The organism is Solibacillus sp. FSL W7-1324 (assembly GCF_038008025.1).
Lineage (GTDB): Bacteria > Bacillota > Bacilli > Bacillales_A > Planococcaceae > Solibacillus.
The window spans coordinates 220,001-335,343 of sequence record NZ_JBBOYH010000001.1 but is presented as its reverse complement, the minus strand read 5'-3'; the positions used below and the strand labels follow the sequence as shown (position 1 = coordinate 335,343).

The window sequence follows — 115,343 nt, the reverse complement described above, 5'->3', positions numbered from 1 at the left end:
TTGGCCAAATATTCACGCCTTCTGTCAGCCAGCCAAACCCGTCTTTCGCTGCGAGCGGCAACAAAAGCAATGCGCAAATGGTAAAAGTCATTGCAACAGCAGGCAATGTTTCTTCCTGTTTCATCAATTGCTTGCTCACATTCGTATATAGCGCAAACATGGAACCTGCAGCCAACGCGAGCCCAATGCCCAGCGGATTGATCGCCGTCTCCCCCTGATTCATAAACAATAGTAGGCAGCCGACAATGGCGAGCACTGTTGCGATTGCCCACACGAGAGTTGGACGCACTTTCCAAAATACCCACTCGATGAAACCTGCAAATACCGGGGCACTTCCGATTGTCACAACCGTCCCTACTGCAACTCCTGTAAAACGGACGGAAGTGAAAAACAGGCTTTGGAATAAAGCGATCGCAATCGCCGCTAAAATCGTCCATTTCCAAGACCAGTTACGAAATGAAATTTTCCGCATTAAAAGTACTGCCAGCAGCAAGACCCCGCCGCCAATACCCGACCTAACACATGCTACTGCAAACGAAGAAACCCCTTCCGTTAAAAAGGTTTGCGTTGTCCCGACTGTCCCCCAAAGCATGGCGGCCAGCAGTACAAACAAATACGGTAAAATATTCACATCCCACACCTCATTTAATTATATTAATTATGCTATCATACGTTGTGAGTCTATTCGAGATGAAGTTTTTCTAAAATCGATTTATAATAAGATTAACTAAAACTAAAAAGGAGGCATCATGATGTATAAAACGGTTGAACAAACTGCAGCAGATATAGGCATGCCAGAACATCAGGTTTTACAGTACATTTATGCTGGTCGCATTAAAGCAGTGCATGATGGTGAACACTTTTTAATTAATAGTGCGCAATTTGATACGTACCATCAGCAGCTTGAGCGAATTAAAGAAGAGATCGAAATCTGGAGGAATACACCGATTCCCGAAGATGTCGATATAAAAGATGAAGACTAAGAATAAAATTGTTAAAGCACCCGACGCAAAGTAAACAGAAAAGAAGCGAATTCGTTCATCGAGTTCGCTTCTTTTTTAATCTCTTCTTATTATATAGTTACTGTAAACCCCGCGCGTTTACCGATAATTTCAGCGTAATCCTCTACCATTACACTTGCAGTCGGATACATTCCCGCTCCCGGGCCAATTACAGATAATGTTCCGATGTAGTTTGTCTCCATCGTTACAGCATTGAACACATCGTCCACAGGATAAAGCGGATGTTCATTGTTCACCAATAGTGGTGCCACTTTTGCCTGAATCGTACCATCTTCGAGTTTTTCCACTTCCGCCACATGACGATAACGCAAACCTTGTGCTGTTGCTTCCGCTACTTGCTCCGGTGAGATTGTATCAATGCCGATCACTTCAACATCTGCCCAATTTGGCTGTTCTCCAAATGCAAGACTCGATAAGATCATCAGCTTTTTGAATGCGTCCTGCCCCGATACATCGTTAAATGGATCTGCTTCTGCATAGCCTAATTGCTGCGCTTCTTTTAATGCCTGTTCAAAGCTCCAGCCTTCCGCACGCATTTTTGTTAAAATATAGTTCGTTGTTCCATTTAAAATTCCTTGAACACAGCTTACTTCATTGACTAAAAGAATATTTTTCATTGTTTTGATAATCGGCACACCGCCTGCTACTGTTGCCTCGTAGCCTACGAACACACCATTTACTTTCGCCAATGCTTCGAGCTCCTCGCCCCGTTTTGCAAGCATTACTTTATTTGCTGTAATGACATGGCATTTCGCCTCAACAGCGCGCTTTAAATAAGTAAATGCAGGTTCTTCATTTACAATCGCTTCAAAAACAACTTGCAGATTATTTTCTGCCAGTACGTCATCCATTGATTCCGTCATTAAATGCTTTGTCCCCGGTACACGCTCACGGCTTGCATCGGTAACTAAAATCTTCGCGACCTCCAGTTCAACACCTAGCTTTTCGCGAAGCTCCTGCCTCTTCTCATTTAAAATATGGTAAATCCCCTGACCTACTGTGCCAAATCCTAAGATCGCTGCCTTGATTGTTGCCATTGCCTTTCTCCTCCAAATTCTTAACACACATATATTAACGAATAATTCAAAAAATTTATCTTAAAGCAAATTCTATCTTATATAATACATGAAAACAAGGGGAATCTCGCCTAGAAGGACATTTGTTTACTGTAAACGGTCAATATTCATCCAAATTTTATTTTTTAAGAGCTATTTTAGGGTGGAAGGCGCAAATATTTCCAGTCACTTCTTATAGTTGAGGCTATGTAGTAAGGGCGTTTTGTTATTTTCTAATATATTCGGAAATCATCTAATATATTTTAAAATGTTCTAATAAAATTGCGATCTTCTAATATATCCTGTCAATGTTCTAATATGGATACGAAACATGCTAATATCCGAGCTCAATGTGCTAATATCACTCACACTTCTTCTAATATCCCACTCCATTGTTCTAATAAAACCGGCATACCAGTTTTTGCATTCATTTTTCGGCTAAAAAAGCACGTACACAAACCATGATTCCCCTCAAATTCTAATAACATCGCCATTTCTTCTAATATTCCCAAAACTTCTTCTAATAACTCTCTTCATTCTTCTAATAAAACGTCATACATCAACACCACAAAAAATAAAAAACACTAGCAAGGGGGCTCGCTAGTGTTCCGGAATTATTTTATACTGCCACGTTTATATCATTAAATGCCCGTAAACGATAGGCAGTTAAAATCTTGGTCATGACGATTTCCTCTTTTGCCGAGTAGTTAGGAACCGCATATGGGCGCTCCACTAACTGAAATTCCCCGTACTTTAAAAACCATTCTCTTGCTGGCGATAAAATATGGGCTGTACCATGAATTTTATATGCTTCGGCTACTTCTCTTACAACATAACCTTCTGTGGAAAGATCGTGAGCTTGTTCTGAGAAAGCATTGTGTCCGAAAACATGCTGCCACATCGTATTCACATCCGCCAAAATTTGCTGGATAGCGCAAGCGTTCACAAATTCCTTTACGTCATTAAGTTCATAAATAATATAGGCTGCAATGTTTTGTGCACTGTATACTTTCCCCATGTTGAACAACTCCTTTTCTTCCAATGATGCTGCAACATCATTTTAAATTTTTCTGGTTGGTATTTTATTATCCCCATTGTATTACTAGGTTTTATATTTGTCAATAAAACTTATAAAAATAGTAGGGATTAATTTTCTAAAAATTGCTTAACTTCTCGAATGGGAGAAGCTAAGCCTTTCATCACATTTTATGCGTTTGTTTCTACGCCTACTTCAGCCGCAACTTTTGCTAATGCCTGTTCTAAATCAGCGATAATATCTTCTGCTGCTTCTAACCCGATCGATAAGCGAATGAGCTCTTCCGATACGCCGGCAGTTTTTAATTCTTCAGCAGATAACTGTTGGTGTGTTGTGCTCGCAGGGTGGATGATCAATGAACGGGCATCCCCAACGTTCGCTACATGAGAGAACAGTTCTACGTTATCGATTACTTGGCGGCCTGCTTCACGCCCACCTTTAATACCGAATGTAATGATCGATCCGAAGCCATTTTTCAAATACTTCTTCGCTAGATCATGTGTCGCAAAATCTTCAAAGCCGTTGTAATTTACGTACTCCACAAATGGGTGGTTTCTTAAATACTCGGCTACCTTTTGTGTATTTTCATTGTGACGGACAATACGCAAATGAAGCGTTTCAAGTCCTTGCAGGAAGTTAAATGCCGCGTCAGCAGATAATGTTGGACCAAAATCACGCAATAGTTGAACACGAAGCTTTGTCGCAAATGCAGCGCCTGCTGTGTCAATTCCGTAGCGTAGACCATGGTATGAAGTATCCGGTTCTGTAAATCCTGGATGTCTTCCTTGCGTCCAATCAAACTTACCTGCATCAACAACAATCCCGCCGATTGTCGTTCCATGACCGCCAATCCACTTTGTTGCAGAATGAATGACAACATCCGCGCCGAATTCAATCGGATTACTTCCGTATGGGGAAGCAAATGTGCTGTCGATTAATAAAGGAAGACCATTGTCATGAGCGATGTTTGCTACCGCTTCAATATCCAGTACTTTTAAGCTTGGATTTCCGATAATTTCAGCGAAGATTGCCTTCGTTTTATCCGTGATTGCCGCCTGGAAGTTTGCAGGATCTGATTCATCCACAAATTTCACTGTAATGCCGTAACGAGGCAATGTAGTTGCGAATAAATTGTAAGTCCCACCGTAAAGTGAGCCTGCCGCAACAATTTCATCCCCTGCACCGGCTACGTTTAAAATAGAAAATGCTACTGCTGCTGCGCCAGATGAAAGCCCTACTGCAGCTGTACCCCCTTCTAATAAAGCAACCCGTTCTTCAAATGCCCCGACTGTCGGGTTCATAATACGAGAATAAATATTGCCTGTCTCCTGTAATGCAAATAGACGTTGCGCATGAGCAGTGTCGTTAAATGCATAAGCCGTTGTACGGTATACCGGAACAGCGATCGCTCCTGTTTCAGGATCTGGTTTTTGACCCCCGTGTAATAATAATGTTTCTGGTCTTAAATTTGTCATTTTATTACCCCCAAAAATTTAATCGATGGTGAAATCGGTGTTTTTGAGGAGGATTTTTTAAATGAAAAAAACCCTCTTCAGTTAAGAAGAGGGTTGCGCATGAGCAAGTTTGCCTCCTCTTATCTTTCAAAATGATTGTCCATTTTGTAGGATTTAGCACCTTAGTCAGTTCATCACTTACTGGTTGCCGGGCATCTCAGGGCCTATTCCCTCCGCCGCTCTTGATAAGAGTTATGTGATTTGTGTTCCATCGTTGTGTCTCAGTATAAAACATACTAATCCGATATGTCAACACAAAAAATTTAAAATTTTCTGATTTAATTCAGATTGCTCTTATCTGTATTTAACGATATGCATAAATTTCATCTCTATGAATTGAACAGACGCTAATAATCGACTTCAAGTAAAATATTGACTAAAATAAGCATGAAGGATACACCATTAAGTTTTATTACATAAAAGGGAGATGTTCACGTGAATACAAAAGAATTATTACGCAGTCATACATCTGTTCGTAAATATACAGGTGAGGAAATTTCAAAAGAAACGGTCATCGATTTAATCGAAACGGCACAAATGGCAGCAAGTTCGCATTTTGTCCAGGCATACAGTGTCATTTGGGTAACGGATGAAGAAAAGAAAAAGAAGCTTGGGGAACTGTCTAAAAACGAATTCCAGTTCAAAACAGCAGGTGCCTCTTTCTTGTTTTGTGTAGATTTCAAACGTTTGCAAGTAGCGGGTCAAAAGCATGGGGTTGATATTTCTGCTGACTCTGCTGAAAATGTTCTTGTAGGGGTAGCAGATGTTGCGTTATTTGCCCAAAACTTCGTTATTGCAGCTGAATCAATGGGTTATGGCATTTGCTATATCGGTGGTGCCCGTACTAATCCTAAAGAAATCAGCGAGCTTTTCAATTTACCGGAATACGTTTTCCCGTTGTTTGCGATGACAATCGGTACACCGACAAAACGCAACGAAACAAAGCCGCGTTTACCGGTAGCTGCGGTGTTGCATGAAAACGGTTATGACGTTGATAAGTATGAAACACTTCTGGATGAGTACGATGGAATTATGGAAGACTATTATAGCAGCCGTTCTTCAAATCAGAAGACTGCGACATGGACGAAACAAATGGCTGATTACTTAGTTCAGCAAAACCGTCCGCATATGAAAGACTTCCTTGCTTCACGAGGCTTTACTTGGAAGTAATCCAATTAAAAAGGAGTATGCCTCAAAATGGCATACTCCTTTTGTTTATTTCAACCCTTCAATCTGCAATGTTTTTACAGGTTGGAAGTCTTCTCCTGTTTTTGCATACGTAATCGTCGCCTGGTCACCTTCTTGCAAATAGATTGCAAACGGTGCAACTTCTGTAGATACGATGAAGTTTTCGCCTGTGTTCGCCAGGAATGATACGATCGTGAAATCACCTACACGCTCTTTATAAACACGCACGACTTTTACTGTCGCCTTAGCTTCTTCAGCATTCGAAGTACCATCTACCGTACTTCCGCCACGGCTTAGTGCTGTTTTATAAAGTCTTAATGCTTCATTTGGCGTTGTACCAAATGCCGAAATTTCAGGATTTGCTGCAGAGACGATGAAGTAATTTTGCAGGAATCCGTTCGCATCCAGTACAGCTGACAGCCAGCTCGCTTCACCATAGAAGTTGTAAAGGATCGGCATTTCGCCTTCCCATTCTTTTTCGATGAACTTTTTCTCGATAATTTCAAGAGCCCCTTGGGAATCCATATAAGACTCTTCCAGATTTCCGGTATAGTACGTTGCTTCACCCGTACGTGCATGTGTTAATGCATAACCAAGCATCGAATCAACGCCCTCTTTAGGACTTGTAAAATCAGTGAAGTAATACATTTCCCCGTCTTCCATAAAAATCGGGCTTACATTTGCTTCCGTACCTTCATCACTCGGCAACTTAACATCCTTTTTGCCGACTAGACTATTCCAGAAGCCGTGTACATAGTTACCGTAATAACTGTTCTGCAAACTTACCGCTTCCGGTGATACAGCACCATCAATAAATTCCGGTACATTCGCAATCGCAATTTTTTCTGTAGCACCCGTCTCCGCATCAACAAGTACAATCCCTTTTACATCAAAGCCGTTACGCGCCGAAATAAATTCGCCGTAAGAACGGATGTAATACGGTTTTCCCTCTTCATCAATTTCCAGCTGCGGATCTCCATAGAAAATTAATGAAGGATTTTGGAGACGAATATGACGCTCCAGATTTTTATTTAAATAAGCTGATGGAACATAGCTCATTTCAGCCTTCACAAACTTCGGATTATCGCTTGAGTCTGTTGCACTCATCGTGAAATAACCAGGTGTTGTTTTTCCGTTGAACCACTTAAAGAACCCTGAAAACTCTACAGGTGCGATGTAAACATAGTTACCATTTACTTTTTGAATTTGAAGATTTCCTAATTCATAATAGCTTGTGTTTGGCACTTGTCCAAACGCTTTTTTCATTTTATTTTTAGCGAACTTTGGTGGTACACTTGCCGGTGTTTTCGTCTCATCAAACGGCGAAATTTCCGTTTTTTCCTTCATCTCTGAAGACTTGAATTTTTCATCTGCATTTAAAAATGGCGCACTTACCAAATAGCCGATCCCAATAATGCTGACAAGCACGATTGCTGATTTAACTTTTTGCTCCTTACCGACTGCAAAAATTGCTCCGATAATTGCTACAACAGGTATTACGTATAGAAAAATCGTCCAGTTAAGATCGATTTTAGAAATATATACAGTTAAAAATACTGAAATAAAACTTACTATAAATGTTGTAATAAATAAGCTCGTAAATGTTTTTGACGAAAGCTCCTTATTGCGTACCTTTTTTGATAACGGCATTAATAATAATGTGATCAAAAGTGATCCAATTGCCGTTATTAGCAATAATTGTCCCATAACAATCACCCTCTCTTACTTATTATGTACGAATAACCTTCCAAAAAGATTCATAAACAAGTAAAACTGCATAATTTCTGGCATAATAGAACATATATTGAATTTTCTTGAAATCGTAGTTTTGTTATTTAGGGGGTTAATGGATGGCACGTAAAGTTCTGATTTTACTGTTCTTTGGGCTTGGCTTGTATTATGTATTCTTATTTGAAACGATCGATAGTTCGCTAAAAATGGTCTTTAAGCTTTTGCCAATGATTTTACTTATAGCGCTTGCCTTTTTAACGAAAGTTCAAGTGAAATCTCCGTATTATTGGCTCATCTCCACCGGTTTAATTTTCTGCGCTGTTGGCGATTATACATTGCAGTGGTTCATCGTGGGACTTAGCTTTTTCCTGATCGGTCATATTTTCTATATTTTTGCTTTCCGTTCAACAAACCACCAGAACACACCACTGTATGTAAAAGTTATTTTAGCTTTATTCGGTGTAGTTATGATGTTCTGGATTGCGGGAAGTCTGCTGCAAAAAGGAGACACGGTACTTGCCATTGCAGTGACTGCCTATATTTTCGTTATTTTAACGATGGGGTGGACATCATTCCGAACAGGCAGTAAGTTTGCTGTCATCGGTGCTATCCTCTTTATCATGTCGGACTCGGTATTGGCGATCAACCGCTTCATGTTTGATGTTCCCGCTTCCCATATTCTGATCATGTTCACGTATTACGGCGCACAGTTTTTCCTCATGCTCAGCATAATGGATTATGACAAAATTAGTTCAAAAACCGAAATAAAAAGTGTAGAATAAAAGCAATAAGTATTAGGAGGTCTTTTTCGGATGAAAGAGAAAGTAATTGAACGTTTAGTACGCTACGCAAAAATTGATACACAATCAGATTTCAACTCTGATACAACCCCTTCAACAATGAAGCAATTCGATTTATTACATGTATTAAAAGATGAATTGGCAGCAATCGGTTTAACAGATATTACACTTGACGAAAACGGCTACCTTTTTGCAACACTTGAATCAAATACAGATAAAGACGTACCGACACTTGGCTTTTTGGCGCATGTTGATACGACATCGGATTACACAGGAACAAATGTACAGCCTCAGCGCATCGACAACTATGACGGTGAAGCGATTACATTAAAAAATGGTTTAGTCATGGCACCGGACTACTTCCCGAACTTGAAAAACTATGTTGGCCAAACATTAATTACAACAGACGGCAATACATTGCTTGGTGCGGACGATAAAGCCGGCATCGCTGAAATTATGACGGCGATGGAATACTTAGTGAACAATCCGGAAATCAGGCACGGGAAAATTCGTGTAGCCTTTACACCGGACGAAGAAATCGGGCGCGGTCCGCATAAGTTTGATGTCGAGAAATTCGGTGCGGATTATGCGTACACAATGGATGGCGGTCCCCTTGGTGAATTACAATTCGAAAGCTTTAATGCAGCTGGCGTAAAGGTAACGACACGCGGCACGAACATCCACCCGGGTTCTGCTAAAGATAAAATGGTGAACTCGATTACAATGGCGATTGAATTCCAAAATGAAATGCCTAAAGATGCAGTTCCTGAAAAAACGGACGGCTATGAAGGCTTTATCCACTTAATGCATTTCAACGGCGGAATTGAAGAAACAACAATGTCATACATTATCCGTGACCATGACCGCGCGAAATTCGAAGAGAAAAAAGAGTATATGGCAAAGGTCGGCAAAGCGTTACAGGCAAAATACGGTGATGAGGCCATTACTGTAGCAATCGATGATCAATATTACAATATGGGCGAAAAAATCGAGCCTGTTATGGAAATCGTCGATATCGTAAAAGAAGCGTTTGCCAAGTTCAACATTACACCGATTGTCGAGCCAATCCGCGGCGGTACTGACGGTTCCCAGCTTTCATATATGGGCTTGCCGACACCGAATATTTTTGCGGGCGGCGAAAATATGCACGGCAAATATGAATTTGTATCAGCTGAAACAATGGAAAAAGCGACGGAAGTCATTATTGAAATCGTTCAGTTATTTGAAAAACGTTAATACAAAATGGAAAATTTTGAATGGGGCGATTACTTTCGCTCCATTTTTTTGTATAATTAATAGACAGAAAATTCAATACAATCAAGTGAGGTGTGTGATGAAGGAAATACTGATTGGCATTTTAGCGGCCTTATTTTTTGCGGTTACATTTGTATTGAACCATTCAATGGAATTGGAAGGCGGCAGCTGGCTATGGAGTTCTTCACTCCGCTACTTCTTCATGCTGCCCTTCCTCATTGCCATTGTCGCCATACGGGGAAAAGGCGGTTTTCGTTTATTATCAAATGAAATGAAAGAACATCCGGGTGCATGGCTCGTTTGGAGCTTTGTCGGGTTCGTATTATTTTATGCACCACTTACATTTGCCGCGGCATTCGGTCCAGGCTGGCTCGTATCGGGTACATGGCAGTTTACGATTGTAGCAGGTGTTTTGCTGGCCCCCTTGTTTATTACAACTATCGCCGGAAAAGATGTCAGGGCAAAAATTCCGCTTATTTCACTAGGCATCTCGGGCATTATTTTAATCGGGATTTTACTAATCCAAATTCCGCAGGCACAGTCAGTTTCTATGAAAACTCTGCTTCTCGGTATACTGCCTGTAATCATCGCAGCTTTTGCCTACCCGCTAGGTAACCGGAAAATGATGGAGCTATGCAAAGGAAAAGTCGATCCGTTTCAACGGGTTCTAGGCATGACGATTGCTTCTCTGCCCGCATGGATTTTGCTTGCCGTCTATGCATTACTTACGGTCGGCATGCCCTCTGCGAGCCAAGTGTACCAATCCCTGCTTGTTGCGGTTTCTTCCGGTGTCATTGCGACAACCCTTTTCTTTATCGCAACAGACCGGGTGAGCCACGATCAAGGAAAGCTGGCGGCCGTTGAAGCGACACAATCGACAGAAGTTATTTTTGCGATGGTCGGTGAAATGATTTTACTAAGTGTTCCGCTCCCGCAGCCGATTGCTCTAATCGGACTGACGGTAATCATTATCGGCATGCTGCTACATAGCTATCACACAGTACTTATGAATAAAAAATTGCAAGCAGCACATGAAAAGAACTGGGACATAAGTAGAATAACCGATAAATAACAGGAATCCTTTATTAAGAAACGGATATTTTGCAAAATTGATTGGAATGCAGGGCGACTCCTGCGGGAATAGCGTGACGCCTGAGACTACAGGCTCAGGCCACGCCCGCGGAAAGCGTCCCGGAATGGAAATCAATTTTAATGCTCAGCAAAAAAATGATATTTTTCTCTCAGAGAAAAATATCATTTTTGGGTTATGTCCCGGCCTCTTTTGCTACATTCCCCACTGCCAAATGCCAGTCGGATTTTTATACATTTTAAATACATATTCTCCTACTGCTTCACGGTCATACTGGTAGCGTATTTCCACTTCTGTATCGGATAAATACGTAACATTTCGGTAGGACGCTTCCAAAAACAGCTCGCCTAAACGGTTCGAATGTGTAAATGGAAGATCGCTTGCCGATAATCTTTCACTAATTGACCCATCTCCAAAAATCTGATCGTACAAATAAAGATCAAAATATTGTTCGGGTGTATAGTCATTTTCCAACTCCAAATAAATTGATGTTGTTGTACTTTCCTCTGCCAGAGCTACGACTTCCCCGTAAATTTTATGCACAGCGGTAATTGTACCTGCCTGCATTGTATTTTTTGCCGGGAAATGATTTACCAAAAAGTATTCACGCGCATTTAATAACTGATCGTAGCCTCCTGCAATCGTATTGCCGTTTTCCTCATACATTTCCTTTAATTCCGATTTAACAGGCTTCCCATTTACAGTTAACTTGCCGTTCTGCAAAACGACACGGTCTCCTGGTACAGCGACTACTTCATAATAGGCGTTTTCGTAAATTGGTAAATGACTGCTCGTATTCGTCATTGTTCGTACAATATCGCCTGCTTCATACACGGCTTCATCAAATAGATTTTCCTGACGTTCTATCACTGTATGGTAAAGTCCCGTTTTCCCTGCAAGTGTAAAGGTTTCTTTATCTACATATTGTAAATCCGATAATTGTTCCAGCACTGGTAGCTGTGCAAAAGAATCATAATCGATTGTTGATAATTGCTTCTTTTTTTGAAGAGTAGCAATTTCCGCTAAATCATCAAGCGGATCATAAGGGGCACCCCGCCCTTCGTTTCCCGAATTTTGCGTAAAAGGTACGGCCGTCATAAATAGGAATACCGCAACTGCTGCAACAGCTGCCGTTACTAATTGAACATGCCACGAACGTTTCTGTTTTCGGGGGGTCGGAGTCAATTCGGATTTCACGCGCTGCTTAATACGACTTTCCTGCAAGCGTGTATCACCCATCATTTCATCCAGTTGTTTTTTAAATGGATCCATGCATCATTCCTCCAATCCCTCTTCGCTAAAAAACTCTTTCAATTGTTGCTTTGCTCGGCGCAAACGTGTTTTGACCGTATTTTCATTCAGTTGTAAATACAGGGCAATATCGGCAATGGACTGTTCGTCATAATAAAATAAAATGAGCGGCTCACGGTATTTCAGTGGTAGCTGGAATAACTTCTGTTCAAGTGATGCAAGATGCTCTTTTTGTATAACTTCCTCGTCCGTACCTTTTGTTTGAGCAAAGATCGTTTCAAAAACAACATCCTTTTTATGCTTCCATGAGCGTAAATAATCTTTTGCGCGATTGGCTGTCATTTTTGTTAAATACGTTTTCAATGACGACTCATTGCGAAACTGGTCGCTCTTTTGAAAGTATGTTACAAACACTTCCTGTACGATGTCCTCGGCGGTAGCCCAATTTTTAACGTACAAATAAGCGATGCGTACTAAATAACGCGTGTGCTCATCAACAATTGCATCAAATTCTCTCATGTAACGATTTACACCTTCTTATATCCTTAAGACCAGCCCACCCCCTTTACAAAGGATGTGAACTGTTCAAATGTATTATTTTCCGTTATACCGAAACGATTGACCTCATAATTTGATTGATGCATATTCGCATAGCCTTCATTTGTCGTAAAACCGATTAACAGTCCGACTTCCTTCATCGCTGCGATCATATCTTCATCGTAATGACCGAATGGATACGCTAAAGAAGTCGCATTCGTCAGCATATTAACATTTTGCTGCAAATCCTTCGCAATGTCATCAGCTGAAAGTTCTAATGCGATCCCTGCCCCATTGCTGAACTGATGCAAATTATGTGTATGCGCTTCGTACTGAAACACATCCGTCATTTGCTGCATCTCTTCGGCTGTGAAAAATTGAAGCGGTCCTTTCGCATCAAAAACTTGTTCACCTTCAAAACGTTCTGTACGAGAAGATATAATATGCTGTACGGCAGAAAATCCATGTTCCTTTAAAATTGGGTATGCATAGACTTTTGTCGATAGTAAACCATCATCAAATGTAATGAGTATTGAATTAACCGGTAAAATTTGGCGACCTTCCAAATAATCATAAAGCTGTGTTGTCGAAATTGTTGTAAATTGCTCTTCAGCTAAAAAGGCCATTTGCTGTTCAAATGATTGTACAGAAACCGTACTTGCATTTGTCACCATTTCTTCTTTCGGCAAAATATGATGATACACTAAAACTGGAATTCCTTCATCTATTTCAACTGATGTTTTATGTATATAACCGGCACGTTCTCCTACTTTCATGACAAACCACTCATCAATCTCCCCCACTACCGGGTAGCGGAACCCCTGTGAAAGCTGCATCAGTGCACTGCTCTTAAGGCTTTTTTCTTCATATACAATTGTTTGTTCTGTCGTTTTAATTGAATTTGTTATTTCTGTATTTACCAATGTCTCAAGCGGACGTTTTTCTACAGCAGCACTTCCCTTTTTAATAAAGGCCGAAATTTTCCCGAATCGCAGTTCATAATAAAGTTCATCTTCCCCAACAATCGCAAATGAAGTATTCGCATGAACAACTCCAATTTCAGTGAGCGCATTTCCTTTTATATAAATTGGCTGCTCCTCATTCAGGACAATAACTTTTTCAAATAGATGTGTAGCTTGTTCGATTGGGTTTCCATTTTCCAGACCCGCCAAATCCTTTTCATTTGCAACGGCCCGTTCAATCTTTTCACTTGAACCTCTATATTCAATTGTCAGGAATAATACGCAAACAGCGATAAACCCTACAGCAATTAACTTTTTCATCATTTCCTCCGCCTATCTTTTTTGCTTAAGCAACGTACAGACGGAGAAATTCAAAATAAGTTTCAAAAAAAGTTTAAGAAATTTTTTGCACACAAAAATACCCGTATCTGTAAGCGACACGGGCAATGGGTCTCCCAATTAAGGAAGAAAAACTAGAAGAAAAATATAAAGGGTGAAAAACTAAGTGTCTGACACACTGTCAAACTTACATTCTAAATGAGGGGGTTTAGAACGCTATGGCTGAGCTAACAAACTCCTGGAGAAAAGTTGTTAGCCCAGACTTATTTGTACTGTATTACAAATAAGCTCTTGCTACAGTTATAATGATAATGATTATCAATATCATTGTCAACCCATTTCCAATATTCTTCTTAAGAATTTTTTACTGTTCGACGATATTGGTATTGTTTGAATTGAAATAACATAAAGCATCCAATGCAAAAACCTAAAATTGCGACAAAGGATGCAACAGCCACCATAATCGTAAAGCTGTATGCAACGACCGGCCAATTAAAAGCAAACCCTACTATTCCGCCCGCCAGACAAATGCTCGCAATCGCTGAATTGAACTTTTGCTGTCCGATATCTTCAGGAATATAAGATTTGATGTCTTTTGTTAAAAATATTTTCGCAAAGCGCATTATCGGATTAAACCCGGTGAAAATCCCAAGTAAATTTGCAATTAACGGAATCGCCAAAATCCAGTACTGTCCTGTCACCCATGTGATAACGACTGATAAAAATATAACCCACTGATTTACACGCACTAATGGTCTTGGTACAGAAATAGGTTTCGCCATAAATACCAACCTTTCTTATATGTTTAATTCATTATAGCGTTTTTCACCTCGTTTAGGAAGAGAAATGGTATAGTAAATATAAAGTGAAACTTCAATCAGCGGGATTTGTTTCTCCCTACGATTGTTAGTTGAACCAATCGGGCATTAACAGGTCGTCCTACTACCGGTTAATGCGGGATAAATATTTTTTGGAAAAGGTGATACGTATGCCTGCACTTTCTTATGATCAAGTACGACAATTAAATTCCTATAGTATTTTTACCGAAGAACCGGACCGTCCATTATTTACATTGGCGAATCTACATAAAGACTTTTATTTGACGGATTTCCGCAATTTGATGATGGGTATTACAAATGCTGCTACGGAAGCTGCGGCCATCTCCCACTTCGGGCGTCGTTACGGCATGTTTGTTGCGATGCAGTTTTATATGCTGACGACGTATGATGAAGTTTGGGACGGCAAGCCGGAAGATCTGCGTTTTGCTATTGTTCAGGAATTCGGTATTCATACACTCGGGATGTATATAAACCCGAATGATTTCCGCTATGTGGAGGATGATGAACGCGAACGGGTGATGACGGATATTTTATACAAGACATCCGTTGTTATTGGCCAGTTACGGAAAACAACATCCATTTCACCGCTGACTTTGTGGGAAAATATTTTCGGATACATGCTTTGGCACTTCCATACTTTACTTGAAAATCCGGCATTGGCTGACCGCGCTTTCGAGGATCTGGACATGCTCGAAGATAAAAATGTTTGGCGTTACTTCTCGGATAAATCGCTGTTTTTCAAATACACTGGTGGAAAAAGTCCTTCCGCTCTGATCAATCAGCCCGTTCGGAAAAGCTGCTGTTTTTCAAAGGACATCCCCGGCTTAATGGCTTGCGGATTTTGCCCGATGAAGTAGGGTTTTGATTTATAAGTGCCGCTGAATAATAGCGGCACTTTTTTGTATGGCTGAGGTTGGTTGTCCGGGGGGAGATTTTCTAATATATAGCCCACTTGTTCTAATAAAGCTTGAAAAGTTCTAATAAATTCCGGATCTTCTAATAAAGTAGGCCGATGTGCTAATAAAAGTCATAGAAGTTCAAATAAAGGTATCCGATCTTCTAATAAGTAACCCGGTTTTTCTAATATCGCTGAAAAAGTTCTAATAAACCGGTGACCTGCCAGTAAAAGTCTGTTGCACAGTCACAGCTCTTTTAGGCCAGGGGGAGATCTTCTAATATATAGCCAGCTTGTTCTAATAAACCTTGAAAAGTTCCAATAAGTCTCCCCGGTTTTCTAATATCCGGTTCAACTTTTCTAATATCGGAGCACCCCTACAACTCAAACCACAAAAAAACGATGCTACCAACTACATAGCATCGCCCACCCATCTTATTTCATTGCACTGTTTTTCAGTGTTGTTGCCATTACTTTGGCGCCATCGATTAATGCCTTTGCATCAAAAGTCATTTTCGGGTGATGAAGTCCCGGACCAAGATTTGCACCAACGCCGATCATTGTCGCTTTCAACTCTGTATTTTTAATCGTATAGAAGTGGAAATCATCGCTGCCCGGTGTAATTACTGCCGGTGCCAGACTTTTCTCTCCAAGTGCTTCCACAATCGAGCGTTCTGCAATAGCAGCCGCTTCAGATGATACTTCCGCACCTGGAGTAACATCCATCCAGTCCCATTCAACTCCGATATCGAACATTGCAGCAATTTGTTTCAAACTTTTATCAACATCGCGTTGTACTTGTGCCAATACTTCATTTTTCTGTGCACGTACATCAATCGAGAAAGTTGCATTGCCCGGAATAATATTGACGCTTCCGCCATCCGCTACAATCTTCGTTAACTTCGCTGAGTACACTTCAAACGGATCGACATGGATGTTTTTCAGCATTTGCTGAATCGCTACTACAACATCGATTGCATTTTTCCCTTGATGCGGACGAGCGCCATGTGCATCAATGCCAGTAATTGTCCCAGTTAAGAATGCTGCTGCACCATGGTAGATTGCAGGTGACACTTTCCCTAATGGCAGCTCTTCCATCGGACGTAGATGAACACCGAATAAATGGGTAACATCTTCCATTACACCGCGGTCAATCATTGCCAATGCCCCGCCGCCTGTTTCCTCAGCAGGTTGGAAAATAAAACGGATTTTCTTATTTAAAGATTCATTTTTTAATGCATAAAGCGCACCTAATACTATTGATATGTTTGCATCATGTCCACAAGAGTGGTTTGCCTGCATAACGCCATCCACTTCCTGCCATAGTGCATCTATATCAGCGCGAACCGCTATGATCTCTTCGCCTTTTCCGATTTCCGCGACAAGGCCCGTCACATCATCAAATTTTTTATAGCTGACGCCCATATCATCTAAGATTTCTGCTAATTTTGCTGTTGTTTTTAATTCTTTCCAGCTTACTTCAGGGTTTGCATGGAAATATTGAAACCAATCAAAAATCATTTGTTCTGTAGAGTTAACCGCTAACATGAAACGCACCTCAAATATTATTTAGTACTTCTATTATACAGTACAATTTTTGCATACTACATTATTAGTGCCTAAAAAAACGACATCTATCCAATCAGTTTTGTTGGATAGACGCCGTAATAATTTTATATTCATTTTAAAGACTCCTTTACAGGCTTGAGAAAAAACCTTGCGGATATTGCGTGCGTTCTTCGCTTTCCGTTACCTCTTGCTGCTCGGCTAACTCAAACTCCACCTCTTCATCAAATAAGTATGTTTCAAACGTCGACTTTAAAAGTGTTGACATATCATTTCTCCCCTTTTAATTATTTGAATTTTTAGTCAATTTAAATAATATAATGGTTTTTCAAGAAAATCAACAAATAAATATACTTAATGCATAAAAAGTGTTAAATCTATCTATTTTCGAGATCAATAGAAAAAAGCACCTGAAATAAATTTCAGGCGCCTACAATTTATGAAATAGCCGCTTTTGAGCCATTTCCTTTATTTTTTGTCATCCATTGAATCACAAACATACCGACAAAGACAATAAGTCCAATTGTATCCGTTAATGTTTCTGGATAAATCATCGCTATACCTGCAGCCAATAGAATAATACGTTCAATCCAGTTTACAGGGCGGTACCAGTAGCCTATTATTGCAGCTCCGATTGCAATCATACCCATAATTGCAGATAACACAACCCATACTACTTCCCAAAGGGTTACATCAATCATCAGCATTGCCGGTGAGAAGATAATCATATACGGGATAATGAATGCCGCAATAGCAAGCTTCGCGGAGTTCACACCAGTACGAATCGGGTCTCCTCCTGAAATACCGGATGCTGCAAAGGCGGCGAGCGCAACAGGCGGTGTAATATCGGCAATAATACCGAAATAGAACACGAAGAAGTGTGCTGATAAAACAATAACAAGCGGTGCTGCACTTGCCGCAACATCCGGTGCCAGTAATGCAATGATTGCCGGTGCAGCAATCGTTGATGTAATAACATAGTTGGCTGTTGTCGGTGCACCCATTCCTAAAATTAACGAAGCAATCATTACAAAGAATAATGTAAGAAGGATACTGCCACCCGCTAATTTAACAAGGCTGTTTGCAAGAGAAAGCCCTAATCCTGTCTTTACAACCACTCCGACGATAATACCCGCACAAGCAGTTGCAGCAGCTACTGCCAATGCCGAGCGTGCACCGTCAACCATACCGTCAATAATTTCTTTAAAACCGAATTTTACGTCCGGATTAATGAACCCGACGATTATACAAGAGATAATTCCGTATAATGCCGCGTGGATAACCGGTACGCCTGACATCATCAGAATGATAATCAGTACAATCGGAATAAGTAAATAAATTTTCTTGAATACTTTCGAGCGATCCGGCATTTCATCATCTTTTAAGCCGCGTAATCCTAAACGCTTCGCTTCAAAGTGTGTCATGATCCAAATACCAGTAAAGTATAAAATTGCCGGAATCGCAGCAGCTTTGGCGATATCCCAATATGTGACACCGCGACCGATAAACTCAACCATTAAGAACGCAGCAGCACCCATAATTGGCGGCATTAACTGACCACCTGTAGATGCCGATGCCTCTACAGCTCCGGCGAAGTTTTTGTTGTAGCCTAGACGTTTCATCATCGGAATCGTATAGGAACCCGAAGTTACTACGTTTGCTACAGAACTTCCTGAAATTGTTCCTTGCAGTGCAGATGAGAAGATTGCAACTTTTGCAGGACCACCAGTCAATTTTCCGGCAATCGCAATCGCTAGATCATTGAAGTATTCCCCTACCCCTGTTTTAACAAGGAACGCCCCGAATAATAGGAACGCAAAAATAAATGTTGAAGAAACTGCCAATGGTGTTCCTAAAATCCCGTCTGTCGAGAAGAACATTAAGTTCACGATACTATCCAAGCTTTGACCTCGGTGGGACATAAAGTCCGGCATATATGGACCGTAAAATGCGTAAAGTAAAAACAGCCCGGCAATAATAGTGATTGGTAAACCGACCGCTCTACGGGCACCTTCCAATACGATAATAACTGCCAGAATTCCGATATAGAAATCCATTGTTTGCAGTTGACCTAAACTTTGAACGAGTCGGTCATAATTGATTACCCAATAACTGCCTACAATAATAGCGATAACCGCTAAAATATAGTCGTAAAACGGAATTGTCCGCTTCGATAGCTTACGACTTGCAGGGAATAATAGAAACACAAATGTCAGTGCAAATCCTAAGTGAACCGTACGCTGAATTTGCGCAGGAAACTGTCCGAAAACTGCCGTATAAAGCTGGAAAACTGTAAATGCCAGTAAACCAAAATAGATAATATGCTTCATAAAATTTTGAGGGTTACGCTGATTTGATTCCAGATCATACTTTTCCAATAATTCCTGCTGCTGTTCCAAAGTAAGCGATTCGTGTAAAGCTCCTGGATCTGCAGCGACTTTTTTATCAGTCATCTAATTCGACTCCTTTCATTTTGTCATATAAAGACAATCTTTGAACTGTTACTAAATAGGACTTCCCACGTATTAAATGCTTTTTTAAAGGAATGATTTTCCCTTTATGTTGCAGATTTAATTTATAGTCGACATTCCCAATATGTAACGTAAATTTTTCTAATTTTGCATCGTTGTACTGAAGGGTATAGACCCCATCTTTATAATCAAGTGTCTGCCCTTCTTCAGCATGACCCGGCATCCCTATTGCCACATCCGTATATTTCATTGCAAGCAACTGAAATTCATTGGTAGAAAGCACTTTATAACTTTCTTCCACATCCGTTAAATGGATCGAATGAGTAAAGATCAACTGAAACTCATTATCACTTTTCAACGGCAAGAAATGCTGAACAGGCTTTTGAACTCTTGTCTCTGTAAAAACTATGCTCCGTTCAAAAGGAATAAACCAAGCGATGAGACAAAGAAAAACAAGGATAATAAAAATCCATTTTTTCATTTAAATGATCACTCGCTTAAATAGAAAAATACAACAAAAGCCTCTGAAGCTTATTCGCAACAGAGGCCCTTAGTTTTCCCTAATTACTTTACTTCATCAAAGTATCTTTGTGCACCTGGGTGTACGTCAATACCGATTCCGTCTAAGCCTGTTTCAGCTTTAATAAATTCGCCTTTAGCATGACCAATTTTATCTGTATTATCATAGATTGCTTTTGTCATTGCATATACTAAATCTTCTGGCAGGTCTTTGTTTACTGCTAACATTGCACCTACAGAAACTGCAGGAACTTCTGCTTCTAAACCGTATGTGCCTGCAGGAATATTATCCACTGCATAGTATGGGTATTTCTCGATCAATTCAGCTGCTTTGTCTGCTTCAACTGGAACGATGTGTACACCATTTGTAGCATTTAAAGCTTCTACAGCACCAGTTGGGTAACCAGCTGTAATGAACGCTGCATCAATTTGACCTGATTGAATACCATCAGTAGATTCACCGAAGTCTAAGTTTTGTGCTTGGATATCATCTTTAATCGATAATCCGTGGATTTCCAATAATTGCTCAGCGTTTGCATAAGTACCAGAACCTGGTGCACCTACAGAAACTTTTTTACCTTTTAAATCTGCAAATGTTTTAATGCCTGAATCAGCTAATGTTACTAACTGAATTGTTTCCGGATATAACGCACCTAATGCTACTACAGAGTCAATTTTTTGACCTTCGAACATTAAAGTTCCTTGCGTTGCATAGTAAGCGATATCTGTTTGTACGAATGCAACTTCACCGTCACCAGCAGCTAAAGCTGTCATGTTGGCAGCAGATGCTTGTGATACCTCAGCAGTTGTTTTTACCCCTGTTTCCGTTGTGATTAAATCTGCAAATGTTCCCCCTAATGGGTAGTAAGTACCTTGAGTTCCACCTGTCAAAATACTTAAGAACTTAACATCACCGAAATCCGCCTTTTCAGAACCAGAATCTGTTGTGTCTGTACCAGTAGATGTTTCGGCTTCGTCGTCTCCGCCACATGCAGCCAAGACTAAAATGAAAGCACTAAGTACTAGTAAAAAAAGCATATTTTTAGTTTTGAACATAAATTTTTCCCCCTTTTTACCTCATTATAAATTTCATTTTACATACACGAATATTCAAAAGTCAATTAATATCTTACAAATCTAATTATTAAGCTAACTATAATATTCTATAAAAATCATAAAAGTGCTATAAAATGATGTTTTTCACTAAGGGCCTTCGATTGCAAAATCCTTCTTGCCCTTTAAAGGCTGTAGCAAAATGCATAAAAAATGAATAAAATTATTTTTCTAATATATATAATATTTTTGAATAATCTGTAAATTAATAACTCAAAAATATTATTCAAAAAAAGAAAAAACACCCTTCCCCACTATGAGAAAAAGGTGTTTTTCATATTTTCCGTTTCTTGCTTTTGCGCTATTACTCGACTACCCCACACACAATTCGCGCACCTGAATTTCCTGATGGATCTGTTTTATAGTCATCGGCTTTTTCATGAATAACAATTGACGTGCCATCTGCATCAAACAGTGAATTTTCTTTTCCTTTTTCCAGTGTAAAATCGGCTGTCACAAAATTTAATTCCACTTCACCTGATTCATCCGCAGTAATATTCGGTAAATCACCTAAATGTGGTCCTTCTGGATTCTTCACACCATGCTGCTTTTTCGTAGGATTGAAATGACCACCTGCCGATTCAAAGCTAGGGGGTTCACATTTCCCTACTTCATGAAGATGGATTCCATGATCTCCCGGCGGTAAACTATTTAATACAGCAGTCAGTTCGACTCCTTTAGAGGATTCTTTAAATAAAATCTCACCAACTAGATTGTTTTCTGTATCATACATCTGCGCCTTCGCAGATAGTGTTTCCGGTGCACTTACCGGGACGGTTTCCTTTTGAAATAAACTGCATCCGCTTAACAATAGTACACATAAAAATAAACTCAATACTCGCACACTATCCCCTCCTTACAGCTAGTATTTCAATAAAGAAGGCTGAATATACAAAAAGCCACCCAAAATTGAGTGGCTTCTTTTCGTATTAGTCTAGAATTTTTACTTGCACTGTACGACGGCCCCATTCATAGGCATTACCTAGGTCTGGAATAAATACATCAATTTTATTGCCTTTAATTGCCCCGCCTGTGTCAGCTGCAACTGCTTCTCCATATCCTTCAACCCAAACTTTTGTCCCTAATGGAATGACACGCGGGTCTACCGCAATTACTTTTAAATTTGGATTGGCGCGTAAATTCGTACCGTTTGCTGTTGTTCCTGAACACCCTTCACAATAGGCTGTATACGCTGTTGCTTCAACAGTCAGTGTTCTTCCTGAATCAGGAGCTGAACTTGTTGAAGTTTTTGCCTGTGTGCTACCTGAAGCGCTTTTCACTTCACTCTTAGAATATTCCTGATGTGGACCGGATACAGTAATCGAATCACCCGGGAAAATTAAGTCCGAGTTGATATTGTTCCATTTTTGCAGCTGGTCTACAGTGGCATCATGAGCCAATGCAATATGGAATAATGTATCGCCTGGTGCAATCGTATATACTTTCTCATCATGACCGCCAACTTTTAATGTATCTCCAACATAAATTGTATTACTCGTTAAATTATTTAATTCCTTTATCTCTTCCACTGATGTTTGGAATTGTTTACTTATTTTATAAAGTGTATCTTCAGGTTGGATCGTATAAGTATCTGCAGAAGCTTGAGATGCAAATAGCCCCCCTGTAGCGAATACTCCTGCTAATAGAACTGCCATTAATTTTTTCTTTGTCAAATTTCTGTCCCTCCATAATCCCAAATAAATTTAGGTTTTTTAGACTCTGCCTATAACCTTACAGCAAATACATTGCAACACGATGACGCGGATATGAACCCTCCATTACAAGCACATTGCAGAGCTTTTGGATAATTATTACTAAATTTGAAGCGATTTATACATAGATTTACCATTTTTTTGCGGAGAGACAGGAAAGGAGCAAAAAATAATTGGAAATCCGTTGTCAGACTTATTACAAATCCCCTTATTCCTTTAATAATTCTTTCTATTTTGACGATATAAAGTGCAACTTTAAACAGTGGTATTCTTCCAAATCCACCTTTTGAAGGAATACAAGTTAAATCGTCATATCTGTATCTGTTAACGCGGGATACATGAAAAGGAGGAATTACTATGGAATTAAACGCCATTATGTCAGCTCAGTTGGCATCGTTGCAGCAAACTGTGCAGATGAGTATTTTAGACAAGGCAATGAATACCGGTGTGGCAACTGCTGTTCAAATGATTGAAGAGATGCCTCAGCCACAAGCAACTCCAGCACCCCATCCTTATAAAGGACAAACGATTGATATCCAGGTTTAGAATCTAAAAACGAAAGGACGCTCACAATTTCACGTGAGCGTCCTTTCTGTTTTTAAATATAAGTATTTCGACTGGGCGTCTGTTATTGGCAATTTGAATTACATATGAACAATCGGAGGAGACATTTTAAAAATTTTACATACTATATTAGATGAACGAATTTATATGAGAAAATTGAACGTAATTTTTGGCATTCTCCCTTATGTAAACGATGTGTTAAATTTCAGTTAAACACTTTTAAAGAAACATTTTTCGGGTATAACTAATAGTATACTGATGATAAAAATGTAAAGGAGTGATTATTATAGGTATTCATACATTTTTTACAAGTTTAAATGATTTAGAGCGCATCATCCGCTGTCCCGGTCGCTTTAAATTTGAAGAGCATAATGTGGCAGCACACTCATGGAAAGTTTCTCAGTACGCGATGTTCTTTGCAACATTGGAAGAACGTGCAGGCAGTAAAATCGACTGGAAATCGTTATACGAAAAAACGATTAATCATGATTTTGCCGAAGTATTTATCGGAGATATTAAAACACCTGTCAAACATGCAAGTGTCGAACTAAAGCAGATGCTTTCACATGTCGAAGAAAAAATGATGGAGAAATTCATCCGAGAAGAAATTCCACTTGATTTACAAGACGTATTTTTTGACCGCATGAAAGAAGGCAAAGATGAAACAATTGAAGGAAGGCTGCTTGAGTTTGCCGACAAGCTGGATCAGTTTTACGAGTCATTCTCAGAGCTGAAGCGCGGAAATACAGACAAAGAGTTTGTTCATATGTATGAAACAGCACTCAGCAAGTTACTTTTAATCGATCTCCCCGTATCTGTTGACTATTTCCGTAACGAAATTTTATCTGATGTTGTAGCGGAAAAGACGGTCATCGATATAGCAATTCTAACGGAAAACATTTTACAACAGCATACAGAATAATAACAGAAGGCTTCCGACTTATAAGGAAGGCTTTTTTATTTTGGAAATAAAACCATCATTTTATTCCGCAAAATCTTCAATAATCCCATTCAAATCATTTGACTTTTTTTTAAAAACATACTTTATTGCAATCCGATTTAACTTACTATAAGATAACAATAAGGCTACGTTGTACGTACGAATATTAAGTTTTAACCTTTATACTTATACAGGGAGTTTTACATCGATGTTGGAATGGCGTGCCTGGACTCTTTTGACTTCAGGATAGACAGGATAGCATTTGCGAACACCCACTTTGAGGAGTGGTGGTTTAAAACTTTCTATAATAACTACGGCAATGTGGCTGCTTACATAACAGCCTTTAACAGTAATACTTACAAACACTTTCACTGAAATGGTGAAAGTGTTTTTTTGTGGGTATAAAAATTCCCCATTGAATAACAAATTGTTATTCAACGGAGAATTATACTACCCTTTATAAATTAATGATTCTTTTTCAAGCAGAATCGGGCCCGTACCCGTTCTTACGATAAATGAAGAGTGTTCTAAATAATCGGCTAAAACAACCGCTCCAACGCCTAAAATCTCCACTTGGACATCTACACGGTGCTCACTCTTTTGCAGCTGTGAAAGAATAGGCTTCAACTGATCCAGCTTCTGGAGCTTTTCACTGTACAAAATAATGTCAATATCACTGTTTTCATGGCACACATTGATTCCCGTTGCCATGGAAAAGCCAACACTTCCTCCAATGCCCCATTTAAAACCATCCAGTACCTTTTCAATGTAAGCAAGTGATTGAAAATGTGTCTCGGGATATGAATTTCCCAAAACATCAAACGGCCGAATTACACGTTTAATATTCGAGATTGTTGTAACCGCTGCAAACCGTTTCGAGCGATTATTCCCCCGGAAGCCTATCGCCACTTTCCCATCCTCTACTTTCATACGTCTTACAACAGCAATGCCTTGAGCCATTTCATCCTCACTCAACCAATCCGGATATTCACCGAAATACTCGATTTGATCCATGGCCTTCAAATAAACTAAATCATGTACAGTTAGTTCCATTGCTGTGTGATCTTTTCACGTACAGCAATCGATGCTTTACGGCCGTTTTCAACCGCTACTTTTGATTGAATTCGATTTGCTAACGTTCTGTCTCCAGATTGAATAATATCTTCTTTTGCCATTACAATTGTATGAAGAACTTTTCGAACTTGTTCTTTAGATGGTTTGTCTGCGTTAATACCGTCGATCAACTCATGTAATGCGCCAAGCGTTTGGAATGAATGGACATCATACGCCATCGATGGAACAGATTTTGCAAATTCGTCCAGCTCTTCAACAGTACGCATTGTAACAAGCGCTGCTGATTTTTTTGACATTACATGTACTTGCACTTCTGAATCATCAAGCGAAATAATACGGTTACCTTGCATACCGTGTGCTAAAAATGCTCCTGAAATCGCTTTACCTACAACACATGTAACGATTGGATGTCCGCTTTGTCGCGCAACTGCATACGCTTCAACACTTGCTGCACAAGCTAAGTAAATACCGAATAATTCTTCGTGATAGCCGAATGCCTGACCTGGAACATCGACAATAGGAACGATTAATCTTTTAACCGCTGAATTTTTATCTTCTTCAATTGCCTGACGAATATATTTCGCAACAGTCCATGCCTCCTGCAGACCAAACTCCCCATTGCGGGCACGGTAAAATTTACTTTCACTGTTTGGCACGACAGCGATAAAACGCGCTTTTTCTCCATTTAATTCAGCATCAGCCACTAAGACTGATGGTGTCTCTGAGATCGATGGTGCATTATTTGTAAATGCATTAAACCATGTACGGCCTCTGCTTGGATTTTCCCCATCCGCCACCGTTGCTTCAGCATTTGCCAATTCAGCTCGGTTGCTCAAAATTTCCTGTGCTTCTTCCGTACTGATTTTTTCTTCAAACTGTAAGTGCTTCAGCATATTTAAAAATGTATCGTACTCTGTTGTTCTTTGTTTGAAGCTGTTTTTTGCCCATAAGTCTTCCAGCGTATCTAAGTAATTTACGACATCATCTTCAACAACCGCATCCACTAAGTTTGAATTATGGCGCATTGACCCGCCAATCATTTTCCAGATAAACGGCTTTTGTTTTGCATTCAGCTCTTGGATACCCGCTTCCTGCTGAACTACTTCAGGACCGTTCATACCAAGACGCCCTTCTCGTGTCATAATTAAAGCGGAACAAAGACCTGCTGTTAATGACATCCCTCCGAAAGAACCGACTTTCCCAGGAATAATGCCGATTACCGGTACATATTTTTTCAATGCAACAATCGCCGAACTAATTTCAGCAATCGAAAGAAGTCCGTAGTTCGCTTCTTGCAGACGAACGCCACCTGTATCGTAAATGATGACCGGATAAATTAGTTCCCCTGCTTCACATGAAGCAAATGCACGCTCTAAAGCACCTGCAAATTTTGCGCCGGAAACTTCACCGATTCCCCCGCCTTGGAAACTTCCTTCTATTGAAATAACTAATGAACGACGACCACGGATTGTCCCTTGCATGATAATCATTCCATCATCGCTTTGAGGCACGATGTTTTGCGCTTCTAAATGAGGTGATTCAAAAAAGTCGAATGGGCCTAATATTTCATGTGCTGTTCCTTCATCTAATAGTAAAAGTGCACGTTCTCTAGCCTTACTTTCTACTATACTTACAGGTAATGTAATAGAATTATTCACCGAAAACCACCTCCGCTGCCTGTGCAAGTCGTATCGATACGACACCTGGTGTTGCACCGAAATCATTAATCTTAATCGAAGCCAATATATCCTGCTGAGAAACAAAGCGCTCCACTACTTTTTGCCAAGTTTCAGCATAACCTGTAATTCCTGTACGAACTTCTACTTTTGTTTCCGAGCCTTCGATTGGCTGGATCAGTATTTCTAAATCCCCCGACCCTACAACCCCGATATGCGCCTGCTTAGTAACCGGACGATTTGCCTGAAACGTGTAATTCAACTTTTCCATGCTGTGCACCCCTTTTCAGTTTATCTGACATATTAATTACGAATATTGTGGCGGCCAATAAATCAGCCGATCCCCCTGGAGATAACCAGTGCTTAATATACAATTCATCTAGTTTCTTCATATTTGAAATTGAAAAGTTTGTCAGCAGTTTTTTCGCTTCCCGCTTCGCCATTTCCAATCCTTCAAGACCGCCTCGATGAAGTAAACAAGTGTCGTTTAAATTTGCGATCAGTACTAACAATGTCGTAAGCTTCGCATCTCTTAACGACATCTTCTGAGCCGCCTGTAAAAACGCTGGCAAACTATATTTTTGAATGTGAGGGAATGCCTGTTGGGCTTCTTCTCTCGCACCCGGAATTCCATAATTCTCTTTTACTTTGCTTCCGTTCGTTTTGGACTTTGGAATATATTGATCCGGAAGATTGGCCAATTCTGCAGCATCATTAAATACTAGCGGAAAAAGTACTTGGCCCTGTCTTCTTGCAATTGCAGAGCAAAGTAATCCAATCGACCAGATCGCCCCTTTGTGCGTGTTACTATTTTCAGTAACCGCAAACATTTCCTTTTCGCCATTCCGTCCTATTGCCCCAAATTGTTCCCTTATTTCTACTGTCGGCTGTCGGTTGAAACTCAGCATTGCCATTTGATAAAACGTATTGTGCAATGAATGGGCTGAATTTTGCATTTTTGTTAAAGATAAATCATGATGTGCACCATTATTGTCTGTATCTACTAAACCAGGCTTTGGTGTTAATTGAACTTCTTCGATTAATGCTGCAACTGCCTCATCAGCAATCCGTTTACAAATTACATGCTGTTTCATTCCTTCAGCTCCTTACCAACTTTTGAATTTCGTTGGTGGCTCATATAATCCACCAGACCATTGAACAAGTTCATCAATATTTTTTGCCGCCAATAATGAACGGTTCGCTTCACCGCGTAAAATATTCAAGTCTTCCGGAATTGCCACTAAACCGCGCTCGCGAAGTGATTTTGTACGCTTCACATCATTTTCCATCCCTAATGGTGTTACCCCTGCAATCGAAGCGATCATTTCTCTACGTTCTGCCGGGCTATCTGTTTTATATAAGTAGGCAATCCCTTCTTCTGTCACAACATGTGTAACATCTTCCGCATAAATCATAACCGGAGCAACTGCCAGATTCGCCTGTTTCTTTACATCAATCGCATCTAAACGTTCAACAAAGACCGGTGTGTTGGCATCCTGGAATGTTTCTGCTACTTGCACAACTAGTTTTTTCCCGCGAGCCAATTCATCCTGACTTGTCATCATATTGTACCAAGCTTCCGTTGAGTGACGGCGTCCGCCTGGATCATGTCCCATATTCGGTGCACCACCATAACCTGCAACGCGCCCTTTTGTTACTGTCGAAGAATTTCCGTATGCATCCATTTGCAGTGTCGATCCGATAAATAAATCTACGGCATACTGACCTGCAAGCTGTGCCAATGTACGATTCGAACGAAGGCTGCCATCTTTCCCTGTGAAGAAAATATCGCGACGTGCCTCTACATATTTTTCCATCCCTAGCTCACCGCCAAAACAGTGAACACTTTCTACCCATCCTGTTTCAATCGCCGGGATCAGTGTCGGGTGCGGATTCAGAACCCAGTTTTTGCATATTTTCCCCTTCAAGCCTAATTGCTCACCATAAGAAGGTAACAGCAGCTCGATTGCAGCGGTATTAAAGCCAATCCCATGGTTTAAAGATTGAACGCCGTGTTTTTCATAAATACCACGAATACACATCATCGCCTGTAAAATCTGGATATCTGTAATATGGCGTGGATCACGAGTAAATAACGGCTCCAGTTCATACGGCTCATCCGCTTCAACGATGAAATCTACCCAAGAACCCGGAATATCGACACGTGGCAATTCATCCACAATTTCATTTACTTGAGCGATTACAATTCCATCACGGAAAGCCGCTGCCTCTACAATTGTCGGCGTTTCTTCCGTATTTGGTCCTGTATATAAGTTTCCGAAGCGGTCTGCTTTATCCGCCGCGACTAACGCAATATTCGGAATTAAATCGATAAACAATCTCCCATAAAGCTCAACATATGTGTGCAGATCCCCTAAAATCAATCGGCCATCTTCGATCATCTGTGCGATCCGTAAACTTTGAGGCCCTGCAAAACTTAAATCGATTTTCTTTGCGATTCCTTCTTCAAAAATATCTAAATGTTCCGGACGCGACACACTGGACATAATCATATGTAAATCATGTACACGTTCTGGATCGACCTTCACTAGCGCTTGAGATAAAAATGACGCCTGCTTTTGATTGTTTCCTTCAAGAACAACCCGATCCCCCGGTTTAATAAGCAATTCAAGTACGTCTACAATTTTTTCTGTAGGAATTGTTACACCATTCACTAGATGCTCCACTTCCGCCAATCTCTTTTTCTTTCCTTCCAATCTTGTTGACCAAGAACGCTGTTGTTGTATTAATACCATATTTACACCCCTTCATTTTTTGCTAAATATAGACAATCATTAAATCCGTTCTTTTCCACACTATAGCTATCCGCTTCCGGAAACGCATTTTTGGCAAGTTTTTTTAATACATCTCCTGGCGACATTTCAATAAATTGACGAACACCATTTTCGAATAAAATCGAAGTCGCATCATGCCACCTGACAGGTAACGCAATACTTTCAGCCAAATCCTGAATAATACGGGAAGGCTGGCGAAGTACTCGTGCATTTCGATTTGAAATCAACGGAAATTTCGGCCTTTGGAGCGTTATGCTCTCCATCTCTTTTGCCAATCGGTCCTGAACCGGTAAAAACAAAGGACAATGGGATGGTGTAGAAACATTCAGCATCTTTGCTGAACTTGCGCCCTTTCCTGCTACGTAATCCAATACATTTTGCATGGCTTCTTTATGCCCTGATAAAGTCAACTGCTGCGGTGCATTGCGGTTGGATACATAGACCGGTTTTTCATCCGTATGGAATTTCTGAGTTATTTCTATAAGAGTTGATTCAGGTAACCCTACAACAACTGCCATTCCATACGCCTCATCCTGTAAAGATTCCATCAGTTCTCCCCGAAGTGAGACTAAACCCAGGGCATCACTAAATGTTAGTACTTCGCTCGTCACTGCAGCGGCAAATGCCCCTACCGAGTGACCCGCCAAATAGTCCGGTTTTGCTCCTTCATTTAAAAAGGCTCGGGCTGTTGCAACACCGGCTGCCAGCATTGTAATCTGGACGTTTTTGGTACTCATTAGTTTTTCTGCTGTTGCGAGCAGCTTAATGTCTGTTTTTAAAACATCCGAAGCTTCATCCAAAGTTTCTTTAATAGCAGGGTGTGTAGGAAGTGACTCCAAAAAACCGCCATATTGTGAACCTTGCCCTGGAAAAAGCCATGCCTGTTTCATCGTTAACTTCCCCCTCCCTTTTTTTACAACTGCTTATTACGGACACTGAAAATTACATCCTCTGTATGCTTTCTTAAAATGGACTTCAACTGATCCAAATCATCATTCTTTAAACATTCGTAAATACTTGTATGCTCCAAAATCGACTTATCAATAATTTCGTTATTTGAAAAGTGGATTACTTGAATTCGTAGTAATGGTATAGCAATTTTACTGTACATATCATTTAGCACTAGGCTATTACTTAATTTGAATATGAGAAAGTGAAATTGATAGTTTAAGTGCGTATATTCTGTATAGCTTTTTGTTTTCGTCATCTTCGTTAGGACGGCTTTCATTTCTTTCAGAGTGCCTTTTTCTTTACTCGGATTTTCGATACGTTCTGCTGCCAGCATTTCCAAATGGTTCCGCACATCCAGTAAATCTTTCATATCATCCAATGTATAGCCTTTAATGAATGCCCCTTTTCGAGGGACACGTTCAATAATTCCTTCAGTAGCTAATAAATAAATCGCTTCTCTTACAGGAGAGCGGCTCGTTTCGTACTGTTCAGCATAAATGGATTCAACGACTTGATCTCCAGGTCTTAACTCACCATTCAATACTTGTTCGAGCAAGTTATTGGCAATTCTAATTGATAAGGCATTGTCCAATGCTCTTTCAAAATAATTCATTTAACCTTCTCCTTCTATAAGAACTTGGTCGACTGTATACAATTCATAATATATCTTTAAAACATAAATTTCAATCGTATTATCTACTTTTCTCTAAAAAAAATAATATTTTTCTTGATTATGTATTTATTATTGTTTATTCTATATTCAGAATACAGTCGACTGTTCTAAACAATCAAAGGGGTGTAATAATGGTTATATATGGTGTTGCCATTTTAGCTGGGTGTTTCTTATTTGGGATGTTCTGTGGTGAATTAATCGGAACTTTAATGGGAATTGATTCAAATGTGGGTGGCGTAGGTATAGCAATGTTGCTATTAATTGTAGTAGTTGATAAGTTGCAGAAGAGCGGGAAAATCAGTATAGCTGCCCAAAGTGGTATGGCTTTCTGGAATGCAATGTATATCCCAATCGTAATTGCGATGGCAGCCAGTCAAAATGTTTTAGGTGCATTAACAGGGGGTCCTCTTGCAATAATTGCAGGAGTTGCTACAGCTCTTATTAGTTGGTTATGTGTTCCGTTGTTAAGCGGGAAAAAGGCAAAAGAATCTGCCCTAGAGTTCAATAAAAATCACGCAACAACAGGGGAGGTAAACTAATATGTGGGATGCTCTTAAAACTGCATTAGAATCTAATGGCTTAATTACTGGTTTTGTCATTGTCGGGATTACAATGTATATCGCATATTTAATTTCGAATAAATTAACGAAAGGGCTAATTCATGGCTCAGCTATTGCAATTGTTCTCGGATTAGTATTGGCATATATCGGCGGTGTTTTCAGTGACGGCTCAAAGGGGTTAGCTGATGTTTCGTTATTTGCAGGTATCGGTCTTTTAGGCGGAAGTATGCTTCGTGACTTTGCCATTGTAGCTACATCTTTCGGTGCAAACTTTGACGAAATCAAAAAAGCAGGTATTCGTGGGATTTCCTCACTCTTTATCGGTGTTGGATTATCTTTTGTAGTTGGTATTATTTTTGCGCTAATTTTTGGTTATACAGATGCGGTAAGTCTTGCAACAATCGGTGCAGGAACAGTTACTTATATTGTTGGTCCGGTAACAGGAGCTGCCTTAGGTGCGAGCTCAGAAGTTATTGCGATCAGTATTGCAGCCGGATTAGTAAAATCGGTGGTCGTAATGGTAGGAACGCCATTTATTGCAAAACATATTGGTCTTAACAATCCATTATCAGCAATGGTATATGGCGGATTACTTGGAACTACTTCCGGTGTTACGGGAGGATTAGCTGCAACGGATGTACGATTGGTCCCGTATGGCGCCGTTACAGCTACTTTCTACACAGGTTTAGGCTGCTTACTTTGCCCTACCCTGTTATTCATCTTAACAGATATGATTTGGTAAGTTAATTATTCATTCTCGATATATAGGGTGTCATTTAAAATTTTCAAAAAGGTGTCACATTTTTCTCTATAACATTCCCCCAGAATTTTATAAGATAAATTCCACCTTCCGAAAATTGAATGGGCATTAAATGATTAATAGACAAAACGTGAGTACATCTGTAACTCACGTTTTTTGTCGTATCTTAATAAACTCCTAGGGTAAATATTTTTAATTCCAGTAATTTTATGCCAATATTTAGTGAAACACATATATTTGGAGGAGACGGCTATGAAAAAAATTCTTTGTATTGGCGAATTGCTCATCGATTTTTTTACAACTCATACGGAAGTATCCATTATAGAAGCAAAATCGTTTGAAAAACAGGCAGGCGGTGCTCCGGCAAATGTTGCGGCAACGATCGCGATGCTTGGTGGACAGGCATATTTTTGCGGAAAAGTAGGCGATGATGCATTTGGTCACTTTTTAAAACAAACGTTGGAGCAAGCTGGTGTTCATACAGATCAATTAATAATGGATCCGTCTGCACCGACTACTTTGGCCTTTGTTTCAAGACAAAAAGATGGGGAGCGGGATTTTATCTTTAATCGTGGTGCCGACGAATTGCTCACTGTTGAAGATCTGGACCTGCAACAGCTCATGACGATTGATATGATTCATTTCGGCTCTGCCACAGCCCTTTTAAGTGAACCTTTCAGTAAAACGTACGAACAGCTAATGCAAACTTTACATCTTCAAAATCATTTTATTTCATTTGATCCAAACTACCGGGCAGACTTATGGAAGGGTGATTCCGATTTGTTCATCCATAAATGTGAACCATTCCTAGAAGCAGCAAATTTCATTAAGATGAGTGATGAAGAACTGTTATTATTCGCTAGGACTGATAATTTCGAACAGGCAATCGAATGGCTGACACAGTTTAGTGATAAAACTATCGCCATTACACAAGGCGCTTCCGGTACAATGCTTATCCGTGACGGACAAATTACAAATGTTCCGGCATTTCCTGTAAAACCGATCGATACAACCGGTGCAGGTGATGCTTTTGTCGGTGCCGTTATGTATCAGTTAAGTAAATATGAAGATACAAACCTTTCGTTCAATGAATGGGTAACCGTTATCGAATTTGCCAACCAAGCTGCAGCAAAAGTATGCGAAAAAGTCGGCGCAATCGATGCCCTCTCTTCCTTAAAAGAACTTTCGTAATAAAACAGGCGCGCTAAAAGTTTCATGCCACTTTTAACGCGCCCTTCTTTTATTGGACATTTAAAACAATTGTTACTTTAGTTCCTTTTCCAAGCTCACTTTCAATAGTAAACTGTCCCCCATGCCGGTTCACGATTTCTGTTACAATCGCCAAACCTAATCCGCTGCTTTGACTCGAGCGTGAAGGGTCTACCCGGTAAAATCGTTCTTTCACCTTTTCAAGTGCTTCTTCCGCTATACCGATCCCTTTATCTTTTATCGTTACAAAAATCTGATTATCCTTTTTACTGCATGTGACAATAATTTTCCCTTTATCTTCACTGTAGCGAATAGCATTTGACAGCAAGTTGTCCCAAACTTGTTCCATTAACTGTTCATCTGCAAAAACTTCAACCGGTTCCAGTTCGTATACAAGCTCCATCTGCTTATCATCCAGTTTCCAACGCTTTGCAAATAGCCGTTCCTTCAACTGTTTATCTAACGAAAAGGTCTTTTTTTGAACCGGTAAATTCTTCTGGTCAAGCGAGCTCAGTAAAAGCAACTGCTTTGTTAATGCGGAAAGACGCTTCGTTTCCTGCTCAATAATCTCCAAATATTGCACACGTTCTTCCTCTGTATTGTCCGCGTCCTTCAATACATTTGCATAGCCTTGAATGTTGAGCAACGGTGATTGAAAATCGTGTGACACATTATTGATGAAGTCTTTTTTAATCTGATCATTTTCCGCGAGGCGATTGGCCATCTTTTGAAATTGGGTTGCAAGCTGACCGAGCTCATCATCACGATCAATCGATAACTGGATATCATAATTTTCAAGAGCGATTTGCTTTGTCGCCTGCTGCAATTGCTTCAACGGTCTGACAAGCTGACGGGCAAGTAAAATCATTGTCATTAATATAACGATAGCAGTAATAATAATAAAACTAACGATCAATAAATGCATCTCCGAAAACAGTGTCGCATTTTCCTGACGAATGAAAAATGCATAGCTTTCATCATTCAGTTGAAATGATATACCGATTGTATTTCGAATATCATTTGCGAAATGATTCATAAAGTAGGAAGAACCATTATAGTCGCGAATGCCGTGATACACATCATCGGTACCGACGATCTCTAGCATCTCAGGCGTGAGCTTTGTTTTTTTAAACTCACTTCCGTATGAAGTTAAGCTACCGTCAGGATAAATAACCCCTATTTGGTAGCCAAGCTTTGCTATTGACCGAAAGTAGGCATCCGCACTTTCTTTCGGCATTGTTTTTAAAATTTGCTGTACTTCCTGGGCTACCCCATAATTTTTGGCGTCTGTATCAGGTCGTATTTGCGATTTATAAATTTGTCCGATTAACAGCATCGACATCGTAATGCTTATGACGATGACAGCCAATGTCACGACAATATATTGCCTGTATAATGTTTTCATTTCAGTTCCTCAATTTTATAGCCGATTCCGCGTACGGTCTGAATTTTCACCTGTGCATTCACTTCTTCCAACCGGCTGCGCAGACGCTTAATATGTGTTGTCAGTGTAAAGTCATCCCCGTCATAATCATAGCCCCATACTTGTTCCATTAACTGGTCTCGCGTAAATACGACTTCCGATCTTGAACATAAAATGCCCAATAGCTCAAATTCTTTTAAAGGCAGCAGTGATACTTGCTCCCCTACTTTCACTTCATACGTTTGCCGGTCAATGAGCATATTGGCAATCTTTATTTGACTTCGTTCCACTTTTTGAAAGCGCCGTAAAATCGCCCGTACTCTAAACAGCAGTTCTTTCGGTTCAAATGGCTTCACCATATAGTCGTCCGCGCCTGCCAAAAAACCTTTTTCCTTATCATCAAGTGTTGTTTTGGCAGTCAGCATCAATACAGGTACACCGATTTCAGCGAGATTTTTCGTCAAGCTTATGCCATCCATTTTCGGCATCATTACATCGACAATCGCCAGATCGACCGGCTCCTGCTGCAATAAATTTAATGCTTCCATTCCGTCACTTGCAAACAACGCTTCGAACCCTTCTTTTTTCAAATGAATGCCAATTAATTTCCGTATAAATGCATCGTCATCTACAACTAATATCCGCATTGAAATCACCGCCTTATCTATTTTTAAGGAATTCCTATCACAAATACTGTTCCTTATTCTATCCATAAAAAGAGACATCGAATTACTCGATGTCCCTTCATCTAACCATTACTTCTTGTCTTTTTCAAATGTTAATATCAGCATCGGCAATAACATACCGCGTACTAGGAATGTATCAATCAGAATACCTACTGCAACGATAAAGCCGAATACGAACAGATCGGCAATTGGCATTGTCATTAATGCCGCGAAAGTTGCTGCAAGTATAATACCTGCTGACGAAATAACACCGCCTGTATTACGGATAGCAATTTCAAGCGCCTGTTTCACTGTTGTGTGTTTGCGCTCTTCAAGGAATCGGGACACTAGAATAATATTGTAGTCTATACCTAGCGCAACAAGGAATATGAATGCATAGACAGGTACACGAGTACTGATTGCATCATAGCCAAATAATACATCAACTAGGAATAACCCTAATCCCAATGCCGATAAATACGAAACTAAAATGGTTGCTATCATGTAAATCGGCATTTTCCAAGATCTCGTAAGGACAAATAATAATACTAAAATTAAAATTGTTTCTAAAAGGACAATTTTAATTATATCGGCATTGTTTACATTGCGCTCATCCAGCAATTTCGCTGTTGTTCCAGCAAAGTGCAGCTCACCGTCAATTCCGGCTGCCGCTAAATAATCCGCGCTGTTTTCACGCATTTCTTCAAGCTTATCGATTGCTTCCGGATCATATGGATTTAAATCAAAAGCCATTGTTAATTTCATTTTTGTTTCGTCTTCCGAAACGGCTGACGGGCGAACAGATGCAATTTCATCTTCTGCTAATAATGCTTCCGTTAAATCTTGTTTTTGCTGCTCTGTTAATGCCTGTTCACTTTCAACCAATAGTGAAGTCGGTGCAAGTTCCCCTTTATCAAAGCGTGACTCGACGATTTCATAGCCGACACGTGATGGCAATTCTTCAGGGAAAGATTTTACCATATCAAATTCATAATCTAAGTTGAACACATTTAATGAAGTAATGATCATGAAGATCAGGACTAATCCACCTGATAAATACGGTTTGTTTACAACAAACTTGGCAATTGCTCCCCAAATTCCGTGCTTTACTTCTTTTGTCTCACCAAATTTCGGTACTTTCGGCCAGAATGCTTTTCGGCCAAACAAGGCAAATAACGCAGGAACTAATGTAATTGAACCTAGCATAATAACAAATACTGCTGTACCAAAGATTGGCGCGAAATTTTGATAGTCACGGAAATCAGCCAAGAATAGTACAAGCATTGCCGCCAACACGGTTCCGCCTGCAAAGAATACTGGCTCGCCAGTTGCACGCATCGCATATTTCATTGCTTCATATTTGTTTTCGTAAAGGTTCAGTTCTTCACGGTAACGCGAGAACACGAATAATGAGTAATCGATTACTGCAGCAAACAATAGGATACTCATAATCGATGTTGTAGAGTTATTAATTTCTAAACCAGCTGCCCCCATTAAAGCAACCGACTGATTTACTACTTGATAAACAATTACCGTTGCAAGTAATGGAATAATCGCTAATAGCGGTGAACGGTAAATGATAATTAATAGAACTAAAATAATTCCGATTGTCGCAAATAATAGCTGTAAGTCTGCTTGTTCAAACAGTTTTACAGTATCGCCGGCAATCCCTGCTGGACCAGTAATGTAAAATTGTGTATCTCCTGTTTTTTCAGCTGCTTCATTTCCGATTTCAGAAGCAAAATCGTTAATTTCCGCATAAGCCGAATTTCCAAGACCTTGCTCAAGCGTCATCGGTACGATCATCGTCGATTTATCTTCCGATGTAAATCCTGCTAAAGCTTGTGGCGGCAAGTTTGAAATGTCAACAATCTGGTCAACACCTTCAATATTTTCCGCAATTACTGCATTTAAAATTTCTTTTACGCTTTCGACGTTAATTTCCCCGTTTTCATTATGGAAAACCAATATACCTGGTGTTCCTTCATCATACGGGAAGTACTCGCTTAACTTATTTTCAGCGATAATTGATTGTGCATCATCTGGCAGTGATTGGAAGTTGGTCACTTTATATTCACTTAGCATTGGACCGGCGCTTAAGCCAATCATCAACACAAGCCAGACAATAAGTGTAATCCAGGCACCGCGTTTTGTTGAGACCCAATCTGTAATTGGATTTAAAAACTTATTCATCGATATCCTCCTTTTTAACACATCTGCAGTATAAAGGAGCTATATGAACTTCATATAAACTTCTATTAAATCAAATCAATAGAAAAGACCAATATGTCGATTTTCCGACATTTTGGTCCTGTGACTAACTCATCTATAGTTTCTATTCCGTTATGAAGACACTGTTCATAAGCTGTTTTTTATCAATTTTACCGACGGCGGTTTTCGGAAGTTCCTGCAAAAAGTAGATTTGCTTCGGCACTTTGTAATTGGCGAGACATTTCTTACAGTACTTTAACAGTTCTGTTTGAAGCTGTTCGGACGGATTTTCGGAAATTACAAACGCCACAACACATTCGCCCCATTTTTCGTTCGGAACACCAAGAACGGATACTTCCTGCACCGCTTCATGGGCGATTAAACATTGTTCGACTTCCTGCGGATACACATTTTCTCCGCCTGTTATAATCATTTCCTTTTTCCGGCCGACAATATAATAATCTCCGTCTTCATCAAACTTCGCCAAGTCACCTGTTTTTAACCAGCCATCTTCAAATGTTGCCCTCGTTGCCTCTTCATTTTTCCAGTAGTGTAAAAAAACATGGCTGCCTTTTAAGCAGAGTTCGCCAACTTCCCCTTCTGCACATAGCTGACCTTCTTTATTGATGATTTTCACTTCATTGAAAAGCATACTTTTTCCGATAGCGCCCTTTTTGTTCATCGCTACTTCTGCTTCGATGAAAAAGTTATTCGGACCAGCTTCCGTTAACCCGTACCCCTCTTTAAAAAACAGTTCTCTTTTTTGAAAACATTCATAAATAGGTTTCGGACAAGGGGCCCCGCCCGACAAGAACAACTTCACAGTGGGAAAACTGGACTGTTTAAAATACTCGGTTTCAATAATCGACTGGTACATTGTCGGTACAAATAAGGAAACCGTCGTTTTATATTCATCAATGGCCCGAACCGCTCTTTCCGGGTTAAATTTCCGGCCGATTACTACCGTTCCGCCTGCCATTAAAATCGGCAATGCAAGTGCATTAATTCCGCCTGTATGGAAAAGGGGCATATAATTCAATGTACAGTCCTTATCGTTTAACCCCCAGCTAATGACCGTATTCACCGCATTCATAGTGACCGCTTCATATGACAGGACAACACCTTTTGGTTTACCGGTCGTCCCCCCGGTATAAATAATCATCCACGGAAGCTGGGGTTCATCACGCCACTTATATGTAGTAGGCTCATCTAATTCAGAGCTACCGCATGTTAAAAACTTGGCTGGCGAAAGCTGCATTGCACGTTCACAATGCGTATCATCCGTAATTAATAAAGCAGGTGTGCAATCGGATAAAACTGTCTGTAATTCGGATGTAGACAATTTTGTATTCAACGGAACATAAATCAATTCGTTTAAACGACAGGCGATTAAAATGGCAAAGCTTTCAATTGAATTGTCCATCAGCGTTACAACTCGGTCTCCCTGCTGTAACTGCTGTTTGGAAAAAGTGCTGCTCCAGCCATACGCATGCTGCATCAGCTCTTTATATGTCCACGTTTCACCTGTTTCTAACTGAATTAAGGCTGTTTTATCCGGTGTTTGGCCTGCTCGTTTCGCAATCCAAAAGTCCAGCTGTTGCATTAGCCATCCCACCTTCTACATCATAATGCCGCCATCTACTTGAAGAACATGACCTGTAATATAACTCGATTCATCCGATGCTAAAAATAAATAAGCATTTGCGATATCTTCCGGTTTCCCTAATCGTTGGAGACTTGTAATGCCCTCCATTTGCTGAAGCACTTTTTCCGGCATTTTTTCGACCATTGGTGTTGCGGTAAAACCAGGAGCAACAGCATTTACATTGATTCCTTTACGACCGAGTTCCTTTGCCCATGTTTTTGTCATTCCGATAATGGCCGCCTTTGTTGCGGCATAGTTTGTTTGACCAAAATTACCGTATACACCACTTACCGATGAAGTACTGATAATTTTTCCTGACCCCTGTGCGATCATATGAGGAGCTACCGCTTGTGTGCAGTAGTAGACACCATTTAAGTTAATTTGAATGACCTTTTCGAAGTCCTCTTCGCTCATTTTTACAAGTGTTGCATCACGGGTAATCCCTGCATTGTTTATTAAAATATCAATTTTGCCGAAACGGTCAACAACTTGTTGTACCATTTCCTTTACGTCCGCCAGTTTCGATACATCAACTGCAAAGAAGGCCACATTCTCCCCCAGCTCTGCTTCGATTTTCTCGCCTTGCTGCTTGTCATAGTCTACGATGGCTACTTTTGCGCCTTCTTCCAAAAAACGTTTTACCGCTGCAAGGCCAATACCGCCCGCACCACCTGTAATAATTGCTACTTTATTTTCTAAACGCATATAGCCCCGACTCCTTTTAAGATAAAATAAATTCCTCGATTGCCTCTTTCGTTTCATCCAGACAATCGACTAGCGGTGAGTGTCCGCAGTTTGCCAGCTTCATAATTTGGGCCCGGCCCCCAAAATCCTCGATAATTTCGGTTGCCATTGCCCCGTTCACTACAAAGTCACGGTCGCCGTATAAAACAAATACAGGAATTTGAATATCTATTACCTGATTCGTTCCTTTTGCGACTTCATTATCGACCGCACTTATATTGAATGTATTTAATGCATGGTACACATCGGCCAAATTACGCTGTGTCAGCATGTCGTCCACATATTGCTCATAGCGCGCCTCGTCCGGCTGTTTCTGCGTATAAATAGCACTGTTCCATACAAATTTCAGCCCGTCGCGATTTTTCGTATCATACATTTGCTGCATCGGAATTGTTTTGACAGGGTCCTGCTCAATTTGCTCGATTGTTGATAAGCGCTTTGAAAGATTCGGTGTACCGTCCGCATTTGAACTATAAAATGGATACCCGCGTGTTGAACCGGAAGCAAATAAGACGAGCTTTTTGCTGTAGCCCGGGTAATCTGCACAAAACTGCATCGCCACATTACCGCCTGTAGACCAGCCGACAATTGTAAAGTCCTTCAGCTCAAGCGCATCAACGAAAAGCTTAATATCATCGCTGAAATCTTTGATCAAAGTAATCCGTTTGTTGTACGTCGATTCCCCAAAGCCGCGCATATCGACCGCATAAATGGTGAATCGTTCATCCATTGATTCCATCAGCAAATCCCAATGCTTCGAACTTGTCATATTGCCATGAACTAACAGAACAAGTTCATCGCCGCCTTCTCGTTTCCGATACGATAAAGTTTCACCATTCGATAACTCTACTTTTGCTAAGACGTCCAGTTTATTCATATTAAGCCCCCCACTTTACTGTAATGGCACCCCATGCATAACCGATACCTGCACTCACTAATGAAACAATTTGCCCTTCCTGCAGCTTCCCTTCTTTACGCGCGAGGCAAAGAGATAAAATTTGGTCGATTTGCCCGATATGACCGTAACGTGATAGGTAAATCGAATTTTCTTCTGATAGGCCGAGCTCTTTTAACACATAGTCATGTGCAGACTTTTTCATATGGAGCATCGCAACATAATGTAAATTATTTTCGCTATATCCACTTTTCTGCAGTGATTGGCGAATTACCTTTAAAAAATTGCTTAATGATTTCTGCTCCAAACGAAGCTTCATACCTTCAGGATCGAGAACGTCCAATATATATCGGCCTTCCCGAATATGATCAACCGTCAGCGGTTCCTTTGTCCCCCCAACCGGAACAACGACGTCTTCCGAAAATGAACCGTCTGTAATAAGCGACGCTTCCAGTACTTCGTGTCCGCCCGCGTTCTTTTGTAAAATCATCGCACCTGCACCTGCGCCTAAATTGAACATAAAACGTGTCCGCTCATTTTCATAATCGATAAAATCATGGTTGCGGTACCCGCCAGCCAATAGCACGGTTTTGACGGAATCATCGGCAAGCATTAAGCTTTTCGCCACTTTCATCGCCATAATGGCCGTACCGCAACGAAGCTGGACATCGAACGCCCAGGCATTCACCGCCCCGATTTCTTCCTGAATTTTAATCCCAGCCGTCCATAGCGGGTACTCTTTATGCTCTTCCCCGATATAAATGACGACATCAATATCTTTTGCATCCACTTGCGCCTCGGAAATCGCTTCCTTTGCCGCTTTTACACTCATTTCAACCGGATGATCATTTGGACCGGCAACGACCTTTTCAATAATGCCCATTTTCGTTTCAACGACAGCTGCCGGGATATTTGCCTTCTCCGCAATTTGGGCACCGGTCATTCTTCCTTCAGGTAAATACATTCCTAATCCAGTTATTCCGATCATCGTTGTATCTCCTTTTCGCGAAGCTTTACAGATGCCTTTGTTTTTTGCCCCTTTTTCATCTTCCATACATGGTAGCGCATTGAGACCGTACCGACGATGCCTCGCGGGAAGAAGATAACCGCTAAAATGTACAGAATACCGAAGAAGATAATCCATCTTTCAAAGATCGGATAGTCTCTTGCAAGACCGGATAAGTAATGCTGAGCAAACTCGATGACACCTGCACCGATGATCGGCCCGATTAACGTTCCGACTCCCCCGATAATCGTCATCATCAGTGCGTCGAGTGTAATGTCCATCGTCAGAACACTCGTATTGACGAAACGCAGCGATATCGCATAAAGCGAACCTGCCAAACTTGCAACAGCACCTGCAATAACGGAAGCGATGATTTTATAGCCTAACGTTTTAAATCCAAGCGAGCGTGTACGTTGCTCGTTTTCACGAATCGCAACGAGCACTTTCCCGAATGGTGATGCCACAATTCGTTTCAGTAAAATGAAAATGACAACGAGGCAAATGAGCACTAAAAAGTAAAAATACAGTCGCTCACGAAACAGTTCCGGTGCACGGAATGTAAACCCGTCATTCCCTTTCGTTACCGTACGCCACTTTTCCGCCAGCACTAAAAACAACCCTGAAATCGCTAACGTAAACATTGCATAAAAGTGACTCTTCAAACGGAGCGTCAATGCACCGCTTATTACACTAATAATTGCGGATAGCACGATACCGACTACAATCGAAGCAGCGAATATACCGATCGATGGACCGAAATCGCTCAGCATGATCGCGGTCGTATACGCACCAATCCCGAAAAACATCGCATGACCGAATGAAATAATGCCCGTGTAACCTAGTAAAATATCGTAACTCATCGCAAGTATTGCAAAAATACAAAACTGCGTTAATAAAATTGTCATCGTTCGAGAATCGAGTACAAACGGTAATACGGCCATGATTCCTACTGCGACTGCATACACTAAATTTGATTTTGATAAAATTAATGGCTGTTTTAACATAGAATCACCCCTTCGCAACCGTGAATAAGCCTTGTGGACGGAAAATCAGAACACTTGCCATTAAAATCATATTGACCGCAACAGATAGAAACGGCACATAATACGCCATAAAACTTCCGGCAAGCCCTACTAAAATCGCTGCCATCAATGAACCTTGGAAACTTCCCATCCCACCGATGACTACAACGATAAATCCTAAAATCGCATATTCCATGCCCATTTCCGCATACACAACACCTGAATACGGAGCCATCAGCATTCCGCCTAATGCCGCCAATGCCGCACCGCACATAAAAACAAGTAAAAATACGCGCTTAATATTGATACCCAGTGCCTGTGTCATTTCCCTGTTCATAACACCAGCCCGTACAACCAATCCGATTTTCGTACGGTTTAAAATGAAGTACAGAACACCGAATAAAGCAAACCCTACAACGATAATGAAAATCCGGTATTTAATAATCGTCAAATCGCCAATTTGCCAGCTGCCCGCCAAGTAAGAAGGAACTTTAACAGGTACACCGTTTGGCCCGAATACGACCTTGATCATTTCCTGCAGCACGAGCATGAACCCGAGCGTAATCAGAATCTGCTGTACGTGATTTCCGTAAACCGGCTTAATAATAAGCTTTTCTGTAATAAATCCAAGAACAAGACCTGTAAGAATCGCAATTATAATTCCGACTATAAAACTGTTGCTCCATAAATAGGTGAACACCCCTGTATAGGCACCCCATACGAACAGTCCACCGTGCGCAAAGTTCAGTACGTCCATGAGCCCGAATATAAGCGTCAATCCGGCTGCCAGTAAGAAAATAAGCATCCCTGTCGCTAGTCCATTGATTGTTAAACTGATTATTAGTTCCATCCGCTTCCCCTCCTTATCCGATTCCTAAATATTTACGCTTAAGCTGTTCGTCTTCGATTAAACTTTGCATTTCCCCTGATTGCACAGTCCGCCCGTCATCGATCAATGTAAATGTATCGCCGATTTTACTCGCCATCATAAAGTTCTGTTCGACAAGCACGATCGATGTATGCTTTTTCATTTCCGTAATAGCTTCCATTACTTTCTCGATCACAATTGGTGCAAGACCTTTGGATGGTTCGTCGATTAGCAGCAGCTTGCTGTCGTTGACGAAAGCCCTTGCCATCGCAAGCATTTGTTTTTGACCACCAGATAAATTGCCGCCTTGCTTTTTCCAGAACTTCTTCAAATCCGGGAATAACTCTAAAATGTACGCCTGCTTTTGCATTGTCGCGTCCGTTTCTTTTCGGATCGCCACTTTCATATTTTCTTCAACTGTCAGCTGCCCAAAAATGCCCTGATCCTCAGGTACATAACCAATACCACTATTCGCAATATCGTATGGCGTCATTTTCGTAATATCTTTCCCATCTAAATGAATCGCCCCTTTTGCTGCCGGCGTTAATCCCATAATCGTGCGGAGTGTCGTCGTTTTCCCAGCACCGTTCCGTCCCAGTAAAACCGACACTTCTCCCGCCTTCGCTTCAAAGTTGATGCCCTGCAAAATGTGATATTGAGAAATAAAGGTCTCCACACGGTCCAGCGTTAAAATATTACTCATATGCAAGGCCCCCTAAATACGCTTGTTGTACTGTTTCATTGTTCATAATTTCTTCCGGCGACCCGTCAGCTAACAGCGTACCGTTGAACAGCACCATAATCGAATCGGACAGGTCGATAATCATATCCATTTTGTGCTCGATCAATAAAATCGTTTTATCGCCGCGCTCCTTAATCGAACGAATCACATCCAATATTGCAGGGACTTCTTCCAATGACATGCCGGCTGTCGGCTCATCCAATAGTAAAATTTCAGTATCAAGTGCCAGTAACATTCCGATTTCCAGTTTCCTTTTTTCACCGTGGGAAAGCTGATTCGCCACCTGATGCATTTTGTCGGTTAATAGCACTTGTTCCAAAATTTCAACCGCTTCATTTGTAATCTCTTTATATTTCAAAAAGTGATTGAGCATATGGAAGCGTACTTTTCGTTTCGATTGCACGGCAAGGCGCACATTTTCCAGCACCGTTAAATTCGGAAACACATTCGTAATCTGAAATGACCTTCCAATTCCTAATCGCGTCCGGTCTACCGATGACTTTTTTTGAAGTGATTGCCCTTTAAAGAACACATCGCCTTCTGTCGGCTCCAGCTCACCGCTAATTAAATTGAAGAAAGTCGTTTTCCCCGCACCGTTTGGCCCAATAATCGATTTAAAATGCTTTGCTGTCATTTCAAAATTAATGCCGTCCACCGCTTTATGCTCACCGAATTTAATCGATAAATTGTTCGTCTTTAAAATCGGTTCCATCCTCTCACCCTCTCGTTGTTGATTTCCTAGTGCTTCTTATAACAAAAGGCTGTCTTGAAAGTTCAACACTTTTTAGACAGCCTCACTTATTTACTAGTTTAAAATAGGAGGTTCCGTTTCTTCTGGTAGTAATTCACGTAGCAATACCGGTACCGGATAATCAAAATCCGCTACTTTTTCAAGGCGGATTGCGTACATTGTTTGTAATGCCTGGTGATCTTCTTCACGGAATGTCATCGTTCCTTTCGGTGTTTCAAATGACATACCTTCCATTAATGGAATTAACGTATTTCCATCCGCATCTCCACCTGATTTTTTCAGTGCTTCTACAATGGCAACTGCCGCTGTAAATCCGCCCGGTGTAAATAAATCAGGCACTTCACCGTTAAATCGTGCTTTATGTTCTTCTACTAACCAATCATTCACTTCATTTTTCGGTAGTGTATGGTGGTATACAGAGAACCCTTCCATTCCAACTAATGGCTCCATAAACTGAAGTGCAATAATGTCCGGTGCACCTGTTGAAATTTTAATGCCTTTTTCCTGCAGTTTTAAATCTGCAATTTGATTCCAAGGAGAGTTCGCCCCTGCCCATACTACGAATAAGAAGTCCGGTTTCGCATCAATAATTTTTTGCAAGTTTGACGTAAAGTCTGTTGCAGCCGGATCTGCATATTCTTCTAAAACAATTTCAGCACCTAATCCTTCAGCTGCTGCTTTAAATGCCGATACCCCATCCCAACCGAATGAATAATCCGGTGCGAATGTTGCAATTTTTACACCTTCTCCAGCGATTGCCGCTGCAGCTGCGTATGCATCCTGTGAAGAGTTACGCGCCGTTCTGAAAATGTAAGGGTTAAACTCTGAACCTGTAATACTGTCAGCTACTGCTGGTTCTACGATCATAATTTTCTCGTATTCTTCTGCTAGTGGAAGTACCGCCAATGTGTCACCTGAACTTGATGAACCAACTAGAAAATCAACCGCGTCATCCTCTAATAGCTTCGTTGCCTTTTGAACAGCTACTTCAGGTTTCGTTTCTGTATCTTCCCAAACGACTTCGATTTTACGACCTTCCACTTCCATCGTGCCGTCTGTCGCATATTCAAGACCTAACTCGAATCCGTTTTTCGTCTGCTTTCCATATGATTCAAGAGCTCCCGTCAACGATGCAAGTACACCGACTTTAATCGGAGTTGTTGATGCAGCTGTTTCCGTTGTTCCGCTCTTACCTTGCTCAGCTGAATTTGTAGTTGATGAATCATCGCCGTCTGTTGAATCACTATTACATGCAACCAATAAGAAAATCGATAATACCGCAAAAATTAACCATAAACGCTTTTTCATTCAATGTCCCTCCTAGCAAAATTTTCAGCATAGCTATCTGCTTAACCGTAATGTAACATCGCGAAGTTACAAATGAGTTACATTTGAGGTGTGGGGGGTGGGAAGCGCGAATCGCTGGGGTTAGTTCTATAAAAGCTTAATCGTTCTGATGGAGGTTGGTTTCTTCTAATAAAAATGAAATTGTTCTAATAAAAATTAATTTGTTCTAATATAATTGCGATCTTCTAATATATCGTGCGGTTGTTCTAATATCAGTTTGAAATGTTCAAATATCGGTGCTCAATCTTCTAATATCCGATCGCCTTGTTCTAATAAGCGGTTCAATTGTTCTAATAAAATTACGGTAAGGACTTATTCAGCCTCATTTACAGGTAATCTGGGTTTCATTTCAGCTTTATTTCAAACATCTTCTAATATGTTCTTCATTTCTTCTAATATCGACTCAACTTCTTCTAATAACGACTTCAAATGTTCTAATAAACACACACTAAAAAAAGCCATGTTGAAATGAATTTTCAACATAGCTCTCCATCTATTTATTTACATCTTCAATACAAGCTCATACAGTCGCTCGGTCGGTTCCATCGGCGTGATCTTATATTGGTCGTCCAGTACATCTACACAGCGATCATAATATTTGATCGCTTCCCGACGGTTCCCTAAATAGTAATGGCCGAGCATTAATAGCCGGTAGCCTTCTTCATGACCATCATCCAGCGCAATAATTCGGTCTGCCCAACGGATCACTTTCTCAAATTGCTGCAGACGAACGTAGTTTTGGGCGACACGCTCTAAAATGAGCAGTATTTCTTCATTATAATGCGCCTGAACAGGTTCCAGCCATTCCCGTTCCATGTCAGAACAGAACTCTCCATCCACAAGCCGCATCGCCAGCTTCAGCCATTCATTTGAAAGCTTGGCGGTCTTTTCTTCCAATCCGCGCTGCACATAATACGTAAAATGGGCTACATCACTATGAATCCAGCGACCTTCCAGTTTATATAAATGCTGATGGCGTTTAATAAAATTGCTTTCCTCACGCGCTGATCTTGTCGGCTCCAATGTTTTTAACATCGCATTAAAAACGACTTTAAAATCCCGTTGCATCGCTTCTTCGTCCTGCTGCCAGATCGCATCGCAAATTTGCTGGCGCGATACAAACTGCTCCCGGTGAATATATAAATACAAAAACAGTTCCTTCGCTTTCAACCTCTTCCACTCTTTATCCGGAATCATTTCATTTTCACGATGAACTTGAACAGGACCAAATAACGTCAACGATAGCTCCGTACTCGGCGCTGCATTTACATTTAACTGGCTAAATACGAGTGCCTCCTGCTGCAGCTGTTTTGCGAGTTGAACAAATACGATTAAATAGCGCGGTCCAAAAAGGGTTTTTTTCTCCATGAAAAACGGATAGTGACTCACACATAATTCCCAAAAGCGTCGATGATATGTTAATGCGTTTTCCTGATCATTTAATTTGGCATAACAATACGCAAGCCAAAATGAACAGATCATCTGGCCATACGTATCCTCACTGCGCTCATAATACAACAGTGCCTGTTTTGCTGTATCGATCGCTTCTTCAAATTGACTGTTTTCTGCCAGCACTTTCGTCAATGCCGTCAACAGCAACGCCGACATCCAGAAATCCTGTACTTTATTCGTTTCCCTCAGTCCGATTTGTGCATGGCGCTTCGCCTCAAATACATTATCGCGGTGATATAAAATAAGCCCCATATAACACTCGGCAGTAATGCGCTTTACATGAATGAGATTGAGGAGCTCAAGTGTTTCATCAAAACAGCCTTTCGCACGTTCAAAATCTTTCATCTCCATATTCAGCAATGCCAGCCCTTTACGCAGCTTTGTGAGCGCAAGTGTATATGGCATATCGACGAGTGCTTCTTTTCCGCCTTCAATAATTCGGCTATAGGCCTGCGTATTTTCACCCATCAATACATCGATTAAAACAAGAAGTAGATCGGTCGTGCGGTGTGCTTCTTCCCATTGGAACGGCTTGGAAACACGCATATTCAGCAACTCTTTCGCTTTATCCAGCTGACCGTGGCGCAAATAAAGACGTGCATCGATATTGTTAATGCTTAACTGCAGGTTTTGAGACTGGCTCCAGCGCAGTGCCTCCCCCGCTTTCCCTAAGTTAATCAGGTTTTCGGTGTATAAACTATTAATAAGATGCCGTTCTGTCTCACTCACATCTACTTCATTCAATAAGCTGATCGCCTGCTGTAGATGATGTTCCGCAAAAACCGGCTGAAGTGTATCCAAATAAATATTGGCCAGCCCAAACTGCGAACGCATTAAAAATAACCGGTCCTGCTGCAGCTGCGCTTTTATAAAGCATTCATTGTATGCATTTTTTGCCCGTTCATATTGTGCACGGTAACGCTGACATTCCCCTTCATAATAAAGAATCTGATAAGGTTTTTCTTCAATCACAAAATCCTTCAGCCGTTCCAGTAAAAATTCAAATTGCCCTGCTTCAATAAATTGTGGCGCAAATTGCAGCAATAGCTCAATATAGTACCGGTTGTTTTTCAGCTGGGTTGCATGAGTGACAGCTAATACACCTAAATTTTGATCGGCATAATACCGTGCCGCCTGTTCATGAAATTCCTCATGCATATCCGGATAATATTCACTCAGCCGCTGCTGTAGAAACTGTTGAAACAGTGCATGGAAACGGTATTTTGTTCCCCCTGCCAATGGTGTGATAAATGCAAGCTCCTCCAACTTCGGCTTCAACTGCTGGATCCATTCCGTTCCATAAAGTTCTGTAATGACATCAAGCGAAATCACTTGATGAATGCCCAACTTAAGAAGCTGAAGCTGCAGTTGCTCATCCAGCTTATCGAATACTTCAGCTGAAAGGTACGCAAAGAAATTCCCGACCGATCCTTCCGCGATATCGATGAGCTGTTCCTGACTATATTTCGCTTTATAGCCAAGCAGCATGATCGCCATCGCCCAGCCTTCAGTCATTTGCATAATGAATTCGCTTTGTTCATCCGTTATTTGCCGGTCAAAAAAAGCTTCAAATAAATATTGAACATCTTCTTCCGCAAAAGTAAACTCCGGCTCCAAACATTCTATCAGCTGATTATTCATACGTAGCGTCAACAAACAGCTCCACTCAGGCATTTTCCTCGTTGCGACAATGATATGGAGGTTGGCAGGTAAAAATTGAAGCAGCTGATTCATAATGTAGTTGATCGGAAAGACGTGTGACACATGGTGATAATCGTCCAGTACAATCAAAAAAGGTTCTTTTATATGATGGAGCTCATTGGCGATCTGTTTTGAAAGCTGCAGTAACTCTTCCATATTATGAAACTTTAATGTCTCATCCCAACCTTTTAACTTTTCGCCGAACGATGGGAAATGCTGCTGAATACTATAGATAAAATGACGTAAAAACGGAAATATTGAGTCATCATCCGGCGTAATCTGATACCAGGAGGAATTTGTTTTCTGGTCGTTCAAAAATTGACTAATAAGCGATGTTTTCCCGTAACCTGCGCTACTATGTAAAATGGTACACTTTGCATGCGGCCAATCCGAAAGCTTTTTCATTAACTTTGCTCGTCTTAAATAGTTGTTGACTGGTGTCGGAGGTATAAGTTTCGAGACAAAAATATGTTGCTCCATGCTTCCCACCCCATCTGTAGTTAATTACAAATATATTAACATAAAGCAGAAAATTATTCTTAAAAATACAGAATTTAGATAAAACGTGATTAATATATAGTATATTAATCTTTCGTGTTGAATATTATATCTACTTAAGAAAATAAAAAATCCTCCAGGTTATCCTAGAGAATTTTGTCCAATAATAATAGTAAAATCATTATAGTAGCAGCAATCGCCATGAAACCGAAGAAAAAATAGCCGATTATCCGAATCGGTTTGGGCATTTGCTTCATATTATAAGAAGTTGGAGAACCTACATGCTTTTGATAATGCTCATCCGCATCATTGAACGGCTTTTTCTCCATCAAAATCACTCCTTCCCCCTTTTCTTATATATACTATTTTTCCGTACAGAAAGTTTCAAAAATTTAACTGCTATATTCTTCATCATCTAGCTATTCATGTATGAAAACCTGTATGAAAATGAATTAAATATATCATTTTTATATAGAAATGAAAGCGAAACCAATGCCTATAAATATAGATTTCGCGGGATTCATCGCAATTCCGACAAGATGTTACCTTTCAAAAAACACTTTACTTAATTTTCTGAATATTTTATAATTATGAAAAGGAGTTGATACACATGCCAAACTATACTTACATTGCATCTGACGAAAATGACGTATCTTACCTATACGAAGATAACGGTGATTGCTACGATCTAGATTGCTTTGACGACAATGATATTTAAAGGAGTATTCATACGACATGGACGGAATTAAATCGATAAAGGATGTGGCGATTAACTGATTATCGCCACATCCTTTATTATTTTACATATTGTATCAGCCAGTCCGGCCCATCCGCTTTCATCGATATACCGATATAGCCTGATTTAAGAAGCTGCTGCTGCGCCTCTGTATTTTCCATCGGGACATACTGTTCTTCAGACCAATCATACCCCTTATAAGGAAGAGACTTCATAAACACATAGCGCAGTTTCCCGCCATACTTCAGCTTCAATGCTGCTATATGCATATTTTGCGAAAACTTGTCCTTTAAACTTGCGATATTGCCTGGCATGACCGTTGCACAAACGGTATTAAATTTCGATTCATCCACTTGCTGCATAATGATGTCCGCCATCGTACGCTGCAGACGATAACCGCGATAATCCGGATGTACATTGGAAATTTCCTGATACAGCACTTTTCGCAGTTCTTCCTCTGTTTTCAAGCCAATATCATAGCCTAAATGTTCTTCATCAATCATTGGTTCCAGCAGTGCCCGGAATGCAATTAGCTTTCCTTCAACGAAAACCCCGATCATCAGCCCGTTCCCGCTTAAAATAAAGCTCAGCTCTTCATGATCAAGCGGCTGCAATATTGCTTTATCCGGCAGTGCATCGACTACTTCCTGCTGCAAAGTGATCAGTTCCGGTATATGTGTTTCATCCAATAAATACACTTCGTATCGTTCATTCCCTAAAAATCCTGATGCGATCATTTACTGCACCACACTATGCTCACGTGTTAATTCCGCTAATATCGCTTCGTCCACATCGACACCTAACCCTGCACGTTCATTCAACTGAATAAATGGAACATTATATTGAAGGTTTCCGATATCTTTCGAGAATTTTAACGGTCCTGTTAATTCTACACTCGTAAATACTTTGTTCGAGAAAGCTACATGGAAACCTGCCGCAGAACCGACCGATGACTCGACCATTGAACCGATTTGGCATTCAATTCCCGCCATTTCCGCCATATGGGCAAGCTTCATCGCCGGATACATTCCTCCACATTTCATCAACTTAATATTCACTTTGTCCGCTGCACGCTTCGCAATAATTTCGCGCATTTCACGTACACCTCGTAAACCTTCGTCAATCATGACAGGAATCGATGTTTTCGATTTAATTTCAACCATACCATCAATATCATCTGCACGTACCGGCTGTTCAAGCCAGTCGATGTTCAATTTCTCCAGCTCACGAACTGCTTGCATCGTTGTTGAACTGTTTACCCAACCTTGATTAACATCAACACGAATTGCAATTTCATTTCCGACACGTTCACGTACTGCTTTTATGCGGGCAACATCACTCGCAACATCGCGTCCGACTTTCATCTTGAATGAGTTGTATCCCATTTCCACACGTTCTGCCGCTTCATTTGCCATCTTTTCAGGTGTTCCGATGCTTAACACATGTGTAATCGGAAACTTCTCATAGTAACGTCCGCCTGTTAACTGGTAGGCAGGCATTCCAAGTTTTTTCCCAGCCAGATCAAAGCAAGCGATATCGATTGCCGCTTTGGCAGCCGGAGCACTGTAGATAAGCGCGTCCATTTTGGCATGGATCTTTTCAAAATTCATCGCGTTTTCCCCAATCATTGCCGGTGCCAGCGTATGTTTTAAAACAGCATACGTGCCTTCCAATGTTTCACCTGTCACATGTTCATCCGGCACCGCTTCACCCCAGCCGACTAAACCGCATTGTGATGTCATCTTTACAATAATGGACGGCATGTTCGGATAAGTTCCGTAACTTACGATAAACGGTTCAATTAACGGTAACTCAATATTAAATAATTCAATTGATTTGATTTGCATTGTTCGTTGTTCTCCTTCATTACTCAGGGCGTTTCATTGTGAATTGCGCACCGATTTTTGCATAGTCATTTCCAGCAAGACGGCTGATCGCGCCAAGCCCTTCCGGATCTATTCGACCTTCTTCATACAGACTTTCTTCTATATGATAGTACACGACTTTTCCGATAATCAGATCACAGCCGACAGTTTCATCATCGCCGCCAAGTTCCAATGCTTTTTCAAGGACACATTCCAGTCGGACTTTCGCTTCCTTCACACCCGGGACATCGATTTTTTCGCTCTTTACTAATGTCATTCCCGCAAGTGCTACTTCACTTTCGTTTGGCGGCAAGTTCGCTGCAGTTTCATTTACTTGCTTTACATTATCAGTATCGACAATATGAACAACAAATTGCTCATTTTCACAAATATTTCTCGCTGTATCTTTTTGATCCCCTTTTTTTCGTTGGATACTTACCGAAATCATCGGCGGATTTGAAGATACAATATTGAAGAAACTAAAGGGTGCCGCGTTTACAACACCTTCTTTGGAAACGGATGTGACAAAAGCAATCGGTCTCGGAATAATGGAGCCAATCAAAAACTTATAATTTTCACGTTCGGATAATAGTTTTGGATCTATTTTTTTCATAAAAATTCGCCTCTTTTCTTATCACTAATTTGACTTTAGAGAACAGAACGTAACACGTCAATTAATTTCTTTAAGTTTAAATAGAGGCTAAGCATTTTTATACATATCCCTCCAGTTCCATTTTTTATGTGAATTTCAGCCCCTATTTACAGGCTTTTTTAAGGTAAATAAAGTAAAGAATCTCCTTCATCTCTCAAAATAATTTCTTTTTTAAACAAAATTCTTCGGCTTAACTTCAAAAATTTCATTTTATTTCAACTGTTATAAACAGTTTTGCCTAATTCTTTTAAATTAATAATAACAATAGTTTTTCGGGGCTTAGTTGTAGGCAAAACGTTGATTTACCAATGCATAAAGTATCTTTCGAGTTAATTTCACGTGTATTAGTAACTGTTATATTATGAATCCAAAAGTATTTTCAGTTCATCTCATTTAAGCATATAAGAGAAAAAATGAGCACAATTAAGTATTTTTAGTTATTTAAATACGATTTATTATAGTTTACAATATTATCCTCCCGCTCAAATATTGTTATATTAAACTAATACTAAAACCTCACAAAACCTTGATTTATCAACGTTACAACGCATTTTGACCATCAAAAAATATTTACTTTAAGCACAATTTCATTACACAAAAGAGAAATATATGTTTTTTCGAGATAATTATTTCTAGTAAATTCTACTTGCGCAAAATAATAAGTTAGTGTTAAGTTTATGTACATGGACGTTCATATTTTTGACATAACTACTTCAAGTAGAGAAATGTCGTATAACTGATATTTATTTTTGTGTGAGGGGGAATATTTTTGAAAAAGAATCGTTGGTTAATTGCTGCATCAGCAATCGCTATTCACCTTTCAATCGGTGGAGCTTATGCATACAGTGTGTATAAAAATCCAATCGCCGCAGAGCTTGGATGGGATGCATCGCAAATTACAATCGCGTTTACAATTATGATGGGGTTAGCAGGTTTTGCTGCCGCACTATTTGGTAGTACAGTAGAGAAATTAGGACCGAGAAAAGCAGCGATGGTTGCTGCAGTACTTTTTGGTTTAGGTCAAGGTGGCGCAGGGATTGCCATCGCTATGGATTCGGTTGTTTTATATTGGTTAACTTACGGGTTATTAAGCGGTCTCGGGATGGGAATCGGTTATATCGCTCCAGTATCAACACTTGTTAAATGGTTCCCTAACCGTCGTGGTTTAGCGACAGGGATGGCTGTATTAGGATTCGGTTCAGGTGCATTAATTACAGCGCCGGTTGCCGTAAGTCTAATGGATGCTGTAGGAATCTCTAACACGTACTTTATTTTAGGTATTAGCTATTTTGTATTAATGATGATTGGCGCACTTTACATCGCTCCACCTAAGCCAGGTGAAGTAGAGGAAGCTGTCGCTACAGGTAAAACAAAAACTCAGGAAATCGCTCAAATGTCAGCACGTGAAGCTGTTCGTACGAAGCAGTTCTGGATGCTTTGGGCAATGCACTTAATTAACGTTACATCTGGTTTAATGATGATTTCCGTTGCTTCGCCAATGTCTCAGGAAATTGCGGGCTTATCAGTAGCTGCGGCTGCAACAATGGTTGGTTTAATGGGATTATTCAATGGTGGCGGTCGTTTACTATGGGCGGCTGGATCTGACTATATTGGTCGTTCTAACGTCTTCGTGATCTTCTTCACGATTCAGCTGATTGCCTTTATTACATTACCATTTACGACAAATGCACTTCTTTTACAACTATTCATTTTCTTAGTAGTTAGTTGTTACGGCGGTGGCTTCTCGAACTTACCAGCATTCGCGAGTGATTTATTCGGTACGAAGCAACTTGGCGTAATTCACGGTTATTTATTAACAACTTGGTCACTTGGTGGTATTTTTGGTCCGATTATCGTATCAACAATTCACGAAGCGACAAACAGCTATATTCCAGTGTTCTATTTATTCAGCTTCTTAATCGCAATTTCTTTAGGTATTTCTTTACTATTACGTTCAGATTTAAACAAAAAGAAAAAACAGCGTGCACAAGAAGAAGCAATTGCCAACAGCAAAGGGAAACAGGGAGCACCTGCTCATTCATAAGGGGATTATATAGAGATGAACGGAAGTATTCTACTTCCGGTTCATCTCTTTTTTATTTTCTTCTCATTTCTGCAAGTATTTTCTCTATTACTCTTGAATTTAACAGTGTTACAATCAACGTAAGGGATGCTTTTCCAGGGGGGATGTTCATGAACCGTCAACATTTCAGTGTTATTTTAGGGGGAATTTTATTTTTAGCTGTTGCCATGGGGATTAGCCGTTTTGCTTTCACACCGATTTTACCGTTCATGCGTGTTGATGAAAACTTATCGTTTTCACAAGGCGGTTGGCTCGCATCAAGCAATTACATCGGATACTTCATCGGCGCTTTAGGGGCCGGCTTTGTTTCCAAATCAAAAAAGAACTTCCTATTAATAAATGTTTTTCTGAATGTATTCTCCATCATTTTAATGGGATTGGTTGAATCTTATTTAATCTGGATAGTGTTGCGTTTTATCGCCGGCTTAACGAGCGGCTTTATATTTGTTCTGACCTCTAGTATTGTAATGGATTATTTAGCGGCAAATCTTTTAACGCGCTGGAGCGGCTTTTTGTTTAGCGGGATTGGATTGGGTATCGCGTTATCGGGTCTTTTCGTACCATTTTTCGAAGCCAGCTTCAACTGGCAAGGTTCATGGCTTGGGCTTGGTGCATTATCCATCTTATTTTTAACAACGACAACTTTTTTATGGCGGCATTTAACCGTAGCAAATCATATAAAAGAACCAAAGTCTGCGGACAACAATATTTGGCGCGGCTTTATGCCATGGCTGATTATCGCATATGGCTTGGAAGGACTCGGCTATATTATTACAGGCACTTTTTTAGTCGACATTATTTATAATATCGAATCATTACGTGCCTATGCCGGCTATAGTTGGGTACTGGCCGGGCTCGCTGCTATTCCGTCTGCACCGATCTGGATGAAGTGCATGTCCCGCTTCTCTCCGGTTTCGATGATGACTACCGCCTATTCTTTGCAGATCGTCGGCATTCTGCTACCTGTTTTAACACAATCGGCATGGAGCGTACTCGTATCGGCAATGTCGTTTGGTTTTACGTTTGTCGGACTCGTAACAATGTCGACTTCCTATTCGAGACAGCTGTTTCCAAAGCAAAGCAATTACGTCGTATCTGTACTGACTACGTTCTATGCGATCGGGCAATTTATCGGACCGGTCATCGCGTCTCATCTTGAAACGCATTTCCATACGTATAAAGCACCCCTGCTGTTTGCAGGCGGCACCGTGACACTCGCGCTTGTCCTGTTACTCTTCGGCTATTTCTACAGCAGGAAAAGCCCTGTTCATTTAGCCACGGATATGAAATATTGAATATACATCACATCTCATGAGTTATCGGGATGTGATTTTTTCTCATTCTCATAATAATTTACCCCTATCCCCCATTAATGGTACGATACCGATAACATTGTACTTCGGAGGACATTCTATGGAAGAAAAACATTACTCAATCGGTGAGGTTTCCAAACTGACAAATATCAGTATTCAAACATTACGCTACTATGATCAGATCGGATTATTCAAACCTTCCTTTGTCGATCCTAAAACAAATTACCGCTACTACAAAGACTCGCAATTTTATCATTTGGACATTATTAAATCATTGAAGTATATCGGTGTGTCATTGGAAGAAATTAAAGCAGCGCAGCAGTTTACCCCTGCCGAGCTTCTCTCTTTTTTGCAGCAGCAGGAAAGCGTCATTGAACAGCAAATGACTCGCATGTACGAAATTCAGCAGTCCTTGTATAAAACGAAAAGGCAGATGGAAGAACAGCTCGCAATCGATGTGATGGATACGGTCTATTTCAAAAATGAAGAAGCGGTACGTATTTTATCGATTGAAACAAACGAACTGACACCGTACTATATTCCAAATACGTACTACAGTTCCTTAATTAAAACATTGGAAGTTGAAAACAGCTTGCTGAGCAATCGGTACGGATGTATTTTTCCTTACGAGCAATACGACAGCCTGGATGATTTGCATTACAGTCATGTTTTCACGCCTCTCATTACAGACCGGTATATTACCCATTTAACATCTGATATGGACGTGAAAACGATACCTGCCGGACGCTACGTATGCATTGCATTCATTTTTGAACGGGATACTTATTTAACACAATATCAAAAGCTTTATCACTATATAGAAGAGCATCAGTTACAGGTTGTTCCGGTTGTCTATGAAATCTTCATGCCCCTTAACTATTCTCCAAACGAAGAAGACCAGTTTATTGTGGAATTAAAAATTAAGCTACTTTAACTAATTTTACTTCTACTTAAATCTGTTCTATTGACTCTATAGCTACTGTAGGGTTTATGTTAGGAAGTGCGGATTAACGATTTTTCACAACTTAATAAGGAGCAATAACAATGAAAGACTATAAAATAACATTAGGGTTACTATTATTAAACCTGTTCATCGCTTTTCTTGGCATTGGTTTAGTAATCCCGGTACTCCCTACTTTGATGAATGAACTGCAATTAAGCGGCCAGGTTATCGGCTATTTAACAGCAGCATTCGCAATTGCACAACTAATTGTTTCACCGCTCGCTGGTAAAGCGGTTGATAAATACGGACGTAAAATTATGATTGTCCTCGGATTATTTATTTTCGGTATTTCCGAATTTCTATTCGGTTTAGGGGAGACGATAGAAGTTCTTTTCATTTCCCGTGTATTAGGCGGGATCAGTGCAGCATTTATTATGCCTGCTGTTACAGCATTTATTGCAGACATCACAACAATGGAAACACGTCCAAAAGCACTTGGCTATATGAGTGCGGCTATTAGTACCGGTTTTATTATCGGGCCTGGCATCGGCGGATTTTTAGCTGATTTCGGTACACGCGTGCCCTTCTACTTTGCAGGTGCACTCGGTACAACAGCAGCAATTTTATCGATCATTTTACTACGCGAACCGGAACGTAATGCGGAAAACGCGGAAAATGCACCTGTACAAACATCCGGATTCAAACGGATTTTAGAGCCGATGTACTTGATCGCGTTTATTCTGATTTTTGTTGCGTCATTTGGACTCGCGGCATTCGAATCGTTCTTCAGTCTGTTTGTCGACCATAAATTCGGATTTACGCCTATGGATATCGCAATCATTATTACAGGTGGTGCAATTTTCGGGGCAGTTGCGCAAGTATTACTGTTTGACCGGCTTGCACAAAAATGGGGAGAAATTAAACTCATTCGCTACAGTCTGATTGTATCGGGGATTCTCGTATTTTTAATGACCGTTGTCAGTTCATATTTTGCTATTTTACTTGTTACATGTATCGTCTTTATCGGCTTCGACCTATTCCGTCCTGCCGTTACGAGCTATTTATCAAAAATAGCCGGCAATGAGCAAGGTTTCGTCGGCGGAATGAACTCGATGTTCACAAGCTTGGCCAATATTTTCGGCCCGATTATAGGCGGGATGCTATTCGATATTGATATTAACTACCCATATTACTTTGCAACGGTTGTCATCTTCTTCGGTATTCTGTTAACATTAATTTGGAAGAAACCTGCATCGTATATGTAATTTTTTCTGTCTTTTGCAATAGATTTATCTGTTTTACAAGTAAATTTGCTTAAGGAGGATTTCATCATGACAACAAAATCAAAATCAGAACAACTTATTTCAACTACGGAAAAATTCGGGGCGCACAATTATCACCCACTTCCGATCGTAATCGAAAAAGCAGAAGGTTCTTGGGTAACAGATCCTGAAGGCAACCGTTATTTAGATATGCTTTCGGCGTATTCTGCCTTAAACCAAGGTCATCGCCACCCAAAAATTATTCAGGCGTTAAAAGATCAGGCCGACGCGGTGACACTTACGTCACGCGCATTCCATAGTGCAACATTAGGCGTTTGGTATGAAAAGGTCAGTAAGCTAACAGGGAAAAATATGGTACTGCCGATGAATACAGGCGCTGAAGCTGTCGAGACGGCCATTAAAACAGCCCGTCGCTGGGGATATGAAGTAAAAGGCATCGAAGCAAACAAAGCACAAATTATCGGCTGTAACGGCAATTTCCACGGCCGTACAATGGGTGCTGTGTCACTATCTTCGGAAGCGGAGTATAAGCGCGGATTTGGTCCGATGCTGGAAGGCTTCACATTAGTTCCTTACGGTGATATTGATGCATTGAAGGAAGCCATTACACCGAACACAGCGGCGTTTATCGTTGAGCCGATTCAAGGAGAAGCAGGTATCATCATCCCGACTGAAGGCTTCTTAAAAGCAGCGTATAACTTATGTAAAGAAAATAATGTTCTATTTATTGCAGATGAAATCCAAACAGGTTTATCACGAACAGGAAAACTGTTTGCCTGTGAATGGGAAGATGTTACACCGGATGTTTACATTTTAGGGAAAGCGCTTGGCGGCGGAGTTTATCCGATTTCAGCAGTTGTTGCAAACGACGATATCCTTGGTGTGTTCAATCCAGGTTCACACGGCTCGACTTTCGGCGGTAACCCGCTGGCATGTGCTGTATCGATTGCAGCGATCGATGTATTGCTGGATGAAAAGCTGACAGAGCGCTCATTGGAGCTTGGCGACTACTTTAAAGCACAACTTCAGACAATTGAGAACCCGGTGATTAAAGAAGTGCGCGGACGCGGTCTTTTCATAGGTGTTGAGCTTCACGAATCAGCTCGCCCTTACTGCGAAAAACTGTCAGAACGCAAACTGCTTTGCAAAGAAACACACGACACAGTAATCCGCTTCGCCCCACCGCTAGTCATTTCAAAAGAAGACTTAGATTGGGCAATCGAGCAGATTAAAGCTGTTTTTAGTGAATAGATAGTATATTAAGAGGGCGCTGTGTTATGCATAGTGCCCTTATTTTATTGATGGTGAGTAAAGGAGACTTATGATGAAATCACTTTTTATTACGGGCTACCGTCCGCATGAACTCGGAATATTTAATGACAAGCACCCTGGTGTTCCGGTTATTAAAAAGGCGCTGGAAAACCAATTGCGCATCTTAATAGAAGACGGATTGGAATGGGTCGTAATCAGCGGACAGCAAGGTGTCGAATCATGGGCAGCACAAGTTGTACTGGAACTTAAAAATGATTACCCGGAACTTAAATATTCCATTATCACCCCCTTCCTGGAACAGGAGAAAAACTGGAATGAGCATAAACAAGAGACCTATAGGCATATAGTAAGTAAGGCCGATTTTGTGACAAGCGTGACGAAGCGCCCATATGAAGCTCCATGGCAGTTTATCGAAAAGGACAAGTTCATTATCGATAACACGGATGCGACATTGCTCGTCTACGATGAAGAAAATGAAGGTTCCCCAAAATATGCACTAAGCCTCATCCAAAAGTATATGGAGCAGCATGATGAATACGAGCTGTTGATTATCAATGCTTATGATTTACAGATGGTGGCTGAGGAAATGCAGCAAGGAGATGATTGGTAAACATTATGTAAATGTCTAAATTTAGTGAATTTTCTGATTACAGAGGTTAGTTTTGGGGTATAATATATTAAATAAATTATATTTTACTATTGAAGGAGGGCACACTATGAACCAATTGACGATGATCAATGAAACAACACCAATAAATATTCCGCACCACACGTATAAGCGCGAATGCCGATATACTAGAGGCATCAACATTCCCCTTGCAGATATTGAAAGAATTTTATACGGGTTGAGCGATGATGCACTTCACTATTTTGAGTTCCATAATATCGCTAAAGAAATCAAACAAGGTACATTATTAAATGGTTATGCGGGTCTTGCAAATATTATTTCAGACTATTATAAGAACGAAAAAAATATAGAAATTCCTGAGCTGACAAATGGCCGGGACTTTTATGTGAAAATAGTTTAACAAAAATAAGGGGATGACTTCCTAAGTGAATACCAAAAACAACAACGTCTAAAGTATCCTATTCGGTTCGGTGCTTTCGGCGTTGTTTTACATATTGGGAAATTCAGCAAGTTGAATTTTCTAAAAATTTGTTCAATAAAAGTATTGACTTCCTAATTGATAAAGATTATCATTATCATTGTAAGGTTAGTAAAACCTTTTCGATACTGTTCCCCCCAGTTCAGATTCGAAACTCATTAATTACTTTTCTCATATTTCGGAAAGATAAGCGGATTTATCTTTTCTCCTGCAAAAATGGCAAATCCCCACACACGATTTGCCATTTTTTCATGAAAAATTGGGTATACATATATTAAAGGAGATGATTTAGTTGGAATTCCGTATTGAAAAAGATACTTTAGGTGAAGTTCGTGTACCAGCAGATAAAATTTGGGGTGCACAAACACAGCGAAGCAAGGAAAACTTCCAAATCGGCACAGAAAAAATGCCGATTGAAATTATCCGCGCCATGACTATTTTGAAAAAAGCAGCGGCAATTGCCAATAATAAATTGGGCAAGCTGTCCGATGCGAAAAAAAATGCCATTGTCGAAGCAGCTGATGAAATTCTTGCAGGTAAATGGGATGAACACTTCCCTCTTGTCGTTTGGCAAACAGGCAGTGGTACACAGACAAACATGAATGTGAATGAAACGATTGCCCACTTAGCGAATGAAAAGCTGGCGGCAGCCGGATCGGATGAAAAGGTTCATCCAAATGATGACGTCAACAAGTCTCAAAGCTCGAATGACACATTCCCTACTGCGCTACATATTGCTGCAGTTGAAATTGTAGAGAACTATTTAATGCCGCGCTTAAAACTTTTACAGGCGACATTGAAAGAAAAAGCGATCGCATTTAACGATATTATTAAAATCGGTCGTACCCATTTACAGGACGCAACACCACTTACACTAGGTCAGGAAATTAGCGGCTGGCACCATATGCTGTTAAAATGCGAAAAAATGATTATGGTGAACACGCAGTTCATGAAGGAGCTTGCAATTGGCGGTACTGCCGTTGGTACAGGGATTAATGCCCATCCGGAATTCGGTGCACGCACAGCTGCGGAAATCAGCAAGCTGACAGGAATTGAATTTACCTCTGCGGAAAACAAATTCCATGCACTGACAAGTCATGATGAAGTCGTGACAGCACACGGTGCATTAAAGGCGTTGGCTGCAGATTTAATGAAAATCGCCAATGATGTACGCTGGCTTGCAAGTGGTCCGCGCTCAGGTATCGGTGAAATCACGATTCCCGAAAACGAGCCAGGCTCATCGATCATGCCAGGTAAAGTAAACCCAACACAAAGTGAAGCGATGACAATGGTCGTGACACAAGTTGTCGGCAATGATGCAACAATCGCCTTCGCAGCTTCACAAGGTAATTTTGAATTGAACGTATTCAAGCCGGTTATCATCTACAACTTCCTGCAATCAGCACGCTTATTGGCGGATTCAATGAAATCATTCAACGATAATTGTGCAGTTGGTATCGAACCGAATATGGATCTATTGGATGCTAATTTGAAAAATTCACTTATGCTTGTAACGGCGTTAAATCCGTATATCGGTTATGAAAATGCGGCGAAAATCGCAAAAACAGCGCATAAAGAAGGCACAACATTAAAAGAAGCGGCCATCGCATCAGGCCTTTTAACTGAAGAGGAATTTGAACGTTATGTTGATCCAAAAACGATGATTTATCCAAATGCTGAATAATTTTTAGCGTTCCTACACAACCTTCCAACAAGTTTAGTCAATTACTTTTATCCAGTAATAAACTAATGTTGAGGAGGTTGTTTTTAATGAATAAAATTCAATTTGTAAAGGATGGTTATGAAATTGTCGTAAAAATTCGCAGAAATATACAAAGTGAAAAAACTAAATATGTAGAAGCAGAAGCCTATTATAATGATTTTGACAACTACCGCATATTAGTTTTAGGCGATACTGTAGAAACAGTAGTGGAAGTTGCAACATATGAGCTTTTGACTAATCATCCATTTGAAAAAGTTATAATAGATTATTAAGGCATATTTAAAGGGCTGACCCGAAAATGAATGCAGGGCACCCCTTTTTTGTTTATAGTAGATTTAAATACATATCGATGAGCTGGTCACCGTAAAAGTAAACAATGATTGCGGCAATGGCTATTGACGGTCCGAACGGTACAGGGGTTTTGCGCCCTTTCCCACGGATTTTCAAAATGACGATTCCGACAATCATCCCGATCACCGAAGCTAAAAATAAAGTTAATAACGTATTGAATGTACCTAACACTAAACCGATCAGTAAAAACAGCTTAATGTCTCCGCCGCCCATTCCGCCTTTAGAAATTACTGCGATTAACAGTAAAATTGAAAATCCAATTGCAGCACCAACAATACTATCCCACCAAGGGTCAAACGGAGAAAGAATTCTGCCAATGATCAGCAGTGGCAGGAAAAACAGTAATATTTTATCCGGAATAAGCATGTACGCAATATCCGAAACATTAATAATAACCAATAGTGAAATAAACAATAAAGCTACCGCCAATTCCCATGTGATGCCGAGCTGCCATGTAGCAAATGCAAACAGCAGTCCTGTTACAAGCTCAGTGAAGGCGTAAATCGGTGATACTTTCACACCGCATGTCCGGCATTTCCCTCGCAAAAAGATATACGAAAAAACAGGTACGAGTTCAAAAGCACTTAAACGTCGATTGCAATGGACACAGTGAGATGGCGGTGTCACAATCGACTCTTTTTTCGGTACCCGTAATCCGACCACATTATAAAATGAACCGAAAACCAATCCGAAAATCCCCGCAAATATTGTATACATAATCTCCATTTTAGATGCTCCTTACTTGTACCTGCTATAAATCAAGTGGTTGATTTCCATTCCGGGTCGGACGCTTTCTAGTGTCAACTCAGCTCCCCATGAGAAACTTAATCCTCAGTTTTGAGCAGATTATCCTCACTTGATACAGGTTAATCCTCAATAACGGTATTTTAATCCTCAATTGCCGTCACTTAATCCTCAATCGTGAGTCTATAATCCTCAAATGCATTTTTAATCCTCACTTTCAAAGGGACACCATGCACAGCTTAGAACAAAGACAGTGACTTTTAATTTCTACACAATTATATATTCGAATAAATACCTACTCATAGTAGAAAGTTGTGACTTGAATATCTGCTGTTACAATTTCTGATGCTTCTTCTGTAAATTTATCTTCTTCACCCGGAAGCGCGAAATCTATAATATCGATTCGCATCACACGTTCTTTCTTTTCAATCTCTTCAATGAATTGCAACAAGTTTACGTCATTTGGTGCAGCGACATTGATATTAAATGTAATCAGCTTCAGTGAAGGTGGTAATGTTTCTACAGCGATTGTGGAAACCGGTAAAGCTTCCGACACTTCACTTTCTGCATTATCTGATTCATTAGTTTCTGGTTCTATTGGCTCCACTTGCTCCGATCCATCCACTGTTAGCTGTCCTTCTTCTGATTGAGGGTTTGCCGCCATTGGATCCTGTAAGCCTGAGCTTGATACAAGGGCATCATAGTTGTTAAACTCGATACCTTGTACTCGTGTACCAGTTAAATATTCTGCTTCCTCGATTGACAAAATCAATGCATCAAGTTCACGGCTTGCAGGTACTTTTTTGCGTAATGCAAACTCATTCGTGCTTGTTTGAGCCAGCTGTGTTTTGTGTGTTGCGATTGTTTCCTCCAACGCAGAAATTTCCGTTTCCAAACTGCTAATTTCCCTTTGAATCGACTGTTCTTCATCTTGCACTGGCTTGACGAGGTAGTAATAAACGGCAAATATCAGCACCATCGCAAATGCTATTACTAATAAAAGCTTTCCATTTTTACTGCTTGAGATGGAATTCACGACTCATCACCTCCAGCAGCTACTTTTAATTGATTAATTAATAACATTATATCCACACTATATCGGGGCACTTCACTAAATTGCTGATCTGCATCCAGTTCATCGTTAGAAGGATTCAAATCAAAGTTTTGAATCGCACCCACTTGAATATCATTGAAATAAGGGCTTTTTTCAAGTTCACTTACATACGAAGAAATGGCATTTAATGTTTCAAAATCAACCGTCACTTGTACACCTGTTTCGGAGAATACATAGTCACGCAAATATGTGTTTGACGGTAGTAAATTCCGTGTTTCCACAATGACCGGCGTTACGGGATATGATACACGTTCCACAAAAGCAACTGATTCTTCCAACGAGCCTTGATTCATTGTTTCAAATGAGGCAACTTCCGCACTCAATTCATCACGCGTCAGAATTAAAGAATCTCTTTCTGGTGTTGCACTCGCTATTTCACTTTTCGCACTAAAAAATGTCCACGATAAAAGGCCAAGTGTTACCAACGATAAAATCCCCACTAAATAAAATGCAAAATTTAAACTAGCCTCACCCTTTTCAATTTTGGGCATGAGGTTAATATCCGGAATCATTCATTAACCTCCTTTAAAGCAAGACCTAACAATGTCGCGTGCTTTGCTTTGCAATTCGGAAATTGCTCTTCAATCACAGCATCATTCACAATTCGAATTGGTGCCGGCAGGTTCTCACTTAATAGCGTTTCGATTGTTTGAAGCAATGGGTGATCTCCCATTACAATAATTTCATCGACAACTCTTTCTCCTTTATGTAGCGAGAATTTAAAGAAATTCATAATACGGTCGATTTCAAGCACCTGGTCCGTAGTCGCTCCTCGAAAGTCATCCAATTGATCGGTATAACGGAATTCGACTTCCCCATTTTCATGGTCTTCTTGCTCCCACTTATCTAAATCTGTATCTACTGTCTGGAAGCGCAAAAATTCGACTTCCCCATTTGAATAAATACAAATTGACAATTCATTAATAGACCAGTCAGTCACTAAATAGGTACGATTGGAATCTATGAACTGGATATGCTCCAGTAAACGTAAGTTACATAACGCTCGAATATCGGCTACTTGCGGATGCAAATGATTGTCCAATATTAATCCAATCATTTTCCCCACTTCCTCAGGTGGCGCAGCAAACAATACCGCCTTCCCGTCTCCCTCAACCGCATCGTATACATCAATTAGTGGTTCCTGAAAAGGTAAATGTATTGTGTTACCTAGTTCCATTTGTACAAACTCTTTTAACTTTCTGCCGCTAACATCAGCAGGGTGCTCGAATGATTTTAATAAAATAGATGTGTCCGGCACCAGGAATCGGACATTTTGCTTTCTGCCGCCCCAATCAGGTACCTTTGATTTTATCAATTCATACATCGCCATCTCATCCATAATTGAACCTTCCTGTACAACATTTCTCGGTAATGGCGTTTCATAGATAACGGGTTGATCGAGAGTTGGCCCCTTGGAAACAAGTGCACGGATCACGTAGTCGTTTATAAGGACGGATACATGAGATTTCTTCTTCATATTGAACATATAGGGATCCTCCCCTTTATACTTTGCATTAGTTGTAGATTAGTATGCTATCTTAATAGCGGCATCATCGCTCAATGGAACACCCAAGCGCTGTTGAGTTGGGTGTTCTTTGGGAGATGATTATTGATTAGATGCTGTTCCAATAGCATTAATAGTAGTTGCGCTACCTTTTTGTTTGTCTGCTGTAATTTGTGTTAGTGTAGCATTAGTAAATGTAACAGTTTTAGAACCCACTGCATTCTGTACTGTTGCAGTTAATTTGTATGGTTGAGACGAAGCAACAGTTGCACCTTCAGGAATTTTTCCGGCAGTTTCTAAATATTTCCCTGTAATCAATTGCCCAACTGTAATTGAAGTCGTCGTAGCTGCACCAACAGAAGAACCTTCTGCAGCTTCTCCACCCGGGTTATCTGTATAATATAACTGAGCTGCATTTAATACATTAATTGCATCTGATTTCACTGCATTATAACGTGAATTTTCAATAATATTTCCAATAGCTGGAATTGCAATTGCCGCTACAATTGCTAAGATTACGATTACTGCTAAAAGCTCGACTAAAGATAAACCTTTTTCGTTTTTAATACGTTTTTTTAATGTGTTAAACATATTAAAACCTCCTCATATTTTTATTTTATAGTTTGTTTTGTTTTTTGCACTGACGCTTTGTACTGCTTTGATGCCTCCTTGCAAAACGTCCGTTTAAATTTCATTTTCTATTACATTTGTTCGTACAGACTGAACATTGGAAGGAAAATTGCCGCAACAATAATACCTACCGCTCCTGCTAACATTACAATCATTAAGGGTTCAATCAATGACTTTAATGTGTCAACATTCCTGTCTACTTCCTCTTCATAAAAGTCTGCAATTTTCTCAAGCATATAATCAAGTGATCCTGTAGACTCCCCAATTCTTGTCATGCTTGTAACCATTGGTGGAAAAATCCAGCTTTTTTCTAATGGCTCTGTTAAAGTGCTCCCTTTTTCAAGGCTTGCTCTTGCATCTAATACGACTTTGCCGACAACCGGATTGCCAGAAACTTTCTGTGAAATGGTCAATGCATGCAAAATTGGCACTGCACTGCTAAATAAAGATGATAAATTTCGCGTCAGTCTCGCAATCGCTGTTTTTTGCAGTAATGGTCCGAATATCGGCATCTTCAGCAGCATATAATGTACTGTATAGTTAAATTGTTTATTATTCCTGTATAAATGTTGGAAAACAGTAGCACCAATAACGACCGCACCAATCGGCAACCACCAATATTTCCTTAACCAGTCTCCCAACGCCACAGTCCATACCGTTAGCGTAGGAAGCTCCGCATCCATTGATTCAAACGATTCGACGAAGGTCGGAACAATAAAGATCAGCATGAAAAATACTACTACTACAATTAAAATCAACAGCATTGCAGGATATGTTAATGTCGACTGTACCTTTTTAATTAACCGAAATGATTTTTCGTAAGAATTGGCCAATCGTTCTAATGTGTCATCGATATTACCGGTTGCTTCTCCGGAACGCATCATATTTACGAACAGCTCTGGAAATACCTTTGGATGCTTCTGGACTGCATCCGAGAAAGGAATACCTGCACGTACATCTTCCTCGACTTTCTCCAAAGCCTTTTTCAACGGCTTACTTGTCGACTGTTTTGCCAAAATATTTGTCGCTTCAACGAGCGATACACCCGCACGAATTAATGTGGCAAATTGACGGCAGTAAATAACAAAATCCTGTGTTTTGATTTTCCCGCTCCCAAGGTTGATATCCATGTGTAAAATACTTTTGGACTCTTCAATTTCTCGAGGATTAATTCCCTTTTCACGAAGCTTCGTAATGGCTGATGCTTTATTCGCCGCATCAATTGTTCCTTTTTGGGTTACCCCCATCTTTGTTCTTCCTACATATTTAAAAACGGTCAATTGTATTCACCTACATTCAAATATGGACGTACTTCCTCCAACGAAACAGTACCGGAAGATACAAGTGCCTGTATCGAGGTTTCCAAAGTGTGCATTCCCATCGCTCGGCTCGTTTGCATAACACTTGGAATTTGATGGACCTTTTCATTTCGGATTAAGTTTGTCACTGCCGGAACACTAACCAGTATTTCCGTTGCTGCGACTCGCCCTGCTTTATCTTTGCGAATGAACAGCCGCTGTGAAATGATACCTTGTAATACGTTAGCAAGTTGAATTCGTATTTGCCCTTGCTGATGTGGCGGGAATACATCAATAATTCGGTCAATTGTCGTCGGTGCACTTGAAGTATGAAGGGTACCGAATACTAAGTGACCTGTTTCCGCAGCTGTAATTGCTGTCGAAATTGTCTCTAAATCCCGCATTTCACCAACTAGAATAATATCCGGATCCTGTCGGAGAGATGCTCGTAGGCCATTAGCAAAAGAGCCTGTATCAACCCCAATCTCACGCTGATTAACAACTGATTTTTTATGTGTATGTAAATACTCAATAGGGTCTTCAAGAGTAATTATGTGTTTCGATTTCGATTCATTAATATAATCAATCATTGCTGCCAATGTTGTTGACTTCCCTGAACCAGTAGGACCTGTTACTAAAATTAGCCCCTGTGGTTTTTCCGCTAAGTCGTAAAGCACTTTCGGCATATTCAGTGATTCGATTGTAGGAATTTCACTTGAAATCAAACGAGCTGCAATCGCTCCTGCATTTCGCTGATGATACGTATTAATACGAAAACGGCACAAACCTTCCAGCGAATAATTAAAGTCGGTTTCTCCCTTCTCCTCATACTCTGCTGTTTTATAATCCGGAAGAATGTCCTGCACCATTTCATTAACCATTTCTTCCGTAACGACGACATCTCCGTACTGCTTCAATAGGCCATTTACACGGTAGACGGGAGGGATACCGATTGTTACATGCAAGTCGGACGCTTTTTCATCATATGCATATTGCAGTAAATCTTGGATTATTAATGTCATCTTACATCCTCTCCCTAGTCAATCGTTGCAACTCGCAGTACTTCTTCAGTAGTAGTCACACCTTCTAATACTTTTAGCAGACCATCTTGCAATAATGTGTAGTAGCCTGCAGTTTTCATATAATCACTTATCTCATATCCGCTTGCCTGGTTCAGAATTAGATCTTTCAGTTCCCGATCAATTGGCAGTAATTCATGGATTGCCAGCCGTCCGCGGTAGCCTGTATTTCCACAAGCTGAACAGCCTCGTCCTTTACGAACTTTTTCAACGTCAAAACCATTATTGGCGAAGATTTGTTTTTCCCGTACCGTAGGTTCTAATTCTGTACTGCAATCTCGGCAAATTTGGCGTACAAGACGCTGTGCTAAAACACCTACCAGTGAAGATGAAATTAAAAATGGTTCAATTCCCATATCCTGCAAACGAGCTATCGATTCAATCGCACTGTTGGTATGTAATGTACTTAATACAAGATGTCCTGTCAGTGAGGCACGAATCGAAATCTGTGCCGTTTCTTTGTCACGGATTTCTCCGATCATAATGATGTCCGGATCTTGTCGTAAAATCGAACGTAAACCGGCAGCAAATGTTAAGCCAACTTCCTCTTTTACTTGAATCTGATTTATCCCATCCAGCTGATATTCAACCGGATCTTCAACTGTAATAATATTAACTTCCTCATCATTTAAATTTGAAAGTGCTGCATATAAAGTTGAAGACTTACCTGAACCAGTTGGGCCTGTTATCAATACAATCCCATTTGGTTTTCCAATCATCTTTTTGAACATTTCTTCATTTTTCTCTGAAAAACCTAAGTGTGCAATATCTGTTGCCGCATTGCTTACATCCAAGATACGCATAACTATCTTTTCACCGTAAACGGTCGGCAAAGTAGAAAGACGAATATCAATACTTTTAAACTCAATATTAACTTTAATTCTTCCATCTTGCGGAATTCGATTTTCTGTAATATTTAGTCCACCTATAATTTTTACACGCGCTGTCATCATATTTTGCATATGTTTTGGCAGAGATCGTTCCGTCTTTAATACACCATCAACACGATAGCGTACTTTAAATTCAGTTTCCTGAGGATCAAAGTGAATATCGGAAGCACGCTGGGCAACCCCATTTGCAATAATCTGATTGACTAAACGGACAATCGGTGAATCTTCATCAGTAATCTCTTGCTGGACTTCCGATGTATTTGCTGCAACTTCTGATAACGCTGCATCCATGGAGGCCTGTAAATCATAATACTTTGTAATCGTTCTGTATAAATCATCTTTTGCCGCGATGCTAGTTTCAATCTGGCAACCTGTCGCCATCCGTACTTCTTCAATTGCAAAGTAATCCATTGGGTCAGACATCGCAATTAACAGTTTATTTTTATCACGACGTACTGGCATAATATTTGCTCGCTTTGCCAATTCCCTTGGGACAAGCTGTAATAGTTCAGGATCAATCGCATATTTAGTTAATGTGATATGGGGAATACCGAGCTGGAATTCCAATACTTCAATCAGCTGCTGTTCTGTTAGCACATTTTCCTTAATTAAAAAGTCTCCCAGTTTTTCATCCCGACTTTTATTTTTTAATGCATAATCCAACTGTTCATCACTAATAACCCCTGATTCTACAAGTAAATCCCCTAAACGTTTTCTTAACTTTGCTTTCATTGCGTATCCCCCCTCTTCTATGAAGTTATTAAATTCCCGCCTTTATCGTAATAACTGCCAGGTGGGAGGTTATCATCTGATTCATCTTGATTTTGTTCACCAATTGATTCATTTGCATTTGTATGTTGTAAATTACCTTTTTGATTATCACTTGACGAACTTTCTCTGCTTTCATCTATATCCGGTAAACCATCACCGTCTAAATCAATTGGATCACTTGGAGTATTACTTTCTACAACAGCTGTTTCTCTTATTTCTGGTTGCTGAGATGATTCAACAATTACACGGTTTACTGGTGGATAATAGTCTCGGCTTACAAGTTGCTGTTCGCCATAAACTGTCCGGTAGACTGTAACACGCAAACCTTCCGCGCCTTTCTGTACTTCTTCTTGTCGTCCAATTGCAAGCTCTTCAGAATAACGTTTAATAGTACGCGGCTGAATCTTTTCATCCTTTGAGACCGTAACATCTACTTCCGTTTCCTTTGCAGGTGAATATACTTCTGTTTGCAACTTCCCGTCATTAACCAATAGTTTTAATACAACTGGATTAGATGATGTATTGCTAAACTTTAAATCCTTATTTCCTAGAGCATCTACTTTCGCCTCTAACCCAGGTTTTAAATATGAAGGGATTTCATTTTGCGAATGCCTCTCTAAAATTTCTCCGTTTATATTAAGTGCTGCACTATAAATATTTGATGCTACAAAATTGATAGCCTTTTGATTTGCCAGGTTAATAGTTTCTCCTAATTTTTCAAGTAGAGAAAAAGTTGTTTCCGGATCAATAACAGTGTCGTGCAATGCAAGGACAAGTTCATTAACCCCCATTGAACCTTCAGGTATTTCTTCAACCGATAATGAAATCCGATCATTTTCTAATACCGATAAATCGTTGACAACTGCCTCGATTTCATCCGTTTTCAAGTAAGAAGCATTAAGCTGAACTTTTTCATAAGTTAAGTCCGTATCCCAAGTCGCTACATTGCTGATTTCATTTTTGACGATTTCACTTGGAAGAATATTTAATGGCAGATGGACCACTGTTTCGTCTCCCCAAAATACATACCATGGTTTCCGGTAATTTTCTTCGTAGTTGTTAACAGTGCTTTCAATATCGAACTGGTATGAGGATGAACTGACTTCAATAGAATTCCCTCCACCTTTAACAATCAAATTTTGAGAATACCAGTCATTCACAGCATTATTCAGGGTCTCTTTTAATTCCTCCCCCTTCAAATTACCTACTTCAATTCCGCCAATTGTGTCCTTTTTCGAACTCTCATCAGATGAATTATTAGGGCTAGCTATAAAATGTGGCACCCATATAGCTATTAAAATGACCATTACTGCAAAAAGTACAATTGACCTAAAGACTATTCTCATAGATTCACCCCACTAATTCCCTTAATTATAATTTAAAATTATTAAGTTACTTTCTTTAAAACTTCATACATTTACTTTTTACTGAACCTTATATACTATTTTTCTGTCTAATTTTAAGCAAATCTATTTCATTACCTTTGAAAATATTTAAATTTTACCATATCTAATCTTTATGGTATTATCTATCATAATACACAATGGATTACTTTTTGACTATATATTTTATAAAGTTACAAAAAATATTTTTACATTAATACCTAGTACCTAACAAATTTCGAACAAATAAGTTCTTTTTCGCTATTTTTCTACATTTTTCTTAGATTTTTAAATAGAATGGCTGTAAGACATATTTTCAAGGGAGGAACATTAAAGTGAAAATCTTAAAAGAAGAGAGAGGTTTTTCTTTAATAGAGGTAGTTGTTACGATAGTTATAATTGGAATTACACTTATTAGCTTTTCCCAATTATTTTTACATTCTAATAGAGTTGCAACATTTAATAATGAAAAACTAGTTGTGATTAACTTAGCCAATGCTGAATTAGAAAGGCTTAAATTAACATCTCAAGAAAATATATTTGGAACAAGTCCTTCAACGTTTAACAAACCAGGCGATACATTTACAAATTACATACCAAAAACTGTTATAAAAAAAACAAATATTAATTCAATTGAATATGATGTTAAAATTACCGCTAGCCAACAAAAAGAAGAACATTTTTCAAAGTTATTAAATATACAAGTTCAGGTTATAGGGCCAAATAATAAGTCTAAAAGCGTAGTGGAAGGATATTTAACTTATGAATAAACGAATACGTCAAGAATCCGGATTAACATTAGTAGAATTATTGGCTGTTATTGTGCTCTTAAGTTTAGTTTTTTTATTAATTACACCAATAATAATAAAAGCCATGGATAATTACGAAAGTATTAAGGCAGACACAGTTTTACGTGATGAAGCTGATTTAATTTTAGCCTCTATATATAGAACTCTATATACAACTAAAGAGACAGACATAAGAGAATTGAAATTTAAAAATAAAATAAATGATGATGTATTTTCTGATTCCTATTTGCTTTTGAAAAATGATACAAAGATTGGTTTTGTAGATGGGAAATTTCTTTTATACGATCAAGTTGTAAAAGTCTCTGATAAAAATATAAAAATAGTTACTGCTATCGATGATGAACAAGACTATTCTAAATTAGAGAAAATTGAAGAAGGTGTTTATCGAATTACTCTTGTACTAAAAAATGAAAGAAAAAATATGATCCAAATATTTGAAAATGATATCGTAACTATTAAAGATAAAAAAAATATGGAGGGAAATAAGTGAAAGGTTATTTATTGAATCAACGTGGTTCTGCATTAATATTGTCCATTGCCATTATTTTGATATTTACTATCCTTGGACTTAGTTTAATAAATTTGTCTTCATCTGGTCTTAATAAAAATGAATTGAGAGAAGATAGTATACAAGCCCAAAAGCTCTCTCAAATGGGTTTGGATTTTGTAACAAATGAGCTTTACCATACTTTACAAAATGAATTAGATGAAAAAAATGGATTACCAGTTAGAGCATATATTGCCTATTTAGAAGGCACTCTGGATAATTATTTATGTTTCAACTCTCATGTATCTGCATCCAATATTTCTTTCATATTGGAAAAAATTAAAGCTGGTAATGTATCTCCTAATTTTAATAAAGTTTCATCTACTACTGGTAAAGGTGAATATTGTATTTTAGCCTATCAAGACAGCGTTTTAGATAATGGAAAAATTAATAGTTTAAAAAAAGATGTTAATATTCTTAGTTTTGGCACAGCAGATACAAAAGATGCCTTTCTAATTTCAAAGGTTGAAATAGGTACAGATTCTGTTCCAGATCACCTAAATTATGTAGTTGGTACAAACATTACTTCTAAAAACCCTAAAGATGGAGAAGGGAATTTATTTCTACACGGTGGTGTAGAAATTAAAGGTGATATGAAAGTTGAAGGAAATTTAATCACTAGAGATTATGCGTATGGTGGAGGACAATGGGTTGATAGTGTATTGCCGCGTATGATTCCATTCGCGGAAAATACACATGCAAATTTAGTGTTATATGGAAACACCTATAAATTAAATTCAAATGTAGAATATGATAGTCACTTAACCAATACTATCTTCAATTCTCCTAGATATACTTTATTAAAGGACAAAAATGGGCAACCGGATGTAAAAGGTTTATTCCATAGTGACTATACACCTAAAATAGTTAAACGAACACCCGTAAAGACTCCTATTAATATTAAAGGTGAAAAAAATAACTATTATTACACTAAAGGCTCCGGTGGCATAAATAAGGTGGTTAATAGTACGACTCTCAGTAACCAAGAATTCACAAATCAAAAGGTGTTTTATACACACCAATACACTACCAAAGAATGCACTAGTTGGTTCTTTGGTTGCTTATCCTATAAAGAAACAATTCATACAAATGAATCTGCAGACTATACTCTTACTGGTAAGAATAAATTTAATTCTTTATCTATACCTGGAAATTTAACAATAAGCTCAAATAATTCTTCACTTACAACTAAAAAAGATGGCAATGATAAGGGTGGGACTTTATACGTCGGTAAGAATCTTGTTATTGGAAATATGAGTACTAATGACCTTAGTGATAAACCGGACATTTCAGTAAATGGGTCCATTTATGTAGATGGCGATTTAATTATTCAGGGAGCTGAGTTATTTTCCAATGCTTTAATTTATGTTGATGGTAATGTAAGTTTAAAATACTCCTCAGTAAAAGGGTTAGATTTAGGTAATAATCAAACTGGTTCTTTAGTAATTTTTGCAACTGGAAACATAGATATATCTAATAACTCTGTAGATACAGACCCTGATGATCCACACGGGCCAAGTATAATAACAGGTTTCTTTTATAGTGAAAAAAACTTTGAAATGTATGGTGTAGGTTCAAATATGATAATTAACGGAGGAATTTCAGCTAACAGAATTGTTTTAAACGGTATAAGAGGAAGATCTTCCGTTGGTAAAAAAAACAATGAGCTTAAAGCTTATTCGGGAAATTACTATTGGGAAAAAGCTGAAAATCAGAATTCAAGGAGTTCGCGTCTTAGAATCCATTACAATCCAGATATTATTACTACATTCTCTGATTTAAGACAACAAGAACAAATCATCACATATATTGATCCTAGTAGAATTATAGACCTAGAATTTAAATAGCTTTTGTGTGGAATCTATTCTAAAAACACCTAACTAATGATTAGTTGTTTCAGGAACCTAAAGATGAGAAGCATAGTCATAGAAAAAGCCTAGTTACAATAAGTTAGGCTTTTTCTGTTAAATAACTTTTTAATTCTAACGAGAATGTGGGGTACTCATTAGAACCTTATATTTAATTTGCTTCCCCAACATGCATCGGATCAACACGCTTCGACCCAACCATATTAAACAACACGTTCAAGAATATCGCCGTTACAGATCCAGCAACAATCCCATTAGAAGTTAAAATCGACATCCATGATGGAAGGTTTTCGAAAATGCCTGGTACTGTGGCAACGCCGATTCCTAGACCGACGCCTAGTGCTGCGACCATTGCGTTTTCCATTGATTTTGCGATTTCCGGTGCCAGCATTCTAACACCTTGTGTAATAACCATACCGAACATTGCCAACATCGCTGCACCAAGTACTGGTGTTGGAATGATTGTTGTTAATGCTGCTAATTTTGGCAGGAATCCAAGTGCCACCAGCATACCGCCTGTAATGAAGATGACTTTGCGGTCGCGTACGCCTGACATTTGGATCAGTCCTACATTTTGCGAGAATGTTGTGTAAGGGAAGGCGTTGAAAATACCACCTATAATCGATGCTAGTCCTTCTGCACGGTACCCTTTTGATAAATCTTTTGAAGTTAAATCTTTTTTTGTAATATCACTTAATGCATAGTACACACCTGTTGATTCAACTAGTGATACCATTGCCACCAATGTCATCGTTAAAATAGCGGAAGCACTGAATGTCGGTGTCGCCAGGTAGAATGGTTGCATAATGTGCAGCCAAGACGCTTCGGCAACCGGTGCAAAATCAACTTTGCCCATGAAAATACCGATTACTGTCCCTGATATCATACCTAGTAAAATCGCAATCGCACGAACGAAGCCAACTGTGAAGCGGTAAATTACTAAAATTATTAGTAACGTAATAAACGCTAACGCCACATTTGAACCTGATGCAAAGTCTGCTGCCCCTTGTCCGCCAGCCATATTGTTAATGGCTACTGGAATTAAGCTGATTCCGATAATCGTTACAACCGAACCTGTTACAACAGGCGGGAAGAATTTAATTAATTTCCCGAAAAGACCACCGATTAATACGATGATCAGACCCGATGCGATAATCGCGCCGTAAACATCGCCTAAGCTGCCACCAGAACCGATTGCGATAATGGGGCTTACCGCTGTAAACGTACAGCCTAGTACAACCGGTAACCCAATGCCGATTACTTTCCCCTTCCATACTTGGAATAGTGTTGCTACCCCACACATGAAAATATCGATTGCTACTAAATACGTCATTTGCGCTGAACTGAATCCTAATGCCCCACCGATAATTAACGGTACTAAAATGGCTCCTGCATACATTGCCAACAAATGCTGAATTCCAAGCATTGTTGCTTTCGTGTTATTCATAAAAAGTTTTCCTCCAATATATGTGTACTCTTGCTGAGCTAATTTACATCGTCTGAACTTATGACCTTTTAAAAATATGTGCTGCTAAACTAATCGTAAAATTCTACTTTACCGTTTGCCAATGACTTAATATTTGCCAGTGATTCAATGCGCAGTCCTTGCTCGCGTAAAATTTTGCCGCCCTCTTGGAAACCTTTTTCGATTACGATACCGGCGCCGACAATTGTTGCACCTGCCTGGTTCGCAATGTCGATTAAGCCTTTCAATGCTTCGCCATTTGCTAAAAAGTCATCAATGATCACGACATTATCATCTGCGGTAATAAACTTATTCGATACTGAAATCTCATTTGTCTCGTTTTTCGTGAATGAATGTACTTTTGATGTGTACAGGTTGTCCGTTAAAGTAAGAGATTTGCGTTTACGGGCAAAGACAACTGGTGCACCTAGTGTTAATCCTAAAAAAGTTGAAGGTGCAATACCGGATGATTCGATCGTCAATACTTTCGTAATGATTTGATCCGAGTAACGTCTCGCAAATTCGTCGCCGATTTCTTTCATTAACAACGGGTCAATCTGGTGATTTAAAAACGAATCTACTTTTAACACTGTATCTGAAAGCACTTGGCCCTCTTTTTCTATTTTTTCCTTTAAAAGCTTCATGATAAAAGCCCCTTCCCATTTGAATGTAAATAAAAAACTCGAAAGGCAAGCTCCCTACGATGAGTGGAGCAAGACTTCCGAGTAAGTTCAAAAGTAATAACAAATGTATTGTACAAATCTATAATAATTGGACAAATACATTCATTAAGCATGCTTCACTCATAGTCGGTTTATTTACGGTAAACCGGTAGAAACTTGCAAGCCTTATCCTTGCTATTATATGAGTGGCGAATATTTAATTTAACAATATGAATGTTCCAATTATAATCATGGAAATGATAGTTTGCAATAACATTTGAATAAAAAAACTATTCTTATTTTTCGGAAATTTGGTTAAAAAGTGAATTTTATTTGGGATAATGTTCGGTTTTAGACATTATTTTCTAATATTTTAGCTAAATTCTCTTTAAATTGTTCGAACTTTGAACCGTCCGCACCGAAGTAGCTCATGCTGCGGGTAACGAAAATCGACACTTTTTTGCCATCTTCATAAACCATTTCCGCAAACGGCCCTGCCTGCTCCAATAATTGTACTTTCGTCACTTCTTCATTAAAGATTGTTAACCGATCAGCGTATCGTACTTTAAATTGCTCGTATGCAGCAGTCCCTTGCAAAATTATAATTTTCGGCTGAAACTCATCCATTACTTCTTTAAAGATGACATTTCCGCGCTCAAAATTAGCTGTATCCTCTTTTTTAGCTGTTTTCGCTTCATCCGCTGATTCCAACTGATACGTATTTAACGATGTATACACGAGCGATTCCCGATGCTGCTTTTCCAGCCAGTTTTCAAACTGTAATGAGCCTTTGAACTCTCGGGGTGCTCCTTTAATTTCACTTAAATAAAGGTCATGGAAAAGCTCTCTGTTCACTAATGACTCCGCAAAAGTCTGCTCGCTTCTTTCTTCTACTTTAAACAAAGGCACCGCGTGCGAACTTACTAGAAAGATACGGGATTTATACGGGTTCCCCTTTGTAAGAAATGGTCGATACAACACATCTTTACTGTCTTCCCCTTTTAACCACGGATATACTTTTTTATAGAAACCTTTTGAAATAGGCATGTTTTCACTTCCTTATAGTTCAGTGTTACTCAATTTTTGTTTCTTCTATAATACCATTCTTGCAGCCATCTTACTTGAGGAAATTATTCCTCACTTTTAGACAAATTATCCTCAAACAGTCTAGCATAATCCTCAATCACTCTCACTTATTCCTCACTATAGGACAAATAATCCTCAAAACAAAAAAACGCAATGTCAGCCTACTAGCCACATTGCGTTTCAGAAATTATTTGTTCGATAAATCGCAGTCCTCTAAAGGAACGATTTTCGTTTTGTGTTTAAATTTATAGCCAAACCATAAAGCGGCAAACAGTGGTAAGCCGATATATGAAACGACAACACCGTACCAGTCAATCGTTCCGCCCATGAATGCCATATAGTTTTGGCCTAGCACGACAATCATACATAGGGCAAACGCAAATAGCGGACCGAATGGGAAGAATTTCGATACATATGGTAAATCGCTCAATGAATTTCCTTGTGCGACATAGGCACGACGGAATCGGTAATGACTGATTGCAATACCGAGCCAAGCGATGAAGCCGGACATACCGGAAGCATTCAATAGCCAAATGTACACTACACCGTCACCGAAAAATGATGCAAGGAATGCTAATGAACCGACTGCCAAAGTAGCAAGAAGTGCATACATTGGAATACCGCGCTTTGTAATTTTCATGAACAGTTTTGGTGCTTTGCCGTCAACCGCTAACTGATAAAGCATACGACTTGCTGCATATAATCCAGAGTTCCCTGCTGATAACATTGCCGTTAAAATAATCGCATTCATAACAGATGCCGCAAATGCCACACCTAAGTTTTCAAATACTAATGTAAACGGGCTTGTCGCAATATCTTCTGATAAAAGACGAGAATCCGTATATGGAATAAGCAATCCGATTGCACCGATTGCGAAAATGTAAAACAGTAAAATACGCCAGAATACTGAACGTACCGCTTTTGGAATGTTTTTGCCCGGGTCATCTGTTTCTCCTGCCGTTACCCCAAGCATTTCCGTACCTTGGAATGAGAATCCGGCTGCAAGGAAAATACCGAAAAGTGCAAGGAAACCGCCATTAAACGGTGCGTCGTCTTTCACGAAGTTAGTGAAGCCGACCGGATCGTTCCCGCCTAAAATCCCGAAAATCATTAAGAAGCTGACAATGATGAACACAATTACTGTCGCGACTTTAATCATCGCAAACCAGTACTCCGCTTCACCGAAAGCTTTTACTGACGCTAAGTTAAATGATAAAACAACTGCGATAAATAAAATTGTCCATAAAATTGATGAACTGTCCGGGAACCAGTATTTCATAATTAACGAAACAGCCGCAATTTCAGCTGCAATTGTAATTGCCCAGTTGTACCAATAGTTCCAGCCAAGCGCGAAGCCTAAAGCCGGGTCAACAAATTTTGTTGCATACGTACTAAACGAACCGGATGTTGGCATATAGGCAGCCATTTCCCCTAATGATGTCATTAAGAAATACACCATAACACCGATCAGTGCATATGCAAGTAATGCCCCGCCAGGACCTGCCTGTGCAATCGCACCACCTGATGCTAAAAATAAACCTGTACCGATTGTTCCGCCAAGCGAAATCATCGTTACATGGCGACTTTTCAAACTCTTTTTCAACCCGTTATTATTACCGAGCTGGTCTATCTTAATCTCACCCATGAATATAAAACTCCCTTTTTGTTTTGTTCAATGACCGTGTAAAAGAAAAACCACCACAAGTTTTTGTGATGGTTATATTTACACCTCATCAAACTTGAAAGATAGCTCAACACATGCTCACACATGTGACAGTTCTGCTCCTTATCGGAAACAGCCCCAGCATTATTTTCAAGAAGAAAAATAACACTTCGGCAACCATTCCTTTCATAAAGCTTCACCGATTCTTCTTAATCTCAGCTATACTAGTCTTAATGATTGCGACCTCTACCTCATACATCTACATGAGGTAATGTTTTATTTAATTGATTAAAAGTCTAACATAACATTTTTTTGATAGCAATGGCTTCACCATTATTCTGTTTTTTGCGAGTATTCATACTACTCGGACATATATTACTAATCAAAAGGAGAATTAAAATGGACACCGAGCAACTAAATCAAAACAGCAAAAAAATACTATCTAACCGACCGCTCATCTATTTCATGATTGCCGTCTTTTTATTTGCGACAACATTGCGTACACCGATTACATTAATCGGGCCGATTATTTCATTTATTCGGGATGGGCTCGGAATATCGAACTTTCTAGCAGGTTTTTTAACGACGATCCCTTTAATCGCCTTTGCGGTCGTTTCACCATTTGCCCCGCGTATTGCCCGTAAATTCGGTTTGGAGTGGACGTTATTTTATTCGGTCATTTTGTTATGTGCAGGAATTTTGATGCGTTCGCTCGGAGCAACGTCATTACTTGTTTTTGGAACAATATTAATCGGCATCGCCATTGCATTTGGTAATGTCCTGATACCTAGTTTTTTTAAATGGAAATTCCCGTTACATATTGGCTTATTAACAGGAATTTATTCCGTATCAATGAACACATCTTCCGGAATTGCTGCGGGCTTCAGTTACCCGATTGCCGCAAACGCAGGCTGGCAAATCGCAGCAGGTATTACGATTATTTTAGGGATTCTTACATTGCTAATCTGGCTGCCGATTTTGCGCCAGGAAAAAGTCGAATTACATATGCCCTCTTCGCAGACGAAGAGAACATATATGTGGAAGTCACCCATTGCCTGGGCAGTCGCTGGGGCAATGGGCTTTCAATCATTTATATTTTACTGCTCGTCCGCGTGGATACCGGAAATTTTCGTTAGCCAGGGACTTGATGCAACTGCTTCCGGCTGGATGGTGTCCGTTATGCAGTTTTCGCAAATTCCGATGACATTTATTATTCCGATTATCGCCGGTAAAATTGCCTCGCAACGACCGATCGTTGTTTTCTTTACGATCTGTTACTTAGTTGGATTTACTGGTGTGTTGATGGAATGGACAAGTCTCGCCATCGTCTGGATGATTTTATTGGGATTTGCAGGTGGGGCTTCATTCGGTTTAGTACTGATGCTGTTTTCTCTTCGTACAGAGACAGCCTATGATGCAGCTGAACTTTCCGGGTTTGCACAATCAATCGGTTATTTCATTGCCGCAATCGGACCGATTCTGTTCGGCTATGTCCATGATTTGACGGACAGCTGGTCAATCCCGGTTATGCTGTTTATCCTGATTTCTGTACTGTTATTTTTTGCTTCTTTTATGAGCGCAAACAATCGGACGATATAACCAAACGTATGTACCCTTTTTATGATATAATAGCTTTAGTAAATAAAAGGAGTACAGAACTATTGCGTAAAAAGAGAAGACGAAATAAAAAACGCCTGCCGGTTATCCCGCTGTTTTTCATCGCCTCGGCTGGTGCAGCTGGTTTTTATGTCACACAAACAGCTGAAGGCATCGGCTATGGAATTGTCGCTTATTTCGTACTATATATCGCGTTTAAAATTTGGCTAAAATCGCTGAAGACGAGGAAGTTACGAAAATCCGGCATTCGCGAAGTCGATAAAATGACCGGTGAGGATTTCGAGAGATTTTTAGGAGAGTTATTTAAGCGACGAGGTTTTAAAGTGAGCTATACCGCAACGAGCGGTGACTACGGTGCAGACCTTATTCTAAAGGACGGAAAAGATATTATCGCTGTCCAGGCAAAACGCTATTCCGGTACGGTCGGTGTAAAAGCCGTTCAGGAAATTATCGGAGCGGTAAAAATGTACGAAGCAACTGAAGCATGGGTTGTCACAAACAGTCATTTTACACGCCAGGCCGAAAAACTTGCCGACATCAATGACGTTTATTTAATCGATCGTGATGAATTGATCCAAATTATATTAAATAAAAGGTAAAGAAACAGGTGTGCAGAGGCTTTCTGCACACCTGTTTTAATATGGCTGCTTTTGGTAGAAGTAATTTGGTTTTTTTAGCGTGTTGGCAATTGGTTCATGATAAAGATCCGTAGTTGCAGGAGATAATGGCGGTACTAGCCAAACCCAGTTGCCGGTTACATCGCGGTTGCTTTTATTTTCCTGCATTTGAAACAGCTGAAACTGCTGGGCTGCTGTATGATGATCGACAATACTAACACCCGCCCTTTTATAGGAATGAAGAACCGCAACATTCAATTCAACAAGTGCACGGTCCTTCCAAAGCGATGTATTCATTGCAGTATCCAGTCCCATTGCTTCCGCTACTTCCGGGAGGAAATTATAACGGTACGTATCCGCCAAGTTGCGCGCACCGATTTCTGTCCCCATATACCACCCGTTAAACGGGGCTGCCGGAAAATCGGTGCCGGCAATATTAAAACGCATACTCGAGATAATCGGAACTGCATACCATTTTATATTTAATGATGAAAAATCATATTCCGGATGGGTGATCGCCACTTCCAGCACACACTCTTTCGGAAGATCAAAAAACATAGGATCCCGGTCATCAACTTGAATGACAAGTGGTAGTACATCATAGTTTGTACGTGCACCCCGCCAGCCAAGGCTTTCACATATTTTCGTAAACTCGATCGAATCGGAATCTCCGACAATCCCACTATCTGTTTCATAGCCGGCATAGCGGATGAGCTGGTGATTCCAAATTCGTACACGGTCCGGTTCAAACAGTGTAATAGCCGGTCTAATTTTCCCGTTATTGGTCGCAAAATCAATATGGTTAAGAAGTGCTTCGTAAATTTCAGCTTCATTTAATAATCGGCGCTCATCAAACACGTTTAAGCTATTCCAAAACAGACGCCCGATACATTTATTGCTGTTGCGCCATGCAACTCGCGCCCCGTATGTAAGCTCATCTGTCGATAAAATAAAGTCCGAATGCTGGGCATCTTCCAAACGCTTTTTCAGCCACTCTTCTGTCTGATTTGTTTCTTTTTTATATAAAGTAAGGAAATCTATACGTTCATGCACTATTGAAGTCGTTGTTGCCATCTATTTCATCCCCTTCTAGCCTTATTTTGGCCTCTTGGAAAAGGAAACACAATGAAACAACAACCGATTAAAACATGTATATTTCATACATGACTAAATTTGTTCATAAAGTCTTTTTAAACTATCTCCTCCATTTATCACTCGCTGATTTGCCGCTTCCTGTATCATTTAAACTTTAGCGTCGTTGATTTTGGGAAATGCTGTTCGTGCCTTGTTTTTTCAAACTAAGTACAGTAAATATAAGGATTGCTATCCCAATGTAGCTCCCAAGCAATAATAACGGGGAGCCTTCTTTAATAAATCCGAATGCCAACTCAGATTGCAACCCAACCGTATCCGGCGCAAATTGCGGTTTGTAGAAAAATGTTTGAACTAACCCTATTAACAGCTGTATTGCAAAATATAGAATATGTAAGAGCAGTGCCCCGATGATTGCGAAAAGGATTTTACGTTTCATCTTGAACCTCCTTTTGAAATAATCATTGATATTATTTACTGTTTAGGAATGTTATAAGTTTCATAAAAAAAGAATTAACGTAAATATAAGGGAAATTCGGAATATAATAATATATACCCTTGCATTTAAACCAACTATTCTTATAAACTTTATTATAAAGAGGAGGGTAAGTTTGAATATAGATCATATTGAATCATTTATATACGTTGTTGAATATAAAAGTGTACATAAAGCAGCAAATGTTTTATTTCTTTCTCAACCTACCATTTCAGCACGCATCAAATCACTTGAAGAAAGTTTAAATGTACAATTGTTCATTCGGTCTGGACGCAGTTTAAGTTTATCTAAAGAAGGACAGCACTTTTTACCGTATGCTCAGGAAATTGTTGCTCTGTATCGCAAAATTCAAATGGAAATCCGAACACTCTAAATATAAAAGTTCTTACTTCTCAACATCATTTTATTAAATGATGTTTTTTTATGCCTTCTCCCCTTTGCTGCACCATAAGTTCCACTTTCACTGATAGAATTTTTCTATCAATACCCCCCTTGTAACAATTGACAGAATAATGATACGATTCATTAACAATAAAGTTTAGTAAATCAATAGGAATTAAAGGAGATGGCATCATGGTTAAAAAACAAGTACATTTTGGTGCAATGATACATGGTGTAGGAGGTCATATTTCAAGCTGGCGACATCCCGAAGTAAACCCAAAGCAGAGTGTTGACATACAATTTTATACACAACAAGCGCAAGTTGCAGAACGAGGGAAATTTGATGTTGTTTTTATTGCAGATGGTCTATTTATAAATGAAAAGTCAATACCACATTTTTTAAATCGCTTTGAACCGGTAACCATTTTATCAGCGCTGGCTTCTGTTACAAACAATGTCGGTTTAGTTGGTACAATTTCCACTTCTTACAGCGAACCATTTAATGTTGCTCGACAGCTTGCTTCACTTGATCTGATTAGTAATGGTCGGGCTGGTTGGAATGTCGTTACAACTCCATTGGAAAGTACGGCATTAAATTTCAACAAAAAAGTTGAAGATCATCCATCACATGCCGAACGTTATGAGATTGCTAAAGAATATTTAGATGTTGTAAAAGGACTATGGGATTCATGGGAAGATGATGCCTTTATTGCAGATATAGATAAAGATTTATTTTTCGATAAAGATAAGCTTCATGTACTTGATTATAAAGGGAAATATTTCAATGTTCGTGGCCCCTTAAATATTCAACGATCGAGCCAAGGTCAGCCGGTTATTTTCCAAGCTGGTTCATCTCCTTCAGGAATTGCTCTGGCAGTTCGAGATGCAGATGCAGTATTTTCAGCACCAAAGTCACTTGAGGAAAGTCAGCTTTTCAAACAAAAACTAACAGAGGCTGCGATAAATGCAAAGCGTGATCCTGAGCAGTTAAAACTGTTCCCAGGTATTTCCCCTATTATTGGAAATACATCTGAAGAAGCAGAAAAGCGTTATTGGGAAGTTGCCGAACTAGTATCTGATGAAAAAGCACTTGCATATTTAGGCCGCTATTTCGATCATCACGATTTCAGTCAATACGATATTGATGCCCCATTCCCTGAACTTGGCGAGTTGGGACGGAACAGCTTCCAAGCGTTTACCGATCGGATTAAGCAGTATGCAAAAGAAGAAAAACTAACATTACGCGAAGTCGCCCTTCGCGAAGCAACACCGCGCTCGAATTTCATCGGTACACCTGTTCATATTGCCGATGAGATAATTCGCTGGATTGAAGCAGATGCAGCGGACGGGTTTATTATTACGACGGTTGCACCACATACTTTGGAAGATTTCGTTGAAAAAGTTGTACCGATTTTACGAGAAAAAGGTTATTACCGTGAAGACTACCCTGCTTCGACTTTACGCGAAAACTTAGGTTTACCAATTAAAGAAAACCGCTATAAGAAACAGCTTATCAAATAAGTTAAGGAGGGGCCTCCGAATGATCAAGCTTGAAAATATTCATAAAAGCTTTGGCAAAATAGAAGTTTTAAAAGGGATTGACCTTGAAGTAAATAAGGGGGATATTATTTCGATTTTGGGTCCTAGTGGCTCAGGAAAAACAACGTTACTTCGTTGCATTAACTTTTTAGAAAAAGCAAACGAAGGCACAATCACGATTGATAATTTATCACTTAATTCGAAAAATGCTTCTAAAAAGGCAATTATTGCATTGCGAAAAAAGACCGCGATGGTTTTCCAAGGCTATAACTTATTTCAACATAAAACAGTTTTGCAAAATATTACAGAAGGCTTACTTGTTGTCCAAAAAAAATCAACGAAAGAGGCAAAGGAAATTGCATTAGAGCTGTTAAAAAAAGTAGGTCTCGAGCATAAAGCGCATGTCTATCCAAGCGAATTATCAGGTGGGCAGCAGCAGCGTGTCGGTATTGCGAGGGCACTGGCACTAAATCCAGAAGTTATTTTATTTGATGAGCCAACATCTGCCCTAGACCCGGAGTTAGTCGGTGAAGTATTAGATGTTATTAGGAAAATAGCAAAATCCGGAATAACGATGATTATCGTCACACATGAAATGAATTTCGCACGAGAAGTGTCCAGCCGCATTGTTTTTATGGATGGTGGTGTAGTTTTAGAAGAAGCCGAGCCTCAAGTCATTTTTAATACACCAAAACATGACCGGACAAAACAATTTCTAAAACGTTTAACACCGGAACTTACATTTGATATATAAGGAGAATGAAAAAATGGGCTATCACTTATCTATTTTAGATCAGGCTCCTGTTATAGAAGGCGCATCTAATGCATTAACTCTTCTTAGAACAGTCGAGCTTGCCCAGCTAGCAGAAAAGCTTGGGTATAAAAGATTTTGGGTTTCTGAACATCATCATTCACATGAAGTGGCGAGTTCTTCTCCAGAAGTACTTGTCAGCTATATTCTTGCAAAAACCAATAAGATACGGGTAGGTTCCGGCGGTGTTATGCTTTCCCACTATAGTCCATATAAAGTAGCGGAGAATTTTAATGTTTTAACGAACTTAGCAGGAAACCGCGTAGACTTGGGAGTAGGAAAAGCACCCGGTGGACTCCCATTAGCTACAGCCGCTTTACAATATGGTGTATCTGAAAGTATCGATAATGATTTTAATGAACGCCTTCGCTTACTGAAGGGCTTTATTGAAAACAGCCTTCCGGAAGAGGATCGTTTCGCTAAGTTGGAAGTAACCCCAACAACCGAAATCGCCCCAGAAATCATCTTGCTAGGTGGTAGTGTTTCAAGTGCTGAGTATGCTGGTCAATTGGGCTTCACATATGTATTTGCTCAATTTATTAATAGTGATAAGCAAACCCTCATTGACGCTATTGCCGCTTATAAAAAGCATGCTCCAAAAGGGAAATTTGGTGTCGCATTTGCTGTTATAGCCGCTAAAGACGAAGCATCCGCCCACACTTACGCGGAAGGACATGAAATTTATAAAGTGCATTTAGCAAGTGGTCGTACACTAACACTTACTACAAAGGAAGCGGCTGAAGACTACGGTAAGCAATCAGGGGAGGCTTTTGAAGTAAAACGTTATGAAGCAAATATTTTGAGCGGTACACCATCAAAAATTAAAGAAACATTCGATCATTATTACGAATTAGGTGTAACGGAGTTTATTCTTCATACACCCATTAAAAACCATGAAGCACGCCGTATGTCATATGAGCTGCTTAGTCCAAAAAAACTGCTCTCGGCAGTGACTGTATAATAGGGGGAAATTAAAATGACACAAGTAATTGTTTGGTCTAAAGATGGTTGTTCTTATTGCGAAGAAGTTAAAACATATTTAAAGCAAAAGCAAATTGATTATAGAGTAGTTGATGTTACGAATAACGACACTTATCGTGATATTTTAGAAATTAAATATGGCATTCGTTATGTGCCGGTTGTTGAAATCGGACAGGAAAATTCATATGTAGGCGTGACAGAGCTAGGTATTGAGCATTTAGAAAAAGCATTGAAAGTAACTCAAGAGGTGAATGGCTAATGAACAAAAAACTACTATCATCCATTTTATTATCTGGTGCTTTACTAGCGGCATGCGGCGATGATTCAGATGTCGCTAAGACAGATGCCAATAATAATGCAGACGCAGAAAAAGTTGTTATTGGTACAGGTTCACAGTTTATCAATATTTGTTTCTATGATGAAGATGGTAATTTAACAGGTTATGATATCGAGTTATTAAAAGAAATCGATCAACGTTTACCTCAATATGAATTTGATTTTGAAGTGATGGATTTCTCCAACTTACTTCTAAGTTTAGAAACTGAAAAAATTGATTTAATTGCACACAATATGGCTAAAAACCCTGAGCGTGAAGAGAAGTTTTTATTTAATAAACAGCCATACAATGCGGTTCCTACCCATGTTGTAGTCAATGAAAAAAATACTGATATTCATTCTATTGATGATTTAAATGGAAAAACAGTTGGGCTTGCACCAACGAGTAATGCAGCTCTTTTTGTTGAAGATTATGTAGCAAAAAATAACCTGGACACAGAGTTAACATATATAACGTCAACACCTGATATGCTAAACCAATTAAAAACAGATCGAATTCAGGCAATTTTCCAATTCCCTTTTTCAGTAGAAATATTTAATCGTGAATCTGATGCACAATTGAAGCTGGTTGGCGAACCATTAATTTTCTCGGAAATCTTTTTCATGCTGAATAAGCAAGACGAAAAACTTGCTGCCGATATCGATGAAATATTAGAAGAGTTAATTGAAGATGGTACTGTTAAAGAATTAAGTGAAAAGTGGCTTGGTGCCGACTTCTCGGTTGAACTTTAAAAAAGGAGGTAATGATGAATGTCGAGCTTCTTCGATATTGGCTATGTATTTGATGCCATTCCAAAATTGCTAAACTACTTACACATTACAATCGAAATACTTCTGTTATCGATTTTCTTTGGGCTTATTCTTGGAATCATCATTGCCGTTCCACGTCTCTATAAAATCCCTGTTCTTAAAGAAATCGCTACACTTTATATTTCATTTATTCGTGGGACGCCGATTTTAATCCAATTATTCTTAGTTTTTTATGGGCTACCTCTTCTTGTAGGAATGTTTGGCATCAATATTACACGAATGGATGCTTTTATCTTTGTCATCATTACATACACACTTAGTAATGCAGCAGCTTTTGCAGAAATATTCCGTGCCGCAATTCAATCGATTGACTATGGGCAAGCTGAAGCAGCACAGTCAATTGGTATGACAGGGTGGCAAACGTTCTCGCGTATTGTTTTTCCACAAGCATTACGGATAGCCTTCCCTAATATTGCAAGCACATCAATCAGCTCATTAAAAGACACTTCGCTTGCCTTTTCTATCGGCGTTATGGATATGATGGGCCGTGGAGATACGCTTATTACTGCTACGATGAACGCACTCGAAGTATATGTAGCACTTGCCATCATATATTACGTCATCGTTTTACTGCTTGAATACGGTTATAAATTTATTGAACGCTATTTAAATCACTATCTTGTAAAAGAGGCACTTTAGGGGGAAATACGATGCAGTTGGACTTTAATTTTACTTTGTATGCGTTAAAGGAAATTAGCAAAGTTATTCCTTTTACTTTATTTTTAGCATTTACACCTATCATATTAGGGTTTGTAATTGGTCTGTTTGTTGCCTTTATCCGAATGAGTGATTTAAAAATATTAAAAGCTTGTGCAAATTTTTATGTTTCCTTTTATCGGGGGACGCCTGTAATTATGCATATTTTCATTATTTATTTCGGCTTTACTAATTTTGCGCAAGAAGTGCTCGACATTTCTCTTAATGGAATCCCGCTTTATGTTTTTGTTTTAATCGCTTTAACTTTAAATGCTGGTGCCTTTTTATCAGAAATTATACGTAGCGGGATCTTAAGCGTTTCTAAAGGTCAGATTGAAGCAGCACATTCAATAGGAATGACGGCGAGCCAAGTGTTTACACGTATCATTTTTCCTCAGGCAATAGTTGCAGCAATTCCAAATTTAACGAATATATGCACTGCCTTTTTACATGCAACATCGATTGCCTTTTTAATCTCTGTAACTGAAATTACAGGTACTGCCAATATTATAGCGGCAAGTAATCTAAAGTTTTTGGAAGCCTTTATCGCAGCGGCACTCATATATTGGGTGATTTCTATTTTAATCGAACTGATTTCTGCAAAGGTCGAGAAAAAAGTTACAAAGCATTTGCGGAGAGGCGTCGTTCAGAATGCATAATATAACGTAATTTCTATAATCCTCAAAAACAGGCTGTTTGAAAAGTGTTCAACCTTTCCAAACAGCCTGTTTTAATTTCAACTATTTTTTCGCCACATTCAATGCGATGTCTGCTTTTTCAATATCATGCTCCATCTGTTCTTGTAAATCATAGGCATGATACATTTCATTTTTGATCATATATTGTGCAATTTTGTCATGTGTATCAATCGCGTTATCCAGTTCACGGCGTAAAATTCGTTTAACAGCAGGTGTTGCCGTTTCGGTAATGGCTACCGCCAAGTTTCGAACTGCTGCTTTTGATGTGATCAGCAGGTCAGTAGCAATCGCCATATCGTCAATCATTGATACATCCAAATCCAGTTGCTGTTCAGTTGTTTCTTCTGATTTTTTCGTTGCCATTGTCTCTGCCTCCTTAGTTGCTTGCATCTTTCAGTAATTTTTTCAGATCTTTAATTGCCTTTACGGAAAGTTCCAGATCTTCATCAAGGATTTCCTTCAGTTTCTTGTCTTGAACAAGAGATGAGAACAACTTCCCTTTTGTAACGCATGTCGTTTTAAAAATTAATACTTCATGGACTTCCAATTGTTCATGTAATGCTAGTTCCTTTTTAGCAGCCATTTGACAACCTCCTGTAGTTATTAATCTCTTTCCTCCTTTACCCCCAGATTTGATTCTTAATCCGCTTTTATTCTATTTTAATTCATAAAAAAAACCGAATTTCCTTAAAAAGAAATTCGGTCATTTTAAATGTACAAATCTCGATACCATCATCGTTAAAAACGCATAAACCCCAGCCTTTACCGTCTGCAATTCACGTGTATCACGATGCGGGTCAACACAGACGAAATCCATACCTTTTACAATTTCATATTTCCCCACTTCATAAAGCAAATCAAAAAGTTCATCTGTCCGCATCCCACCTGGTGTAGACGCAGGAACTCCCGGGGCATATGCAATATCAAGTACGTCCATATCAACTGTCACATAAACAATATCTACTTTTTCAGAAAGCTCTTCCATGACATTCGCGATTACGGACTCCGCGCCACGACGACGGAAATCCTTTAACGTAATACGATTCACCCCATAATGGTCCGCAGTACGAATAAGGCTCGGGGCATTGTAAAAACCGTGCAGCCCGATGTTGTACACATCCTCACCCTTCACTATCCCTGCATCAAGCAGCTGACGGATCGGCGTACCATTTGTCGGTCCATCTGATTCCGTTGCTCGTAAATCCAGATGGGTATCGAACTGTAAAATACCGATTCGTTTGCCGGAAGAATTTGCAAAAGCCCTTACAACCGGGGCAGTAATCGAATGATCGCCGCCAATTTGTACATAGAAGCTCGCAGGACAATTATTCAATATATCCGTCATCGCCTGTTCGATATTGTCATGACACTGTAAAATATTCGTCCCGTGCATTTTCACATCGCCGACATCCGCAACCCGTAGTTCCCGAATATCTACATCCTCATCAATCGAATACGTCGTAAACAGATTCCAGCTTTTACGGAAAAAATCCGGATATTCCGAAGCTGCTGAAGCACTAATCGACGAACGGGACAGCGGGACCCCTGTTAAAACCACATCAAAGGATTCCGAAAGCTCCGCATAACTTGGTACAATCCAGTCTTTCACCTTCAAGTCTTCAGATTCTACCCGATTCCAAGAAGTTGCCGGGCTTACTAGAAAAGCGCTCACAGTAAGCTGCCACCTTTCACAACGACTTTTCCTGCTTTAATAACAGTGTCGGTATGATTCATCCCGTAAAAATATTGAAGCTGCTTATAATTTGGAACGTCCAAAATCAGTACATCTGCCTTTTTTCCTTTTTCGAGCGTACCAACTTGATCCGCGCGTTTTATCGCATGGGCGGCATTGATCGTTGTTGCACAAAGCACTTCTTCCATCGTCATACCCATGTTCATGCATGCCAAATTTTGAATGAATGGCAGGCTGATCGTTGGCGAAGAACCCGGATTAAAGTCCGTTGAAATCGCTACAGGTACGCCACTATCAACCATCAGGCGTCCTCTTGCATACGGTGCGCGTAAAAAGAAGGCAGTTCCAGGTAAGAGTACAGCAATCGTACCTGCCTTCGCCATTGCAGCAATTCCTTCATCGGAAGCAACGAGTAAATGCTCTGCGGAGATGGCTCCTACTTCTGCAGCGAGTTCCGCGCCTTCGTACGGCTCGATTTCATCTGCATGAATTTTCGGTGTCAGTCCATATTCTTTCCCCGCTTCCAGAATCAAGCGGGATTGCTCAGGTGTGAACACCCCTTTTTCGCAAAAGACATCATTGAATTCCGCAAGCCCCAATTCCGCCACTTTTGGAATCATCTGCTCGATTATAATTTTCACGAATTCATCTTCATTGCCTTTAAATTCTTTCGGAACAGCATGTGCGCCCATAAAAGTAGAGACGATATCGACAACATGCTCTTCCTGCAGTTTCTTTACAACATTAAGCTGTTTGAGTTCGTTTTCAAGATCAAGGCCATAGCCGGATTTTGCCTCAACCGTTGTAACGCCGTGACGCAAAAACTCGTTTAAGTGCTGAACGGTTTTATTGTATAACTCATCAAAACTCGCTTCACGCGTTTTTGTCGTCGTATAGTGAATCCCGCCACCTGCATTCATAATATCCATATAGGACCTTCCGGCAAGGCGCATATTCAGCTCATGTTCACGTGTCCCCCCATGCACTAAATGTGTATGGCAGTCAACAAGACCCGGCATGACAATCTTCCCGCGTGCATCAATAACCTCGGCATCGCTTACTAGATGCGGATATTCCTGTTTTATTTCATCAAGAGGCGCAATCATAGCAATGCGATCGTCTTCGATTAATACACTTACCTCTTTTTTCAGACCGAGCTCGCTCATTTGCTCACGGCGGCGTGGTAATTTCACATCACATTCCATTGTTAATACTTCATTTGCATTGTTTATTAAAATAGCCAAAGTTCATCATCCTTTTAGCATCGGCATATTGATACCTTTTTCTTTTGCTGTGCGAACTGCAATGTCATAGCCTGCATCTGCATGACGTACAACCCCCATACCCGGGTCTGAAATAAGCACGCGATTGATCTTTTCTGCAGCAAGTGTTGTTCCGTCAGCTACTAGTACTTGGCCGGCATGTTGGGAATATCCCATTCCTACACCGCCGCCATGATGGATACTCACCCAGCTTGCACCGCCTGCCGTATTGACGAGCGCATTTAATAATGGCCAATCTGATACAGCATCCGATCCATCCTGCATTCCTTCTGTCTCACGGTTTGGCGAAGCGACAGATCCAGAGTCCAAATGATCACGACCGAATACGATCGGTGCTTTCAATTCACCATTTGCAACCATTTCGTTCACTCTTAGGGCAAAGCGGTGGCGGTCGCCATATCCCAGCCAGCAAATACGGGCAGGTAAGCCTTGCCATTTCACCATTTTCTGCGCCATATCGATCCAGTTTACTAATGCTGTATCTTCAGCAAACATTTCTTTAGCCAAAGCATCTGTTTTGTAAATATCCTCCGGGTCGCCTGACAATGCTGCCCAGCGGAAAGGTCCCTTTCCTTCACAGAATAACGGGCGGATATAGGCAGGTACAAATCCAGGGAAGTCAAAAGCATTTTCCACACCCATTTCCTTTGCATACGCACGGATATTGTTTCCGTAGTCGAATGTTTCCGCACCTGCCTGCTGGAATTCAAGCATTGTCCGTACATGCTCTGCCATTGTTTCCTTTGCTCGGCGCTCATATGTTTTTACATCCGTTTTGCGCAATTGAAGTGCTTCCTCCAACGTCATCCCGTTTGGAATATAGCCGTTAATCGGGTCGTGCGCAGATGTCTGGTCTGTCACGAAATCCGGAATCATGCCGCGATTTAACAGCTCACGGTTAATGTCTGCACAGTTTCCTACTAAACCAATTGATGCAGGTTCTTTAGCAGCCGTTAACTTATTCACCAGCGCTATCGCCTCATCTACTGTTTCGACAAGGTAATCACAGTAGCCTTCATTTATTTTACGTTCGATTCGTGCACGGTCCACTTCAACAACTAAAATGACCGCTCCCGCCATTTTTCCGGCTAATGGCTGGGCACCACTCATACCACCCATACCACCAGTTAATATCCACTTACCACGAAGGTCGGCTGTTCCAAACTTCTTTTTCCCTGCTTCCACAAAGCTTAAATATGTTCCTTGCAAAATACCTTGTGCCCCGATATAAATCCATGAGCCTGCCGTCATTTGCCCGTACATCATTAAGTTGCGTTCTTCCAGTTCATAGAAGTGGTCCCAGTTTGCCCAGCCAGGCACCAAATTCGAGTTGGCAATCAGTACGCGTGGTGCATTTTCATGTGTTCTAAATACTGCAACCGGTTTTCCGGACTGAACAATCATCGTTTCGTCATTTTCCAGTTCTTTTAATGTCGCAATGAGTTTTTCATAGCTTTCCCAATCACGTGCAGCTTTCCCGATACCGCCATATACGACAAGCTCATCCGGATTTTCCGCTACTTCCGGATCTAAATTGTTCATCAGCATGCGCATTGCCGCTTCCTGTGTCCACCCTTTACATGAAAGCTCAGAACCACGTGGTGCACGGATGTTTGTTTTATATACCATAAAAAATCTCTCCTTTAATTTGAAGTTAGAATAAGATAAATGCTATTGGTGTAACGAATATGAGTGTTAAAACAACTCGCTCAAACCAGATAATGAGCATTTGGCGAATTGATAACGGGATGTCTGTCGATAAAATAACCGGAATGACAGCTGAAAAGAATAAAATAGCTGAAATCGAAACGACGGCTACGATAAACTTCGTTACAAGAACGGCCTCCGTTACAATCATTGCCGGTAAGAACATTTCCGCTATCGATAATGACAACGCTTTAGCTGTCAACATCGGATCAGGAATTTGCAGTAAATACGTAAATGGCGCGAATATATATGCCAGCCAGTCAAACAGCGGTGTATAAATTGCCAATACCATTCCTAATAGTCCAATGGATAAAATGGATGGTATGACCCCCATCGCCATAATAAAGCCGTCTTTTAAATGAATGTATAAGTTTTTAGGTAAAGACGGATTTGATTTTGTTGCTTCAACCGCTTCAGTCCAAGCAACGGTTAACCGGTCCTTTTTCACAATCTTTTCAGGCTGTGGAATGGAGCCTTCATAGTATTCATCTTTAATTTTGTTTAATGGATAAATCCGGGCTGTAATTGCAGTAACAATGAATGTCACAACTAATGTCACCCAGAAAAATAAGTTCCAGTATTCCATTAAATCCAATGTTTTTGCGACGACTACCATGAATGTAGCTGATACTGTAGAAAAGCCAGTCGCAATAATAGCAGATTCTCTTGCTGTATATTTTCCTTCTTTATAAACACGGTTCGTCAATATTAAGCCGACCGAATAGCTGCCAACAAAAGAGGCTACCGCATCGACTGCTGACCGACCCGGTGTTTTGAAAATTGGTTTCATTACCGGTTGCATGAGTACCCCTATAAATTCTAGTAAGCCATAGCAAACGAGCAGTGCTAAAAAAATCGATCCGATTGGAATAACCAGACCCACCGGCTTAATAAGTTTTTCTAATAAAAATGGACCGATATCCGGATTAAATAACCAAGCGGGACCAAATCCGAAAATAAGCATTACCCCGGCAACAAGTCCGCCCAACTTAAAAATCGATAACACCATATTTACTTTTGAGGTATTCCATTTTTTCGTGACAAATGGATAAAATGCTCCAAGTACTAAAAGAATCAACACATACCCGTTTACTAACGTTGGTGTGAATGTCGTGAATGCACTTACGATATGGTCGATTAAAATCGATGTTTTTCCATTCCATTCAAATGTGATAAAAAAACTAAAAATCCCGATTAAGCTGCAAGACACCATTTTCATGAAAATACTCACTTCAAACTGTCCAACTTTCGGCAGTTCCTGTTCCTCCTGGTACTTTGTCATTCCACCACTCCTTTGTAATTTCCATTCTAGTTTTCTTTCAATTCGGAATAAATAGAATAAAAACATCGATTATAGTAATATTTGAATAAAGTAAAATTAATTTGAATGAATTGTAGTATTTATATATGAAACAGTAATTGTTAAAGGTGGTGTTCGATTGAAAATTTTAATTGTTGAGCGGGATTTTGAAGAAATTGCAGGAATTGAGTGGTATTTAAAAAATTATTTTATGCGGGAAATTAAAGTAATTGGCGTAATAGATGGCAGTAGAATAATTGAAGCTTTTGAAGAAACTCAGCCCGAATTACTTCTCATTGAAATGGAACTTGTTTCTCCTTCTATAGAGCAGTTTTTACAAAAACAGGCGATTCCTGTTATCGGTATTACAGCGGAGCCTATTTTTCAACAAGCTATGAAAGCAATACGCTTAAAAGCAATCGATCTTTTTGTGAAGCCCATACCTTTGGAGCAATTAAAGTCTGCTTTGCTGAAAATCCCTTCTACTAAATCTGCAGCAACGTCAAGCAGTACTATTTCAGTCGAGACCCAATTATATTCGGATTTGTATTTAAATAAGCCAGGAAATTTCTCTTTAGAAGGAAAGTCCTTCTTTTTAATTGAGTGTGCAGATTACGAGCATAATTTTATGCTGTATGAGTGGCTCATTGAACTGCCTATTTTTCAAAACCTTATTGCCCTTCCGCTGCAAAACCGGGTGATTTGTATTGTTGATATCGATGATTCTACCAATCTATTCAGACAGCTTCGAATCATGAGCCAGGAATGGGAGAAATTCAGTGGGGAATCGCTGAACATTGCTGTCTATGATGGGAAGGAGACAACATTGCTGACAATGTACCAAGCATGTAAAAAAACATTGGCACAGCGCTTTTATAAAGGGTATTCCCATATTTTTAAAAGTTCGCAAACACTTCATGTGACGAGGCTTGATCCGCTTTTGACTCCTGAAGAACAGCAGCTATGGATTACGAGCCTTGAAAACGGTGATTTAAAAGCAATTAAGACGTTTTTATATACGCTGACAAAAGGTTCTACTTATTACCACCAGGATGATGTACGTATTCATTTGACGAGTATTTTGGCTCAAATCCGCCGATTTATGATGAAGTATCATCTGCAGCAGCAAGCAAAAATGGAACAGCAGTACCGCGCACTGTTCCATTTTATTTTAGAGCATCCAATTTTATATTCGATTGTACAAGAATTCATATTATTTACACAGCGGTTAATCGATGCGAGGAAAAATCTGCAGCAGCAGCAGATTGCTGACTATACGGAGCTGGCTGTTGAAATAATCGAGCTCGATTATACTAATGCTGAGCTGACATTACAGCATGCTGCAAACGAATTAAATATAAGCACCAATTATTTGAGCAATGTGTTTTCAAAAAAACGCGGCATACCATTCAAGAAGTATTTGCAGCAGTATCGCGTACAGCAAGCCGAAAAGTTATTAATAGAAACGAGTTTAGGAATCGGATCAATCGCGGAAATGGTCGGTTTCACAGACGGCAATTACTTCACTAAAGTATTTCGGGAATACTATCAGTTAACCCCTTACCGCTATAGATTGCAGGTTAGGAAAACAGCCGGTTCAGCAAAAAATTGATTTCAATTCCGGGGACGCTTTCCGCGGAATAGAACTCAACAAGTTATTGATCACAAAACCGAAATTGTTCCAATAATCACTTTAAAACGGAAACAGCAACGGTACCGCAATCATCATGACGATAAACATAATCACCTGCAACGGCACACCGACTTTCACGAAATCCATAAACTTATAGCCGCCAGCTGTTAACACAAGGGAGTTTGTCGGAGATGCAATCGGTGTCGCAAACGCCATACTCGCAGCAGTTGCTACCCCAATCATAAAGGTATACGGATTCGCATCCATAGCAAGTGCTGCAGTGATGGCAATCGGCGAAAACAGTACTGCTGTTGCCGTGTTACTAACAAATTGCCCGAATATAACAGTCAGTAAATAAATCCCCATCAACACACCATAAGGACCGAAATCACCGAGCACACTGATAATGCCTTCTGCGAGAATTGTCATTCCCCCTGTTTTCTCAAGTGCTGTCGCCATCGGAAGCATTGCTGCTACGAGCACAATGCTTTCGAAGTTCATTTTACTGTAGGCATCATCCATATTACGCAGACAGCCTGTAATAATCATAAGAACGGCCCCAATTAATACAGCAATGACGGCATCAAATACTTCAAAAACCATAAGGCCGATTATCAGCAGCATAATAATTCCGGCAATCGGTGCCTTTCCGTTTGCTGCAATTGCACCTGCCAGCTCACGCGGTTGTCCCACTACGACAACATCTTGCGTTTCGCGGGACAACAGCTCGATTTCGTCCCATGTTCCCTGTACTAAAATCGCATCACCGAACCGCAGTTTCTGATCTGCCATGTTTTTCAGTAAGTAGTCGCCTTTACGGTTGATCCCTAATATATTTAAATTGTATTTCTCACGGAACCCGATTTTACTGACCGTTTCCCTAATAAGACGTGACTGCGGTGTTAATAATACTTCGGCCACACCGATTTTTTTCGTTACGAGCTCTTTTGCATGATCTTCGAACGGCTGAACCGTTAACGCAAAATCATGAGCAAAACGCGCTACATCATCTGCCAGACCTTGAACATACAGCTCATCACCGACATGAATTACACTTGTCGGTCCTGCCAGTTCCTGATACGTCATCGGTCGTAAATTTAGCCCGTCCTGCGCGGCACCGCGTTTTATTTTCATAATATAAATATGGTAGGTTGCCGGAAGCTTCAAATCAGCAAGCTTTTGTTCTAGGATTGTCGAATGCTCGGTAACGACAACGCGGAACAGTTTATCATGCAAATCATATTCTTTGGCAATTTTCTTTGGAGAAAGCTTATACCCTGCACTTGACTGCGAACGATTTTCCTCATTCGGCAACAGTACATTACGTACTAATACTAAATAAATAATAACAGTAATCGTCGCGATAATTCCGATTGGCGTGATCGTGAAAAACCCCAGCTTTTCAAACCCATGATCAACGAGCGTTTGGGAAGCAATTAAATTTGTCGGCGATGCAATTAACGTCATCAACCCCGACATACTCGCAATATAAGAGAGCGGCATTAAAAACTTGGACGGACTTACTTTAATGCTGATTGCTATCGACACCACAATCGGCAGCATTAGCGCGACCGTACCTGTATTGCTCATAAACGCCCCGACAATTGCAACAATTACAAGAAGCAATATAAAGAGACGGAGCTCATTATCCCCTGACCATTTCAATAGAAGGTTTCCTGCCATACCAGCAAGTCCCGTTCTTAAAATACCTGCTCCAACAACAAATAGTCCCGCTATCATAATGACTACAGAATTCGAAAACCCTGCCAGCGCTTCAGCAGGTGTCAAAATATTTAATATTACAAATGATAATAATGCCATTACTGCGACAAGGTCTGCCCGCAATCTGTTCGTCGTAAATAAAATAATTGTAACTGCCAAAATGATAAAAGTTAATGTAAGTTGCATAACCATGTCCTTTCGTATGGTAGTCGCTTCTATTATATAGGAAATAATAGAAGAACTCCCCACATTTGTCGACTAATAAAGGAAACACTTTTCCAACTAAAAATGCGGAGCAATATTTACCTTTTCCTGCTAATTAAAGGTATAATTTACTAATAAACTATATTATCTGAACTATCCATTTTTAATAACTAATTCTTTAATATAAATATTACTTAAAAAGAATTATTATAATCTAGTAGAAATTATGATTTAGATTTGTTATATTATTTATGAAGGGTTTTTCAAAAAATATTAGGAGGAACTACATATGACAAACGAACGTTTAACAACGATTACTGGTGCTCCAGTAGTATCAAACGATGATTCGATGACAGCTGGTCGTCGCGGTCCACTTTTATTACAAGATGTATTTCTAATTGAGAAATTAGCAAACTTTAACCGTGAAGTAATTCCTGAGCGTCGTATGCACGCAAAAGGTTCAGGTGCATTCGGTACATTTACTGTAACGCATGACATTACAAAATATTCAAAAGCAAAAATTTTCTCTGAAGTTGGTAAGAAAACAGAAATGTTCGCACGTTTCTCAACTGTAGCAGGTGAGCGCGGTGCGGCTGATGCAGAGCGTGATATTCGCGGTTTTGCATTAAAATTCTATACTGAAGAAGGTAACTGGGATATGGTTGGTAACAACACACCTGTATTCTTCTTCCGTGATCCATTACACTTCCCGGATTTAAACCACGTTGTTAAGCGTGATCCAAAAACAAACATGCACAACGGTAACTCAAACTGGGATTTCTGGACTTCATTACCTGAAGCATTACACCAAGTAACGATCGTAATGTCTGACCGTGGTATTCCAAACGGATACCGCAAAATGCACGGATTCGGTTCTCATACTTACTCAATGATCAACGAAGCTGGCGAACGTGTATACGTGAAATTCCACTTCCGTTCTCAACAAGGCATTGAAAACTTAACAAGTGCAGAAGCGGCTGAAATTATCGGTAAAGACCGTGAATCTTCACAACGTGACCTATTCGAGTCAATCGAAAAAGGCGATTTCCCGAAATGGAAAATGTACATCCAAGTCATGACTGAAGAGCAGGCTCGCAACTCTAAGGACAACCCATTCGACTTAACAAAAGTTTGGTACAAATCTGAGTACCCGTTAATTGAAGTTGGGGAATTCGAATTAAACCGCAACCCGGAAAACTACTTCGCTGATGTTGAGCAAGCTGCATTCGCTCCATCAAACGTTGTACCTGGTATTTCTTTCTCACCAGACCGTATGTTACAAGCGCGTTTATTTGCTTACCAAGATGCAACTCGTTACCGTTTAGGCGTTAACCACCACCAAATTCCTGTAAACACACCAAAATGCCCATTCATGGTATATCACCGTGATGGTCAAGGCCGTGCTGACGGAAACCGTGGTGCAGCTATTACTTACTATCCAAATAGCTATGGCGCATTACAAGGCCAAACACAATATAAAGATCCTGCATTAGCTCTTGATGGTCCAGCTGACATCTACGATTTCCGTGAAGATGACAACAACTACTTCGAGCAACCAGGTAAATTATTCCGTCTTCAAACTCCGGAACAGCAACAACGTTTATTCGAAACAACTGCTGCTGAAATGAACGGTGTTGAAGAATTCATCAAACGCCGTCACATTTTACACTGCTACTTAGCTGATCCAGCATATGGTGAAGGTGTAGCGAAGGCAATGGGTCTTTCATTAGATGGTATGGACCTTTCAAACCCATACTCTAATCCGGTAAGTATGTACTAAGATGTACTCTATGAATTTAGCTTCTTGCTCAAATTGTTAAATTCACTAGCTTTTCGTAAGTTTACGAAAGCGTTATTGATATCCAACTATAATCGCTTACAATCGCAAGTATCTGAGGGGATACTTGCGGTTTTTTATGTGAAAAGAGCTGCAGCAAAAGTTGAATTCACCTTTACTGCAGCCCTTGTCTATGCAAATAAAATTGTTGATAAATAAATTACAACCGTTACTGTTAAACAGCTGATAATCGTTGAAAACAGTACTGTCTGAGCTGCTGTAGCTGATTCAATATCATACTCAAGCGCCAAGCTGGAACTGTTTCTGGATGTCGGGAATGCACTTGCGATAAATAGAGACTGTGCCACTACCCCATCCAGGCCAAGTGCGAAAATAATGAGAAGTGCTGTTGCCGGACCGACTATCAACCGTGTAAAGCAGCTAACAAAAATGGTTTTATTGAACATCGACCGCATTTCAATTGTAGAAAGCTGTGCCCCTAATGTAATAAGGGCAACCGCCACAAATCCGTCTGCAATATGTTCAAGTGGAATACTAAATGTTTCCGGGATCGGGACATGAAAGTAATTCAATGCCGCGCCTATAATTAGCGCATGAACGATCGGCATTTTCAGAAAGTCCCGGACAATTGCTATTCCGGATTTTGTTGATGAGATTAAATTATACAAGCCATATGTATAGGTCGTCATATTTTGAAAAATAACAAGAATGACTTGAATCGCTACTCCAATCGGCTGCGTTGCGAATATCATTTGTGCCACCGGAATTCCATAGTTGCCCGAGTTGATAAGGACAACACTGTTTTTGAAAACAGCCGATTCCTTTTTATCAAGTTTTAACATTTTTGCGAGCAGCTGACTTAACAGCATTTGCCCACCGATAAACAGAATAATAAAAATCGTAATTTGTCCGAGTACACTCATTTCAATGGAAGTTTCATAAATATTGATAAACACTGCTGCCGGCATGAAACAGTATGTAATGAGTTGGGATAAGGCTTTAAGGTTAAACTGGAACTTGCGCTGTAAAATGGCACCTATAATAAGCAAAATTAAAATCGGTGCAACAATTTTGAAGAAAATCATCGATAAATAGACCATGCGAAAACTCCTTTTGTGCATGTGTGCTGTAGTTGTTAATTATAGCGTATTTGTAAAGGAGTTGTCAGAGCATCCGACTCCTTTTTCTATCCCAACATAGCTGTTTTCCACTAAAAAACCTATGACTCCTGAGTGGGAATCATAGGTTTACGAATTTTATAAGTAGTCGATTGCTATTAATGCATTGTATATAAGCTCGGCAAACTCACCGCGCGATAATGCTTTCTCAGGATTAAATAGGCCTTCCCCATCAACAACTCCAAATAGCTCTAAAATCGCTATGCTTTGACGTGCTTCAAATGTCAGGTTTGCGATATCTGTATAGCTGAAGTTTAGTTCATTATACGCTTTCGCCAAATCCTGATTTAAGTAACGGTACATGTTGGCTATAATGATGGCTGCTTCCTGCTTTGTCACAGAGGCATTAGGTGCAAACCGGCTCGATGTAGCCCCGCTCATAATTCCCGCTTCCAATAAACCTTGAACGAGTTTCAACTGCTGTGTATTGGCTATATCCAAATATTTTGATTTAGTGTTACTCGATACATCAAGTGCAGATGCAATCATCACTGCAACATCAAGTCTGCTTACTTGTTTAGAGCTTTGCACCAGGCGGTTTTTTGTATTAAATAGTATACCGCGCTTTGTCAGCTCCCGAATCGCACGTCCTTGGTCATTATTTGGAATATCCGTATAGATGACACTGCTGTTCGCTGCTTTAAATGTACCACCCGTCGCTGTACGGATAATGAATGTTGAGCCATCCACTTTAAATGATGACGGTGACGTACCTGTTGAGGTAACACGCTGAACAACTTGCGAAGTATTCGCCTTTAATTTTGATACCGGAACATGAACTTCTACTGTACTTGCAAATGTTTTTGCACGATTTCCTTCTGTAAACTGAATGTTCAACTGGTTATTCGTCACACTTACAGACACTCCAACCGCTGCTGTAGAGCTTTGAATTTCTGATGTAGGAATAACAATTTCAATATCTCCTGCTTTTAAACGGATATTCCGGTCTGCGTTGTTTTTCACTTGAGAAGAAGTAATCTGTGTTGAATAGCGTCCATTCTGGTAAGTCATCGTCTCATATTGTGACCAGCTTGCTGTTTTTGGAATCGTTGTCGCCACAGTACTCGCCGAATCGTCCGGAATGTAAAGCGGGTCGTATGATGGCTTTTCAATGACTACTCCACCAGGCTTTATATCATGGATATAATCCGGATAGTACGTATACACAAGCTCAATATAATACGGGTCTCTCCACATTGTTTCAAGACGGACAAGCTTTTCCAACGTTGTAACATGTCTTTTTGCTTCCGCCGATAAGTTGTTGTATAGTGAACGGGCTTTTGCAATTTCCTGTGTTGTCGAACTACGGCTAACATCATTCATGTAAATATCAAATGCATTGGCATCAAGCTTTGCCTGCTTCACAACTGTATTTTGATAAATAATATAGTTCTCGCCATCAATTAAAATGTTGAGGTTTGTTACAAACGATTTCGCAAGATCACTTAATGCGTTGTACGCCATTCGAATACTCTTGATTTGAGCATCAGTGTATTTCGTTTTATCAATGCGATTTATACGATCCATCACAACTTTCGCTTCTTTTTCAGCCTGTGCAATTTGCGACTCCAATACTAATTCAAAATACTCTAGATTTTCCAATACTTTCTTAGGAACTAGCTTTTTTGCTTCTTCTGTCAAATCAGTATAAGCATCACGAGCAGCTTTAATTTCATTTGGTGTTGATTCATTATTAAGAATCTGAATTAGTTCAACTACCTTTTCAGCTGCAATTCTGTTTGAAAGTTCTATTTCCAATGCTTCTAAAGCTTCTATAAGTAAATCAAGTTTCCCATAATTCTTTATTTTCACTTGCTGTTCTTGTGTAAGCTCATTATAAGCAGCACGAACATTTTCAATATCTTCTTTTGTCGATTGACTATCTAATGCTTCAATTGCATTATTTACATCATCGATTGCTTTTTGAAAAGCTGTTGCATCCTTTGATACTTTATCCCATAACCCCAGTAATTTCTCTTTGTTTGTTACAATATTTTTTACCTCATCTGATAATGCCTGATAACTTTGATAAACGGCCTGTACTTCTGAATAAGTTGATTCCTCAGATAATAGCTCAATATTTACAATAATATTTTGTGCTTCTGCTGCAAGTAGCGCTTCTTTAATCCGTTTTTCTTGAGCGTTTAACTCTTTCAATTCCTCGATAAAGAACTTTTCAAAACGGCTATCCGTAGCAATTAAATTCGTATATCGCTGTCTTACTTCCATAATAGTTGTTGCCGAAGATTCGTCATCAAGGGCACCCATTTCAATTATTAATGGCTTTGCTGAATTAATAGCTAACTCTTTCAACTGACGGTATTCAACTAACTTTGTTCTTACATCTGTTGATAATAATGCAATCGCTTGTTCTTCTGTAATACCTAAATTGGCAGCAACTACACTTACCGTATCTGCTGATGTGACCTGGCTTACTAAATTGTCTAAAGAAGTCATTTCTGCAAAATCCAGCGCTGTAATTGCACTTATCAAAGCTTTTAATGATACATCTTCAGAAATTACATTTATGCGATCTATTAAAGCTTTTAGTTTTTCAGTATTTTCTTCTGAAATAGCATTTTTCTGTGCTAGCTTCATGTCATTATATAGTGATTGCGCCTGTTGTACTTTACTAACAAAATCATCCGTAATAGTATCGGATATTGAAAGACTGTCCATCAACTCATTGAATTTTTTTATTTGACCCTTCATCGATGTCATTAAGGCAAGCTTTTCATTAACTATATTGCCATCAGCACTTTTAATAATATGTTTTTGACTTGAGAGAAGATCATCGTACTGTTTTTCTATGACTTCCATAGTTGTTATAAAATCCAATGCCTCTTCATCTATAATCTTTACTGTATTAACAAAATCCTCTGTATCTTGACGAAGATTTACTGTACGTTCATGATAAGTTTCAATATCACCCAGTCCTGGAACGCCGTTTCGAATCGATGGTAAATAACTATCAAATTTTTTCAGGAAATCTTCAACAAATACGATGAAATCCGGGATTTGTGCAAACGGGTCTTCATTTATCACGCTCGCTACTTTTGAATCTAAGTTCTTTTTTAATTGACGTGCAGCATCAACCTTTTTCACCGCTTCTTGTAAAATAGAATAATTATAAACCGCCATTTTATTACTAAGTCCGTTATAGGCACTTAATGCATCATCGACATTTTTAACATAACTTTCATCCATTTCATCTAACTTGTTGATAATATCCACAACGGCAGATGTTTTTACATCGCTGGTCAAAGTTCCTTCGATTTCTACAAGTTTTTGATAATTAGATACTAGTAATCGCTGCCCTTCTGTCAGTGCCAAATATAATTGACGTGTGGCCATTACCGCTTCTTTAAACTTTTGTGTAGTTTGATCTTCTGTATCTACTAATTTCTGAATTTCTGAATTCACCTTATTTGCCAACTCATTATTCAAATCTTCTATCCGTGACAATGGCAAAAATCCAGATTCTCCATCAATTGTTTTATAATTTAAAATATTTGTACCTAATTCAATCGACTGCAACTGCTCTTTTAAAATCAATTCAAGTTTGCTTGAATTAAGTTCATATCGATATAAATACTTTCCTTGACTATCATTTATAAAATATAAGTACTTCCTTACAACTTCAATATTTGCTGCATCGCCAGACGTTTGCTCATAATAAACAATACGACCTGTACCTGTCGTTGCATTACTACGGTCAATTGCTAATGGAGTTGATGTAAGTGAAGTTAAATCTAACTGATATATTTCTCCTGATGTTTGTGCATTAGGATAATATATATGAGTTGTTGATTGTGCTTGATTGTCGATTGTTTTGAAATAATTGTATGTTGTATCTGTAATTTCAGCGTTTTTTTCACTTAAAATACGACGCTCATTTGGTGTGTATGTCAAGAAATGGCGATATTGAATACGCTTGTCGCTTTTTTCTGCTGAATCATCACTTGCTGCATCAAGGTGATACCACTCCGTACCGATTTTTACAATATTCCATGAACGATATTCCCCATTTACAATTCCATATACATATTGGACTTCCATTGATGGAACTTGTTTTAGTAGAGTATACATCCATAAAGCATAGGCATGGGATGATAATCCGCTTATTGAAGCTACACTATGATTGGTAGCTACATAATGCGTATTTTGAATTACATAGTCATGAATAACTTTAATTTTTGCAACTTGACCTGTTGCCTCATCTACCTTTGACTTAATATCACTATACTTAGCCTTTGCAGCTATAAAGTTAGTAGGTTGACCATTTGTGATGGTATCGTAATAGTTAAACGAGAAATCTAATTTTACCGATGTTAATACATCATCATTTTTTGTTTCAGTCGCTTTTACACGCATATTATTAAAAATCCCATAAATTTCTGTTACATCAAATGTTACAGTGTCATTAGAAGAAGTTGTTACAACTTTTGATGTGTTTAATTCAGATAATACTTCTCCCATTAATTTCTCAATTGCAATTTTATATGAAGCAATTTCTGTACCTGTATATGTAATCGTAAATCCTTTATTAAAATTCGCCAACTCAAACAAAATCTGATTTTTCAAATCTTCTTCGTTATCTATTGAAAGTGTTTTTGTGCTTGTTTGTTCTATAAATGAGGAATTACCTGTAAAGCTATTCTTAAATTCAAAAGTTTGTGAAGTAGTCATTTCCTCAGCCTGCACTACCCCTGCAACAACAACACTAGCAGGAACTGCAACTAATGCTGCTAATATCTTTTTAGATTTATTCATATAAGATTTCTCCTTAATATTTCTATTTATGTACATAACTCAATACTTTTTATATCGGTTCATATTCCATATTTTAGAACAAAAATAGGTAGTTAATTTTAAAAAAGAATGTATTTATGACTGTAGGAAAGGTAAATATTAGAATATATTTTTATACTCCAGATTATTCCGAGTGAAAATATGAACTTATAGAAAAAAGGAGGCTATTATGCCCCCGGGCAGCTGCTTCATTTATCCTCAATCAAACTTGTAACCGTAAAATACCACTCCCCGTTGCGCAGTTCACGCACAATTAAACCGCGTTGTTCTCCAAGGAGCGTTAACCCGATTATTTCAGAAATGATAAATGTAAAATATTTCGAAAAGCGCTCACCATAGATTGCTTCTCCTAATTGTTTCGCCGTATGTTGGCCTTCACTAATTTTGGATATAACCTTTTGCAGTTTGTATTCTATTTTACTTAAGCTTTTCTCCATCACTTCATTTAAATTTTCATAAATTTCTTTATGGCCGGCAAACACGGTAAGCACATTATAAGCATTCACTTTTTCAATCGAGTCTATATACTGGCTAAACGGGTTCGTTATGTTTCCCGAATGATCATGATCAATTAAAGCACTAGTCATGCCGTTAGCTAACAAAAAATCTCCCGCAAATAACCAGCCTGTCTCCTCATCAAACAAACAGATTGAATCCGGTGAGTGTCCGGGAGCAGCGATTACTTGTAATCCTCCGATTTCTTGCCCGTCTCCCAGTTTCATAATCTGCGGATAGATTATCACATGTACTTTATTGTGAAGCGTATTCTCCATTTTTAACATTCGTTCACGGGCAAATTCCGGTACGCCGTATTGCTTGTACAATTCATAGTAAAAGGTAAGCTTTTGCTGTAAGTAATCATCTTCACATTTTAGACGAGGAATGGCGATATCACTGGCATAGACAGGGATCGGATAAACATTCGTAATTTGATTTACCACCCCTATATGGTCATTATGAAAATGCGTTAAAATAATACGGGTAATTTGGTTAATTTCAATATTATAGTCTTTCAATTTCTGATAAAAAAACTGCTCAAATTCCTCATTTTTTATGCCCGCATCAATTAATGTATAATCTTCACCATTTTGATAGACATAACAGTTAATACTCCCCAATCCACTATAGTCAGAAGGGAAAATAATCGGGTAGACTGCTTTATTACCTGTTTTTATTATCGCATCCACTTTTCCACCTGCTCCCACTGTTTTATGCAGAAAGGGCTTGCTCCTATGTTCATTTCAGACAGCCCTTTCTATTGTAACTTTATAATACCTGACTATGAGTTCATCAAACAGCAGATGCTTCCGTCAAGAAATAAAGAAAACATCAAAAAAACACATTGCAAAATATGCAATGTGTTTTCATTCAAGTGTATATGACCCGTACGGGATTCGAACCCGTGTTACCGCCGTGAAAGGGCGGTGTCTTAACCACTTGACCAACGGGCCAATGGCTCCGAAGGCAGGACTCGAACCTGCGACCTGCCGGTTAACAGCCGGATGCTCTACCAACTGAGCTACTTCGGAATAATACTATGGTGGGCCTAAATGGACTCGAACCATCGACCTCACGCTTATCAGGCGTGCGCTCTAACCAGCTGAGCTATAGGCCCATAGTATGGTGGGTTTGGACGGAATCGAACCGCCGACACTTAGAGCTTCAATCTAATGCTCTACCAACTGAGCTACAAACCCATAAAAAAAATGGCGGTCCCGACCGGGATCGAACCGGCGATCTCCTGCGTGACAGGCAGGCATGTTAACCGCTACACCACGGGACCAACATTTGAAGAAAAAAATATTAAAATGGAGGAGGTAGAGGGATTCGAACCCCCGCGCGGTGTTACCCGCCTGTCGGTTTTCAAGACCGATCCCTTCAGCCAGACTTGGGTATACCTCCAAAGGGAATAAAATATAAATGGTGGAGCCTAGCGGGATCGAACCGCTGACCTCCTGCGTGCAAGGCAGGCGCTCTCCCAGCTGAGCTAAGGCCCCAAAATGATGGTCGGAATGACAGGATTCGAACCTACGACCCCTTGGTCCCAAACCAAGTGCTCTACCAAGCTGAGCTACATTCCGAATATGTCAGTAAATATATTATGGCGCGCCCGGCAGGAGTCGAACCCACAACCTTCTGATCCGTAGTCAGACGCTCTATCCAATTGAGCTACGGGCGCGCATTATTAGAAATAAGAATTATAAAATGGTGCCGAGGGCCGGAATCGAACCGGCACGGTGATCACTCACCGCAGGATTTTAAGTCCTGTGCGTCTGCCAGTTCCGCCACCCCGGCATTTTGGAGCGGAAGACGAGGTTCGAACTCGCGACCCCCACCTTGGCAAGGTGGTGTTCTACCACTGAACTACTTCCGCAAAATGCTTAAGATCATTTATATCTGACAGTATGTATAATTTTATAAAACTGGTGAGCCATGAAGGACTCGAACCTTCGACCCTCTGATTAAAAGTCAGATGCTCTACCAACTGAGCTAATGGCTCTCTAAATGGTGCCGGCGAAAGGAGTCGAACCCTCGACCTACTGATTACAAGTCAGTTGCTCTACCAACTGAGCTACACCGGCATTTTAGAAATGGTGGAGGATGACGGGCTCGAACCGCCGACCCCCTGCTTGTAAGGCAGGTGCTCTCCCAGCTGAGCTAATCCTCCAATATTCTAGCGAAGCGACGTCCTACTCTCACAGGGGGAAGCCCCCAACTACCATCGGCGCTAAAGAGCTTAACTTCCGTGTTCGGTATGGGAACGGGTGTGACCTCTTTGCCATCATCACTTCACTATTACGGCTTCCAATACACGGCGCTATCCTTCGTCAACTTCCTTCGTTCTTTCAGTCACGTACTTGAGTACGCTCCTTCAATCACTCAGTCGTTTCCTCGACTAGCTTGTGTCTTGAAACCCTTAGAAAGATCATTCTTTCAAAACTGGATAAACGTTTCATTGAGTTTGTGCAATAAAATGTGGTTAAGTCCTCGACCGATTAGTATTCGTCAGCTGCATGCGTCACCGCACTTCCACCTCGAACCTATCTACCTGATCGTCTTTCAGGGGTCTTACTTACTTGCGTAATGGGAAATCTCATCTTGAGGGGGGCTTCATGCTTAGATGCTTTCAGCACTTATCCCGTCCATACATAGCTACCCAGCGATGCCTTTGGCAAGACAACTGGTACACCAGCGGTATGTCCATCCCGGTCCTCTCGTACTAAGGACAGCTCCTCTCAAATTTCCTACGCCCACGACGGATAGGGACCGAACTGTCTCACGACGTTCTGAACCCAGCTCGCGTACCGCTTTAATGGGCGAACAGCCCAACCCTTGGGACCGACTACAGCCCCAGGATGCGATGAGCCGACATCGAGGTGCCAAACCTCCCCGTCGATGTGGACTCTTGGGGGAGATAAGCCTGTTATCCCCGGGGTAGCTTTTATCCGTTGAGCGATGGCCCTTCCATGCGGAACCACCGGATCACTAAGCCCGTCTTTCGACCCTGCTCGACTTGTAGGTCTCGCAGTCAAGCTCCCTTATGCCTTTACACTCTACGAATGATTTCCAACCATTCTGAGGGAACCTTTGGGCGCCTCCGTTACTCTTTAGGAGGCGACCGCCCCAGTCAAACTGTCCGCCTGACACTGTCTCCTACCCCGCTAAGGGGCATGGGTTAGAAGTTCAATACAACCAGGGTAGTATCCCACCGACGCCTCCTTCGAAGCTGGCGCTCCGAGATCTCTGGCTCCTACCTATCCTGTACAAGTTGTACCAAAATTCAATATCAGGCTACAGTAAAGCTCCACGGGGTCTTTCCGTCCTGTCGCGGGTAACCTGCATCTTCACAGGTACTATAATTTCACCGAGTCTCTCGTTGAGACAGTGCCCAGATCGTTACGCCTTTCGTGCGGGTCGGAACTTACCCGACAAGGAATTTCGCTACCTTAGGACCGTTATAGTTACGGCCGCCGTTTACTGGGGCTTCAATTCACAGCTTCGCTTGCGCTAACCGCTCCTCTTAACCTTCCAGCACCGGGCAGGCGTCAGCCCCTATACGTCACCTTACGGTTTTGCAGAGACCTGTGTTTTTGCTAAACAGTCGCCTGGGCCTATTCACTGCGGCTTCTCTAGGCTATGCACCCAAAGAAGCACCCCTTCTCCCGAAGTTACGGGGTCATTTTGCCGAGTTCCTTAACGAGAGTTCTCTCGCACACCTTAGGATTCTCTCCTCGACTACCTGTGTCGGTTTGCGGTACGGGCACCTCTCACCTCGATAGAGGCTTTTCTTGGCAGTGTGAAATCAGGAACTTCGCTCATACGAGCTCGTCATCACAGCTCAACGTTAAAGTATGCGGATTTGCCTACATACACGCCTTACTGCTTGAACACGCGCAACCAACGGCGTGCTTACCCTATCCTACTGCGTCCCCCCATTTCTCAAACGGTGAGGAGGTGGTACAGGAATATCAACCTGTTGTCCATCGCCTACGCCTATCGGCCTCGGCTTAGGTCCCGACTAACCCTGAGCGGACGAGCCTTCCTCAGGAAACCTTAGTCATACGGTGCATGGGATTCTCACCCATGTTTCGCTACTCATACCGGCATTCTCACTTCTAACCGCTCCACCAGTCCTTCCGGTCTGACTTCAACGCTGTTAGAACGCTCTCCTACCACGCATACTCAAAGTATGCATCCACAGCTTCGGTGAATCGTTTAGCCCCGATACATTTTCGGCGCAGCGTCACTCGACCAGTGAGCTATTACGCACTCTTTAAATGATGGCTGCTTCTAAGCCAACATCCTGGTTGTCTAAGCAACGCCACATCCTTTTCCACTTAACGATTACTTGGGGACCTTAGCTGGTGGTCTGGGCTGTTTCCCTCTTGACTACGGATCTTATCACTCGCAGTCTGACTCCCGTGTATAAATATCCGGCATTCGGAGTTTGTCTGAATTCGGTAAAGCGAGATGCCCCCCTAGTCCAAACAGTGCTCTACCTCCGGTATTCTCAATCACGAGGCTAGCCCTAAAGCTATTTCGGAGAGAACCAGCTATCTCCAGGTTCGATTGGAATTTCTCCGCTACCCACACCTCATCCCCGCACTTTTCAACGTGCGTGGGTTCGGGCCTCCAGTGAGTGTTACCTCACCTTCACCCTGGACATGGGTAGATCACCTGGTTTCGGGTCTACGACCACGTACTAATTCGCCCTATTCAGACTCGCTTTCGCTGCGGCTCCGTCTTCTCAACTTAACCTCGCACGTAATCGTAACTCGCCGGTTCATTCTACAAAAGGCACGCTATCACCCATTAACGGGCTCTAACTACTTGTAGGCACACGGTTTCAGGATCTATTTCACTCCCCTTCCGGGGTGCTTTTCACCTTTCCCTCACGGTACTGGTTCACTATCGGTCACTAGGTAGTATTTAGCCTTGGGAGATGGTCCTCCCGGATTCCGACGGAATTTCACGTGTTCCGCCGTACTCAGGATCCACTCTGGAGGGAATGAACTTTTGACTACAGGGCTTTTACCTCGTTTCGCGGACCTTTCCAAGTCGCTTCGTCTAGTTCATTCTTTTGTAACTCCGTATAGAGTGTCCTACAACCCCAAAGAGCAAGCTCTTTGGTTTGGGCTCTTCCCGTTTCGCTCGCCGCTACTCAGGGAATCGAATTTTCTTTCTGTTCCTGCAGGTACTTAGATGTTTCAGTTCTCTGCGTCTGTCTTCGACACGCTATGAATTCACGTGAAGATACTATCCGATTAAAGATAGTGGGTTCCCCCATTCGGAAATCCCCGGATCAAAGCTTACTTACAGCTCCCCGAGGCATATCGGTGTTAGTGCCGTCCTTCATCGACTCCTAGTGCCAAGGCATCCACCGTGCGCCCTTATTAACTTAACCAAAAGTTAACACTTGGAACGAGTCCAAGATTTAAGTTTACACGTCAATTGCTTGACTTGTTTAAAAATCTATAAAATAGAAATTTGATTTATTGCTTTCAATGTCGTTTTATCCAGTTTTCAAAGAACG

At 40.1% G+C, this 115,343-nt stretch carries 100 protein-coding genes, 14 tRNA genes, 2 rRNA genes, 1 other RNA gene and 3 riboswitches (1 of these 120 cut by a window edge); of the genes, 36 read left to right on the top strand and 81 right to left on the bottom strand.

All coding sequences use genetic code 11. The annotated features are described in order from the left end of the window. Positions 1-631, bottom strand: the 5' portion of a protein-coding gene (locus MKY71_RS01660) for a DMT family transporter (protein WP_340731381.1). Its footprint begins 236 nt before the window's first position; the window shows 631 of its 867 coding nt (coding positions 1-631); its start codon is at positions 629-631; the stop codon falls past the left edge of the window. Positions 632-752: 121 nt separating this feature from the next. Between MKY71_RS01660 and MKY71_RS01655 the strand changes: the two genes are divergently transcribed. After that, positions 753-983, top strand: a complete 231-nt coding sequence (locus MKY71_RS01655; protein WP_339174906.1) for a DNA-binding protein — start codon at positions 753-755, stop codon at positions 981-983. Between the two features lie 89 nt (positions 984-1,072). On the opposite strand, the gene MKY71_RS01650 is transcribed toward MKY71_RS01655, so the two are convergent. From MKY71_RS01650 to MKY71_RS01640, 3 genes are all read right to left on the bottom strand, one after another. Further along, positions 1,073-2,059 (bottom strand): homoserine dehydrogenase, encoded by a 987-nt coding sequence (locus MKY71_RS01650; protein WP_339174905.1) that lies wholly within the window; start codon positions 2,057-2,059, stop codon positions 1,073-1,075. A gap of 637 nt (positions 2,060-2,696) precedes the next feature. Further along, positions 2,697-3,095: a hypothetical protein gene (locus tag MKY71_RS01645; protein ID WP_340731380.1), complete on the bottom strand. Its 399-nt coding sequence runs from the start codon at positions 3,093-3,095 to the stop codon at positions 2,697-2,699. A gap of 188 nt (positions 3,096-3,283) precedes the next feature. Further along, on the bottom strand, positions 3,284-4,588 hold the full coding sequence (locus tag MKY71_RS01640) for an O-acetylhomoserine aminocarboxypropyltransferase/cysteine synthase family protein (RefSeq protein ID WP_339174901.1): 1,305 nt from the start codon (positions 4,586-4,588) through the stop codon (positions 3,284-3,286). 116 nt (positions 4,589-4,704) lie between these two features. Next, positions 4,705-4,819, bottom strand: a riboswitch (SAM riboswitch). A 243-nt stretch (positions 4,820-5,062) separates the two neighbouring features. Between MKY71_RS01640 and nfsA the strand changes: the two genes are divergently transcribed. Further along, positions 5,063-5,797, top strand: coding sequence for an oxygen-insensitive NADPH nitroreductase (gene nfsA, locus MKY71_RS01635; RefSeq protein ID WP_339174900.1), 735 nt, complete (start codon positions 5,063-5,065; stop codon positions 5,795-5,797). A gap of 45 nt (positions 5,798-5,842) precedes the next feature. Here the strand turns inward: nfsA and MKY71_RS01630 are convergent, their stop codons facing one another. After that, positions 5,843-7,522 (bottom strand): hypothetical protein, encoded by a 1,680-nt coding sequence (locus MKY71_RS01630; protein ID WP_339174899.1) that lies wholly within the window; start codon positions 7,520-7,522, stop codon positions 5,843-5,845. 143 nt (positions 7,523-7,665) lie between these two features. Here MKY71_RS01630 and MKY71_RS01625 point away from each other — a divergent pair, with 143 nt between their 5' ends. The 3 genes from MKY71_RS01625 to MKY71_RS01615 all read left to right on the top strand — a co-directional run bounded on the left by MKY71_RS01625 (position 7,666) and on the right by MKY71_RS01615 (position 10,672). Beyond that, positions 7,666-8,328: a lysoplasmalogenase gene (locus tag MKY71_RS01625; protein WP_340731379.1), complete on the top strand. Its 663-nt coding sequence runs from the start codon at positions 7,666-7,668 to the stop codon at positions 8,326-8,328. 30 nt (positions 8,329-8,358) lie between these two features. After that, entirely contained in the window at positions 8,359-9,582 is a 1,224-nt protein-coding gene (gene pepT, locus MKY71_RS01620) for a peptidase T (protein ID WP_340731378.1), read from the top strand. A 97-nt stretch (positions 9,583-9,679) separates the two neighbouring features. Then, positions 9,680-10,672: a DMT family transporter gene (locus MKY71_RS01615; RefSeq protein WP_340731377.1), complete on the top strand. Its 993-nt coding sequence runs from the start codon at positions 9,680-9,682 to the stop codon at positions 10,670-10,672. A gap of 213 nt (positions 10,673-10,885) precedes the next feature. On the opposite strand, the gene MKY71_RS01610 is transcribed toward MKY71_RS01615, so the two are convergent. The 4 genes from MKY71_RS01610 to MKY71_RS01595 form a co-directional block, all read right to left on the bottom strand. Beyond that, the gene (locus tag MKY71_RS01610; RefSeq protein WP_340731376.1) at positions 10,886-11,962 is read right to left on the bottom strand and encodes a S26 family signal peptidase; all 1,077 of its coding nucleotides are present in this window, start codon (positions 11,960-11,962) and stop codon (positions 10,886-10,888) included. Positions 11,963-11,965: 3 nt separating this feature from the next. Then, positions 11,966-12,460 carry a sigma-70 family RNA polymerase sigma factor gene (locus MKY71_RS01605; RefSeq protein ID WP_251690566.1) on the bottom strand — a complete coding sequence of 165 codons (495 nt, stop codon included), beginning with the start codon at positions 12,458-12,460 and terminating at the stop codon, positions 11,966-11,968. A gap of 26 nt (positions 12,461-12,486) precedes the next feature. Beyond that, a complete protein-coding gene (locus MKY71_RS01600; RefSeq protein ID WP_340731375.1) occupies positions 12,487-13,761 on the bottom strand; it encodes a polysaccharide deacetylase family protein in 1,275 nt (424 codons plus the stop codon). Positions 13,762-14,132: 371 nt separating this feature from the next. Beyond that, positions 14,133-14,561, bottom strand: a complete 429-nt coding sequence (locus MKY71_RS01595) for a DUF4395 domain-containing protein (protein WP_339197161.1) — start codon at positions 14,559-14,561, stop codon at positions 14,133-14,135. A 206-nt stretch (positions 14,562-14,767) separates the two neighbouring features. Here MKY71_RS01595 and MKY71_RS01590 point away from each other — a divergent pair, with 206 nt between their 5' ends. After that, positions 14,768-15,475 carry a Fe-S oxidoreductase gene (locus MKY71_RS01590; protein ID WP_340733595.1) on the top strand — a complete coding sequence of 236 codons (708 nt, stop codon included), beginning with the start codon at positions 14,768-14,770 and terminating at the stop codon, positions 15,473-15,475. Between the two features lie 473 nt (positions 15,476-15,948). Here MKY71_RS01590 and MKY71_RS01585 read toward each other — a convergent pair whose 3' ends face one another. From MKY71_RS01585 to MKY71_RS01555, 7 genes are all read right to left on the bottom strand, one after another. Further along, positions 15,949-17,061, bottom strand: coding sequence for an amidohydrolase (locus MKY71_RS01585; RefSeq protein WP_339174891.1), 1,113 nt, complete (start codon positions 17,059-17,061; stop codon positions 15,949-15,951). Positions 17,062-17,209: 148 nt separating this feature from the next. Then, positions 17,210-17,347: a hypothetical protein gene (locus MKY71_RS01580; RefSeq protein WP_014824892.1), complete on the bottom strand. Its 138-nt coding sequence runs from the start codon at positions 17,345-17,347 to the stop codon at positions 17,210-17,212. 169 nt (positions 17,348-17,516) lie between these two features. Beyond that, positions 17,517-19,532, bottom strand: coding sequence for a TRAP transporter permease (locus MKY71_RS01575; RefSeq protein WP_340731373.1), 2,016 nt, complete (start codon positions 19,530-19,532; stop codon positions 17,517-17,519). After that, complete coding sequence (locus MKY71_RS01570; RefSeq protein ID WP_340731372.1) at positions 19,525-20,031, bottom strand: DUF1850 domain-containing protein; 507 nt, start codon at positions 20,029-20,031, stop codon at positions 19,525-19,527. Before MKY71_RS01570 ends, MKY71_RS01575 begins: the two co-directional genes overlap by 8 nt. An 83-nt stretch (positions 20,032-20,114) precedes the next feature. Beyond that, positions 20,115-21,125, bottom strand: coding sequence for a TAXI family TRAP transporter solute-binding subunit (locus MKY71_RS01565; RefSeq protein WP_340731371.1), 1,011 nt, complete (start codon positions 21,123-21,125; stop codon positions 20,115-20,117). A gap of 361 nt (positions 21,126-21,486) precedes the next feature. Further along, positions 21,487-22,026, bottom strand: coding sequence for a superoxide dismutase family protein (locus tag MKY71_RS01560; RefSeq protein WP_340731370.1), 540 nt, complete (start codon positions 22,024-22,026; stop codon positions 21,487-21,489). An 85-nt stretch (positions 22,027-22,111) separates the two neighbouring features. Then, a complete protein-coding gene (locus MKY71_RS01555) occupies positions 22,112-22,855 on the bottom strand; it encodes a LysM peptidoglycan-binding and 3D domain-containing protein (RefSeq protein ID WP_339197150.1) in 744 nt (247 codons plus the stop codon). 396 nt (positions 22,856-23,251) lie between these two features. Here MKY71_RS01555 and MKY71_RS01550 point away from each other — a divergent pair, with 396 nt between their 5' ends. The 3 genes from MKY71_RS01550 (at position 23,252) to ssrS (ending at position 24,730) form a co-directional block, all read left to right on the top strand. Beyond that, positions 23,252-23,440, top strand: coding sequence for a YjfB family protein (locus tag MKY71_RS01550; protein ID WP_339174884.1), 189 nt, complete (start codon positions 23,252-23,254; stop codon positions 23,438-23,440). A gap of 295 nt (positions 23,441-23,735) precedes the next feature. After that, positions 23,736-24,380 carry a YfbR-like 5'-deoxynucleotidase gene (locus MKY71_RS01545; RefSeq protein ID WP_339197147.1) on the top strand — a complete coding sequence of 215 codons (645 nt, stop codon included), beginning with the start codon at positions 23,736-23,738 and terminating at the stop codon, positions 24,378-24,380. 158 nt (positions 24,381-24,538) lie between these two features. Then, positions 24,539-24,730: non-coding RNA, 6S RNA (ssrS, locus tag MKY71_RS01540), on the top strand. A 118-nt stretch (positions 24,731-24,848) separates the two neighbouring features. Here ssrS and MKY71_RS01535 read toward each other — a convergent pair. From MKY71_RS01535 to MKY71_RS01505, 7 genes are read right to left on the bottom strand one after another with little or no spacing between them, the layout of a single operon-like run. Further along, positions 24,849-25,451, bottom strand: a complete 603-nt coding sequence (locus MKY71_RS01535; protein WP_340731369.1) for a malonate decarboxylase holo-ACP synthase — start codon at positions 25,449-25,451, stop codon at positions 24,849-24,851. Then, positions 25,442-27,130, bottom strand: a complete 1,689-nt coding sequence (locus MKY71_RS01530) for a biotin-independent malonate decarboxylase subunit beta (RefSeq protein ID WP_340731368.1) — start codon at positions 27,128-27,130, stop codon at positions 25,442-25,444. Before MKY71_RS01530 ends, MKY71_RS01535 begins: the two co-directional genes overlap by 10 nt. Beyond that, on the bottom strand, positions 27,123-27,419 hold the full coding sequence (locus tag MKY71_RS01525) for a malonate decarboxylase subunit delta (RefSeq protein WP_079523867.1): 297 nt from the start codon (positions 27,417-27,419) through the stop codon (positions 27,123-27,125). The genes MKY71_RS01530 and MKY71_RS01525 overlap by 8 nt, the downstream gene beginning before the upstream one ends. Next, positions 27,373-28,242: a triphosphoribosyl-dephospho-CoA synthase gene (locus tag MKY71_RS01520; RefSeq protein WP_340731367.1), complete on the bottom strand. Its 870-nt coding sequence runs from the start codon at positions 28,240-28,242 to the stop codon at positions 27,373-27,375. Before MKY71_RS01520 ends, MKY71_RS01525 begins: the two co-directional genes overlap by 47 nt. A 12-nt stretch (positions 28,243-28,254) precedes the next feature. After that, on the bottom strand, positions 28,255-29,904 hold the full coding sequence (gene mdcA, locus MKY71_RS01515; RefSeq protein ID WP_340731365.1) for a malonate decarboxylase subunit alpha: 1,650 nt from the start codon (positions 29,902-29,904) through the stop codon (positions 28,255-28,257). Between the two features lie 2 nt (positions 29,905-29,906). Next, positions 29,907-30,833 carry an ACP S-malonyltransferase gene (locus MKY71_RS01510; RefSeq protein WP_339197140.1) on the bottom strand — a complete coding sequence of 309 codons (927 nt, stop codon included), beginning with the start codon at positions 30,831-30,833 and terminating at the stop codon, positions 29,907-29,909. A gap of 23 nt (positions 30,834-30,856) precedes the next feature. Further along, a complete protein-coding gene (locus MKY71_RS01505; RefSeq protein ID WP_339197137.1) occupies positions 30,857-31,507 on the bottom strand; it encodes a GntR family transcriptional regulator in 651 nt (216 codons plus the stop codon). Between the two features lie 191 nt (positions 31,508-31,698). Between MKY71_RS01505 and madL the strand changes: the two genes are divergently transcribed. The 3 genes from madL to MKY71_RS01490 all read left to right on the top strand — a co-directional run bounded on the left by madL (position 31,699) and on the right by MKY71_RS01490 (position 34,078). Continuing rightward, the gene (gene madL, locus MKY71_RS01500) at positions 31,699-32,106 is read left to right on the top strand and encodes a malonate transporter subunit MadL (RefSeq protein WP_340731364.1); all 408 of its coding nucleotides are present in this window, start codon (positions 31,699-31,701) and stop codon (positions 32,104-32,106) included. 1 nt (position 32,107) lies between these two features. Further along, positions 32,108-32,869: a malonate transporter subunit MadM gene (gene madM, locus MKY71_RS01495; protein WP_340731362.1), complete on the top strand. Its 762-nt coding sequence runs from the start codon at positions 32,108-32,110 to the stop codon at positions 32,867-32,869. A 270-nt stretch (positions 32,870-33,139) separates the two neighbouring features. Next, complete coding sequence (locus MKY71_RS01490; protein ID WP_340731361.1) at positions 33,140-34,078, top strand: carbohydrate kinase family protein; 939 nt, start codon at positions 33,140-33,142, stop codon at positions 34,076-34,078. Between the two features lie 49 nt (positions 34,079-34,127). On the opposite strand, the gene MKY71_RS01485 is transcribed toward MKY71_RS01490, so the two are convergent. The 17 genes from MKY71_RS01485 to MKY71_RS01405 all read right to left on the bottom strand — a co-directional run bounded on the left by MKY71_RS01485 (position 34,128) and on the right by MKY71_RS01405 (position 54,280). Next, entirely contained in the window at positions 34,128-35,501 is a 1,374-nt protein-coding gene (locus tag MKY71_RS01485; RefSeq protein ID WP_340731360.1) for a sensor histidine kinase, read from the bottom strand. Further along, entirely contained in the window at positions 35,498-36,166 is a 669-nt protein-coding gene (locus tag MKY71_RS01480) for a response regulator transcription factor (protein ID WP_340731359.1), read from the bottom strand. Before MKY71_RS01480 ends, MKY71_RS01485 begins: the two co-directional genes overlap by 4 nt. A gap of 108 nt (positions 36,167-36,274) precedes the next feature. Then, positions 36,275-38,377 (bottom strand): MMPL family transporter, encoded by a 2,103-nt coding sequence (locus MKY71_RS01475; RefSeq protein WP_340731357.1) that lies wholly within the window; start codon positions 38,375-38,377, stop codon positions 36,275-36,277. Between the two features lie 142 nt (positions 38,378-38,519). Beyond that, positions 38,520-39,998, bottom strand: coding sequence for a class I adenylate-forming enzyme family protein (locus MKY71_RS01470; RefSeq protein WP_340731355.1), 1,479 nt, complete (start codon positions 39,996-39,998; stop codon positions 38,520-38,522). A 15-nt stretch (positions 39,999-40,013) separates the two neighbouring features. Continuing rightward, positions 40,014-40,745: a 3-oxoacyl-ACP reductase FabG gene (fabG, locus tag MKY71_RS01465; RefSeq protein WP_339197120.1), complete on the bottom strand. Its 732-nt coding sequence runs from the start codon at positions 40,743-40,745 to the stop codon at positions 40,014-40,016. Between the two features lie 16 nt (positions 40,746-40,761). Beyond that, positions 40,762-41,661 carry an intracellular short-chain-length polyhydroxyalkanoate depolymerase gene (gene phaZ, locus MKY71_RS01460; protein WP_340731353.1) on the bottom strand — a complete coding sequence of 300 codons (900 nt, stop codon included), beginning with the start codon at positions 41,659-41,661 and terminating at the stop codon, positions 40,762-40,764. A 1-nt stretch (position 41,662) separates the two neighbouring features. Next, a complete protein-coding gene (locus tag MKY71_RS01455) occupies positions 41,663-42,667 on the bottom strand; it encodes a 3-oxoacyl-ACP synthase (protein ID WP_340731351.1) in 1,005 nt (334 codons plus the stop codon). Further along, entirely contained in the window at positions 42,664-43,689 is a 1,026-nt protein-coding gene (locus MKY71_RS01450; RefSeq protein ID WP_340731350.1) for a branched-chain amino acid ABC transporter permease, read from the bottom strand. Before MKY71_RS01450 ends, MKY71_RS01455 begins: the two co-directional genes overlap by 4 nt. Positions 43,690-43,693: 4 nt before the next feature. Continuing rightward, complete coding sequence (locus MKY71_RS01445; RefSeq protein ID WP_340731349.1) at positions 43,694-44,557, bottom strand: branched-chain amino acid ABC transporter permease; 864 nt, start codon at positions 44,555-44,557, stop codon at positions 43,694-43,696. Positions 44,558-44,570: 13 nt separating this feature from the next. Continuing rightward, positions 44,571-45,278, bottom strand: a complete 708-nt coding sequence (locus MKY71_RS01440; protein WP_340731347.1) for an ABC transporter ATP-binding protein — start codon at positions 45,276-45,278, stop codon at positions 44,571-44,573. Further along, the gene (locus tag MKY71_RS01435) at positions 45,271-46,029 is read right to left on the bottom strand and encodes an ABC transporter ATP-binding protein (protein ID WP_339174860.1); all 759 of its coding nucleotides are present in this window, start codon (positions 46,027-46,029) and stop codon (positions 45,271-45,273) included. The genes MKY71_RS01440 and MKY71_RS01435 overlap by 8 nt, the downstream gene beginning before the upstream one ends. 93 nt (positions 46,030-46,122) lie before the next feature. Further along, complete coding sequence (locus MKY71_RS01430; protein WP_340731346.1) at positions 46,123-47,376, bottom strand: substrate-binding domain-containing protein; 1,254 nt, start codon at positions 47,374-47,376, stop codon at positions 46,123-46,125. 540 nt (positions 47,377-47,916) lie between these two features. After that, on the bottom strand, positions 47,917-51,048 hold the full coding sequence (locus tag MKY71_RS01425; protein WP_340731345.1) for a BTAD domain-containing putative transcriptional regulator: 3,132 nt from the start codon (positions 51,046-51,048) through the stop codon (positions 47,917-47,919). Positions 51,049-51,212: 164 nt separating this feature from the next. Next, entirely contained in the window at positions 51,213-51,395 is a 183-nt protein-coding gene (locus tag MKY71_RS01420) for an amino acid transporter (RefSeq protein WP_340731344.1), read from the bottom strand. A 466-nt stretch (positions 51,396-51,861) separates the two neighbouring features. After that, positions 51,862-52,539, bottom strand: coding sequence for a GNAT family N-acetyltransferase (locus tag MKY71_RS01415; protein WP_340731343.1), 678 nt, complete (start codon positions 52,537-52,539; stop codon positions 51,862-51,864). Further along, entirely contained in the window at positions 52,540-53,649 is a 1,110-nt protein-coding gene (locus MKY71_RS01410; protein WP_340731342.1) for a mandelate racemase/muconate lactonizing enzyme family protein, read from the bottom strand. Positions 53,650-53,668: 19 nt separating this feature from the next. Then, complete coding sequence (locus tag MKY71_RS01405; protein ID WP_340731341.1) at positions 53,669-54,280, bottom strand: flavin reductase family protein; 612 nt, start codon at positions 54,278-54,280, stop codon at positions 53,669-53,671. 808 nt (positions 54,281-55,088) lie between these two features. On the opposite strand from MKY71_RS01405, the gene MKY71_RS01400 reads away from it, so the two are divergent. From MKY71_RS01400 to MKY71_RS01360, 9 genes are all read left to right on the top strand, one after another. Beyond that, on the top strand, positions 55,089-56,363 hold the full coding sequence (locus MKY71_RS01400) for an L-lactate MFS transporter (protein ID WP_339197089.1): 1,275 nt from the start codon (positions 55,089-55,091) through the stop codon (positions 56,361-56,363). 149 nt (positions 56,364-56,512) lie between these two features. Beyond that, positions 56,513-57,697 (top strand): YbfB/YjiJ family MFS transporter, encoded by a 1,185-nt coding sequence (locus MKY71_RS01395; RefSeq protein WP_340731340.1) that lies wholly within the window; start codon positions 56,513-56,515, stop codon positions 57,695-57,697. A gap of 118 nt (positions 57,698-57,815) precedes the next feature. Next, positions 57,816-58,649 carry a MerR family transcriptional regulator gene (locus tag MKY71_RS01390; RefSeq protein ID WP_340731338.1) on the top strand — a complete coding sequence of 278 codons (834 nt, stop codon included), beginning with the start codon at positions 57,816-57,818 and terminating at the stop codon, positions 58,647-58,649. A 110-nt stretch (positions 58,650-58,759) separates the two neighbouring features. After that, positions 58,760-59,923 (top strand): multidrug efflux MFS transporter NorA, encoded by a 1,164-nt coding sequence (gene norA / locus MKY71_RS01385; RefSeq protein WP_340731337.1) that lies wholly within the window; start codon positions 58,760-58,762, stop codon positions 59,921-59,923. Positions 59,924-59,989: 66 nt separating this feature from the next. After that, positions 59,990-61,192 carry an ornithine--oxo-acid transaminase gene (locus tag MKY71_RS01380; protein WP_339174846.1) on the top strand — a complete coding sequence of 401 codons (1,203 nt, stop codon included), beginning with the start codon at positions 59,990-59,992 and terminating at the stop codon, positions 61,190-61,192. Positions 61,193-61,262: 70 nt separating this feature from the next. Continuing rightward, positions 61,263-61,823, top strand: coding sequence for a DUF1273 domain-containing protein (locus MKY71_RS01375; protein ID WP_340731336.1), 561 nt, complete (start codon positions 61,263-61,265; stop codon positions 61,821-61,823). Positions 61,824-61,929: 106 nt separating this feature from the next. Beyond that, a complete protein-coding gene (locus MKY71_RS01370; RefSeq protein WP_008406178.1) occupies positions 61,930-62,241 on the top strand; it encodes a hypothetical protein in 312 nt (103 codons plus the stop codon). A 370-nt stretch (positions 62,242-62,611) separates the two neighbouring features. Continuing rightward, entirely contained in the window at positions 62,612-64,003 is a 1,392-nt protein-coding gene (gene fumC, locus MKY71_RS01365; protein ID WP_340731335.1) for a class II fumarate hydratase, read from the top strand. Between the two features lie 86 nt (positions 64,004-64,089). Further along, on the top strand, positions 64,090-64,314 hold the full coding sequence (locus MKY71_RS01360) for a hypothetical protein (protein WP_340731334.1): 225 nt from the start codon (positions 64,090-64,092) through the stop codon (positions 64,312-64,314). Between the two features lie 52 nt (positions 64,315-64,366). Here MKY71_RS01360 and MKY71_RS01355 read toward each other — a convergent pair whose 3' ends face one another. The 9 genes from MKY71_RS01355 to MKY71_RS01315 form a co-directional block, all read right to left on the bottom strand. Beyond that, a complete protein-coding gene (locus tag MKY71_RS01355; RefSeq protein WP_340731333.1) occupies positions 64,367-65,119 on the bottom strand; it encodes a prepilin peptidase in 753 nt (250 codons plus the stop codon). Between the two features lie 313 nt (positions 65,120-65,432). Further along, complete coding sequence (locus tag MKY71_RS01350; protein WP_340731332.1) at positions 65,433-66,173, bottom strand: potassium transporter; 741 nt, start codon at positions 66,171-66,173, stop codon at positions 65,433-65,435. After that, positions 66,170-66,763, bottom strand: a complete 594-nt coding sequence (locus tag MKY71_RS01345) for a PilN domain-containing protein (RefSeq protein ID WP_340731331.1) — start codon at positions 66,761-66,763, stop codon at positions 66,170-66,172. The genes MKY71_RS01350 and MKY71_RS01345 overlap by 4 nt, the downstream gene beginning before the upstream one ends. Beyond that, positions 66,760-67,737: a type IV pilus biogenesis protein PilM gene (gene pilM / locus MKY71_RS01340; RefSeq protein WP_340731330.1), complete on the bottom strand. Its 978-nt coding sequence runs from the start codon at positions 67,735-67,737 to the stop codon at positions 66,760-66,762. Before pilM ends, MKY71_RS01345 begins: the two co-directional genes overlap by 4 nt. A 120-nt stretch (positions 67,738-67,857) precedes the next feature. Further along, positions 67,858-68,346, bottom strand: a complete 489-nt coding sequence (locus MKY71_RS01335) for a prepilin-type N-terminal cleavage/methylation domain-containing protein (RefSeq protein WP_340731329.1) — start codon at positions 68,344-68,346, stop codon at positions 67,858-67,860. Between the two features lie 110 nt (positions 68,347-68,456). After that, positions 68,457-69,665, bottom strand: a complete 1,209-nt coding sequence (locus MKY71_RS01330; RefSeq protein ID WP_340731328.1) for a type II secretion system F family protein — start codon at positions 69,663-69,665, stop codon at positions 68,457-68,459. After that, positions 69,662-70,705 (bottom strand): type IV pilus twitching motility protein PilT, encoded by a 1,044-nt coding sequence (locus tag MKY71_RS01325; protein ID WP_340731327.1) that lies wholly within the window; start codon positions 70,703-70,705, stop codon positions 69,662-69,664. Before MKY71_RS01325 ends, MKY71_RS01330 begins: the two co-directional genes overlap by 4 nt. Positions 70,706-70,719: 14 nt before the next feature. Then, positions 70,720-72,384, bottom strand: a complete 1,665-nt coding sequence (locus tag MKY71_RS01320; RefSeq protein ID WP_340731326.1) for a GspE/PulE family protein — start codon at positions 72,382-72,384, stop codon at positions 70,720-70,722. A 17-nt stretch (positions 72,385-72,401) separates the two neighbouring features. After that, positions 72,402-73,769, bottom strand: a complete 1,368-nt coding sequence (locus tag MKY71_RS01315; RefSeq protein WP_340731325.1) for a VanW family protein — start codon at positions 73,767-73,769, stop codon at positions 72,402-72,404. 371 nt (positions 73,770-74,140) lie between these two features. On the opposite strand from MKY71_RS01315, the gene MKY71_RS01310 reads away from it, so the two are divergent. The 3 genes from MKY71_RS01310 to MKY71_RS01300 are packed head-to-tail and all read left to right on the top strand — an operon-like array spanning position 74,141 to position 77,008. Continuing rightward, complete coding sequence (locus MKY71_RS01310; RefSeq protein WP_340731324.1) at positions 74,141-74,575, top strand: prepilin-type N-terminal cleavage/methylation domain-containing protein; 435 nt, start codon at positions 74,141-74,143, stop codon at positions 74,573-74,575. Beyond that, positions 74,568-75,104: a pilus assembly FimT family protein gene (locus MKY71_RS01305; RefSeq protein ID WP_340731323.1), complete on the top strand. Its 537-nt coding sequence runs from the start codon at positions 74,568-74,570 to the stop codon at positions 75,102-75,104. The genes MKY71_RS01310 and MKY71_RS01305 overlap by 8 nt, the downstream gene beginning before the upstream one ends. Further along, positions 75,101-77,008 (top strand): hypothetical protein, encoded by a 1,908-nt coding sequence (locus tag MKY71_RS01300; RefSeq protein ID WP_340731322.1) that lies wholly within the window; start codon positions 75,101-75,103, stop codon positions 77,006-77,008. Before MKY71_RS01305 ends, MKY71_RS01300 begins: the two co-directional genes overlap by 4 nt. A 172-nt stretch (positions 77,009-77,180) precedes the next feature. Here the strand turns inward: MKY71_RS01300 and MKY71_RS01295 are convergent, their stop codons facing one another. The 4 genes from MKY71_RS01295 to MKY71_RS01280 form a co-directional block, all read right to left on the bottom strand. Continuing rightward, positions 77,181-78,476 (bottom strand): nucleobase:cation symporter-2 family protein, encoded by a 1,296-nt coding sequence (locus MKY71_RS01295; RefSeq protein ID WP_340731321.1) that lies wholly within the window; start codon positions 78,474-78,476, stop codon positions 77,181-77,183. Positions 78,477-78,565: 89 nt separating this feature from the next. Further along, entirely contained in the window at positions 78,566-79,138 is a 573-nt protein-coding gene (locus MKY71_RS01290; RefSeq protein WP_251690506.1) for a xanthine phosphoribosyltransferase, read from the bottom strand. Positions 79,139-79,280: 142 nt separating this feature from the next. Continuing rightward, a riboswitch (purine riboswitch) is annotated at positions 79,281-79,382 on the bottom strand. A gap of 125 nt (positions 79,383-79,507) precedes the next feature. After that, a complete protein-coding gene (locus tag MKY71_RS01285) occupies positions 79,508-80,203 on the bottom strand; it encodes an RNA 2'-phosphotransferase (RefSeq protein WP_340731319.1) in 696 nt (231 codons plus the stop codon). Positions 80,204-80,429: 226 nt separating this feature from the next. Continuing rightward, a complete protein-coding gene (locus MKY71_RS01280) occupies positions 80,430-81,887 on the bottom strand; it encodes an amino acid permease (protein WP_340731318.1) in 1,458 nt (485 codons plus the stop codon). Between the two features lie 94 nt (positions 81,888-81,981). Further along, a riboswitch (Lysine riboswitch) is annotated at positions 81,982-82,162 on the bottom strand. Between the two features lie 142 nt (positions 82,163-82,304). Between MKY71_RS01280 and MKY71_RS01275 the strand changes: the two genes are divergently transcribed. Together MKY71_RS01275 and MKY71_RS01270 are read left to right on the top strand one after the other, a co-directional pair. Next, positions 82,305-83,504 carry a CynX/NimT family MFS transporter gene (locus tag MKY71_RS01275; RefSeq protein WP_340731317.1) on the top strand — a complete coding sequence of 400 codons (1,200 nt, stop codon included), beginning with the start codon at positions 82,305-82,307 and terminating at the stop codon, positions 83,502-83,504. A gap of 62 nt (positions 83,505-83,566) precedes the next feature. Then, positions 83,567-84,121 (top strand): restriction endonuclease, encoded by a 555-nt coding sequence (locus MKY71_RS01270; RefSeq protein WP_340731316.1) that lies wholly within the window; start codon positions 83,567-83,569, stop codon positions 84,119-84,121. A 36-nt stretch (positions 84,122-84,157) separates the two neighbouring features. Here MKY71_RS01270 and MKY71_RS01265 read toward each other — a convergent pair whose 3' ends face one another. Together MKY71_RS01265 and MKY71_RS01260 are read right to left on the bottom strand one after the other, a co-directional pair. Then, on the bottom strand, positions 84,158-85,213 hold the full coding sequence (locus MKY71_RS01265) for a nitric oxide synthase oxygenase (RefSeq protein ID WP_340731314.1): 1,056 nt from the start codon (positions 85,211-85,213) through the stop codon (positions 84,158-84,160). A 175-nt stretch (positions 85,214-85,388) separates the two neighbouring features. After that, positions 85,389-85,670, bottom strand: coding sequence for a hypothetical protein (locus MKY71_RS01260; protein WP_340731313.1), 282 nt, complete (start codon positions 85,668-85,670; stop codon positions 85,389-85,391). 172 nt (positions 85,671-85,842) lie between these two features. Here MKY71_RS01260 and MKY71_RS01255 point away from each other — a divergent pair, with 172 nt between their 5' ends. The 8 genes from MKY71_RS01255 to MKY71_RS01220 all read left to right on the top strand — a co-directional run bounded on the left by MKY71_RS01255 (position 85,843) and on the right by MKY71_RS01220 (position 91,940). Then, entirely contained in the window at positions 85,843-86,100 is a 258-nt protein-coding gene (locus tag MKY71_RS01255; protein ID WP_340731312.1) for a LysR family transcriptional regulator, read from the top strand. Positions 86,101-86,300: 200 nt separating this feature from the next. Then, a complete protein-coding gene (locus MKY71_RS01250) occupies positions 86,301-87,629 on the top strand; it encodes an LLM class flavin-dependent oxidoreductase (RefSeq protein WP_340731311.1) in 1,329 nt (442 codons plus the stop codon). A gap of 19 nt (positions 87,630-87,648) precedes the next feature. Continuing rightward, positions 87,649-88,401 carry an amino acid ABC transporter ATP-binding protein gene (locus MKY71_RS01245; protein ID WP_340731310.1) on the top strand — a complete coding sequence of 251 codons (753 nt, stop codon included), beginning with the start codon at positions 87,649-87,651 and terminating at the stop codon, positions 88,399-88,401. A gap of 13 nt (positions 88,402-88,414) precedes the next feature. Further along, entirely contained in the window at positions 88,415-89,419 is a 1,005-nt protein-coding gene (locus MKY71_RS01240; protein ID WP_340731309.1) for an LLM class flavin-dependent oxidoreductase, read from the top strand. Between the two features lie 15 nt (positions 89,420-89,434). Then, positions 89,435-89,698, top strand: coding sequence for a glutaredoxin family protein (locus MKY71_RS01235; protein WP_340731308.1), 264 nt, complete (start codon positions 89,435-89,437; stop codon positions 89,696-89,698). After that, the gene (locus MKY71_RS01230) at positions 89,698-90,507 is read left to right on the top strand and encodes a transporter substrate-binding domain-containing protein (protein ID WP_340731307.1); all 810 of its coding nucleotides are present in this window, start codon (positions 89,698-89,700) and stop codon (positions 90,505-90,507) included. Before MKY71_RS01235 ends, MKY71_RS01230 begins: the two co-directional genes overlap by 1 nt. A gap of 18 nt (positions 90,508-90,525) precedes the next feature. Continuing rightward, positions 90,526-91,224: an amino acid ABC transporter permease gene (locus MKY71_RS01225; RefSeq protein ID WP_340731306.1), complete on the top strand. Its 699-nt coding sequence runs from the start codon at positions 90,526-90,528 to the stop codon at positions 91,222-91,224. Positions 91,225-91,235: 11 nt separating this feature from the next. Beyond that, positions 91,236-91,940, top strand: a complete 705-nt coding sequence (locus MKY71_RS01220; protein ID WP_340731304.1) for an amino acid ABC transporter permease — start codon at positions 91,236-91,238, stop codon at positions 91,938-91,940. A gap of 81 nt (positions 91,941-92,021) precedes the next feature. Here MKY71_RS01220 and MKY71_RS01215 read toward each other — a convergent pair whose 3' ends face one another. The 6 genes from MKY71_RS01215 to MKY71_RS01190 form a co-directional block, all read right to left on the bottom strand. Further along, the gene (locus MKY71_RS01215; RefSeq protein WP_340731302.1) at positions 92,022-92,342 is read right to left on the bottom strand and encodes a spore coat protein; all 321 of its coding nucleotides are present in this window, start codon (positions 92,340-92,342) and stop codon (positions 92,022-92,024) included. A gap of 13 nt (positions 92,343-92,355) precedes the next feature. Continuing rightward, a complete protein-coding gene (locus MKY71_RS01210; protein WP_340731301.1) occupies positions 92,356-92,562 on the bottom strand; it encodes a spore coat protein in 207 nt (68 codons plus the stop codon). A 120-nt stretch (positions 92,563-92,682) separates the two neighbouring features. After that, positions 92,683-93,651 (bottom strand): agmatinase family protein, encoded by a 969-nt coding sequence (locus tag MKY71_RS01205; RefSeq protein WP_340731300.1) that lies wholly within the window; start codon positions 93,649-93,651, stop codon positions 92,683-92,685. Next, a complete protein-coding gene (gene hutI, locus MKY71_RS01200; RefSeq protein ID WP_340733593.1) occupies positions 93,648-94,877 on the bottom strand; it encodes an imidazolonepropionase in 1,230 nt (409 codons plus the stop codon). The genes MKY71_RS01205 and hutI overlap by 4 nt, the downstream gene beginning before the upstream one ends. Positions 94,878-94,922: 45 nt before the next feature. Continuing rightward, complete coding sequence (hutU, locus tag MKY71_RS01195) at positions 94,923-96,584, bottom strand: urocanate hydratase (RefSeq protein ID WP_340731298.1); 1,662 nt, start codon at positions 96,582-96,584, stop codon at positions 94,923-94,925. Between the two features lie 25 nt (positions 96,585-96,609). Next, positions 96,610-97,944: a YjiH family protein gene (locus tag MKY71_RS01190; RefSeq protein WP_340731297.1), complete on the bottom strand. Its 1,335-nt coding sequence runs from the start codon at positions 97,942-97,944 to the stop codon at positions 96,610-96,612. Positions 97,945-98,101: 157 nt separating this feature from the next. On the opposite strand from MKY71_RS01190, the gene MKY71_RS01185 reads away from it, so the two are divergent. Next, a complete protein-coding gene (locus MKY71_RS01185; RefSeq protein WP_340731296.1) occupies positions 98,102-99,574 on the top strand; it encodes a response regulator transcription factor in 1,473 nt (490 codons plus the stop codon). Between the two features lie 81 nt (positions 99,575-99,655). Here MKY71_RS01185 and MKY71_RS01180 read toward each other — a convergent pair whose 3' ends face one another. Continuing rightward, positions 99,656-101,503: an SLC13 family permease gene (locus MKY71_RS01180; protein ID WP_340731295.1), complete on the bottom strand. Its 1,848-nt coding sequence runs from the start codon at positions 101,501-101,503 to the stop codon at positions 99,656-99,658. Positions 101,504-101,810: 307 nt separating this feature from the next. Between MKY71_RS01180 and MKY71_RS01175 the strand changes: the two genes are divergently transcribed. Beyond that, complete coding sequence (locus MKY71_RS01175) at positions 101,811-103,301, top strand: catalase (RefSeq protein ID WP_340731294.1); 1,491 nt, start codon at positions 101,811-101,813, stop codon at positions 103,299-103,301. A gap of 188 nt (positions 103,302-103,489) precedes the next feature. On the opposite strand, the gene MKY71_RS01170 is transcribed toward MKY71_RS01175, so the two are convergent. From MKY71_RS01170 to MKY71_RS01080, 19 genes are all read right to left on the bottom strand, one after another. Continuing rightward, positions 103,490-104,419, bottom strand: a complete 930-nt coding sequence (locus MKY71_RS01170) for an AEC family transporter (protein WP_340731292.1) — start codon at positions 104,417-104,419, stop codon at positions 103,490-103,492. 156 nt (positions 104,420-104,575) lie between these two features. Next, the gene (locus tag MKY71_RS01165) at positions 104,576-109,270 is read right to left on the bottom strand and encodes an S-layer homology domain-containing protein (protein WP_340731291.1); all 4,695 of its coding nucleotides are present in this window, start codon (positions 109,268-109,270) and stop codon (positions 104,576-104,578) included. A 227-nt stretch (positions 109,271-109,497) separates the two neighbouring features. Continuing rightward, positions 109,498-110,496 carry an MBL fold metallo-hydrolase gene (locus MKY71_RS01160; RefSeq protein ID WP_340731289.1) on the bottom strand — a complete coding sequence of 333 codons (999 nt, stop codon included), beginning with the start codon at positions 110,494-110,496 and terminating at the stop codon, positions 109,498-109,500. A gap of 192 nt (positions 110,497-110,688) precedes the next feature. Then, positions 110,689-110,760 (bottom strand) — tRNA-Glu (locus MKY71_RS01155). Between the two features lie 2 nt (positions 110,761-110,762). Next, positions 110,763-110,838: transfer RNA gene (locus MKY71_RS01150), tRNA-Asn, on the bottom strand. Between the two features lie 9 nt (positions 110,839-110,847). Next, positions 110,848-110,924 (bottom strand) — tRNA-Ile (locus tag MKY71_RS01145). Between the two features lie 6 nt (positions 110,925-110,930). Next, positions 110,931-111,006 (bottom strand) — tRNA-Phe (locus tag MKY71_RS01140). Positions 111,007-111,016: 10 nt separating this feature from the next. Next, positions 111,017-111,092: transfer RNA gene (locus tag MKY71_RS01135), tRNA-Asp, on the bottom strand. A gap of 26 nt (positions 111,093-111,118) precedes the next feature. Next, positions 111,119-111,211 (bottom strand) — tRNA-Ser (locus MKY71_RS01130). Between the two features lie 19 nt (positions 111,212-111,230). Next, positions 111,231-111,306: transfer RNA gene (locus tag MKY71_RS01125), tRNA-Ala, on the bottom strand. Between the two features lie 7 nt (positions 111,307-111,313). Beyond that, positions 111,314-111,390 (bottom strand) — tRNA-Pro (locus MKY71_RS01120). 21 nt (positions 111,391-111,411) lie between these two features. After that, positions 111,412-111,488 (bottom strand) — tRNA-Arg (locus tag MKY71_RS01115). Between the two features lie 27 nt (positions 111,489-111,515). Further along, a tRNA-Leu gene (locus MKY71_RS01110) sits at positions 111,516-111,604 on the bottom strand. Between the two features lie 4 nt (positions 111,605-111,608). After that, positions 111,609-111,683: transfer RNA gene (locus MKY71_RS01105), tRNA-Gly, on the bottom strand. Between the two features lie 50 nt (positions 111,684-111,733). Continuing rightward, positions 111,734-111,809: transfer RNA gene (locus tag MKY71_RS01100), tRNA-Lys, on the bottom strand. 6 nt (positions 111,810-111,815) lie between these two features. Then, positions 111,816-111,891 (bottom strand) — tRNA-Thr (locus tag MKY71_RS01095). A 10-nt stretch (positions 111,892-111,901) separates the two neighbouring features. Beyond that, positions 111,902-111,977 (bottom strand) — tRNA-Val (locus MKY71_RS01090). A 9-nt stretch (positions 111,978-111,986) separates the two neighbouring features. After that, positions 111,987-112,102: ribosomal RNA gene (rrf, locus tag MKY71_RS01085) — 5S ribosomal RNA — on the bottom strand. 183 nt (positions 112,103-112,285) lie between these two features. Beyond that, positions 112,286-115,214: ribosomal RNA gene (locus MKY71_RS01080) — 23S ribosomal RNA — on the bottom strand. Positions 115,215-115,343 lie beyond the last annotated feature (129 nt).

What these genes read in the sequence shown, in the direction of transcription:
- MKY71_RS01470 (WP_340731355.1), bottom strand. Translation starts at nt 39,998, where the DNA reads ATGCAACAGCTGGACTTTTGGATTGCGAAACGAGCAGGCCAAACACCG.
- MKY71_RS01370 (WP_008406178.1), top strand. Translation starts at nt 61,930, where the DNA reads ATGAACCAATTGACGATGATCAATGAAACAACACCAATAAATATTCCG.
- MKY71_RS01265 (WP_340731314.1), bottom strand. Translation starts at nt 85,213, where the DNA reads ATGGCAACAACGACTTCAATAGTGCATGAACGTATAGATTTCCTTACT.
- madM (WP_340731362.1), top strand. Translation starts at nt 32,108, where the DNA reads ATGTGGGATGCTCTTAAAACTGCATTAGAATCTAATGGCTTAATTACT.
- MKY71_RS01410 (WP_340731342.1), bottom strand. Translation starts at nt 53,649, where the DNA reads ATGCAAATCAAATCAATTGAATTATTTAATATTGAGTTACCGTTAATT.
- MKY71_RS01570 (WP_340731372.1), bottom strand. Translation starts at nt 20,031, where the DNA reads ATGAAAAAATGGATTTTTATTATCCTTGTTTTTCTTTGTCTCATCGCT.
- MKY71_RS01360 (WP_340731334.1), top strand. Translation starts at nt 64,090, where the DNA reads ATGAATAAAATTCAATTTGTAAAGGATGGTTATGAAATTGTCGTAAAA.
- MKY71_RS01210 (WP_340731301.1), bottom strand. Translation starts at nt 92,562, where the DNA reads ATGGCTGCTAAAAAGGAACTAGCATTACATGAACAATTGGAAGTCCAT.
- MKY71_RS01290 (WP_251690506.1), bottom strand. Translation starts at nt 79,138, where the DNA reads ATGAAGCTTTTAAAGGAAAAAATAGAAAAAGAGGGCCAAGTGCTTTCA.
- MKY71_RS01305 (WP_340731323.1), top strand. Translation starts at nt 74,568, where the DNA reads ATGAATAAACGAATACGTCAAGAATCCGGATTAACATTAGTAGAATTA.
- MKY71_RS01490 (WP_340731361.1), top strand. Translation starts at nt 33,140, where the DNA reads ATGAAAAAAATTCTTTGTATTGGCGAATTGCTCATCGATTTTTTTACA.
- MKY71_RS01175 (WP_340731294.1), top strand. Translation starts at nt 101,811, where the DNA reads ATGACAAACGAACGTTTAACAACGATTACTGGTGCTCCAGTAGTATCA.
- MKY71_RS01575 (WP_340731373.1), bottom strand. Translation starts at nt 19,532, where the DNA reads ATGACTGATAAAAAAGTCGCTGCAGATCCAGGAGCTTTACACGAATCG.
- MKY71_RS01225 (WP_340731306.1), top strand. Translation starts at nt 90,526, where the DNA reads ATGTCGAGCTTCTTCGATATTGGCTATGTATTTGATGCCATTCCAAAA.
- MKY71_RS01215 (WP_340731302.1), bottom strand. Translation starts at nt 92,342, where the DNA reads ATGGCAACGAAAAAATCAGAAGAAACAACTGAACAGCAACTGGATTTG.
- MKY71_RS01380 (WP_339174846.1), top strand. Translation starts at nt 59,990, where the DNA reads ATGACAACAAAATCAAAATCAGAACAACTTATTTCAACTACGGAAAAA.
- MKY71_RS01605 (WP_251690566.1), bottom strand. Translation starts at nt 12,460, where the DNA reads ATGAGAGAATTTGATGCAATTGTTGATGAGCACACGCGTTATTTAGTA.
- MKY71_RS01485 (WP_340731360.1), bottom strand. Translation starts at nt 35,501, where the DNA reads ATGAAAACATTATACAGGCAATATATTGTCGTGACATTGGCTGTCATC.
- MKY71_RS01170 (WP_340731292.1), bottom strand. Translation starts at nt 104,419, where the DNA reads ATGGTCTATTTATCGATGATTTTCTTCAAAATTGTTGCACCGATTTTA.
- MKY71_RS01455 (WP_340731351.1), bottom strand. Translation starts at nt 42,667, where the DNA reads ATGATCGGAATAACTGGATTAGGAATGTATTTACCTGAAGGAAGAATG.
- MKY71_RS01180 (WP_340731295.1), bottom strand. Translation starts at nt 101,503, where the DNA reads ATGCAACTTACATTAACTTTTATCATTTTGGCAGTTACAATTATTTTA.
- MKY71_RS01525 (WP_079523867.1), bottom strand. Translation starts at nt 27,419, where the DNA reads ATGGAAAAGTTGAATTACACGTTTCAGGCAAATCGTCCGGTTACTAAG.
- hutI (WP_340733593.1), bottom strand. Translation starts at nt 94,877, where the DNA reads ATGGAATGTGATGTGAAATTACCACGCCGCCGTGAGCAAATGAGCGAG.
- MKY71_RS01520 (WP_340731367.1), bottom strand. Translation starts at nt 28,242, where the DNA reads ATGAAACAGCATGTAATTTGTAAACGGATTGCTGATGAGGCAGTTGCA.
- MKY71_RS01440 (WP_340731347.1), bottom strand. Translation starts at nt 45,278, where the DNA reads ATGAGTAATATTTTAACGCTGGACCGTGTGGAGACCTTTATTTCTCAA.
- MKY71_RS01590 (WP_340733595.1), top strand. Translation starts at nt 14,768, where the DNA reads ATGCCTGCACTTTCTTATGATCAAGTACGACAATTAAATTCCTATAGT.
- MKY71_RS01510 (WP_339197140.1), bottom strand. Translation starts at nt 30,833, where the DNA reads ATGAAACAGGCATGGCTTTTTCCAGGGCAAGGTTCACAATATGGCGGT.
- MKY71_RS01295 (WP_340731321.1), bottom strand. Translation starts at nt 78,476, where the DNA reads ATGAATAACACGAAAGCAACAATGCTTGGAATTCAGCATTTGTTGGCA.
- MKY71_RS01610 (WP_340731376.1), bottom strand. Translation starts at nt 11,962, where the DNA reads ATGGATCCATTTAAAAAACAACTGGATGAAATGATGGGTGATACACGC.
- MKY71_RS01345 (WP_340731331.1), bottom strand. Translation starts at nt 66,763, where the DNA reads ATGATTCCGGATATTAACCTCATGCCCAAAATTGAAAAGGGTGAGGCT.
- MKY71_RS01285 (WP_340731319.1), bottom strand. Translation starts at nt 80,203, where the DNA reads ATGCCTATTTCAAAAGGTTTCTATAAAAAAGTATATCCGTGGTTAAAA.
- MKY71_RS01595 (WP_339197161.1), bottom strand. Translation starts at nt 14,561, where the DNA reads ATGGCGAAACCTATTTCTGTACCAAGACCATTAGTGCGTGTAAATCAG.
- MKY71_RS01220 (WP_340731304.1), top strand. Translation starts at nt 91,236, where the DNA reads ATGCAGTTGGACTTTAATTTTACTTTGTATGCGTTAAAGGAAATTAGC.
- MKY71_RS01420 (WP_340731344.1), bottom strand. Translation starts at nt 51,395, where the DNA reads ATGGAGAAAAAGCCGTTCAATGATGCGGATGAGCATTATCAAAAGCAT.
- MKY71_RS01640 (WP_339174901.1), bottom strand. Translation starts at nt 4,588, where the DNA reads ATGACAAATTTAAGACCAGAAACATTATTATTACACGGGGGTCAAAAA.
- MKY71_RS01480 (WP_340731359.1), bottom strand. Translation starts at nt 36,166, where the DNA reads ATGCGGATATTAGTTGTAGATGACGATGCATTTATACGGAAATTAATT.
- MKY71_RS01425 (WP_340731345.1), bottom strand. Translation starts at nt 51,048, where the DNA reads ATGGAGCAACATATTTTTGTCTCGAAACTTATACCTCCGACACCAGTC.
- MKY71_RS01235 (WP_340731308.1), top strand. Translation starts at nt 89,435, where the DNA reads ATGACACAAGTAATTGTTTGGTCTAAAGATGGTTGTTCTTATTGCGAA.
- MKY71_RS01275 (WP_340731317.1), top strand. Translation starts at nt 82,305, where the DNA reads ATGGACACCGAGCAACTAAATCAAAACAGCAAAAAAATACTATCTAAC.
- MKY71_RS01325 (WP_340731327.1), bottom strand. Translation starts at nt 70,705, where the DNA reads ATGACATTAATAATCCAAGATTTACTGCAATATGCATATGATGAAAAA.
- madL (WP_340731364.1), top strand. Translation starts at nt 31,699, where the DNA reads ATGGTTATATATGGTGTTGCCATTTTAGCTGGGTGTTTCTTATTTGGG.
- MKY71_RS01250 (WP_340731311.1), top strand. Translation starts at nt 86,301, where the DNA reads ATGGTTAAAAAACAAGTACATTTTGGTGCAATGATACATGGTGTAGGA.
- MKY71_RS01240 (WP_340731309.1), top strand. Translation starts at nt 88,415, where the DNA reads ATGGGCTATCACTTATCTATTTTAGATCAGGCTCCTGTTATAGAAGGC.
- MKY71_RS01230 (WP_340731307.1), top strand. Translation starts at nt 89,698, where the DNA reads ATGAACAAAAAACTACTATCATCCATTTTATTATCTGGTGCTTTACTA.
- MKY71_RS01600 (WP_340731375.1), bottom strand. Translation starts at nt 13,761, where the DNA reads ATGAAAAAGTTAATTGCTGTAGGGTTTATCGCTGTTTGCGTATTATTC.
- MKY71_RS01615 (WP_340731377.1), top strand. Translation starts at nt 9,680, where the DNA reads ATGAAGGAAATACTGATTGGCATTTTAGCGGCCTTATTTTTTGCGGTT.
- MKY71_RS01505 (WP_339197137.1), bottom strand. Translation starts at nt 31,507, where the DNA reads ATGAATTATTTTGAAAGAGCATTGGACAATGCCTTATCAATTAGAATT.
- MKY71_RS01535 (WP_340731369.1), bottom strand. Translation starts at nt 25,451, where the DNA reads ATGGAACTAACTGTACATGATTTAGTTTATTTGAAGGCCATGGATCAA.
- MKY71_RS01390 (WP_340731338.1), top strand. Translation starts at nt 57,816, where the DNA reads ATGGAAGAAAAACATTACTCAATCGGTGAGGTTTCCAAACTGACAAAT.
- MKY71_RS01630 (WP_339174899.1), bottom strand. Translation starts at nt 7,522, where the DNA reads ATGGGACAATTATTGCTAATAACGGCAATTGGATCACTTTTGATCACA.
- fabG (WP_339197120.1), bottom strand. Translation starts at nt 40,745, where the DNA reads ATGCGTTTAGAAAATAAAGTAGCAATTATTACAGGTGGTGCGGGCGGT.
- MKY71_RS01165 (WP_340731291.1), bottom strand. Translation starts at nt 109,270, where the DNA reads ATGAATAAATCTAAAAAGATATTAGCAGCATTAGTTGCAGTTCCTGCT.
- MKY71_RS01430 (WP_340731346.1), bottom strand. Translation starts at nt 47,376, where the DNA reads ATGAAAAAGCGTTTATGGTTAATTTTTGCGGTATTATCGATTTTCTTA.
- MKY71_RS01260 (WP_340731313.1), bottom strand. Translation starts at nt 85,670, where the DNA reads ATGAAACGTAAAATCCTTTTCGCAATCATCGGGGCACTGCTCTTACAT.
- MKY71_RS01450 (WP_340731350.1), bottom strand. Translation starts at nt 43,689, where the DNA reads ATGTTAAAACAGCCATTAATTTTATCAAAATCAAATTTAGTGTATGCA.
- MKY71_RS01190 (WP_340731297.1), bottom strand. Translation starts at nt 97,944, where the DNA reads ATGACAAAGTACCAGGAGGAACAGGAACTGCCGAAAGTTGGACAGTTT.
- MKY71_RS01395 (WP_340731340.1), top strand. Translation starts at nt 56,513, where the DNA reads ATGAACCGTCAACATTTCAGTGTTATTTTAGGGGGAATTTTATTTTTA.
- MKY71_RS01645 (WP_340731380.1), bottom strand. Translation starts at nt 3,095, where the DNA reads ATGGGGAAAGTATACAGTGCACAAAACATTGCAGCCTATATTATTTAT.
- MKY71_RS01445 (WP_340731349.1), bottom strand. Translation starts at nt 44,557, where the DNA reads ATGGAACTAATAATCAGTTTAACAATCAATGGACTAGCGACAGGGATG.
- MKY71_RS01655 (WP_339174906.1), top strand. Translation starts at nt 753, where the DNA reads ATGTATAAAACGGTTGAACAAACTGCAGCAGATATAGGCATGCCAGAA.
- MKY71_RS01585 (WP_339174891.1), bottom strand. Translation starts at nt 17,061, where the DNA reads ATGTTAGCGGTTAACTCTACAGAACAAATGATTTTTGATTGGTTTCAA.
- MKY71_RS01355 (WP_340731333.1), bottom strand. Translation starts at nt 65,119, where the DNA reads ATGGAGATTATGTATACAATATTTGCGGGGATTTTCGGATTGGTTTTC.
- hutU (WP_340731298.1), bottom strand. Translation starts at nt 96,584, where the DNA reads ATGGTATATAAAACAAACATCCGTGCACCACGTGGTTCTGAGCTTTCA.
- MKY71_RS01550 (WP_339174884.1), top strand. Translation starts at nt 23,252, where the DNA reads ATGGAATTAAACGCCATTATGTCAGCTCAGTTGGCATCGTTGCAGCAA.
- MKY71_RS01375 (WP_340731336.1), top strand. Translation starts at nt 61,263, where the DNA reads ATGATGAAATCACTTTTTATTACGGGCTACCGTCCGCATGAACTCGGA.
- MKY71_RS01320 (WP_340731326.1), bottom strand. Translation starts at nt 72,384, where the DNA reads ATGAAAGCAAAGTTAAGAAAACGTTTAGGGGATTTACTTGTAGAATCA.
- MKY71_RS01650 (WP_339174905.1), bottom strand. Translation starts at nt 2,059, where the DNA reads ATGGCAACAATCAAGGCAGCGATCTTAGGATTTGGCACAGTAGGTCAG.
- MKY71_RS01335 (WP_340731329.1), bottom strand. Translation starts at nt 68,346, where the DNA reads ATGTTTAACACATTAAAAAAACGTATTAAAAACGAAAAAGGTTTATCT.
- MKY71_RS01435 (WP_339174860.1), bottom strand. Translation starts at nt 46,029, where the DNA reads ATGGAACCGATTTTAAAGACGAACAATTTATCGATTAAATTCGGTGAG.
- MKY71_RS01625 (WP_340731379.1), top strand. Translation starts at nt 7,666, where the DNA reads ATGGCACGTAAAGTTCTGATTTTACTGTTCTTTGGGCTTGGCTTGTAT.
- MKY71_RS01415 (WP_340731343.1), bottom strand. Translation starts at nt 52,539, where the DNA reads ATGATCGCATCAGGATTTTTAGGGAATGAACGATACGAAGTGTATTTA.
- MKY71_RS01245 (WP_340731310.1), top strand. Translation starts at nt 87,649, where the DNA reads ATGATCAAGCTTGAAAATATTCATAAAAGCTTTGGCAAAATAGAAGTT.
- pepT (WP_340731378.1), top strand. Translation starts at nt 8,359, where the DNA reads ATGAAAGAGAAAGTAATTGAACGTTTAGTACGCTACGCAAAAATTGAT.
- norA (WP_340731337.1), top strand. Translation starts at nt 58,760, where the DNA reads ATGAAAGACTATAAAATAACATTAGGGTTACTATTATTAAACCTGTTC.
- MKY71_RS01280 (WP_340731318.1), bottom strand. Translation starts at nt 81,887, where the DNA reads ATGGGTGAGATTAAGATAGACCAGCTCGGTAATAATAACGGGTTGAAA.
- MKY71_RS01580 (WP_014824892.1), bottom strand. Translation starts at nt 17,347, where the DNA reads ATGTCAACACTTTTAAAGTCGACGTTTGAAACATACTTATTTGATGAA.
- phaZ (WP_340731353.1), bottom strand. Translation starts at nt 41,661, where the DNA reads ATGAATAAACTGGACGTCTTAGCAAAAGTAGAGTTATCGAATGGTGAA.
- pilM (WP_340731330.1), bottom strand. Translation starts at nt 67,737, where the DNA reads ATGTTCAATATGAAGAAGAAATCTCATGTATCCGTCCTTATAAACGAC.
- MKY71_RS01475 (WP_340731357.1), bottom strand. Translation starts at nt 38,377, where the DNA reads ATGAATAAGTTTTTAAATCCAATTACAGATTGGGTCTCAACAAAACGC.
- mdcA (WP_340731365.1), bottom strand. Translation starts at nt 29,904, where the DNA reads ATGGTATTAATACAACAACAGCGTTCTTGGTCAACAAGATTGGAAGGA.
- MKY71_RS01315 (WP_340731325.1), bottom strand. Translation starts at nt 73,769, where the DNA reads ATGAGAATAGTCTTTAGGTCAATTGTACTTTTTGCAGTAATGGTCATT.
- MKY71_RS01565 (WP_340731371.1), bottom strand. Translation starts at nt 21,125, where the DNA reads ATGTTCAAAACTAAAAATATGCTTTTTTTACTAGTACTTAGTGCTTTC.
- MKY71_RS01405 (WP_340731341.1), bottom strand. Translation starts at nt 54,280, where the DNA reads ATGAAAAAAATAGATCCAAAACTATTATCCGAACGTGAAAATTATAAG.